105 protein-coding genes, 1 pseudogene and 1 riboswitch are annotated in these 115,343 nt (G+C 68.6%); of the genes and pseudogenes, 41 read left to right on the forward strand and 65 right to left on the reverse strand.

What is annotated here, in order from left to right; translation table 11 throughout:
• Positions 1–145 precede the first annotated feature (145 nt).
• From EV644_RS20255 to EV644_RS20265, 3 genes are all read right to left on the reverse strand, one after another.
• Entirely contained in the window at positions 146–595 is a 450-nt protein-coding gene (locus tag EV644_RS20255; RefSeq protein WP_132190255.1) for a hypothetical protein, read from the reverse strand.
• A gap of 194 nt (positions 596–789) precedes the next feature.
• Complete coding sequence (locus EV644_RS20260) at positions 790–1,239, reverse strand: SRPBCC family protein (RefSeq protein ID WP_158292886.1); 450 nt, start codon at positions 1,237–1,239, stop codon at positions 790–792.
• Positions 1,240–1,709: 470 nt separating this feature from the next.
• A complete protein-coding gene (locus tag EV644_RS20265; RefSeq protein WP_158292887.1) occupies positions 1,710–2,381 on the reverse strand; it encodes a DUF998 domain-containing protein in 672 nt (223 codons plus the stop codon).
• A gap of 228 nt (positions 2,382–2,609) precedes the next feature.
• Between EV644_RS20265 and EV644_RS20270 the strand changes: the two genes are divergently transcribed.
• Positions 2,610–3,104, forward strand: a complete 495-nt coding sequence (locus tag EV644_RS20270) for a hypothetical protein (RefSeq protein ID WP_132190258.1) — start codon at positions 2,610–2,612, stop codon at positions 3,102–3,104.
• Between the two features lie 186 nt (positions 3,105–3,290).
• Here EV644_RS20270 and EV644_RS20275 read toward each other — a convergent pair whose 3' ends face one another.
• Positions 3,291–4,532 (reverse strand): DUF2332 domain-containing protein, encoded by a 1,242-nt coding sequence (locus EV644_RS20275; RefSeq protein WP_369410508.1) that lies wholly within the window; start codon positions 4,530–4,532, stop codon positions 3,291–3,293.
• On the opposite strand from EV644_RS20275, the gene EV644_RS45420 reads away from it, so the two are divergent.
• Positions 4,504–5,388 (forward strand): hypothetical protein, encoded by an 885-nt coding sequence (locus EV644_RS45420; protein WP_199240603.1) that lies wholly within the window; start codon positions 4,504–4,506, stop codon positions 5,386–5,388. The genes EV644_RS20275 and EV644_RS45420 overlap by 29 nt on opposite strands.
• Before the next feature lie 715 nt (positions 5,389–6,103).
• Here the strand turns inward: EV644_RS45420 and EV644_RS20300 are convergent.
• From EV644_RS20300 to EV644_RS20330, 8 genes are all read right to left on the reverse strand, one after another.
• Positions 6,104–6,532, reverse strand: a complete 429-nt coding sequence (locus tag EV644_RS20300; protein ID WP_199239918.1) for a VOC family protein — start codon at positions 6,530–6,532, stop codon at positions 6,104–6,106.
• Between the two features lie 216 nt (positions 6,533–6,748).
• Positions 6,749–7,510, reverse strand: coding sequence for a hypothetical protein (locus EV644_RS20305; RefSeq protein WP_132190263.1), 762 nt, complete (start codon positions 7,508–7,510; stop codon positions 6,749–6,751).
• A gap of 176 nt (positions 7,511–7,686) precedes the next feature.
• Positions 7,687–8,676, reverse strand: coding sequence for a calcium-binding protein (locus EV644_RS20310; RefSeq protein WP_132190264.1), 990 nt, complete (start codon positions 8,674–8,676; stop codon positions 7,687–7,689).
• Positions 8,677–8,984: 308 nt separating this feature from the next.
• Entirely contained in the window at positions 8,985–11,165 is a 2,181-nt protein-coding gene (helR, locus tag EV644_RS20315; protein ID WP_132190265.1) for an RNA polymerase recycling motor ATPase HelR, read from the reverse strand.
• 1 nt (position 11,166) lies between these two features.
• On the reverse strand, positions 11,167–12,372 hold the full coding sequence (locus tag EV644_RS20320) for a glycosyltransferase (RefSeq protein ID WP_132190266.1): 1,206 nt from the start codon (positions 12,370–12,372) through the stop codon (positions 11,167–11,169).
• Between the two features lie 146 nt (positions 12,373–12,518).
• Entirely contained in the window at positions 12,519–12,668 is a 150-nt protein-coding gene (locus tag EV644_RS44650) for a hypothetical protein (RefSeq protein ID WP_158292888.1), read from the reverse strand.
• A complete protein-coding gene (locus EV644_RS20325; protein ID WP_132190267.1) occupies positions 12,662–13,318 on the reverse strand; it encodes a pentapeptide repeat-containing protein in 657 nt (218 codons plus the stop codon). The genes EV644_RS44650 and EV644_RS20325 overlap by 7 nt, the downstream gene beginning before the upstream one ends.
• 364 nt (positions 13,319–13,682) lie before the next feature.
• Positions 13,683–14,351 carry a hypothetical protein gene (locus EV644_RS20330; RefSeq protein ID WP_199239919.1) on the reverse strand — a complete coding sequence of 223 codons (669 nt, stop codon included), beginning with the start codon at positions 14,349–14,351 and terminating at the stop codon, positions 13,683–13,685.
• 106 nt (positions 14,352–14,457) lie between these two features.
• Between EV644_RS20330 and EV644_RS20335 the strand changes: the two genes are divergently transcribed.
• The 4 genes from EV644_RS20335 to EV644_RS20350 all read left to right on the forward strand — a co-directional run bounded on the left by EV644_RS20335 (position 14,458) and on the right by EV644_RS20350 (position 17,189).
• Positions 14,458–15,330 (forward strand): nucleotide excision repair endonuclease, encoded by an 873-nt coding sequence (locus EV644_RS20335; RefSeq protein ID WP_132190268.1) that lies wholly within the window; start codon positions 14,458–14,460, stop codon positions 15,328–15,330.
• 150 nt (positions 15,331–15,480) lie between these two features.
• Positions 15,481–15,882, forward strand: coding sequence for a VOC family protein (locus EV644_RS20340; protein ID WP_132190269.1), 402 nt, complete (start codon positions 15,481–15,483; stop codon positions 15,880–15,882).
• Positions 15,883–15,927: 45 nt separating this feature from the next.
• Positions 15,928–16,845, forward strand: a complete 918-nt coding sequence (locus EV644_RS20345) for a zeta toxin family protein (RefSeq protein ID WP_132190270.1) — start codon at positions 15,928–15,930, stop codon at positions 16,843–16,845.
• Positions 16,800–17,189: a hypothetical protein gene (locus tag EV644_RS20350; protein WP_132190271.1), complete on the forward strand. Its 390-nt coding sequence runs from the start codon at positions 16,800–16,802 to the stop codon at positions 17,187–17,189. Before EV644_RS20345 ends, EV644_RS20350 begins: the two co-directional genes overlap by 46 nt.
• Positions 17,190–17,249: 60 nt before the next feature.
• Here EV644_RS20350 and EV644_RS20355 read toward each other — a convergent pair whose 3' ends face one another.
• The 4 genes from EV644_RS20355 to EV644_RS20370 form a co-directional block, all read right to left on the reverse strand.
• The gene (locus tag EV644_RS20355; RefSeq protein WP_132190272.1) at positions 17,250–17,441 is read right to left on the reverse strand and encodes a hypothetical protein; all 192 of its coding nucleotides are present in this window, start codon (positions 17,439–17,441) and stop codon (positions 17,250–17,252) included.
• Positions 17,442–17,728: 287 nt separating this feature from the next.
• Positions 17,729–18,112, reverse strand: coding sequence for a VOC family protein (locus EV644_RS20360; protein WP_132190273.1), 384 nt, complete (start codon positions 18,110–18,112; stop codon positions 17,729–17,731).
• Between the two features lie 39 nt (positions 18,113–18,151).
• Positions 18,152–19,543, reverse strand: coding sequence for a sensor histidine kinase (locus EV644_RS20365; protein WP_132190274.1), 1,392 nt, complete (start codon positions 19,541–19,543; stop codon positions 18,152–18,154).
• Between the two features lie 2 nt (positions 19,544–19,545).
• Complete coding sequence (locus EV644_RS20370; protein ID WP_132190275.1) at positions 19,546–21,195, reverse strand: NAD(P)/FAD-dependent oxidoreductase; 1,650 nt, start codon at positions 21,193–21,195, stop codon at positions 19,546–19,548.
• 113 nt (positions 21,196–21,308) lie between these two features.
• Here EV644_RS20370 and EV644_RS20375 point away from each other — a divergent pair, with 113 nt between their 5' ends.
• A complete protein-coding gene (locus EV644_RS20375; RefSeq protein WP_132190276.1) occupies positions 21,309–22,187 on the forward strand; it encodes a TolB family protein in 879 nt (292 codons plus the stop codon).
• Here the strand turns inward: EV644_RS20375 and EV644_RS20380 are convergent.
• From EV644_RS20380 to EV644_RS20390, 3 genes are all read right to left on the reverse strand, one after another.
• The gene (locus tag EV644_RS20380; protein WP_132190277.1) at positions 22,184–22,987 is read right to left on the reverse strand and encodes an SDR family oxidoreductase; all 804 of its coding nucleotides are present in this window, start codon (positions 22,985–22,987) and stop codon (positions 22,184–22,186) included. The genes EV644_RS20375 and EV644_RS20380 overlap by 4 nt on opposite strands.
• 117 nt (positions 22,988–23,104) lie before the next feature.
• The gene (locus EV644_RS20385) at positions 23,105–23,722 is read right to left on the reverse strand and encodes a formylglycine-generating enzyme family protein (RefSeq protein WP_241998521.1); all 618 of its coding nucleotides are present in this window, start codon (positions 23,720–23,722) and stop codon (positions 23,105–23,107) included.
• Positions 23,679–24,701, reverse strand: coding sequence for an AraC family transcriptional regulator (locus EV644_RS20390; protein ID WP_132190279.1), 1,023 nt, complete (start codon positions 24,699–24,701; stop codon positions 23,679–23,681). Before EV644_RS20390 ends, EV644_RS20385 begins: the two co-directional genes overlap by 44 nt.
• A gap of 70 nt (positions 24,702–24,771) precedes the next feature.
• Between EV644_RS20390 and EV644_RS20395 the strand changes: the two genes are divergently transcribed.
• A complete protein-coding gene (locus EV644_RS20395) occupies positions 24,772–25,563 on the forward strand; it encodes a phytanoyl-CoA dioxygenase family protein (protein WP_132190280.1) in 792 nt (263 codons plus the stop codon).
• 57 nt (positions 25,564–25,620) lie between these two features.
• On the opposite strand, the pseudogene EV644_RS20400 reads toward EV644_RS20395, so the two are convergent.
• Positions 25,621–25,778 (reverse strand): annotated as a pseudogene (locus tag EV644_RS20400) (IS256 family transposase); the annotation flags it as partial.
• A 58-nt stretch (positions 25,779–25,836) separates the two neighbouring features.
• Here EV644_RS20400 and EV644_RS20405 point away from each other — a divergent pair.
• Positions 25,837–26,409 carry a class I SAM-dependent methyltransferase gene (locus tag EV644_RS20405; RefSeq protein ID WP_132190281.1) on the forward strand — a complete coding sequence of 191 codons (573 nt, stop codon included), beginning with the start codon at positions 25,837–25,839 and terminating at the stop codon, positions 26,407–26,409.
• A 221-nt stretch (positions 26,410–26,630) separates the two neighbouring features.
• Here the strand turns inward: EV644_RS20405 and EV644_RS20410 are convergent, their stop codons facing one another.
• Positions 26,631–28,058: an MFS transporter gene (locus EV644_RS20410; RefSeq protein ID WP_132190282.1), complete on the reverse strand. Its 1,428-nt coding sequence runs from the start codon at positions 28,056–28,058 to the stop codon at positions 26,631–26,633.
• An 89-nt stretch (positions 28,059–28,147) separates the two neighbouring features.
• Between EV644_RS20410 and EV644_RS20415 the strand changes: the two genes are divergently transcribed.
• From EV644_RS20415 to EV644_RS20425, 3 genes are all read left to right on the forward strand, one after another.
• Positions 28,148–28,837: a TetR/AcrR family transcriptional regulator gene (locus tag EV644_RS20415; RefSeq protein ID WP_132190283.1), complete on the forward strand. Its 690-nt coding sequence runs from the start codon at positions 28,148–28,150 to the stop codon at positions 28,835–28,837.
• The gene (locus tag EV644_RS20420) at positions 28,837–29,406 is read left to right on the forward strand and encodes a GNAT family N-acetyltransferase (protein ID WP_199239921.1); all 570 of its coding nucleotides are present in this window, start codon (positions 28,837–28,839) and stop codon (positions 29,404–29,406) included. Before EV644_RS20415 ends, EV644_RS20420 begins: the two co-directional genes overlap by 1 nt.
• A 68-nt stretch (positions 29,407–29,474) precedes the next feature.
• Positions 29,475–30,023 carry a DUF6058 family natural product biosynthesis protein gene (locus EV644_RS20425; RefSeq protein ID WP_132190284.1) on the forward strand — a complete coding sequence of 183 codons (549 nt, stop codon included), beginning with the start codon at positions 29,475–29,477 and terminating at the stop codon, positions 30,021–30,023.
• Here EV644_RS20425 and EV644_RS20430 read toward each other — a convergent pair.
• Together EV644_RS20430 and EV644_RS20435 are read right to left on the reverse strand one after the other, a co-directional pair.
• A complete protein-coding gene (locus EV644_RS20430; protein ID WP_132190285.1) occupies positions 29,995–30,681 on the reverse strand; it encodes a DUF8817 family protein in 687 nt (228 codons plus the stop codon). The two genes, EV644_RS20425 and EV644_RS20430, sit on opposite strands and share 29 nt — an antisense overlap.
• A 165-nt stretch (positions 30,682–30,846) precedes the next feature.
• Positions 30,847–31,209: a YciI family protein gene (locus tag EV644_RS20435; protein WP_132190286.1), complete on the reverse strand. Its 363-nt coding sequence runs from the start codon at positions 31,207–31,209 to the stop codon at positions 30,847–30,849.
• 119 nt (positions 31,210–31,328) lie between these two features.
• On the opposite strand from EV644_RS20435, the gene EV644_RS20440 reads away from it, so the two are divergent.
• Positions 31,329–32,291 (forward strand): threo-3-hydroxy-L-aspartate ammonia-lyase, encoded by a 963-nt coding sequence (locus EV644_RS20440; RefSeq protein WP_132190287.1) that lies wholly within the window; start codon positions 31,329–31,331, stop codon positions 32,289–32,291.
• A gap of 262 nt (positions 32,292–32,553) precedes the next feature.
• A riboswitch (cyclic di-AMP (ydaO/yuaA leader) is annotated at positions 32,554–32,744 on the forward strand.
• Positions 32,744–33,610 carry a C40 family peptidase gene (locus EV644_RS20445; RefSeq protein ID WP_132190288.1) on the forward strand — a complete coding sequence of 289 codons (867 nt, stop codon included), beginning with the start codon at positions 32,744–32,746 and terminating at the stop codon, positions 33,608–33,610. (Overlaps the previous riboswitch by 1 nt.)
• Before the next feature lie 170 nt (positions 33,611–33,780).
• On the opposite strand, the gene EV644_RS20450 is transcribed toward EV644_RS20445, so the two are convergent.
• Together EV644_RS20450 and EV644_RS20455 are read right to left on the reverse strand one after the other, a co-directional pair.
• Entirely contained in the window at positions 33,781–34,437 is a 657-nt protein-coding gene (locus EV644_RS20450) for a response regulator (protein WP_132190289.1), read from the reverse strand.
• A complete protein-coding gene (locus EV644_RS20455) occupies positions 34,434–35,597 on the reverse strand; it encodes a sensor histidine kinase (protein WP_132190290.1) in 1,164 nt (387 codons plus the stop codon). The genes EV644_RS20450 and EV644_RS20455 overlap by 4 nt, the downstream gene beginning before the upstream one ends.
• A gap of 143 nt (positions 35,598–35,740) precedes the next feature.
• Between EV644_RS20455 and EV644_RS20460 the strand changes: the two genes are divergently transcribed.
• From EV644_RS20460 to EV644_RS20470, 3 genes are all read left to right on the forward strand, one after another.
• Entirely contained in the window at positions 35,741–36,628 is an 888-nt protein-coding gene (locus EV644_RS20460; protein ID WP_132190291.1) for an ABC transporter ATP-binding protein, read from the forward strand.
• Between the two features lie 39 nt (positions 36,629–36,667).
• Entirely contained in the window at positions 36,668–37,483 is an 816-nt protein-coding gene (locus tag EV644_RS20465) for an ABC transporter permease (RefSeq protein ID WP_132190292.1), read from the forward strand.
• A 216-nt stretch (positions 37,484–37,699) separates the two neighbouring features.
• The gene (locus EV644_RS20470) at positions 37,700–37,891 is read left to right on the forward strand and encodes a DUF3073 domain-containing protein (RefSeq protein WP_132190293.1); all 192 of its coding nucleotides are present in this window, start codon (positions 37,700–37,702) and stop codon (positions 37,889–37,891) included.
• 242 nt (positions 37,892–38,133) lie between these two features.
• Here the strand turns inward: EV644_RS20470 and purM are convergent, their stop codons facing one another.
• The 3 genes from purM to EV644_RS44655 all read right to left on the reverse strand — a co-directional run bounded on the left by purM (position 38,134) and on the right by EV644_RS44655 (position 41,043).
• A complete protein-coding gene (purM, locus tag EV644_RS20475) occupies positions 38,134–39,210 on the reverse strand; it encodes a phosphoribosylformylglycinamidine cyclo-ligase (RefSeq protein ID WP_199239922.1) in 1,077 nt (358 codons plus the stop codon).
• 74 nt (positions 39,211–39,284) lie between these two features.
• Positions 39,285–40,847, reverse strand: a complete 1,563-nt coding sequence (gene purF / locus EV644_RS20480; protein ID WP_132190294.1) for an amidophosphoribosyltransferase — start codon at positions 40,845–40,847, stop codon at positions 39,285–39,287.
• A gap of 55 nt (positions 40,848–40,902) precedes the next feature.
• Positions 40,903–41,043: a hypothetical protein gene (locus EV644_RS44655; protein ID WP_158292889.1), complete on the reverse strand. Its 141-nt coding sequence runs from the start codon at positions 41,041–41,043 to the stop codon at positions 40,903–40,905.
• Between the two features lie 231 nt (positions 41,044–41,274).
• On the opposite strand from EV644_RS44655, the gene EV644_RS20485 reads away from it, so the two are divergent.
• On the forward strand, positions 41,275–42,129 hold the full coding sequence (locus tag EV644_RS20485) for a helix-turn-helix transcriptional regulator (RefSeq protein ID WP_241998523.1): 855 nt from the start codon (positions 41,275–41,277) through the stop codon (positions 42,127–42,129).
• 628 nt (positions 42,130–42,757) lie between these two features.
• Positions 42,758–42,997: a hypothetical protein gene (locus EV644_RS20490; protein ID WP_132190295.1), complete on the forward strand. Its 240-nt coding sequence runs from the start codon at positions 42,758–42,760 to the stop codon at positions 42,995–42,997.
• 348 nt (positions 42,998–43,345) lie between these two features.
• On the opposite strand, the gene EV644_RS20495 is transcribed toward EV644_RS20490, so the two are convergent.
• Genes EV644_RS20495 through EV644_RS20510 form a run of 4 tightly spaced genes read right to left on the reverse strand, consistent with a single transcriptional unit; the run spans position 43,346 to position 47,517 of the window.
• Complete coding sequence (locus tag EV644_RS20495) at positions 43,346–44,716, reverse strand: NAD(P)(+) transhydrogenase (Re/Si-specific) subunit beta (RefSeq protein WP_132190296.1); 1,371 nt, start codon at positions 44,714–44,716, stop codon at positions 43,346–43,348.
• Entirely contained in the window at positions 44,713–45,018 is a 306-nt protein-coding gene (locus EV644_RS20500; protein WP_132190297.1) for an NAD(P) transhydrogenase subunit alpha part 2, read from the reverse strand. Before EV644_RS20500 ends, EV644_RS20495 begins: the two co-directional genes overlap by 4 nt.
• Entirely contained in the window at positions 45,015–46,139 is a 1,125-nt protein-coding gene (locus EV644_RS20505; protein WP_132190298.1) for an NAD(P) transhydrogenase subunit alpha, read from the reverse strand. Before EV644_RS20505 ends, EV644_RS20500 begins: the two co-directional genes overlap by 4 nt.
• A gap of 52 nt (positions 46,140–46,191) precedes the next feature.
• On the reverse strand, positions 46,192–47,517 hold the full coding sequence (locus EV644_RS20510) for a dipeptidase (RefSeq protein ID WP_132190299.1): 1,326 nt from the start codon (positions 47,515–47,517) through the stop codon (positions 46,192–46,194).
• Between the two features lie 212 nt (positions 47,518–47,729).
• Between EV644_RS20510 and EV644_RS44660 the strand changes: the two genes are divergently transcribed.
• The gene (locus EV644_RS44660; RefSeq protein WP_158292890.1) at positions 47,730–47,879 is read left to right on the forward strand and encodes a hypothetical protein; all 150 of its coding nucleotides are present in this window, start codon (positions 47,730–47,732) and stop codon (positions 47,877–47,879) included.
• A gap of 3 nt (positions 47,880–47,882) precedes the next feature.
• On the opposite strand, the gene EV644_RS20515 is transcribed toward EV644_RS44660, so the two are convergent.
• Positions 47,883–49,337: a serine/threonine-protein kinase gene (locus EV644_RS20515; protein WP_132190300.1), complete on the reverse strand. Its 1,455-nt coding sequence runs from the start codon at positions 49,335–49,337 to the stop codon at positions 47,883–47,885.
• Between the two features lie 123 nt (positions 49,338–49,460).
• On the opposite strand from EV644_RS20515, the gene EV644_RS20520 reads away from it, so the two are divergent.
• The 9 genes from EV644_RS20520 to EV644_RS20560 all read left to right on the forward strand — a co-directional run bounded on the left by EV644_RS20520 (position 49,461) and on the right by EV644_RS20560 (position 58,873).
• On the forward strand, positions 49,461–50,702 hold the full coding sequence (locus tag EV644_RS20520) for a thioredoxin domain-containing protein (RefSeq protein WP_132190301.1): 1,242 nt from the start codon (positions 49,461–49,463) through the stop codon (positions 50,700–50,702).
• Complete coding sequence (locus EV644_RS20525; protein ID WP_132190302.1) at positions 50,699–51,874, forward strand: hypothetical protein; 1,176 nt, start codon at positions 50,699–50,701, stop codon at positions 51,872–51,874. The genes EV644_RS20520 and EV644_RS20525 overlap by 4 nt, the downstream gene beginning before the upstream one ends.
• Before the next feature lie 61 nt (positions 51,875–51,935).
• Positions 51,936–52,673 (forward strand): metallophosphoesterase family protein, encoded by a 738-nt coding sequence (locus tag EV644_RS20530; RefSeq protein ID WP_132190303.1) that lies wholly within the window; start codon positions 51,936–51,938, stop codon positions 52,671–52,673.
• A gap of 17 nt (positions 52,674–52,690) precedes the next feature.
• Positions 52,691–53,821, forward strand: a complete 1,131-nt coding sequence (locus EV644_RS20535) for a histidine kinase (RefSeq protein ID WP_132190304.1) — start codon at positions 52,691–52,693, stop codon at positions 53,819–53,821.
• Positions 53,822–53,996: 175 nt separating this feature from the next.
• Complete coding sequence (locus EV644_RS20540) at positions 53,997–54,743, forward strand: LytR/AlgR family response regulator transcription factor (protein ID WP_132190305.1); 747 nt, start codon at positions 53,997–53,999, stop codon at positions 54,741–54,743.
• Between the two features lie 10 nt (positions 54,744–54,753).
• Positions 54,754–55,134, forward strand: a complete 381-nt coding sequence (locus EV644_RS20545) for a hypothetical protein (protein ID WP_132190306.1) — start codon at positions 54,754–54,756, stop codon at positions 55,132–55,134.
• Positions 55,135–55,146: 12 nt separating this feature from the next.
• A complete protein-coding gene (locus EV644_RS20550) occupies positions 55,147–56,682 on the forward strand; it encodes a sodium/solute symporter (protein WP_241998525.1) in 1,536 nt (511 codons plus the stop codon).
• 203 nt (positions 56,683–56,885) lie between these two features.
• A complete protein-coding gene (locus EV644_RS20555; protein ID WP_132190308.1) occupies positions 56,886–57,230 on the forward strand; it encodes a DUF485 domain-containing protein in 345 nt (114 codons plus the stop codon).
• 8 nt (positions 57,231–57,238) lie between these two features.
• On the forward strand, positions 57,239–58,873 hold the full coding sequence (locus EV644_RS20560) for a monocarboxylic acid transporter (protein ID WP_199239943.1): 1,635 nt from the start codon (positions 57,239–57,241) through the stop codon (positions 58,871–58,873).
• A gap of 120 nt (positions 58,874–58,993) precedes the next feature.
• On the opposite strand, the gene EV644_RS20565 is transcribed toward EV644_RS20560, so the two are convergent.
• Genes EV644_RS20565 through EV644_RS20570 form a run of 3 tightly spaced genes read right to left on the reverse strand, consistent with a single transcriptional unit; the run spans position 58,994 to position 61,517 of the window.
• Positions 58,994–60,484 (reverse strand): CYTH and CHAD domain-containing protein, encoded by a 1,491-nt coding sequence (locus EV644_RS20565; protein WP_132190309.1) that lies wholly within the window; start codon positions 60,482–60,484, stop codon positions 58,994–58,996.
• Positions 60,485–60,531: 47 nt separating this feature from the next.
• Positions 60,532–60,696 carry a hypothetical protein gene (locus tag EV644_RS45425; RefSeq protein WP_199239923.1) on the reverse strand — a complete coding sequence of 55 codons (165 nt, stop codon included), beginning with the start codon at positions 60,694–60,696 and terminating at the stop codon, positions 60,532–60,534.
• Positions 60,687–61,517 carry a methyltransferase domain-containing protein gene (locus EV644_RS20570; RefSeq protein WP_132190310.1) on the reverse strand — a complete coding sequence of 277 codons (831 nt, stop codon included), beginning with the start codon at positions 61,515–61,517 and terminating at the stop codon, positions 60,687–60,689. Before EV644_RS20570 ends, EV644_RS45425 begins: the two co-directional genes overlap by 10 nt.
• Positions 61,518–61,545: 28 nt before the next feature.
• On the opposite strand from EV644_RS20570, the gene pdxR reads away from it, so the two are divergent.
• Positions 61,546–63,093, forward strand: a complete 1,548-nt coding sequence (gene pdxR / locus EV644_RS20575) for a MocR-like pyridoxine biosynthesis transcription factor PdxR (protein WP_132190311.1) — start codon at positions 61,546–61,548, stop codon at positions 63,091–63,093.
• A gap of 12 nt (positions 63,094–63,105) precedes the next feature.
• On the opposite strand, the gene EV644_RS20580 is transcribed toward pdxR, so the two are convergent.
• On the reverse strand, positions 63,106–63,750 hold the full coding sequence (locus EV644_RS20580) for a response regulator (RefSeq protein WP_199239924.1): 645 nt from the start codon (positions 63,748–63,750) through the stop codon (positions 63,106–63,108).
• On the reverse strand, positions 63,747–64,700 hold the full coding sequence (locus EV644_RS20585; protein ID WP_199239925.1) for a sensor histidine kinase: 954 nt from the start codon (positions 64,698–64,700) through the stop codon (positions 63,747–63,749). Before EV644_RS20585 ends, EV644_RS20580 begins: the two co-directional genes overlap by 4 nt.
• Before the next feature lie 216 nt (positions 64,701–64,916).
• Here EV644_RS20585 and EV644_RS20590 point away from each other — a divergent pair, with 216 nt between their 5' ends.
• Positions 64,917–65,546, forward strand: coding sequence for an SPFH domain-containing protein (locus tag EV644_RS20590; protein ID WP_132190312.1), 630 nt, complete (start codon positions 64,917–64,919; stop codon positions 65,544–65,546).
• Here EV644_RS20590 and EV644_RS20595 read toward each other — a convergent pair.
• The 6 genes from EV644_RS20595 to EV644_RS20620 all read right to left on the reverse strand — a co-directional run bounded on the left by EV644_RS20595 (position 65,519) and on the right by EV644_RS20620 (position 71,985).
• Positions 65,519–66,805 carry an ArsB/NhaD family transporter gene (locus tag EV644_RS20595; protein ID WP_132190313.1) on the reverse strand — a complete coding sequence of 429 codons (1,287 nt, stop codon included), beginning with the start codon at positions 66,803–66,805 and terminating at the stop codon, positions 65,519–65,521. The genes EV644_RS20590 and EV644_RS20595 overlap by 28 nt on opposite strands.
• A gap of 4 nt (positions 66,806–66,809) precedes the next feature.
• Positions 66,810–67,244: a CBS domain-containing protein gene (locus tag EV644_RS20600; RefSeq protein WP_241998528.1), complete on the reverse strand. Its 435-nt coding sequence runs from the start codon at positions 67,242–67,244 to the stop codon at positions 66,810–66,812.
• A gap of 252 nt (positions 67,245–67,496) precedes the next feature.
• Positions 67,497–68,471 carry a hypothetical protein gene (locus tag EV644_RS20605; RefSeq protein WP_241998530.1) on the reverse strand — a complete coding sequence of 325 codons (975 nt, stop codon included), beginning with the start codon at positions 68,469–68,471 and terminating at the stop codon, positions 67,497–67,499.
• A 25-nt stretch (positions 68,472–68,496) separates the two neighbouring features.
• Positions 68,497–70,221 carry a thiamine pyrophosphate-dependent enzyme gene (locus EV644_RS20610; protein ID WP_132190314.1) on the reverse strand — a complete coding sequence of 575 codons (1,725 nt, stop codon included), beginning with the start codon at positions 70,219–70,221 and terminating at the stop codon, positions 68,497–68,499.
• A gap of 34 nt (positions 70,222–70,255) precedes the next feature.
• A complete protein-coding gene (locus EV644_RS20615) occupies positions 70,256–71,548 on the reverse strand; it encodes an MFS transporter (protein ID WP_132190315.1) in 1,293 nt (430 codons plus the stop codon).
• A 77-nt stretch (positions 71,549–71,625) separates the two neighbouring features.
• A complete protein-coding gene (locus EV644_RS20620) occupies positions 71,626–71,985 on the reverse strand; it encodes a sterol carrier family protein (RefSeq protein WP_241998533.1) in 360 nt (119 codons plus the stop codon).
• 127 nt (positions 71,986–72,112) lie between these two features.
• Between EV644_RS20620 and EV644_RS20625 the strand changes: the two genes are divergently transcribed.
• Positions 72,113–72,736: a hypothetical protein gene (locus tag EV644_RS20625; RefSeq protein WP_132190316.1), complete on the forward strand. Its 624-nt coding sequence runs from the start codon at positions 72,113–72,115 to the stop codon at positions 72,734–72,736.
• A 36-nt stretch (positions 72,737–72,772) separates the two neighbouring features.
• On the opposite strand, the gene EV644_RS20630 is transcribed toward EV644_RS20625, so the two are convergent.
• From EV644_RS20630 to tmk, 6 genes are all read right to left on the reverse strand, one after another.
• Positions 72,773–74,287, reverse strand: coding sequence for an alpha/beta hydrolase (locus EV644_RS20630; RefSeq protein WP_241998535.1), 1,515 nt, complete (start codon positions 74,285–74,287; stop codon positions 72,773–72,775).
• Positions 74,288–74,307: 20 nt separating this feature from the next.
• Positions 74,308–75,417, reverse strand: a complete 1,110-nt coding sequence (locus tag EV644_RS20635) for a PSP1 domain-containing protein (protein WP_241998593.1) — start codon at positions 75,415–75,417, stop codon at positions 74,308–74,310.
• A 37-nt stretch (positions 75,418–75,454) separates the two neighbouring features.
• Complete coding sequence (locus EV644_RS20640; protein WP_132190318.1) at positions 75,455–76,459, reverse strand: DUF4190 domain-containing protein; 1,005 nt, start codon at positions 76,457–76,459, stop codon at positions 75,455–75,457.
• A 60-nt stretch (positions 76,460–76,519) separates the two neighbouring features.
• Positions 76,520–77,188, reverse strand: a complete 669-nt coding sequence (locus tag EV644_RS20645; RefSeq protein WP_132190319.1) for a DUF4190 domain-containing protein — start codon at positions 77,186–77,188, stop codon at positions 76,520–76,522.
• A gap of 353 nt (positions 77,189–77,541) precedes the next feature.
• Positions 77,542–78,711 (reverse strand): DNA polymerase III subunit delta', encoded by a 1,170-nt coding sequence (locus tag EV644_RS20650; protein ID WP_132190320.1) that lies wholly within the window; start codon positions 78,709–78,711, stop codon positions 77,542–77,544.
• Entirely contained in the window at positions 78,708–80,696 is a 1,989-nt protein-coding gene (gene tmk, locus EV644_RS20655; RefSeq protein ID WP_132190321.1) for a dTMP kinase, read from the reverse strand. The genes EV644_RS20650 and tmk overlap by 4 nt, the downstream gene beginning before the upstream one ends.
• 146 nt (positions 80,697–80,842) lie before the next feature.
• Here tmk and EV644_RS20660 point away from each other — a divergent pair, with 146 nt between their 5' ends.
• Entirely contained in the window at positions 80,843–81,742 is a 900-nt protein-coding gene (locus tag EV644_RS20660) for an LLM class F420-dependent oxidoreductase (RefSeq protein WP_241998537.1), read from the forward strand.
• A gap of 138 nt (positions 81,743–81,880) precedes the next feature.
• Here EV644_RS20660 and EV644_RS20665 read toward each other — a convergent pair whose 3' ends face one another.
• From EV644_RS20665 to topA, 9 genes are all read right to left on the reverse strand, one after another.
• Positions 81,881–84,082: an MMPL family transporter gene (locus EV644_RS20665; protein ID WP_158292891.1), complete on the reverse strand. Its 2,202-nt coding sequence runs from the start codon at positions 84,080–84,082 to the stop codon at positions 81,881–81,883.
• A gap of 82 nt (positions 84,083–84,164) precedes the next feature.
• The gene (locus tag EV644_RS20670) at positions 84,165–84,827 is read right to left on the reverse strand and encodes a response regulator transcription factor (protein WP_132190323.1); all 663 of its coding nucleotides are present in this window, start codon (positions 84,825–84,827) and stop codon (positions 84,165–84,167) included.
• Positions 84,824–85,933 carry a sensor histidine kinase gene (locus EV644_RS20675; RefSeq protein WP_199239926.1) on the reverse strand — a complete coding sequence of 370 codons (1,110 nt, stop codon included), beginning with the start codon at positions 85,931–85,933 and terminating at the stop codon, positions 84,824–84,826. The genes EV644_RS20670 and EV644_RS20675 overlap by 4 nt, the downstream gene beginning before the upstream one ends.
• 208 nt (positions 85,934–86,141) lie before the next feature.
• Positions 86,142–86,534: a glyoxalase superfamily protein gene (locus tag EV644_RS20680; RefSeq protein WP_132190325.1), complete on the reverse strand. Its 393-nt coding sequence runs from the start codon at positions 86,532–86,534 to the stop codon at positions 86,142–86,144.
• 180 nt (positions 86,535–86,714) lie between these two features.
• Positions 86,715–87,188 carry an alcohol dehydrogenase catalytic domain-containing protein gene (locus EV644_RS20685; protein WP_199239927.1) on the reverse strand — a complete coding sequence of 158 codons (474 nt, stop codon included), beginning with the start codon at positions 87,186–87,188 and terminating at the stop codon, positions 86,715–86,717.
• A 110-nt stretch (positions 87,189–87,298) separates the two neighbouring features.
• The gene (locus EV644_RS20690; RefSeq protein WP_241998539.1) at positions 87,299–90,163 is read right to left on the reverse strand and encodes a glycoside hydrolase family 2 TIM barrel-domain containing protein; all 2,865 of its coding nucleotides are present in this window, start codon (positions 90,161–90,163) and stop codon (positions 87,299–87,301) included.
• 311 nt (positions 90,164–90,474) lie between these two features.
• A complete protein-coding gene (locus EV644_RS45430) occupies positions 90,475–91,593 on the reverse strand; it encodes a hypothetical protein (protein ID WP_199239928.1) in 1,119 nt (372 codons plus the stop codon).
• A gap of 386 nt (positions 91,594–91,979) precedes the next feature.
• Positions 91,980–92,423: a Fur family transcriptional regulator gene (locus EV644_RS20700; RefSeq protein WP_132190326.1), complete on the reverse strand. Its 444-nt coding sequence runs from the start codon at positions 92,421–92,423 to the stop codon at positions 91,980–91,982.
• Positions 92,423–95,185, reverse strand: coding sequence for a type I DNA topoisomerase (topA, locus tag EV644_RS20705; protein ID WP_132190327.1), 2,763 nt, complete (start codon positions 95,183–95,185; stop codon positions 92,423–92,425). The genes EV644_RS20700 and topA overlap by 1 nt, the downstream gene beginning before the upstream one ends.
• A gap of 731 nt (positions 95,186–95,916) precedes the next feature.
• Here topA and EV644_RS20710 point away from each other — a divergent pair.
• The 4 genes from EV644_RS20710 (at position 95,917) to EV644_RS20725 (ending at position 104,632) form a co-directional block, all read left to right on the forward strand.
• The gene (locus EV644_RS20710; RefSeq protein WP_158292892.1) at positions 95,917–99,684 is read left to right on the forward strand and encodes an NPCBM/NEW2 domain-containing protein; all 3,768 of its coding nucleotides are present in this window, start codon (positions 95,917–95,919) and stop codon (positions 99,682–99,684) included.
• A 270-nt stretch (positions 99,685–99,954) separates the two neighbouring features.
• Positions 99,955–101,256 carry a cytochrome P450 gene (locus EV644_RS20715; protein WP_132190328.1) on the forward strand — a complete coding sequence of 434 codons (1,302 nt, stop codon included), beginning with the start codon at positions 99,955–99,957 and terminating at the stop codon, positions 101,254–101,256.
• A 221-nt stretch (positions 101,257–101,477) separates the two neighbouring features.
• Positions 101,478–103,031, forward strand: a complete 1,554-nt coding sequence (locus EV644_RS20720) for a GGDEF domain-containing protein (protein ID WP_132190329.1) — start codon at positions 101,478–101,480, stop codon at positions 103,029–103,031.
• A 23-nt stretch (positions 103,032–103,054) separates the two neighbouring features.
• Positions 103,055–104,632, forward strand: coding sequence for a GGDEF domain-containing protein (locus EV644_RS20725; RefSeq protein ID WP_241998541.1), 1,578 nt, complete (start codon positions 103,055–103,057; stop codon positions 104,630–104,632).
• Between the two features lie 16 nt (positions 104,633–104,648).
• On the opposite strand, the gene EV644_RS20730 is transcribed toward EV644_RS20725, so the two are convergent.
• Positions 104,649–106,109: a DUF7059 domain-containing protein gene (locus EV644_RS20730; RefSeq protein ID WP_132190330.1), complete on the reverse strand. Its 1,461-nt coding sequence runs from the start codon at positions 106,107–106,109 to the stop codon at positions 104,649–104,651.
• A gap of 129 nt (positions 106,110–106,238) precedes the next feature.
• Here EV644_RS20730 and EV644_RS20735 point away from each other — a divergent pair, with 129 nt between their 5' ends.
• Positions 106,239–107,615, forward strand: a complete 1,377-nt coding sequence (locus tag EV644_RS20735; protein WP_132190331.1) for a hypothetical protein — start codon at positions 106,239–106,241, stop codon at positions 107,613–107,615.
• Positions 107,616–107,696: 81 nt separating this feature from the next.
• Here EV644_RS20735 and EV644_RS20740 read toward each other — a convergent pair whose 3' ends face one another.
• Positions 107,697–108,299 carry a TetR/AcrR family transcriptional regulator gene (locus EV644_RS20740; RefSeq protein WP_199239930.1) on the reverse strand — a complete coding sequence of 201 codons (603 nt, stop codon included), beginning with the start codon at positions 108,297–108,299 and terminating at the stop codon, positions 107,697–107,699.
• Positions 108,300–108,476: 177 nt separating this feature from the next.
• Here EV644_RS20740 and EV644_RS20745 point away from each other — a divergent pair, with 177 nt between their 5' ends.
• From EV644_RS20745 to EV644_RS20755, 3 genes are all read left to right on the forward strand, one after another.
• Positions 108,477–109,496, forward strand: coding sequence for an NAD-dependent epimerase/dehydratase family protein (locus EV644_RS20745; protein WP_199239931.1), 1,020 nt, complete (start codon positions 108,477–108,479; stop codon positions 109,494–109,496).
• A gap of 161 nt (positions 109,497–109,657) precedes the next feature.
• Positions 109,658–110,893: a serine hydrolase domain-containing protein gene (locus tag EV644_RS20750; protein WP_132190333.1), complete on the forward strand. Its 1,236-nt coding sequence runs from the start codon at positions 109,658–109,660 to the stop codon at positions 110,891–110,893.
• A 16-nt stretch (positions 110,894–110,909) separates the two neighbouring features.
• Positions 110,910–111,704: an alpha/beta fold hydrolase gene (locus EV644_RS20755; RefSeq protein ID WP_158292893.1), complete on the forward strand. Its 795-nt coding sequence runs from the start codon at positions 110,910–110,912 to the stop codon at positions 111,702–111,704.
• Here EV644_RS20755 and EV644_RS20760 read toward each other — a convergent pair.
• The 4 genes from EV644_RS20760 to EV644_RS20775 form a co-directional block, all read right to left on the reverse strand.
• A complete protein-coding gene (locus tag EV644_RS20760; RefSeq protein ID WP_132190335.1) occupies positions 111,680–112,468 on the reverse strand; it encodes a class I SAM-dependent methyltransferase in 789 nt (262 codons plus the stop codon). The genes EV644_RS20755 and EV644_RS20760 overlap by 25 nt on opposite strands.
• 5 nt (positions 112,469–112,473) lie before the next feature.
• A complete protein-coding gene (locus EV644_RS20765; RefSeq protein WP_132190336.1) occupies positions 112,474–113,280 on the reverse strand; it encodes a DUF2785 domain-containing protein in 807 nt (268 codons plus the stop codon).
• Between the two features lie 137 nt (positions 113,281–113,417).
• On the reverse strand, positions 113,418–114,182 hold the full coding sequence (locus tag EV644_RS20770; protein WP_132190337.1) for an ABC transporter permease: 765 nt from the start codon (positions 114,180–114,182) through the stop codon (positions 113,418–113,420).
• 1 nt (position 114,183) lies between these two features.
• Entirely contained in the window at positions 114,184–115,185 is a 1,002-nt protein-coding gene (locus EV644_RS20775; RefSeq protein WP_132190338.1) for an ABC transporter ATP-binding protein, read from the reverse strand.
• Between the last annotated feature and the right edge of the window lie 158 nt (positions 115,186–115,343).

The raw sequence follows: 115,343 nt of genomic DNA on the forward strand, positions 1-115,343 counted from the left end.
CACTTTGCTTGACACCGGCGAGGACCGGCGCACCCTGACCAAGGCGGGAAACGAGCACCTCCTTGACACAGAGGGGAGCCAGATCCGGTTGTTCGCTGGTGTCGTGGCTGCGGCCGAACCCCTGCGTGCGTGCCCTGCCTGACGCTCAGGCCGGCTCTTGTGGGTAGAGCACCGGGCGGATCTCAGCGAGCATCTCGCGCAGTTGGGCGGCTCCCTGACGAACTTGTGCACCGGTGTCGAGCGACAGGGCATCGCATGCTTCCACCGCACGGTCCCTCTCGGAGGCGAACACCATAAAGACAGCCGTGACGGCGTCGTGGATGTAGGTGCTGTGTTGAATATCCGCCTCGACCAACGCTTCAGCGACAATCGTGAATCCTGCGGTGTCCTGTCGCCGGAGCAACGCCTCTGCGGTCGCGAGGGTAACGAGCGTGTCATTGACATCAAGGACGAGTCGAAGCAGTGACTCCCGCGCTTCGGTCGCCTCGGCGAAATTCGCCAGGGCACGACCCGCGTCGGCTCGATCCTGGTAGTCGTCGCTGGTAGCGAGCTTGATCAGCGCAGTGACTGCCAGGCGTCTCCGGTCCTGGTTCACGGAACCATCGTTTCATGCGCTCACGCCGCTCATCGGCATGTGAGCGCGCTGATCGCGGCTATGAGAGTGCGCTTGGCCTCATACGTCACGGCCCGGAACTGGCGCACAGCCACCACGTCGTTAGCGGCGTTGTGACGCACCCAAGATGTCGAGGACGCGGACTGGCTTGGCGCGCAAAGTGGCTGCCGGGCGTGTCAATCAGGATCCGATTGTGCGTAGCGGTTCAACGCGCTCGCCCAGAGGCGGGAGATCACGCGGTTCATGGGGCCGCGATGGAGCAGGAACAACACGACCTTGTCCCGTGTGCGGCTGGGATCGCCGTAGTTCCATTCGACGTGAAGTCGGCTGCCTCCATCGTCTGTCGGTGCGATCCGGACCGAACCCGTGCCGCGGCCACCGTAGCTGCTCTCCTCCTCCGTCCACCGGACCACCGTGGGGTCGGACCAGTCGTAGCGGACGACGACCCAGAAGGGCGAACCGGGGGTGCTTTCTCGAGCCACCGCCCACGAGTCTCCGAGTCCGCGCACCTGGTACGTCTTCGGGTCGAGCGTTCGGCTCCAGATCTGGAGACGACGATCCGTGAAGTCAGTCAAGGCCCGTAGAACCTGTTCAGGTGAAGCGTGGGTGGTCACGTCGAATCGCACGCGACCAGTTGAGCACCCACGTTTCGTCGCGTCCAGCAGCCAACCGCTGGAAGCGACCCTGGATCTCGAGCAAGACCCCGCCCCTACCGTGCTCGGCGGATCGCGGCGAGACGCTGCCGCTGGGCGGAGATGTGTCGTGTTGACGCCCTCGACACTGCGGGCGAACGCCTCACGCTGAGTGCTCGCTCATCGGCCATGAGCGGACGAACGCCGTATGCCCTCGGTCTCGTAGACGAGGGTGTCAACCACCAGCTGGCACGGAATCGTCAAGCATCACGTGTTGGTAGTGCCGACACCTCGGCCGCCTGGCGACGACCAGGTGCTGCGATCGAGCCAGCGACTGAATTGCGAGGCGACGTCCTCAATTCGGCACGAGCGCGCGCATCCCGACATGTGAGGACGTCGAGCGGACCATTCTGGCTTGGGGGCGTTGGCAGCGGACCGGGCCGAGCTTGCATTTCTTTGGGGGATCAGGTTGCGGGCTCGGCTGACTGGGCCCGGGAGAGTCGGATCAGGCGGGCGCCGAGAACTGCGATCCAGAGGAACAGCACCGTCACGAACACCCGCTGCAGCAGTCCGTTCCACGAGCCGGCGACACCGGTGACGAACAGAACCAGCAACACGAGACCCAGTACCGCGGTGATGAGGGAGTAGGTACGCAGGTCGCGCCACGACTGGTCGCCGCGAAAGACACGGGCGAACACCAGTGCTGCGGCCACAAGGGCGAGGAACACCACGAGGCTGACCAGGTCGTGGGTGGCGTGATGCCAAGACACGTCGCCGGCGTCGACGCGGTCGGCGCACGCGTCTAGTTGGCTGCTGCAGTCGTTGCGGGCCAGGCCGGCGACGATGATGCCGACGCCGGCGACTCCAACAAGGATCGAGCCGACCGTCGCGGGCCTGCCCTTCAACGCGCCTGCAAGCCCGGCCCCGAGCGCGACCATCCCGGCACCGAGCAGCAGAAAGCCCGTGATCATGATCCACGCGTTCTGGGCGTCCAAAGCCGCTAGCGCGCTGATGTCCTCCCGCCAGACGCTGTAGTCGTCCTGCACTCCAGCCCCAACAATCCACGCGATGGTGAAAGCGATCGGGCCGATCACCGCAAGCCACCCCAACAACAGACGGGTATCCACGCTCCTCATGCACCGAACGCTACGCGACGCGCATCCCCACGCCAGCTCATCTGAGAAGTCACTTCCCGGACCCGCCGCGGACCAGCCTACGATTCCGCCTGACCGGCTTTTGACACAGAGGGGAGCCATATTCGGAAGTTCGCAGGTCCTCCGGGTGACCGCGATCCCTCGGCTGATGTGCGGGCAAAGCCTTCCGCCTTGGTCGGTAATACTCAGGACAGAGTGAGATGAGGGCATATGGACAAGTGGCAAGGCATGGGCGTCGTGACTGGGGGCGCGGCGGCGGCGTTGGCGGGCCTCCTGTTTGTCGCAGTCACCCTGCGCATCGACGTCATCGCAGCCGCTAGAGATCTCCGTAGTCCTGCTGCGCAAACGCTCGCTCTGTTTGTTACGAGCTTGGTGGTGGCGATAGTCCTGGTCATCCCGGACCAGACCGAGCGCACCGCAGGGATCGAGTTGTTCGTCGTCGCATTGGCTTCCGCCGCAGCGCTTCTGGTTCTCAATCGCGGAGCCAAACAAGTGACCGCACCCTCGGCGCTCGGAAGCCTGTTAGAAGCCGTCAGCCCGACGGCGGTCAGTGTGGTCCTGATAGGAGTCGGTGGCGTCCTCGCCGCAGTCGGTTGGGACCCCGGTTTGTACTTCTTGGTGCCTGGGATCGTGGCCGCGCTGGTCGGTGGGGTAGTCAATGCGTGGCTGTTCCTGCTCAAGATCCCGGCGACTCCTGCGAACTGACGCCATCGTCCTCACATCGGCTGCGGATCAGCCTGGTAGAGACGGTCGTTGTCATCAAGGCAGGGTCTTCAGTCGAGCTGAAAACCGGAAGGTCGGCGGTTCGAGACCGCCCCTGACCACACCTCTCCCTTGCGGTTTCTCAATCTGCGAACCGTCGACCTCCCCGCTAGTCCAGCTAACAGGACGCTAGGAGTCTGCGAGCCACGCCAGCATGCGGCCCTGTGACCAGCAGCGGCCGATGGCCTCGGCGCGCAGGGTCGACTGGTCGAACACCGCTAGGCCGATGATGCTGTGGCCAGAGGCGCGGCGGTCGCCAAGTGTCGGTATCGTCGGCGCGACTCCGACCCCCTCCGCTGACACCCACGCCACCGGCCGGTCGGTGGCCGCTTCGTCGAGGCGGTGCAGGAAGCGCAGGCGGCTCTCGAGCGGGAACTGCGACAGCGCCCACGTCGTGGTGACGACAGGCAGGGCGTCCGCACGCACACGGGCAAAGGCATCGGGCAACACCTCGACGGCGTCACCTTGCAACAGCAGCGGAGGGGCCGTCGCTGCCAACGCCATCTCCGCTTCGAGCATCGCGACTCGCTCCGGCTCATCCGGCGGCAGGCAGGCGCGCAACCATCGGGCGTCATCCGCGTCGGTCACGTCGACCGGATCGAGGTCGACGCCGACCCGGGCGACGACCTCGGGCATCGCCCGCGTCGGGATGGGCCGGTCTCCCACGATCGAAGACGACTGCTGCACGGGAGATGACGGGTCACCCAGCGATTGTCCGTTGCTGTACGCGATGCCGACGCGATCGACATTGAGATTGAGCCCAGCCGAACAGCCCACGTCGATCAGCCCGACCGCATTCGCGCCTACCCGGCGCGCCGCCTCGGCAATGGCTGGATACAGCACTGCGCAGCGTCCGGTCTCGTTGGCCCGCACCTTCCGGCGTACGGCGATGGCCACGACCGAGTCGGTCATTCGTAGCAGCGTGTCGATCGCCGCGCTCGCGGCAGCGTCGCCGTCCGCAGCGGCATAGGCCGCGGCAAGGGCCGGGGCGCGTCCGGCGAGGGCGAGGTCGTGCAGCGCGGCGAGGATCACCGTGGGGTGCCGCTTGCGCGCCGGCGCCGCCTCGATGGCGCGCAGCGCCTCGTCGGACTCACTCAAGGCGACAGCAACGCGCTCGTACAGCGGCGAGGTCCCGGCGGCGCCCACACCGAAGTGCCGGTACGCCTGAGCGAGCGTGCGGGCCCTACCCACGGGGTACGGAGCTTCCTTCAATCGGCTCTGGCATCCCGGCGATTCTAGCCATCGGAAACGCCAGGCTCGACCCCGTAGGGTTGTCCGCTCCGGACGCAGCGGGCAGGGGAGCAACACAGTGGACCTGGGTGTTCTGGGGCAGGCAGGCGGCATGTTCGCCGTCACCAATGTCGACGACATCGTCGTACTGGCGCTCTTCTTCGGCCAGGCTCACGAGCAAGGACGAGCCGGCGCAATCCGGGTCGTGATCGGCCAGTACCTCGGATTCGCCGCCATCCTTGCCCGCCTCGATCGTCGGCGCGCTCGGCGCCGGCCTGCTGCCCGAATCCGTGATCCCGTTGTGGTGACTCATCGCGATTTGGGGTCCACGAAGAAGCGCGCCGCCAAGGCCCAGGCGGCGGACATAGGAGGCTTTGGACCCATGCCATCATTTGGGAGGGCGGTCGAGTGTGAGCCTGACGCCGGTGGCGGCGCTGATGACAGCGCGGTCTCCGAGCGGCACGGCCAGGGTGACGACCGCGGCTTTCCTCAGCAGAACGGCCCGACAGGCAGTATCGGCCAGCACCGGACCGTGGCTCCCCCCGATGACCACCAGGTCCTCGAACTCGAGGACGTGAGCTCGAAGGTCGGGCTCACAGGCCCCATGGTTGAGGGTGAAGGTGAGCGTGCGGTCGTCGATCCGGGTGAGGCTCTCGCCTTGGAGAAGACTGGGCTCCAGCTCGGCGAGTCCGGGCGGTGGGACCGGCTCAACCCGAGGCTTGAGTACATCTTTGGAGACTGCGAGGACGACGATCGGTCTCGACAAGCCTTTCGCAGTGAAGGACCAGGCGGGCACGGTCGCAGGACCGCTGCTCGTGACCACCTCGGCTGTTCCCAAGGAACCGCCGGTGATCGTGAGTTTGCACGACGATGCCGGTATGCCCCTGCAGTTGCTGCGAGTGGTTCCGATCTCTCCAGTCAGGGCAGGCTGGGCGTCGAGCACGCCAACCGGAACGCTCGATCCGTCAGCGAAATCGATGCGGGAGGTGCGACCTGATCCGAGCTGAACGCCAGGTGCGACGGCGACCTTCCCGGCCGTCCACGCAAGCTTCTGCTCGGTGGTGTCGAATGCAAGGCCCGGTGTCCGCGATGAGTACAAGAAGATCCCAGAAGGCGGTTTCGGGATCCCCGCAGCCCGCACAGCCAGCGCCACCGCGCGTGCCCGGTCGAGAAATGCCCGAGTCGCGGGAGCTGACGGAACCAGCGTCGGAACCGCCGCGCTGGGGCTCGCTGTTCCGGAGGCCCGAGACGCGGTCGGCCCGACGATGGGCGTTGTGTCACCCGCTCCAGCGGTTGGCAGTACCTCGGTCCCACACGCCGACTGGGCGAAACCGATGAGAACGACAGCAGCACCCCAGTACGCACGAGACCGCGTGCCGCGGTTAATGGGCATCATGCTTGAGACACGCAAGTTCTGGCGAAATCGTTGCCTCGGCCCGCTTCCCCTCCAACCACCCGCGAAGTGTGACGAAGTCAGCTTCGGTAAGGCCGCTCCAAGGATCGACAGAATGCGCCGGGTTGATCCTTTCCAGAAGTGGATTCTCTCCGCCTTGCAACTCAGAGCCCGTCCGATAGGCCGGATAACGCTCCGACGTCGCGCCAAACGGAATAAGCGGTCCGTCGACATCGAGGAAGAGCAACGGACGCGGCGCAGTACCTGGCACGACTGCACGATAGCGGCTTAACTCTCCTGCGTCTTGGACGAACCTGGGCTAGGGCCAGGTGGTCATGAACTGGTCCGTTACCGCGACCTGCCAGACGTGGCCGTCTGGATCGGCGAAGGCACCGTCGTACCCCCATGGCTGCTCGCCGGGCTGTCGGATGATCACGGCTCCTGCCGTTGCAGCACGTGCGATCAAGTCCTCAACGTCCGCGCTTGTAGGCAGGCTGAGGGTGAGGATGCACTCGCTTTGACCGGCCGGCGCCTGGTGACGTCCGCTGAGTACCCAACCGAAGCCTCCCGTAGGGATCAGCATGACCCGAACGCTGTCGCCGAGAATGAGGCGCAGAGGCTCGGGTACGCCGTCGTCCGCGGGCTCCCCGGGTACGGCGAATCCGAGTCCGGAACGGTAGAACGCGTAGGACCTCTGGCGGTCTGAGATCGGCAGGGCAATTGTCACGGCTGTTTGTTCGTAGCTCATGTGGTCGGCACCAACTTCACATACTTCACATCAGCCGTGGCCGTTCCGTGTTGCATAGCCTGTCCCTTCTCGCAATGTTGTCGTTCGGCCTGACCGGACGGACGCACCGACTCAGCGGCCGCGGCGCGCTTGTGGCGCACGTTCACGCCGCGCTTTCCGGCCGCTACCTCTACGACGAACCAGAAAGCCGGACCCGGACAGCGCGCGCGAAACTCATCATCCGTGTGGCCCTCGTGGCGCGGGGAAGGGCCAGTGTGGGTCGTCCCAGCGGTTGGGGCTGGGGATCGCTAGGAGTCGCAGGACGTTTTGGAGGTGGTCGGAGCCGTGGTCGGCGAGGCGGCTGGGGGCGTGACGGAGCAGCCAGTTGGTGAGATCTCGGCGCTTGTCGTCCTCGTCGTACGACGTCGACCAGGGGAGCGCGTCCCACAGCAACTCGGCGTCCCATTGGCCGAGGGCTTCGGCTAGGCGTTGGGCGGCCAGCGGATGACGGGTTGCTTCCCACGAGGCTATCCAGGGGTAAACGGCGCCCGAGGCCTCGACGCAGAGGACGAATGCCGTGTGCGCGGATGCCGGAGCAACGGGCGCCGTGAGGCAGTGGATCCACCACGCAAGCAGGAACTCGCGGACAGCTGCTGCCTGGTCGGCAGGCCATTGCTGCCATTTGCCCCGACCAAGCGAGTCGCCGAGGTCCTCCAGGCTGTAATCGTCGACGCCGCCGTCGACGAGAGCGGCGGCCAGCTGGGGCAGGACGCGGCGCAGTACCGACGCGTGGTCGTCCCAGTCGGGAGCCTGCCAGGTACGGCGCAACAGATCCGGCTCGAGCTCGACACCCGGAACCTTCAGGCTGGCGAGTTCCTCCGCACTCCCCCAGTGGCATTCGCAGTTCATCTCGTCGGCGCGAGCGGTCATCCCGCGGAAGGTGGTGGCCAAGCGATTCAACGCGGCGTCAAGCGTGGGTGGCGCGGATCCATTCGTCACCGGCGTTCTCCCTCATGACTCCAGGCCTCGTGGCAGCAGGAGCGTCACCCTACGCGGGCGCAGATGCGAATCGCCGCCGAGGTCGCGCATCTGTTCGCAGTACCGCAGGCAGGGCGACAGCTCGGTACGTGGGATTGCCCACGTACCGAGCTGAGGTTGTAGGTCGGATCGGTGTCTCAGAGGATGGTGAGGCCGATGGTGCCTGGGGCCAGGTTGCGGCTGTTGACGGTGTCGTTGCCGGCGCGCGTGTCCACGATCAGTTGGTCGGTGGATTCTGCGTGGGTGATCCGGACCGTCGGCTTCAGACCGTTGACGTTCACGGTGCCTCCGGACCCGGAGACTCGGATGAAGTCCCGGCCGGCCGTACCGTTGACGGTCACCGAATCGATCGCGCCGTCGCCAGCGCCGGTCTGGCTGCCGAGATCGACGTCGACCTTGCGGACGTCGGTACCGCGCAGGTCGCCGATCGTGGTGGAGTCAGCGCCTCCCAGCGCCTTGAGCACGACCCGCTCGACGTCGTCGGTGTCCATCACGATGTTGCCGAGGTCGCGGGTGAACCGCAACCGCGCCCCGTTGGCAGTGGCGGCGAACTTCTCCGCACCATCGCTTCCGTTGAAGAGCATCTTGTCGGTACCGCGTCCGCCCTCGATCACGTCGCTGCCGTCGCCCGGATCCCAGGTGAACGTATCGTCACCGTTGCCCAGCAATGCGGTGTCGGTACCACGGTTGCCGTCGACGCGATCGTTGCCATCGCCGGTACGGAACAGCTCGTTGCCGCTGCCTCCGGACACGACGTCATCGCCGGCACCCGAGTCCACGACCGTGAACGGCTGGGTCTGCGTACCGAAGTCGATCCGTACGTCGTCGTCGCCGCTCCGGCTGTTCACCAGCATCTGGCCGAAGTCGGCGAGCTTGACCGTTTCGTCTGCCTGGCCGTCGTTTCCGAAGTCAACCTCGAGTACGGTGGGATCGGCCGCAGGTACCCGGAGTGCGATGTTGTCGGCATGATTGGTGCCTGTGACAATCAACTGCCGGTTGTCGATCTGCACGGTCCCCCTCGGCGCGGTCGCGGCGGCCGGACCAGCCAGACTGAAGGCGATGCCGGTGGCGATGGCGGCCACTGCGGCCGAGCTGAGGCCCCGCCGAAGTCGAATTGCGCGATTCATGATGTGGTTCCTCCTTGTCGGTCACGGTTGCTGCCGGTTCCCCCGCGCACCGTGCTCGGTTGTCCTGTGCCCTCCGATACGGCCCCGGTCCGCCTTCGGTTCAACGCATTCGGGAGAAATCTGGAGGTAGCCCGGATACCGGAATGACGCGTCGACAGACCTCAAGAGCGCTGGACAACCCGCAGTAGCGGCTCGAACGCGCATGCTGGCAGCGCGGACCACCGACCAGATGCACAGTCGGCATGTGAGGCTTCGGAAGTGGACCCCGATCGATCCGGTGTACAAGCTCGGCGGGGTGTTGGTTGGGGTCAGGGGGTTGTGAGGATGACTAGTTGTTGGGTTGCCCGGGTCATTGCGACATAGCGGTCGACTGCTCCTTCGATGCCCTGGCCGAACGTCTCTGGGTCGATGAGGACGACCAGGTCGAACTCGAGCCCCTTCGACAGCTCGGGCGTGAGCGACCGGACACGCGGAGTCGCCCCCGGCGTGCCATCCTCAAGGCCATTCGCGCTGATGACGCAGGCGATTCCGTCGGCATGCTCGGCCAACCAGGTGTCGAGGATCGAGCTCAGATCCGAAGTAGATCCGTGGACGACCGGTACGTCGCTGCTGCGGATGGAGGTTGGCACGTTGGCGTCTGGAAGCACGGCCCGGATGACCGGCTCGGCTTCCGCCATGACCTCGGCCGGTGTCCGGTAGTTGATGCTCAGCGAGGCCAGGTTGATCCGGTCGAGCCCGATCCGCTCGAGCCGTTCCTGCCACGACTCCGTGAACCCGTGCCTGGCCTGGGCGCGATCCCCGACGATGGTGAAGCTTCGAGACGGGCAGCGGAGCAGCAACATCTGCCACTCCGCGTCGGTCAGCTCCTGCGCCTCGTCCACGACGATGTGCGCGAACGGGCCGGCGAGCAGGTCCGGGTCCGCGGTGGGAAGTGCGGTCTCGTCGACCAGGGCTTCCTGCAGATCCTGCCCACGCAGCATTGGCACCCAGCCTTCGTTGTCGTCATCGGCTTCGAGAATGTTGTCGATGACATCGGCCAAGCGATCGCGTTCGGCTGCGGCGGCGGCCTTCTGCTGACGCTTCCGGCGGGAGGCCTCCGGGTCGCCGAGTCGCTGCCGCGCCGCGTCCAGGAGCGGCAGGTCGGACATCGTCCACGCCTGGGGGTCCGCGCGCCGCAGCTTCTTGATCTCGTCAGGGCTGAGCCAGGGAGCACACATACGCAGGTAGGCGGGCACCGACCAGAGATCGCCGACGAGATCGGTCGGTTCGATCAGCGGCCACGCCTTGCTGAACGTATCGACCAGTTCCTCGTTCTGCTCAAGGGATCTGCGCACCAGGTCGACCGAGACGTCGTCGTCTTCGTACTCCTCCTCGTGCTTGTCCAGCAGGATCGTGAGCAGCTCCTCCCAGACCTGGTCGCGAGCCTCGTTGTGCGGAGTAATGGAGTCTGCTGATCCGAACGCCTCGGCCCAATCAGCAGGGCTGAGCCAGATGTCGGACCAGTGGGTCTCGACCGTCATCCCCTTGGTGGGCGCCTCTTCGTACAGCCTGACGGCCGGTTCGATCGCCTTCACCATGTCTGCGGACGACTTCAGCAGGGCCACACTCGGGTCAGGCTCGTCCGGCGCCGAGACTCCTTCGGGGAGAAAGTCGCGCAGGGTGCAGGTCAGCACGCCCTCCTCTCCGAGGCTGGGGAGAACGTCGGCGACGTAAGCCAAGTAGGGCTGGTGCGGACCGACGAACAGTACGCCGCCCCGGCGGTGACCTAGGCGCGGATCGGAGTACAGGAGATAGGCGGTGCGGTGCAGGGCGACGACTGTCTTCCCCGTACCCGGGCCGCCGTCGACGACGAGAGCGCCGCGCGAACCCGCGCGGATGATGGCGTCCTGATCCGCCTGGATGGTGCCGAGCACATCCCGCATCTGGGGGGACCGGCTGCTGCCCAAGCTCGCGATGAAGGCGGACTGGTCGTCGAGCGCCGCGTGGTGCCCTTCGAACCCGTCCGAGGTGAACACCTCGTCCCAGTAGTCGCTGATCCGGCCGCGGGTCCAGCGATACCTGCGGCGGCTTGCCAACCCCATCGGGTTGGCGTGGGTCGCTCCGAAGAACGGCTCGGCTGCGGGAGAGCGCCAGTCGATCAGCAGCCGACGACCCGTACTGTCCGTGAGGCCGAGCCTTCCGACGTACACGGGCTCGGGGTTGTCCGCGCGGACGATGTGTCCGAGGCACAGGTCCAGACCGAAGCGACGCAAGGCGCGGAGGCGAGCGGTCAGCCGGTGGACCTCCAGGTCTCGGTCCATTGCCTCCTGGCCGCTGCCGCCAGGTGCCTTGCGTGCGGCATCGAGACGGTCGGACAGGTCGGCGATCGACTGCTCGAGGCTCTCCGCGATCGCGGCGAAGTGCTGCTCGTCGCCGGCGATCAGCGCCGGGTCGGCCTTGGGGGCGAGGTGGTCGGGAAGGTCGAACGTGCTGGTGGTCTGGGGGTTCACTTCAGCAGCTCCGATCGAGCAGCAGCTTCGCTGCCACCGTTGTGCCGTCGGTTCGGATCGTGCCGGCCACGGCGGTCGCCCGTACGCCGGTCTCGGGGGCCAGGGCCGTCTTGAGGGCGACCGACAGGGACTCGAAGGTCGGAGTCGGACCGTCGTGTGCAACGCCGATGCCCAAGTCAGCCACGCGGCCGGCCCAGTACGGCTGGTCCGCCGCCTGGGGTACCACTACCTGAGGTACGCCGGCCCGGGTGGCGGTCGTCGTCGTACCCGCGCCGCCGTGGTGCACGACGGCGGCCACTCGGCCGAACAGCGCCTGCTGGTTGACCTCGTCAACGGTGAAGCAGTCGTCCTGGTCGTCGATCAGGGCCAGGTCGGCCCAGCCGCGCTTGACGAGTGCGCGGCGTCCCTGGGCGCGGATCGCCTCGATGGCCACCTGGGCGGCATCCGTCGAGGCGTGCATGGGCATGCTGCCGAACCCCACGTACACCGGTGGTTCGCCGGCGTCCAGGAACGCCACCAACTCGTCCGCCAGCGGACGCTCGTCCGGCAGGATCCACGCGCCGGTCTGTACGACGTCGAGGCCCGCCGGCTCCTGCCACGGGTCCAGGGTCGGGTCCGTCGCCAGCCAGGGCTGGTCGCCGATGACGTAGTCGCGGACGTTGTCCACCGGCGGCAGGCCGATCGACGCCCGGTTGGTGTTGAGCGCCTCACCGAACAGCACATTGTTGCTCTGGGCATCCAGCTCCCACAGCACCCGGCTGTCGGTCACGTCCGGCGGGAACGGCCGGCCCCGATACGCCAGCGGCGCGTGGTACGGCGACGGCAGGGTGAGCTGCTGGAAGGTCACGGACACGGAGCGGATGCCGAATTTCTCGGCCACCGACAGCGCGCCGGCCGCGGCCGGCATCATGCCGGTCGCCACCAACGCATCGCATCCCTCGGCCGCCGCGGCGACCGCGACGAACTGGTCGGCGATCAACTCGGCCGCGCGCTGAGGCATGGATGACGGCGGCGGCGCCGCTTTGGTCAGCGCTCGTGCCGACTGGCCGACCGGCACCATCGGCACACCGACCCCGGCCAGCAACTCCGCGAAGTCCGGCGGCGCGCACACCCGCACCTCCGCGCCGCGTGCCCGCAACTGCACCGCGAGAGCCACCACAGGTTCGACGTCCCCGCGTGACCCGTAGGTCGACAACAACACCCGCATTTTTCGCGATCCCCTTCGTCGATTCTGGCTTCGGTCGACGATTCTGCGGCACGAACAGGGCCTTGCGGCAAGTCCCCCCGTGCGCTATAAGTTAGAAGTGGCAAGGAGTGAACACTCTCCTTGCCTTTCTCTTTGCCTTCCCCTGGTCAGGTGCAGATGGCCTTGTCCAGGAAGGCATCTACGGCGTCATCGGGGTCACCGTTGAAGTTGGGCGTGAGTGCGACCGTGGCCTGGCGGTGCCCGTCTTCCGCGGAGAACGACCAGGAGAGGTACGCGAGGGTGAGCCCGCCTAGCACGGAGGATGGAAGTCCTCGGGCCAGGTGGTTCTGTTGCAGGTCAGGGCAGCCAGCTTGGTGTGGGTCAGGTCGGCGTCGGCCAGGTCGGTGTTGGTCAGGTTTGCGCCAGTGAGGTCTGCCCGGGTTAGTTGCGCGCCTATCAGATATGCCCCGGTGAGATTCACTTCGCGCAGGTTGGCGCCGGTCAGGTCCGCGGCGAACAGTTGCGCGCCTTCCAGGCCTGCGAACTCCAGGGTGGCGCTGGTCAGCTTCGCTTTCGCCAGGTTCGCGGAGGTCAGGGTCGTCAGGAAGAGGTTCGCGCCGGCCAGATTCGCGTTGGCCAGATTCGTGTCGGTCAGATCCGCGCGGTACAGGTCCACGCGAGACAGGTCCGCGTCGGTCAGGTCCGCGCTACGCAGTACGACCGATCTGAGGTCGAAGCCGGAGAAGTCGACGCCCCGAAGCAGCATCGTCGGCAACTCAGCGCCGTTCTGGTCGGTACCGCGGGGTCGTGGCTGTTCGACCAGAACCTTCAACGCAGCAAGGACATCGGCGGGCGGAGTCTGGACGGATTGGAACCCTTGTGGGTGTGGCGCCCGGACTGCTTGTTCGCGGACGAATCCGCTGAGGACTTCGGAGATGGCGCGCTGATCACCGGGTGATTCCCGCATCAGACGCTCGAACGAATGCACTGCCCCCAGACGTACTGCGATCGTATCCGCGCCTAGCTGGTCGACGGAGCGCGAGAGTCGCTCAGACGTCTGCGCGACTTGGGTTTGACGTTCCTGCTCAGTTGACTGCCGAACTGCCTGGCCGAAGAAGATCAGACCACCGACCAACGCGAGAAGCAGCACAACAGCACCGGCGACGGCCGCGCGAACGGGCCACGGGCTGTGAGACGCACCTGCGGACGGCGAGCGCTGGCCTGCGGTTCGAGATCCGCTCCGGCTGACCACGGCGGCTCCGATGAAGCAAGCGCCGGCAGCGACGTACCGGCGCTGGTGTAGGACACTTCCATCGTCTCAACGATGTCAATCACAGCTGAGCAACCACCGCACGCTCGATCCAAGCCCCGAGATCCTGAGCGTCATCGAAGGTAAGCAGAGAGTACGGCGGACAGCCGGGCAGGGGCGTGACGCCGGTGAATGCGTGGTCCGGCGCGAAGAGAAGCAACCCGCCACTCTCCCGGTGAACGAGCGTGAGGTTCCCATTGGCCTCAACCGCGACGACGTAGTACTCCTCCGGCTGGATCGGGATCGCCAGTCCGTCTGCTTCCCAGATCCAGGAGTAGTCGGCCAGTACGTCGGAGACGGGCGTTCGGCCGGCTGCTTCGGTCAGGATCTCGTTCTGGTTCAGCCACCTGGTTTCCGGCTCTCGGAAGCACTCGTTGATCCCGCCGCAGACCAACCAGAAATCCCTGTGGATGGGGTGGACCTGGCCGGGATCGGCGTCCAGCGGCGGGCGGCAGAGCCAGCCTCGCCGGTCGGTGTCCGGTCCCCAGGCAAGCAGTTCGTACTCCGTGCCCGAGATCAAGACCGGCGTGAGAGTGGCCGAGGCCAGCAGGGCTGAGAGGTGCGGTAGCCCGGCGACCTCGCCTCTCGACCAGGGCCGAGCTTCCCCGACCGTCGCAGTGTCTCCGGGTTGGAGGAACCATGGGGTTTGCTCGAGGAATTGATCCCAGTCGCGCATGATGGGCCAGATCATTGCACGCACTCGTCGCGGGGGCTTTGTAGACTCGGCTGGTGTTTGTCGCTGGGGCCTGGAGCCGTTCGGGGTTGGCCTGCCGCGCATGTAGCCGCGTGGAGCGCTAGTGGGCGCGGCGGATCGTTGGGGTGAGGTGGGACTCGGCGTACTGCGGGCCGCGGCTGCGGAGGCGCCTCGGGAGGCTGGAGTCTATCTGTTTCTCGGTGAGCGCGGCGAGGTGCTCTACGTGGGCAAGGCCGGCGACCTGAGGCAACGGCTTCGGCAGCATGCGGGGGTGAGGGGGCCCGGGTCGGGGCTGGATGAGCGGTACGACCTTGTCCGGCGAGTGGTGTGGGAGGTCGCTGTCGACGAGGCGGCTGCGGTATGGCGGGAGGCGGAGTTGATCTTCGCGCTTCGGCCGCCCTTCAACGCCAACACCGGACTCCGTGGGGCCGCCGCGGTCGGGATGGACCCGCGGGCGCCGTACGTCGTCGTGCGCGAGGTGGCCGCGGGGGTGCTCGGCTTCAGCCTGGAACCTGTGCTTCCTTCGATCGGGCGGGCATACGGGTGCTTTCCTCATCTGGGCAAGGGCGTCGCGTCCCGGCTCGGGATCGCTTGCAGTGATGGGTACACCGCGCTCTTGCGACTTCTGTGGGCGGCCGCAGGCGAGGGCAGCCACACGCCGGCCTCGATCACGAGGTCGGCGCCTGAATCATTCACGGTGGCGGTATCGGCGGAGGTGCGGGACGGACTGCACCGGTTCCTCTCGGGAACGAGGGCTCGCCTGGCTGAGGAGCTACTCGAGGAGGCGGCCCATCGACCGGAGTTCATGCAGCCCGCGTTGCGCCGCGACAAGGAGGCCGCGCTTCAGTTCTACGCCGGCGGGCCGCAGCTCGTGCGAGCACGTCGGCTGCGTCACGGCGTACGGGCGCGAGTCCTCGAGGCCGAGACCTACCGGAGTCTCGTACGGGACGAGATCAGCCCGGTGATCAATGGATAACTCTCACTTCGTGGTGGTCAGGTTGATGCCGTCGGTTCCGTCGGGGGTGCCGACCAACGAGCCGCCGGCGCCCATCACGCTGGCGGTCACTGAAAGCCTCAGGGTTGCATCTCAGCAGCGTATTCGAGGTCGAGCCTGGATACTGGGCCGATGCAGATCAGTCGACGGATGATCGTGTTGGACGCCGCAGATCTCGAGACGGAGAGTGCGTTCTGGGCCGGGCTCCTGGGTGGGACCGTGATGGCGAGCGACCGGTGGCACAACATCTGGGTCGATGGCGAGTGGCAGATCGGCGTCCAGCTGGCGCCTGACCACGCGCAGCCCGAGTGGCCCGACGGCACCCCACAGCAGATCCACTTCGATCTCTACATCGACGACCTCGACGCCGCGCACGACGAAGTGATCGGCTTGGGCGGCAGGCTGTTGAAGGCTGCCGAAGACCGCAGCGCAGTGTCAGGCGCCCAGGTGTACGCCGACCCGGCCGGCCACCCTTTCTGCCTGTGCTGGCTCCCGCCGCAGCCGGGCGATCGGTTGAGTGACGATGCGGGATGAGATTGGGCATCGCGGTGGAAGGTGGTTGACCGCTATCGTCCGGGCGTGGTGAATGTCCTGGCTGGGGTGCGTCCGGGGAGTGTGGCCGGCGCGGAAGCGGTCGCGTACGAGGTTGCGCTTGAAGGCGCCAGTCAGGTGATCGGCTTCTATGCCGGGTTGATCGCGGGCCAGGAAGACGCGGCTGAGCCGGACACGGAAGCGATGGCTTTCTGGCGAGCGGAGCAGCGAGCTTGGGCTGTACGGCGACACGAGTTGACGCCGCACGATGCCCGGGAGATCGCCGCCATCCACATCGCGGGCGAGGACCTGCTCGCGGATCCGTCCGACCAGGACGACGAGCAAGACTGGCCCAGTACCGCGCATCGCGCGGCAGCCGCCCGGGCCGCGAACGCACGGCGACCGCAGGTGCTCGAGGAAGCCGAGAGCGAGCGGATCTTCCGGGACCGGATCGCCCCCGTCGAGTTGACCGGGACGTCGCAGATCCAGCCGGTGGTCGTGATCGTCGCTGGTCAACCCGGAGACGGCAAGGCGGCGATCACCGCGCTCATACAGGGCGTTCTGAACACGCGCGGCCGGCCGGTGACGATCAGCCCGGACCGCTACGAGCCGCACCATCCCAGCTTCCACGCGCTGATGGCCGAAGAACCACTGCTGGCCGGCGGCGCCGACGAGGACGCCATGAGGTGGACGACGAGGGCGGCGGCGTACGCCCGCTCGCAGCGCTTCGACGTCGTGCTGGAATCGGTACTGCGAGATCTGGGCGCCTTCGCGGAGCAGGCTCGGCAATTCAAGGCGGCCGGATACCAGGTCGAGGTGGCGCTGGTCGCGGTGCACGAGCGGCCAGCCGGTTCGGAGTACTGGATCGCCACCTCCGCGCGCTGGAGGTGTTCGGCTATGGCCGGCTCGCGGAGACGGAGGTGCATGATGCTTGCTATCAGGGGGTACTGCGCGGGGCCGAGGTAGGCGATCGCGAGGAGTTCGCCGACCGAGTCGCCGTACTCCGTCCCGATGGGCGGCTGATCTACGGCAACCAGCGAATCGCCGGCGGCGGGTGGCAGCAGCCGCCAAGGACGGCCGAGGGGATCAACTGGGAGCGGGGCCGTCCGTGGACGGTCGCCGAGTCACGGCTCTTCCTCGACGCGGTGCTGGAGTTCCAGCAGATCGGTCTCTCGGCGCCCATCCCGTGGATCCGGAACGAGGCGATCGAAGGCGCGAGAACGGCCAACGCGCTGGCAGCACCGCGGCTCCATCCGGACGCCGTCACGCTCCACATCGCGACAGCCGGAGTGTCCAGACCGGACGCCTGAGCAGAGGTGATCGCCAAGCAGAGCAGACGTCCGGCCCGACACTCGAGAAACAGCGGGACACTAGACGCCGTTCTCGTTGCCCTGCTTGCGCTGACGACCTCTGAAGTCCCCGATCACCCGCCCCTTGGGGTCGACGACCTTGTCGCCCTTCAGACCGCCGCCTGACCCAGCCGCACGCTTGGCCTGGCGACCCGACATCCAGCCACCGTTCTCGGGGTCCTGCTTGACCTCTGACTTCTTCCTGAATGCCATGAGCCTTCATCTCCTCCGGGTGTTCTGAAACGAAGTCCCCGTGGTCCTGCGAACGCCATATCGGATGCTATTGGCGAAGGGGCTCATCCACCATCCGCCGAGATGAGTGGAGACCTACGAATCGCCCGGATCGACCAGGTGCGACTTGTCGTGGAGGTCTACTGCCATCTGGCCGAGGAAGTAGGCGCCGCAGCCGCGACAGTGGGCTCCTCGGCGGCGGGCCGCCCGAACCGCCACCGCTTCGGCTTGAGGTGTAATCAACGCCCCTGGCCGAGTACAACCAGCCGTCAGGCAACGCAGAATTCGTTGCCTTCGGGGTCGAGCATGACGATGTGACCGAGGTCTGCCCCGTAGTACTCCTCGCGGACAGTGGTCGCGCCGGCGGAAGTGAGCTCGACGGCTTTGGCGCGGATGAGTTGTTCGCGCTCGGCCAGATCCCACGGTGGTTCGCCGGCCACCCGGATGTCGATGTGCATCTTGTTCTTGGCCGTCTTCCCCTCCGGCACCTTGAGAAACCCGATCGCCGGCCCAACCCCCTCCGGATCGATGATCGATGCCCCATCCGGATCGTCGTACCCCGGCTCCGCCACATACCCGAGCGCCCCGGCCCAGAACGCGGCAATATCCCCCGGATCCGCAGCATCACAACCAAGAGTCCAATGAATCGCCATCCCCGCACCGTACTGCGCACGCGAGGCGAGGTGGGCGAATCAGCGGTGGGGGTTTTGGCGGATGGGGATTTGGACTTGGAGGGTGGTGCCGGTGGGGGTGGGGAGGATGGCAATGGTGCCGCCGTGGCGTTCTGTGATTATGCGTTGGGCTATGTCGAGGCCCAGGCCGGTGCCTTTGCCGACGTCTTTGGTGGTGTAGAAGGCTTCGAAGGCTCGGGCTGCTACTGCTGGGGACATGCCGGGGCCGGTGTCGGTGATCAGGACGATGACGTCGGTGCCTTCGGCGCGGGTGGTGATGTGGATCATGCCGACGCCGTCCATGGCGTCGACGGCGTTGTCGATCAGGTTGGTCCAGACCTGGTTGAGCTCACCTGCGTAGGCCTCGATCCGCGGGAGTTCGCCATAATCTCGGACCACCTCGACGCCGTCGCGGAGTTTGTGGCCGAGCATCACCAGGGTGCTCTCCAGCCCGGCCTCCACATCCGTGGGCTGGAGCGAGCCGCGGTCCATCTGCGAGTACGACCGGACGGCCGCGACCAGGTCGGAGATGCGCCGGGTCGAGACCTTCACCTCGGACAGCAAGGTCGCTGTGGCGAAGGTGCTCGCCACCCATTCCAGCCCAGGCTCGAGGTTGTCCACATCGAGCACGGCCGCAGCGCGTTCGCACCAGGCGAGGTCGACGCCGGCCGCGGCCAGCGGCTGGGCGATCAGCCAGTCTCGCTCGACCCCGTGGCGTGCGAGCCAGGTCGCGATCGCGTTCTCCTGGTCGGCGATGTCGAGCGGATCCAGTCCGACGGCCTGGGGCTTGATCTCCCGGCGCAGCTTGTCGAGTGCGGCCAACTGCGTCGCCGAGATCTCTCCCTGCGCCAGCCGGTCGAGCGAGGTGATCAGCGTCTGGCAGGCGCCCTCGAGCGAGTCCGCGGCACGCGCCGCGGCAGCCGCTGGATTGTTGATCTCGTGCGCGAGCCCGGCCGCCAGAGTTCCGAGCGTGACCAGGGACTGCCGTTGCCGCGCGGTCGCCTCGATAGACCGTGCCGTGCCGTACACACCTTGGATGAGATGTCCCCCGAGCGGGAACCACGAGTCAGTCAGCTCACGCAGCACCTGCGCCGGCACCCGCAGTACGCGCCCTTCGAAGACTCCGCGACCGGTGGCGAGGTAGACACCGCGCTCGTCCCAGGCCCTGAACCCACCAGCCCAGCGACCCGGCACGTCCATCCGCCCGACGACCGAGTCCTCCCGGCCGACGTGCCGGACGAGGTCGAGAGCGCCGTCGACCAGCACCCACCAGTAGTCCGCGTGCTCACCCTCGTGGAACAACTCGACGCCCGGTTCGATCGATACTTCGGTGCCGCCCTCGATCAACTGCCCGAGCTGTACGTCGTCCAGTCCGTGGAAGAGGCCGAGTCCGCGGAGATCGTCGACGCGCATGATCACACCATCGCCAGGTAGCGGTGCACGAGGTACACCGACATCGCGCCCTCGCCGACGGCGGAGGCGACACGTTTCATCGAATCGAGCCGTACGTCGCCGGCCGCGAAAACCCCGGGCACACTGGATTCCAAGGCGAAAGGTGCCCTGGGCAACCGCCAGGCATCCCGCAGCAACAGATCCTGGCCAGTCACCACGAACCCTTTGTCGTCCCGCATCACGTCAGGGCCCAGCCAGTCGGTCCGGGGCGACGCGCCCACGAAGACGAACAGCCAACTCGTCTCCACCTCCTCGACCCGGCCGGAGTCCCGGTCGGTCAGCGTGAGCGCCTCCAGGTGACCCTCGCCACGACACCCCACCACCTCGCTGCGGCACCGCACCTGGATGTTCGGCATGGAGACGATCTTGTCGATGAGGTACCGCGACATCGTGTCCTCGAGTGTCGAGCCACGGACCAGCAGCACGACCCGCTTCGCATAGCGCGCGAGGTTGAGCGCCGCCTGCCCGGCCGAGTTGGCGCCACCGACGAGGTAGACGTCATCCCCCTCGCACTGGCTGGCATCACTCGCACTCACGCCGTAGTACACGCCGCGACCGGTGAACTCCTCGAGCCGCGGCGCGAGCAGCCGTCGATACGAGACACCGGTGGCCACGATGAGCGCGCGAGCTTCGATCTCCCCCGCCCCCTCGAAGAGCACGGCATGCACAGGGCCTCGGTTCTCGAAGCCGACCACCGGGCGGGCGAGCACCATCTCCGCGCCGAACCGGGAGACCTGGGCGACGGCCCGCTGGGTGAGATCGGAGCCGGACAGCCCGCGCGGGAACCCGAGGTAGTTCTCGATCGACGCACTCTGTCCGGCCTGTCCCCCGGGCGCCTCGCGCTCCACGATGACGGTGCTCAGCCCCTCGGACGCCGCGTACACGGCAGCCGCCAGACCCGCCGGACCACCGCCGACGATGCAAACGTCGTACAAGGGCTGCTCGGCTCTGGTCCGCAGACCGAGCGCACCGGCGAGATCAAGCGTCGACGGCGACCGGAGCGTGTCCCCCTCGGGCAGCAGCACCAGCGGCAGATCACCCGGCGTCGCCTCGGCGAGTCCGGTCAACCGCTGCGCCTCGGGATCACGCTCGACGTCGTACCAGTGGTACGGCACGTAGTTACGGGCCAGGAACGTCTTCACCTCGTGGCTGCGGTCGGACCAGCGGTTGCCGATCACCCGTACGTCGGACGTGTGGTCCGGGTTGGCCTGCCGCCAGTCGTCGAGCAGATCGTCGATGACCGGGAAGAGCCGGTCCTCGGGCGGATCCCAGGGTTTGAGCAGGTAGTAGTCGAGGCCGATGTCGTTGATCGCCTTGATCGCGACGTCGGTGTCGGCGTACGCGGTGAGTAGCAGGTACTTCGCGCCGGGTGCGTGGGTCTGCGCCTGCTCCAGCATCTCGATGCCGGTCATCTCCGGCATCCGCTGGTCGGCCGCGATCAACGCGACGGGCTGGTTACGCAGGGCGAGTTTGGTCAGCACGGCCAGCGCCTGGGCACCGGAATTCGCCCGCACGATGAGGTAGTCGTCCCCGTAACGGTTGCGCAGGTCCCGCGAGATCGCGGCAGACACCATGGGATCGTCGTCGACGGTCAGGATGGTGGGTTTGCTCATCTAGCCAGCCTTCGGGCCGCCTCTTCGCCGCCCCCACGGGAAGCTCGAGGAATCACGTGAACCAGCCTGGCCAGGGTAACCGCGTTCCCGGCGGCTCGGATAGGTTTCGAGCTATGCCACGTACTCTTCGCCCGGGTCAGCGAGCAGAGCTCTTCGTCATCGACATCGGGACCGGCGAGCAGCGGCTCGTCCTCAGCTCGACGGAACTGTTGTTCGAGGCGCCCAACTGGAGTCCGGACGGTGACTGGCTGATCATCAACGGTGACGGCCGGCTGTTCCGGATCCCCGTTGCCGGAGGCACCGAGCTCGAGGAGATCGACCTCGGCGGCGTACCGGCGATCAACAACGACCACGTGCTCAGCCCCGACGGCCTGACTGTGTACGTCTCCGCCGAGGACGGCCACCTGTACGCCGTACCGCTGGCGGGCGGGGCTCCGCGGCGGGTGAGCAACGACCGTGTGCAAGGGTTCCACCACTATCTGCACGGGATCTCGCCGGACGGGAGCACGCTGGCCTACATCGGCCTGCAGGCTCTGCCCGACGGCCGGCGGATCACCAACGTGTGGACGATCCCGGCCGCCGGTGGATCGGACTCCCAGGTCACCGACGACGAGTACGCCGACGACGGGTCGGAGTACAGCGCGGACGGGAAGTGGATCTACTTCAACTCCGAGCGGGCGTCGTCCGTGCCGGGTCATGCGCAGCTGTTCAGGATCTCGGGCGGCACGCTCGAGCAACTCACCCACGACGAGCGGGTCAACTGGTTCCCGCACCAGGCGCCCGACGGATCGGTCGTCGCCTATGTCAGCTTCCCGCCGGGCACGCTCGGGCATCCCGCCGATGTGGAGGACGTCCGGCTGAGGCTGCTCGACGCCGACAGCCGGATCCGCGAGTTGGCGACGCTGTTCGGCGGTCAGGGGACCATGAACGTTCCCAGCTGGTCCCCTGACAGCACTCGCTTCGCCTACGTCGCCTATCCACTAGCGCACTAGGAGCGGGCGGCGGCCGTCGGCTGGTTCGCCAGGAAGGTCTCCCAGGTCTCGTGCCCCGTGGCGTGGTCCGGGGTCAGGTTGGCCCCTGCACGGAAGGCCTTCGCGGCCTTGCCCGGCAGCCGGATCGGCAGCACCGGGCGGCGCTTGCCGATGGTCTGCAGGTAGTCGCGGATCAGGTCGGCCATCGGGTAGATCCGCGGTCCGCCGATCTCGGCGACCAGGCCGGCGGGCTCCCCCAGCGCGAGCTCGACAAGCCGGTCGGCCACCTCCGCGGCCGCGATCGGCTGAGCGCTGGTGCCGGTCGGCATCGGGAGCACCGGCAGCTTCGCCATTCCCTGGGCCATCAGCAGGATCAGCTCGTGGAACTGGGTGGCCCGCAGCGTCGTCCAGGGCAGCCCGGACTCGGCGATGATCTTCTCCGCCGCCATCTTCGCGCCGACGTAGCCGAACATCGTCCGGTCGATCCCGCTGGCCATCGGCGTCCGCTCGGCGCCGACGACCGAGATGTTCACGACGTGCGGCGACGTGCCGGCCTTCTTGATCGCCTTGACCAGGTTGCGCGCCTTGTCGTCGTCGCCCTTGGAGCTGCCCGCGCAGTGCACGATGATCTCGACGCCCGCGAGCGCCGCCTCGGTCCCTTCGCCGGTGGCCAGGTCGGCGGCGTAGTACTCGATGCCGTCGGCAACATCCTTGGCGTGCCTGCTGAGCACCCGTACGTCGCGACCGGCGTCCCGGAGCCGGGCGACCACGAGCCGCCCGAGTGTTCCCGTACCGCCGGTGACCAGGATGGGTGATGTCATCACACGACCTCTTTCGTCCGTCTGCTGGAGAATCCGTCTCTGCCTGGCCGACGGATCGACTCGGGCGAATGTGACTGGCGACCTGGTATGCCGTGGGTCACACCTTTTGCCTCGGGGTCAGATGAGCGAGCGAGCCGGGCGGAAGCCGAGGTCGTCCAGCCGGGAGGTCGGGTGGGTCCGGCGGCGGACCGACGCGCGGCAGCTCCACGGCTCGTCGAACCACCCGCCGCCGCGCAGTACGCGATAGGTGCCGTAGACCTCGGGGTCGTAGAAGTCCCAGCACCACTCCCACACGTTGCCGAGCATGTCGTGAAGACCCCAGGCGTTCGGCAGCTTGCCGCGCACTTCGTGGATCCGCTCGTCCGAGTTGCCGCGATACCAGGCGATCTCGTCGAGCTCGCCGTACCGCGCGGCCGTCGTACCGGCTCGGCAGGCGTGTTCCCACTCGGCCTCGGTCGGCAGGCGGTAGCCGTCCGCAGCCTGCTCCCACTCGGCGGTCTCGCCCTCGACGCGGTAGGCCGGAGTGCGACCTTCGCGCTGCGACAACGCGTTGCAGAAGCGGACGGCAGCCAGCCACGGCATGCTCTCAACCGGCAACTGCCCGCCAACCGCAGTGCTCGGCCGCTCACCGAGGACCTGCTCGTACTGCGCTTGCGTCACCGGCGCGGCGGCGAGTTCGTACGGCGCGAGGTCAACCGCCCAGGTCCGCTGGGTCCGCCGGTCGGAGAGGGTCACCCGACCCGACGGGATGGCGATCATCTCGGGTGTTCCGGTGGGGTCCATGGGCTGGCGATCCTACCGACGACTCGACACTGCGCCGGCGATATTCGCTGGGCGTGAGACCGGACAGCGTGCGGAAGCGGCGGGCGAAGTACGTGGGGTCGGGCCAGCCAACCGTGGAGCCGACGCGGGCGACCGGTAACTGCGTCCGAGTCAGCAGGGCGGCAGCGTGCTCCGCGCGGACGCGGGCGAGGAAGTCCAGCGGGGAGAGCCCGACCGATCGGCGGAACAGCCGGCCGAGGTAGGCCGGATCGAGGCTCACGGCCTTGGCCAACTCATCCAGCCGCCACGCCCGTGCAGGCTCGGCTTCGATCCGCGCAATGCAATCGGCAACCGCAGGATGAACGAAGGCCTCACCACCTGTCGAGCCGTAGGCGCTGCCTGCACTCCGGCTCTGCCCGCTGCCCCGCTCTCCACTCCTGCTGCGCCGCTCGTGGGCGTCCCGGGCGTCTGCCAGGATGCCGAGGACTGTGACCAAGCGGCCGAGTATGCGGCCCGGGGTACGGCCGGTGAGGTTCAGGTCCGTGATCGCGACGATCGCCTCCGACGCCGCGGCCGGGCCGACGGATGCCACGTGGACGCCGTGAGCTCCGGCTGCGACGGGATCGGTCCAGAGCAGCCGACGGAACATCGGGATGTCCCGCAGCGCCGCGAACTCGGCCCGCAAGGCCTGGGTGGAGATGCAGCAGTTGGCCACCGTCAGCTCGACGCACCCCGTGAACGCATGCCACGCGCCGGGCCGCAGCACGATCACCTCGCCGTGCCGCAGCCGTCGCTCGCCGCGACTCGTCAGGTGGCGACCTCGCCCCGGCCCGACGACGGCGATCTCGACGAAGTCATGCGTGTGCGCGGCGACATCGGCGCTCAACTCGTGGATCCCGCCGAACACCGGCCGGCCGTCGAACAACGCGTGTTCGTGCAGAGTCTCCGGCATGTCGTGATCGTACGAGTGCTTGCCGCGATCGGCCTAGCCTCTCGCGGGGATCGCCGAGCAGTCTGGACTCATGGAGAACACAGCATCCCTGGCCATTGAGTCCGATCTCGACAGCTCGGGGCGTATCCCGGGCGAGCTCGTCGATTACTACCGGCAGAACGGATTCGTCCGAGTCCGTGGCGTCCTGCAGCCGGAGGAGGTCGAGCACTTCCGCGGCGCTGCGGCGGCGTACCTGGAACAGCATCGGGCCGAGAGCCTGGAGAAGGCCGGGGTCTTCAGCCAGCTCGTCAACGTCTGGCAGCGTGACGAGACCATCCGGGACCTCACCCTGCAACCGGGACTGGCCGCGGTGGCCGAGCAACTGGCCGGCATCCCACTGCGGATCTGGCACGACCAGATGCTGGTGAAGGAGCCGCACAACAACGCGGCGACCGAGTTCCACCAGGACCGCCCGTACTGGCCGCACGCGAACGACCGGCAGTCCCTGTCGGCGTGGATCGCGCTGGTCGACGTACCGCCGGAGCGCGGCTGCATGACCTTCCTCCCCGGCACCCAGAACCGCACCGGCCTCCGCCCGCAAGACCTCCACTCCGAGGACGACCTCTTCGAAGTAGACCCCTCTCTCCGCTGGCTCCCCCGCGTAACAGTCCCCCTCCGCGCCGGCGACTGCACCTTCCACAACAGCTACACCGGCCACATGGCCCTCCCCAACACCACCGACCTGGCCCGCCTAGCCCACGTAAACATCTACATCGACGCCAACACCACCTACTCCGGCCACCCCCACGTCATCACCGACCCCCTGCACCTACCTCCCGGCGCCCCCCTCAACGGCCCCACCTTCCCCCGACCCGCCCAATAGGAAGCACACGCCGCATCCTGGGTCTGGCAACTTTTCGGTGTAACGGTTGGTATGGGTTTAGTTGCGTCCGGCGGACAGACGTCCGTCGAAGGTGATCTCGAAGGCGTTCAACGCTTCTTCCAGCGGTTGGACCAGCGTTTGCGTCCGGTGCCTGTCGGGTCGAGGCTCATGATCGCGAGGTAGACACACTTGAGCGCAGCCTGCTCGGTCGGGAACGGCGAATTCTGCTTGCGGGTTGCCTGCTTCGGGGGGCGGGGCGTGGTGAGATTGGGTATGGGTGAATTGGTGCGGAAGGGGTTCGGGCTGCCTGAGGGGGTGTTGGGGCGGGTCGGCGGGTGGTTGATGGTTCGGGGGAACGGGCCGACCGAGAAGCACCTGGTGAAGTTGGCGGGGTTGCAGCCGAAGGAGCATGTGGTGGTGCTCGGGCCCGGGCCGGGAGTGGGCCTGCGGGCGGCGGCGAAGTACAGCGGGATCGTGGTGGGGATCGATCCTTCGGACACGATGTTGCTGGCGGCGCGGGAGCGGTGCTCCGACCTGGTGGAGATCGGGAAGGTGCAACTCGTCCGCGGGGCTGCCGGCGACACGCACCAGCCGGAGCAGTCGGCGAGCGTGGTCCTGTCGGTCAACAACGTGCAGCTCTGGGAGGACCGGCCTGCCGCGTACGCGGAGATCCGCCGCATCCTGAAGCCGAACGGCCGGCTGCTCATCGCCGTCCACCAGAAATGGGCACCCACCAACCTCGCCACCGAACTCACCACAGCAGGCTTCACCAACGTCACCTCAACCACCTGGGACCCACCCGGCCGCCTGGCATCCACCGCCGCCATCTACACAGCCAACCGTTGAACCAATACCGCAGCGATCCCATCACCACCGTGCAGGACCAGAGGGATAGGTGGTGCTCAACAAGGCCTTGCAGGGAAGCGATCCAGGAACGACCGACGCTGCCTTCGCGCTCGATGATGGTCGAGGCGAAGGCAGCGGGAATCATCCGCCCACTCTAGGCAGGCTCGGCAGGTCAAGCGTTCTGGAAGGGCCCGAGAAAGCGCAGGCCAGCTGGCCGGGGGTCAGGCAGCGACGGCGGCTTCGGTGATGGTTTCGGCGTCGGGCTGCAGTTGCGGCGATGCGAGAGTCAGGAACACGTTGGCCACGGCGAAGCCGGCGGCGACCACGAGGCCTCGCTGGAAGCCGTCCACCAGAGCCTGTTGCTGGGCGACACCGTGAGCCAGAGCGTCCGTAGTACGGGTGATCGACAGCGTGGTCACGATCGCGAGGCCGAGCGCGCCGCCCACCTGGTACATCGCGTTGACGACTCCGGAAGCAGCGCCGGCCTCGTGGTGCTCGACTTCGGAGACCGCGGTGATCTGCCCGGGCACGCCGACCCCGATGATGCCGAAGCCGAAGATGATCAGCCCAGGCAGCAACTGGCTCGCGTAGCTACCCGTCGCGTCAGCCTGCGACAGCAGCAACAACCCCACAACGCTGAGCACTGCTCCCGTCAACTGCACAGTTCGGGTGCCGACCCGTTGGACCATCTGCGATGCGATCGCCGCGCCGAGGATCGCCGCGCCACCCATCGGCAGGAAGTGCACGCCCGCCTCCAGCGCCGAGTCGCCGCGCACCTGCTGCAGGTAGATCGCGGTCAGGAAGAACATGGAGAGGAACCCCGCCCCGTTCAGCGCCAGCGAGCCACTGGACACGCTGAGCGCCCGCGACCGGAACAACCGCAACGGAACCAGCGGGGCCTTCGACCGCGCCTCCACCAGCACGAAGGCGGCCAGCAGAACCACACCACCAACGAGGAAGGTCATCACCTCGGCCGAACCCCACCCCTTCGGCTCCGACCGCACCACGCCGTACACGACCGACAGCAGACCAGCGGTCCCGAGTACTGCGCCGGCGGTGTCGAAGGCGCGGTTGCCGTTCTGACCGTGCCGGGTGTCGCGGACGAACACCGGGATGACCGCGACCAGGGCGATCACGATCGGCACGTTGACGAAGAAGACCCACTGCCAGCTGAACGAGTCGACCAGGAAGCCGCCGGCCACGACGCCGAGGGTGCCGCCGAGTCCGGCGAGACCACCCCAGACCCCCATCGCGATGTTCCGCTCGCGCCCGTGGGCGAAGGTCACCGTCAGGATCGCCAGCGCCGCCGGTGACAACAGAGCACCGCCGAGACCCTGTACTGCGCGGGCGCCGATCAGGAACTCCGGCGAGTTCGAGAGGCCCGCGATCAGCGAGGTGGCGCCGAACAGCAGCAGGCCGGCGATGAACACCCGGCGGGGGCCGAGCAGGTCCGCCATCCGGCCGCCCAGCAGCAGGAAGCCGCCGAACAGCAGGGTGTATGCGTTGATCACCCACTGCAGGGAGTCGGGGGAGAAGTTCAGGTCCGCCTGGATCTCAGGCAGCGCGACGTTCACGATCGTCACGTCGAGCACCACGATGAACTGCGCTAGGGCCAACACCGCGAGTGTTGCCCAGGGACTGCGTCGCATGCCTACCTCACAGGAGATCTGTCTACGTTGTATGTATACGCCGTATGCGTACCTAGTACACGCTAGGTCTACGTTGTAGACTTGTCAACGTGGCGACGATCAGCAAGGAGACCGCTAAGCGGCTCGACCCGGACAGGCTCGCGGCGACCGCACTGGAGATCGCCGATGCCGAAGGCCTGGACGCGGTCACCATCCGGCGGCTGGCCCAGCTTCACGACGTCACCCCGATGGCGCTCTACCGGCACTTCAGCGACAAGAACGACCTGCTCGCCGCGATCGGCGACCGGCTGCTGGCCGACATCCGTCTGCCGGAGCCGAACGACGACCGCTGGGATCTCCAGCTCCGGGCCGTCCTGACCGCCTTCATCGACGCGCTCCGGCCGCATCCGAAGGCAGCCGACCTGACGCTGTACCGGATCCTGGTGTCCGAGGCGGGCCTGGCGATGGCCGAGCGGACGATGGAACTCCTCACCTCGGGCGGCTTCTCCGTCGACGACGCGGCGGAGGTGGGCCGGCAGTCGCTCTGCTCGCTGATCACCCTGGTGACGACCGAGCCGGGCGCCAACGAGGACACGGATCCGATCGCCCGGGAGGACGCACTCCGGGTCAAGCGCGCGGCTCTCGCAGCCTTGCCCCCTCGGCGCTACCCGCTGATCTCTGCCGCCGCGGATACCCTGATCTGCCCATCCTCGACCGATCGTTACTACTCGCTGGGGATGGACCTGGTCGTCGCCGGCATTCGCGGCGTCCTGGCCGATCTGCAAGAGGAGAAGAAGTAGTGGTCGTCAGCACTGTCACCTACCTGGAGATGACCAGCGCGGAGGAGGTCGTGCCGGCGCGACTTCCCGAAGAACCTCTGGAGATCAGGCGGGTCGAGGAGATCTCCCCCGAGTTCAGCCGCTTCCTCTACGCCTCGGTGGGCGGCGACTGGCACTGGACCGAGAAGCTGACCTGGACCTGGTCCCGCTGGGTCGAGCACCTCAGCCGCCCCGGTTTCGAGACCTGGGTGGCCTGGGTCGGCGGTACGCCGGCCGGCTACATCACGCTGAAGGCGGACGGCACCGAGGTCGAGGTGGAGAACTTCGGACTGCTGCCGGGGTTCATCGGCCGCGGCATCGGCGGTCACCTCCTCACCGCCGGGCTGCTGCACGCCTGGACGATGCCCGACCGCCACCCCGAGCTAGAGCCTGTCACCCGCGTCTGGCTGCACACCAACACCCTCGACGGCCCCTACGCCCTGGCAAACTACGAGGCCCGCGGCCTCCGCCGGTACAAGTCGGTCGACGAGGAACGACCGGACGCCGACGGCCCACCACCCGGCCCCTGGCCCGGCGCCGAACGCCCATAGTTCCCCGGCCACAGTTCGCAGCCATAGTTCGCCGGCCACCGAAGCATCACGGGCTTAGCGTTGCGGCCATGAGCAGCGAAGAACTTCGGCAGCGCTACCTGGAGATCAACGGCGTCCACCCGATGAGCGGGGCGGACGACGCCTACGTGACAAGGCAATTCCGGGTCCTCGAGGAGCTCTGCGCTGAGCAGGGTCGGGATGTCGAGGCGGCCCGGCGCCGCATGCTCGACGGCGAACTGCCGATGCCGGGCTATCTCCGCTCGGACGGCGCCGAGATGGTCCCGGCCGACCTGTTCGCGCTCGCGGACGAGCACCGCGAAGGCCTCCGTGAGTGGTTCGTCGGCCAGTGGTCTGACGTTGCCGCCGGCAACGAAGAGTGGGACTCCTACGTGAGCGGGCAGTATGTCTGCCTGCATTCGGTGACGCCGACCACTATCCAGCGCAAGGACCAACTGGTGCGGGCCATCGACGCGACGACCGATCCGGCCGACCTGAAGCGCCTCGTCGACGAACTGGACGAGTTGGAGCCCGAGTTCGCCGCCTACGACCGGCTGCGCTTCAAGGGCCCGGTCTCCCGCGACACCCACATCACCGCGGTCCGGGCTCGGCTCCACTGACCAACTCCGCGACCTCCGCGCAGGTTGCCTCATCGAGATCGAGACCCCGAAGTCTGTCCAGTACTTCGGTGGCGCGCGCGTGGTTGCCGGTCCGGATCAGCAGCTCGGCCAGGTAGAGGTAGACCGGCACGCGCTCGGCCTCAGTGGTGTCGGCGTGCCGGATCAACCCGGCCTCCAGTACTGCGATCGCGGCCGCCTCGTCGCCGTGGGCATCGCCTTGCCTGGCAGCGTTCAGCAGCACCCGCTCGAACGGCCCGCCCTCTTCCTCCTCCGGCCCGCCCGACGTGATCCTCAGCCAGTTGCCACCCGGATCCACCACCGAGAACCCGGCCGAGGTGCCCTGCTTCCGCCGCGGCTTGGTGATCCGCGGGATCCCCGCCCGCGGCACCTTCCCGTACGCCGAACGCAGGCCGGCCGCGAATTCGTCATACAGGGTCCCGGTGTCGGGGACGACCACGATCACGTTGCCGAGCGACCCCTCCGGGTCGAAGCCTGGGATGCCGGCGAAGTGGAGGTCGAGCCCGTCCTCCCGGCTGAGGCACAAGTAGGGGTTCGGGCGCTTCTGCCGGTACGTCACGGCGAAACCGAGGGCGGCGTAGAACGGCACCACGTCGTCCAGGTCACGGCAGGGCAGGATCGGGATGGTCCGGACGCTCATGCCAAACATCGTACGGCGTACGGAGTTCTTCCGGCAGCGCGCGAGGTGACCCCGGGGGTGTTCGCAAGCGCATGTCGGGCCGCCGGTTGGCGGCTCGAGACCTCCTGAAGCGGCGTCACCCGGACCGGCAGGACCTCCCAGCGGAGCTCCTGCCGGTTCCGTCGTTCAGAGACCGACCTCGTGCACGACCGGCCGTACTTCGACGCCGAGTCCCTCGATGCTCGCGTCCGGGATCATCGCCGCCAGCTCGTAGGCGCGCTCGGGCGTCGCGCAGTCCAGCAGGTAGTAGCCGGCCAGGAACTCCTTGGCCTCCAGGAACGGCCCGTCCGTCACCGCGGGCACGCCGTCGCGAACCTTCACCACCGCCGTCTTGGCCGGCTCCGCCAGCGCGACCGTGCTGTGGAACTCGCCCGACTCCTTCACCAGGGCCATGAACTTCTCGTGGCCGCTGAAGATCGCCTGCTGCTCGTCCTCGCTCAGCGCCGCCAGCACGTCGGGATTGATGTTCAGGACCAGTAGGTACTTCACGATGTCTCCTTAGCCGTCGGCTCCCGGTTCGGGAACCTCTCGTCATTCAGTACGGAGCCGACTCCGCGCCCTTGACATCGCGATGCTACGAAGATCGCCGAGCCAAGTAGCGTCTGCGTATGGCTGAGCTGACTCTCGACGACATCCGCGCCGCGGCGGAGCGGATCGCAGGCACCGCAAACCGTACGCCGGTCCTCACCTCGCGCACCCTGAACGACCGGGTCGGCGCCGAGGTCTTCCTCAAGGCGGAGAACTTCCAGCGGGTCGGGGCGTTCAAGTTCCGCGGCGCGTTCAACGCGATCAGCCGGCTGACCAAAGACCAACTCGCGCGCGGCGTCGCGGCGTACTCGTCGGGGAACCACGCCCAGGCGGTCGCACTGGCCGCGCGGCTGGCCGGCACCAGCGCGGTGATCCTGATGCCGACAGACGCGCCGCCGACGAAGATGGCCGCCACCCGCGGGTACGGCGCCGAGGTGGTCACCTACGACCGGTATGCCCAGGACCGGGCGGCTCTCGCCGAGCAACTCGCCGTTGAGCGCGGCTTGACGCTGATCCCGCCGTACGACCACTACGACGTGATGGCCGGCCAGGGCACGGTCGCGCTCGAGCTGATCGAGGAGGTTGGGCCGCTCGGCGCGCTGCTCGTCCCGATCGGCGGCGGCGGACTGATCGCCGGCTGCGCGACGGCCGCCACCGCATTGTCCCCCGGAATCCGGGTGATCGGGGTCGAGCCGACCGCGGGTGACGACACCGCCCGATCGCTCGCTGCCGGCAAACGGATCGAGATCGCCGTACCGCGGACGATCGCCGACGGCCAGGCGATCGCAACCCCCGGCGAGCTGACCTTCGCGGTGAACAAGGAACTGGTGGACAGCGTCGAGCTGGTCAGCGACGACGAGATCCGGGCGGCGATGGCGTTCGCGTTCGAGCGGCTGAAGATCGTCGTCGAGCCGAGTGGCGCGAGTGGCCTGGCCGCGCTGCTGAACGGCAGGATCAAGGCGCTCCCGGACCGCGTCGGCGTAGTGATCTCAGGCGGGAACGTGGGCCTCGAGCGCTTCCTCGAACTGCTCGGCCGAGGCTGAACTCAGGGGAGCCTGCGTACGCCCTGCGCCCGTTGTCACACAGAGCCACCGGTCAAATGTGACCGAGGTCACACGAATCCGCTGTGCGCCCCCTGGGGCACGCTCAGACGCGCTCAGGACACCACCTGTTCACCACAAGTCCCTGAGCCGTCAGCGAGCCGTTCAGCCGCGTACCGGAGGGTCTCTGTCGATCTGAGGGTTTGCGTCGTGATCGTTCTGTTATACAGTCGTCGGCGGTTCGACAAATAAAAACGAGCCGCATGTGTGTCAACGCCGAGCCCTGTCAGGCGCACATGCTCCCCTCGAACAACCAAGGCAGGGGTGGGGGACCCAGGAGGTTGGGTCTCGACCGTGAGTGGTCGGAACCCTGGGGTGAAGTCCGCGGGAGCGGACCGGGCTATGACTCTCAGCCCGAACCCGACAGCTAACTCCGCAGGCGTCGGGAGACAACCATGCCCGTCACTGCCGGACGGACAGCGCTGCCTGCTGTCGTCAGTCACTCCAGCGAGTCCAGTACCAGGCCCTTTGGGCGCACTCGGGGTAAGCACCGCAAAGCCAGCAAGTCCGTGGCCGCACCGCGTACGGCGGCCGCAGTCCTCTCGGTCGGCCTCACCGTCGGAGGTGGAGCCGCGATCACCGTGGCCACCGCACCGCAGGCCGCATCCGCCAGCACCACCACCACGGCCCTCACCCCCGGTCAGGTCCGGGGCAACGCGCCGATCTCCAGCCGGCCGCTGATCCGGTTCCGGGACTCCGGCAAGACCGTCAGGTACATCCAGAAGGTCCTGCGCATTCGCCAGGACGGCTGGTTCGGCAATCCCACCGTCGCGGCGCTGGTGAAGTTCCAGAGGTCGTGGGGCCTCCGGCCGACCGGCTACATGGACAAGCTGACCTGGGGTCGGCTGACCTGGGCCTACAACCACAAGCGCTTCTACGGCCCGTACAGGACGACCGCCGCGAAGGCGTCGACCTTCCAGGCCCGCGTTCTGCGTGAGGCCGCGAAGCTGAAGGGCAGGCCGTACCGCTACGGCGGCACCACCCCGAGGGGCTTCGACTGCTCGGGCTACACCGGCTACGTCTACAAGAAGGCCGGCAAGAAGCTGCCCCGGACGTCGCGTGCACAGTACAGCGCGACCAAGCACCTGAGCCGCAAGGCCGCCAAGCCGGGAGACCTCGTTTTCTTCAAGAGCAGTGGCGGCAGGGTGTACCACGTCGGCATCTACGCCGGTGGCAACATGTTGTGGCACGCCTCGAGGCCGGGTCGCCCGGTCGCGAAGGCCAAGATCTGGACCAGCAGGGTGGCTTTCGGCCGCCGCTGATGCTCCAGCCCGTCAGCGTCCACTCCCCCCGGGGACGCTGACCTGAAACCGGTCGCGCGCCGTCACCCCCACCCCCCTCCGACGGTGCGCGACCGGTTCACTCTTCTGCCGGAACCGCCAGCGCGTTTCCCGGCGCTGTCAGGCCCGCGAGCGCTGGCGCCGGGCCTGTTTCAGTTGTCCAGCAGGCCGGCGTCGTGCGCCAGGATCGCGACCTGCACCCGGTTGGTGGCGTCCAGCTTCACCAGCACCCGCGAGACGTGCGCCTTCACGGTCGCCTCGCTCATGAACAGCTCCCGGCCGATGTCGGCGTTGGACAACCCGCGCGCGACCGCGCCCAGCACCTCCCGCTCCCGATCGGTCAGCGTGGTCAGCCGTTCGCGGGCGGTCCGCTGCCGATCCGTCCGCGGGTCGGCCGCGAAGTGCCCGATCAGCCGCCGGGTTACCGCAGGCGACAACATCGCGTCCCCGGCCGCCACCACCCGGACCGCCTGCACCAGCTCCCGCGGCGGGGTGTCCTTCAGCAGGAAGCCGCTCGCCCCGGCCTGCAGCGCGCGGAACACGTAGTCGTCCAGGTCGAACGTGGTCAGTACGACGACCTTCGGCGGGTCCGGCAGCGCCTGGACCTCCCGGGTCGCGGCCAGTCCGTCCAGCCGCGGCATCCGGACGTCCATCAGCACCACGTCCGGCCTGTGCTGGCGAACCATCGCGGCCGCGTCCGCGCCGTCGTCGGCCTCGGCGACCACCTCGAGGTCGTCGGCCGACTCCAGGATCATCTTCAGTCCCGCCCGGACCAGCGCCTCGTCGTCCACGATCAGCAGCCGCGTCATCGTTCTCCTTCCTTGCCGTCGGACCAGGGCAGCCAGGCCTCGACCCGCCAGCCGCCTTCCTGGGTCGGTCCGACCGCGAGCCGCCCGCCGGACAAGGTCACTCGCTCCCTCAGACCGACCAGGCCCGCGCCGGAACCGGGCAACAGTGAATCAGCCGCCACCGGCCGGACGTTCGTCACCCGCACCGTCACGCCCGTCCCGGCCGCGCCCTGCACCACCACTTCGGTCCAGACCCCGCGCGCGTGCTTGTGCACGTTGGTCAAAGCCTCCTGCACGATCCGGTACACCGTGCGCCCCACGGAAGCCGGCACGTCGTCGGGCAACGTCAGCTCGCTCGTCACGTTCACCCCGGCCGCCCGCGATGCCTCGACGAGCCGGACCAGGTCCGCGGCCCGCGGTACCGGGGAGAGGTTGGCGCCGTCGACGCTCTGATCGGTCCGCAGTACGCCGAGCACCTCGCGCAGGTCTTCCATCGCCTGCCGGGCGGTCTCGCGAATCAGGCCGGCCGAGCTCTCCACCTTCTCCGGGCCGACGGCCGGGTTCACCTCGAGCCCGCCGGCGTGCAGCGCGATCAGCGACACCTTGTGCGCGAGGACGTCGTGCATCTCCTGCGCGATCCGGGCCCGCTCACCCAGCCGGGCTTGCTCCGCCCTGAGCTCACGCTCGGCCTCGGCGCGGTCGGCCCGGTCCCGCAACGAGACCATCAGGTCGCGCCGGGCGCCTATGTACGCCCCGACGGCGACCCATGTCCCGATCAGGAACGGTCCGGTGAACAGCAGCACGAAGAGATCGGTGTTGTCGGTCCAGTTACCGATGACATAGGCGACGTAGGCGGCCGCGCTCAGGATGGCGAGCGTCGCGTCCCGGCGGCGGATCGCCAGGGTCAGCAGCGCGAGGCCCATCGGAACGAAGACCTGCCCGACACCGAGCGCCAGTACCGCGATGACCGTGACGGTCACCGGATACCGCCGGCGCCACCACAGGGCCAGCGACGCGACGATGCCGACGGAGAGGACGAACCAGTCCCGCGCGTCCCAGCCCGGGCGGCCGGAGGCGGACTGCGCCACGACGGTGATCAGGCTGAAGCCGATGAACATCAGATCGCGGATGCGCGGCGCGCGCCGGATGAACCAGGCGTACCAGCGCCGCAACCGTCCCATTGCGTCAGCGTAGTTGCCCCCGACCCTGACTTTCGTCCCTCTTCCGGTGGGGGTCGGGCCCGGATCCTGACGACTTTCGTAGGGGGTCGGAGCAGCCGGTCGGTCGATGTGCGGAGGGGGTCGCGAACGGAAGAGTTGCGGCCATGATCACCGTCGAGAACCTCAGCAAGCGATATGGCAGCACCACGGCCGTCCACGACGTGTCCTTCACCGTCGAGCCAGGCAGCATCACCGGATTCCTCGGCCCCAACGGCGCCGGCAAGTCCACCACCCTGCGCATGCTGACGGGCCTCACCCCACCCACCTCCGGTCGCGCGACCATCACTGGCAAGAAGTACGCCGAACTGCCGAACCCCGGTCGCGTCGTCGGGGTCATGCTGGACGCGGCCGCTCAGCACCCGGGCCGTACCGGCCGGGAGACGCTGCTGCTCAACGCCGGTCTGCTCGGCGTCCCGAACAGCCGCGCGGACGAGATGCTGGAGGCCGTCGGGCTCACCTCGGCCGCGAAGCGCCGCGTCGGTCAGTACTCCCTGGGCATGCGGCAGCGCCTCGGCATCGCGAGCGCCCTGCTCGGCGACCCCGCGGTACTGATCCTGGACGAGCCGGCCAACGGCATGGACCCCGAGGGCATCCGGTGGATGCGCGGTCTGCTGCAGGACTTCGCCTCGCGTGGCGGCACCGTCATCCTGTCCAGCCACCTGCTGGGCGAGGTCCAGGCGACGGTGGACCAGCTGGTCGTCATCGGGGGTGGCCGGATCGTCGCCAACGGCTCGCTGGAGGAACTGCTCGCCGGGAGCGGCACGCTCGTCCGCGGGCTCGACCCGATCGGCCTGAACGAGGCGCTGACGGCCGCCGGCCTCAGCCTCGAGCCGCTGCAGGACGGCGCGCTGCGGGTCGACGCCACCGCCGAGCAGGTCGGCCGTGCGGCCGCTGCTGCTGGACAGATCCTGCTCGAACTGCGCGAGAGCGACGGCGCCGGCCTGGAGGAGCTGTTCTTCCAGCTCACCAGCCCGACCGCGGTCGCCGCCTGATCACCTTGTTCTTCCTGCTACCTCCTGGAGCTCATCACCATGGCAGTCACTGAAATCACCTCCCCGGCCGCGACCGCGCCCCCGGGCAAGGACCGGGCGGCCGTCGCCACCTCGTTGCCGCCGGCCCGCGGCCAGTCGTTTCTCAAGCTCGTCACGACAGAGCTGCGCAAGTCCGTCGACACCCGCAGCGGCCGGGTCCTGATCCTGGCCATCCTGGCGCTGGCCGTCGCCGCGCTGACCTGGCAGCTCACCCACATGGAATCCGGTCAGCAGGCCTTCGACAGCTACCTGGCGGCCGCCTCCACCGGTGTCCAGCTGTTGCTGCCGGTGATCGGCGTGATGGCGATGACGAGCGAGTGGACCCAGCGGACCGCGCTGACCACCTTCACACTGTCGCCCCGCCGGGTCCGGGTCCAGCTGGCCAAGTTCGTCTCGGCGATCGTGCTCAGCGTCGTCGTGCTGACCGCGACCACGGTGCTTGCGCTGGCGGCCACCGCCATCGGGGGTGCCACTGGCGGCGACGGTGCGACCTACGCCGGGCTGGGCGGTTCGCTGGCCGGGGCCTACCTGACTACCGCGCTGAACGTCGTGATGGGTGCCGCCTTCGGTGCGGTGATCGCCCAGACCGCGGTGGCGATCCTGGTCTTCTTCATCGCCCCGACCGCCTGGGCGCTGGCCGGCCCGGCGCTGTTCAAGGCGAACGCCGACTGGCTGGACGTGTTCGGCGCCTTCGGCCGGATCGCCGAGCGGGATCTGCACGGGATGGTGCCCGAGACGCTGACCGCGATCGGGGTCTGGATCGTGCTGCCGACCATCGTCGGACTGTGGGCAAGCTCACGTCGCGAGGTGAAGTAGCACCGCTGTAAGGCGGCAAAGACGCGGAGGGGCTGGCCGATTTGAGGGGATCGGACAGGCCTTCCGGCCTGTCATCGGACCTCTCGGTGCATCCAGTCAGGGGGCGGTGCGTGTGTCTGTCCCCTGGTCCGGGTAACCTAGAACCACGATTACTGACGACTGATCCGTGGGCGCCACGCTGCGTACCCGGTTGACTTGTGCGAGGGGGTCGACGCTATGGGGCGCGGCCGTGCAAAGGCCAAGCAGACGAAGGTCGCACGCGACCTGAAGTACCGCACCTGGGACACCGACTTGGACCAGCTCAAGCGTGAGCTGTCCGGCGGCGACGAGGGCGGCAGCCAATCTGCGAACGGCAACAACGACACTGACGTCGGCGATGACGCCGACGACTACCACCCCCGTCGGTAAAGCTGCAGCAGCACTCGGGATGACCTGCTCACACACCTAGGTGTGTGAGCAGGTCGCCCCGTGCTCGGCCGACGAGTTCACCACACGGCACTACAGGTGATGTCTGCCTGCCTTTTTGCCGACAGCAGAACTCAGCACGACGTCGGAGGAATCTCAGGTCCTGATCTGAGGTTCCTCCGACGTCGCGCGCGAGCTGTCTTCGTCCTGCCTGACAGCGGCCGCGTGGCTGTGCCGTGCTGGGCCTAGTGCGCGTAGTCACCATGGAGCTCGACGCCGGTCCGGCCGTCGGCCGCGGTGACCTCACCGCACACCCACGCCGGGATCTCCCGCTCGGCCAGTACTGCGATCGCCCGGTCCGCCGCGGCCGGGTCGAGCACCGCGACCATCCCCACGCCCATGTTCAGCGTCTTCTCCAGCTCCAGCAGCGGCACGTCGCCGAGCAGCCCGACCAGGCCGAAGATCGGCGCCGGGGTCCAGCTGGACCGGTCGATCCGCACGGCCAGGTCGTCCGGGACGACCCGGGCCAGGTTCGCCGCGAACCCACCGCCGGTGATGTGCGACATCGCGTGCAGCGGCTTCTCGTCGTTCCCGTTCAGCTCCTGGATCAGCTCCAGGCAGTGCTTGGCGTAGACCCGGGTCGGGATCAGCAGGGTGTCGCCGAGGGTGCCGCCCAGCTCGGGGACCTCCCGGTCGAGCTCCCAGCGGGCCCGGTCGAAGAAGACGTGACGGACCAGGGAGTAGCCGTTCGAGTGCAATCCTGACGAGGCCATCGCGACCACCACGTCGCCCGCCCTGACCCGCTCGGCGCCGAGCAGTTCGTCGGCCTCCACGACACCCGTCGAGGCGCCGGCCACGTCGTACTCGTCGGGCTCCAGCAGACCGGGGTGCTCGGCCGTCTCGCCGCCGACGAGCGCGGTACCGGCTTCGACGCAGGCCTCGGCGATGCCCTTGACGATCTGCGCGATGGTCTCCGGGACCACCTTGCCGGTGCAGATGTAGTCGGTCATGAACAGCGGCTCGGCCCCGCAGACCACCAGGTCGTCGACGACCATGCCGACCAGGTCGAACCCGATCGTGTCGTGCCGGTCCATCTTCTGGGCGATCGCGACCTTGGTCCCGACCCCGTCGGTGGACGTCGCCAGCAACGGCCGCCGGTACGCCGTCAGCGCGGTGGCGTCGAACAGCCCGGCGAATCCGCCGAGGCCGCCCACCACCTCGGGACGGGTCGCCTTGGCCACCCACTCCTTCATCAGTTCGACGGCCCGGTCACCGGCCTCGATGTCGACACCCGCGGCGGCGTAGCTGGCGCCCTGGCTCACGATGTTTCTCCTTGGGTCAGAGCCGGCTCCTGAGGGCCGGCTGGGCGGGGCCGACTGCTCGCGCCCCGACTTGCTTAGGGCCGGGCCAGCGCGTCCGCGGCGCCGGCGCCGCCGGAGACCGTGGCGAGTCCGTCGACGTCGGTGCTGACCGGGAGCTCGAGCAGGTGCTTGCCCAGGTGCTCCGGGTTCGGCAGGGCGACCGGGTAGACGCCGTCGAAGCAGGCCCGGCAGAGCTTGTCCTTCGGCACCGTGGTGGCCTCGATCAGCCCGTCCAGGCTGACGTAGCCGAGCGAGTCCGCGCCGATCGAGCGGCAGATCTCCTCGGTGTTCAGGCCGTTCGCGATCAGCTCGGCCCGGCTGGCGAAGTCGATGCCGTAGAAGCACGGCCACTTCACCGGCGGCGAGGAGATCCGGACGTGGATCTCGGCCGCGCCGGACTCGCGCAGCATCCGGATCACCGCGCGCTGGGTGTTGCCGCGCACGATCGAGTCGTCCACGACCACCAGCCGCTTGCCCTCGATCACCTCGCGCAACGGGTTCAGCTTCAGCCGGATTCCGAGCTGGCGGATGGTCTGGCTCGGCTGGATGAAGGTCCGGCCGACGTAGGCGTTCTTGACCAGGCCGGAGCCGTAGGGGATGCCCGACTCCTCGGCATACCCGATCGCGCCCGGCGTGCCGGACTCCGGGGTCGCGATGACGAGGTCGGCCTCGACCGGGTGCTCGCGGGCGAGCCGGCGACCGACCTCGACGCGGGTGGAGTGGATCCGCTGGCCGGAGATCTGGGTGTCCGGGCGGGCCAGGTAGACGAACTCGAACAGGCAGCCCTTGGGGTCCGCCTCGGCGAACCGGGTGGAGCGCAGGCCTTCCTCGTCGATCGCGACGATCTCGCCCGGCTCGACCTCGCGGATGAAGCTGGCGCCGACGATGTCCAGGGCGGCGGTCTCGCTGGCGATCACCCAGCCGCGTTCCAGCCGGCCGAGCACCAGCGGGCGGATCCCCTGCGGGTCGCGAGCGGCGTACAGGGTGGTCTCGTCCATGAAGATCAGGCTGTAGGCGCCCTTGACCTTCGGGAGCACCTTGGCGGCCGCCTCCTCGATGGTGAGGTCCGGGTACCCGGCGAGCATCGAGGTGAGGATGTCGGTGTCGGAGGACGCGCCGTGCTTGGCGTTCGCCTTCGCGTGCTCGACGTCGAGGTCCAGCCCCAGGTCGAGGTCGTCGCTGCCACCGAGCGTCGCGGCCAGCTCACCGGTGTTGGTGAGGTTGCCGTTGTGCCCGAGCGCGATCGAGCCGGTCGCGGTCGACCGGAACGTCGGCTGGGCGTTGGCCCAGACGCTCGATCCGGTCGTCGAGTACCGGCAGTGACCGACCGCGATGTGCCCCCGCAGGGACGCCAGGGTGGCCTCGTCGAATGCCTGGCTGACCAGACCCATGTCCTTGTAGACCAGGATCTGGCTGCCGTTGCTGACTGCGATGCCAGCCGACTCCTGCCCCCGGTGCTGCAGAGCGTAGAGCCCGAAATAGGTGAGTTTGGCGACCTCTTCCCCCGGTGCCCAGACTCCGAAGACGCCACAAGCGTCCTGCGGGCCTAGATCCTGCGGGTCAAGATCATGAGTGAGCCGACCATCGCCACGAGCCACGCGGCACAGTCTACGGGACCGTTACGGCGCTCCTCGCCGCGCTACCGGCCGGCGGCTACCAACAGGTCATCGCGGGACAGTGATCGGATGCCGGCTGATCGGCGGACTGGGTGACGGCCCCGGCACCGAGCGGAATCACGGTGAGAGCGGCCACCATCAGGCCGCCGGCGACTACTTTTAGCCACTTCTTGATCACGACACGTTCCTCCGAATAATGTGAACCACCCAAACAAGCGCTCAATGTCGACGCACCCTGTATATGGTCGGTTCCAAACAAGCGCTGAAGGAGTGAACAGCCGTGCTGGAACCGCTAGGTGTGGACGAAGCCACCTTTGCGGTCTACCACGCCCTGTTAAGCCATCCAGACAGTACGCCGGAGCAGATTTCCGCGCGACTGAATTCGCCGCTCGATGAAGTCCTCCAGGTCATGGAGCACCTGCGGAAGCTCGACCTGCTGGTGCCGACCTGGACCGACCCCGACTCCGAGCACGCGGTGCACCCGCGGGTCGGCCTGTCCGGGCTGGTCGAGCGCCGTCGCGGTGAGCTGACCACGCAGCTCAACGCGCTCCGCCAGGCGGAATCGTCGGCGGAGGTGATCGCCGAGCAGTACAACGAGCTGCTCACCTCGCGCAGCAGCGGCGACGTCGAGGTGCTCAAGGGCCGGGCGAACGCGTCCCGCCGGATCGAAGAGCTGGGCATGAAGGCCAAGGACACCTTCTGGGGCATGGTGCCGGCCCACATCGACGACACCGTCCACCCGGTCGAGGGCTCCCCCGACATGCCGCTGCTCGAGCGCGGCCTGAAGATGCGCACCATCTATCTGCAGAGCATGACGGTGTCCAAGCCGGGCTTTGACTACGCGGCGACGCTGCACCGGATGGGCGGCGAGGTGCGTGCCACCCCGACGCTGCCGATGCGGCTGCTCATCTTCGACCAGGAGATCGCGATCATGGCGATGGACCCGGAGAACCCGACGGCCGGCGCGGTGATCCACCGCAGCCCCGCCGTCGTCTCGGTGGCGCTCGCCCTCTTCGACGCGTACTGGGCCCGCGCCACGGAACTGTTCGCTCCCGAGGACCGCGACAACAACACCCCGCTGACCCCGCACGAGGCCGAGGTACTGCGCCTGCTGGCCGGTGGCGCCAAGGACGAGCAGGTCGCCCGCCTCCTCGGCATCTCGCTGCGCACGGCCCGCCGTATCACCGCCAACCTCTCCGAGCGCCTGGACGCCACCAGCCGCTTCGAGCTGGGCGTAGCCGCCGCAAAACGCGGCTGGGTCTGACGTTCGCCGAATTCCCTGAATTTCTGGAAATGCGGCTGTAGTAAACCCGAAGAATGCGACTGCCATTCATTCTGGCGAGTAGCCGCTCCGGCCGGGATGACGCGACTGACTTTCGATCGTCGGAGACCACCGCAGAAGCCGCTTCGAGTTCTTCTTCAGGATCCGCGGAAATCACCAGCGAATAATCGCGCCACTGGCCGAAGAGCCGACGGCCGGAACGCGAATCGTCCAGCAGGGATGGAGTTGCGCCGCACCGATGCTCGGCGGACTAGACCACTTCACGGCCGAGGTGGCCATGCTGTGGGATTGGTGGCCAGAAGATGCCAAAAGCTTGAGATTTCGCCAGATTTCTGCTCGCTGGGTGTTCCATTCGGTTCATCAGTGCCGCACGGACAACGGCGGAGGGGGAACGTTGTCATCGGCCACTTTCGGGCAGCACAAAGCGATCGAAAGGGCGGAGCGGTGCATTGTCCGACGGATTAGTGCCTGTACCACGACCGTCGACTGAAGTGACCTGCCTGTCAGGTGACTGTGATGACAACGGAGTCCGTCGTGCTCCAGGTGAGGGTGGCGAGCGGGCCGTCGCGGGTGACTCGGCGCCGGGGCATCGATCTCGCGTCGGCCAGGAGTGGTCGGGGACGAAGGCGAGCGTGAGGTCGTCGTACTCCTCGTCCATGTCCGCGAGCAGCGGAGCGGCGCCACGAACGGCGGCCACCGTCTCGGCCAGTACTGGCTAGCCGGGCTCGGGTTGCCTTGCGGGTCGACGGGAGCGGCGAATCCGTGCCGCTCCCCGGTGAACGCGATCCGGTCGTTCCCGTCGCCGACAGGTGAGCTCAGCGGCGGGTTGTGGCCGTCGGCGAGCAGGTAGTAGTTCACCAACCGGTTGCCCTGAGCAACACACAGCCGGGTCTTCAGCGCCAGCGCGGACGGCGGCACCTGGCGGCTCAGGTCTTCGCCCGTAGTCGCCCATCCCCGCCTCGAACCCTAGCGCCGTCAGCGGTGGTCGGCATCGTGCACGCGGCGAGATCGATGAAGCCGGTCAGGTCGGGTACGGCGAGGTCCGGCCGGTCAGGTCGATCGATCCGTCGGGCAGTTCGTGAACCAGCCAACGCATGTACGTCGCCACGGTGTCGCACCCGGCGGAGCCAACAGGTCCAGCCGCGAGGCCCAATCGGCCCGGTTCAAACGGAACTCCTGGACGCGATCCCCAACCCGGTCACACGTTCTTGACGGCGGCGAGGAGTTTGGTGAGGGAGTCTCGGGCGTCGCCGAAGAGGAGGGTGGTCCGGGGGTCGTAGAGGAGTTCGTTCTCGATGCCGGCGAAGCCTGGGCGCATGGAGCGCTTGAGGAAGATGACGCGCTGGGCCTCGTCGGCGTTCAGGATCGGCATGCCGTAGATCGGGGCGCTCGGGGAGTTGCGGGCGGCCGGGTTGACCACGTCGTTGGCGCCGACCACCAGGGCCACGTCGGTGGACTTGAAGTCGCCGTTGATGTCGTCCATCTCGCGCAACTGGTCGTACGGGACCTGGGCCTCGGCGAGCAGGACGTTCATGTGGCCGGGCATCCGGCCCGCGACCGGGTGGATCGCGTAGTCGACCTTCACGCCACGAGCCTGCAGTTCCTCGACCAGGTCACGAAGGGTGTGCTGTGCCTGTGCGACGGCCAGGCCGTAGCCGGGGACGATGATCACCCGCTGCGCGTATCCCAGCAGGATCGCCACGTCCTCGGCGCCACCGGAGATCACCGGGCGCTCGGAGGCGGTCCCGGCGCCCAGGGTGGAGCCACCGCGGACCGCGCCGAACAGGATGTTGAAGACCGAGCGGCCCATCGCGTCGGCCATCAGCTTGGTCAGCAACGTACCGGCCGCGCCGACCAGGGTTCCGGCGATCAGCAGCAGGCTGTTGCCGAGCACGTAGCCACCCGCGGCCACGGTCAGACCGGTGAACGCGTTCAGCAGCGAGATGACGATCGGTACGTCGGCCCCGCCGACGGGCAGCACCAGCATCACACCGACGGCCAGTCCGACCAGGCAGAGCAGTACGCCGACCCACACGCGCGGGTCGGAGACGAGCCACGCCGACAGCGCGATGCCACCGAGCAGGCCCGCCACGAAGAGCACCGGGAGACCCGGGAAGGTGACCGGGCGGGTGGTCATCAGTTCCTGCAGCTTGGCGAACGTCACCACCGAGCCGGAGAAGCTGATCGCGCCGACCAGGATGGTGAAGGCGGTCGCGATCGCGGCGATGGTCTGGCCGTCGCGCACCTCGCCGAGCTCGATCAAGGCGACCAGAGCGGCCGCGCCACCACCGACACCGTTGAAGAGCGCCACCAGTTGCGGCATGTGGGTCATCTGCACCCGGCGGGAACCGACCACCCCGGCAACCGTGCCGATCAGCAGTGCGATCAGGATCGGCACCAGGTGATCGGGCTTGTAGGCGACGAACGTGATCACCACGGCGAGTACGGCGCCGGCCGCGCCGAGCAGGTTGCCGGTCCGGGCGCTGCGCGGCGACGACAACGCCTTCAGCGCGACGATGAAGCAGACCGCCGAGATCAGGTAACCGATCTGGGCCCAGGTTGCGATCACTTGTGCAGCTCCTTCTTGCGACCCGCCGGACCGCGGAACATCTGCAGCATCCGGTCGGTGACGACGAAACCGCCCACCATGTTCACGGTCGCCAGCACGACGGCCAGCAGGCCGACCGCCACGACCGGCGCGGAATCCGCCTGGCCGGTGACGATGATCGCGCCGACCAGGATGACGCCGTGGATCGCGTTCGCGCCGGACATCAGCGGGGTGTGCAGGGTCGAGCTGACCTTGCTGATCACCTCGACGCCGACGAAGGCCGCGAGCACGAAGATCGTCAGCAAAGCGATGGTGTCGGTCATGCCATCGGTCCTTCCAGCAGCTCGCGGGTCGGCTCGTGCAGCACGCTGCCGTCGTGGGTGACGCAGCAGCCGCGGACGATCTCGTCGTTGAAGTCCGGGGCGAACTCGGCATCCCGGGTCATCAGGGTGATCAGGTTCGCGATGTTCTGCCCGTACAGCCGGCTGGCCGGTCCGGCCATCTGGCTGGGCACGTTCGCGCCACCCCAGACCAGCGCGTTGCCGATCATCAGCTCGGTCCCGGCCACCGAGCCCTCGACGTTGCCGCCGGACTCCGAGGCCAGGTCGACCACGACCGAGCCGGGCTTCATCTGCTCGACCATGGCCCGCGACACCAGCATCGGCGCGGTCCGCCCGGGCACCGCCGCCGTGGTGATCAGCGCGTCCGCGCCCGCGACGTACGGCGCGAGCAGGTCACGCTGCAACCGGGCCCGCTCCTCGGTCATCTCGCGGGCGTAGCCGCCCGGTCCGTCCAGGGTGCCGAGCTCCAGCTCGATCGGCTGGGCGCCCATCGAGGCGATCTCCTCGGCCGCGGCGGTGCGCACGTCGTACGCCCTCACCACCGCGCCGAGCCGCTTGGCGGTGGCGATCGCCTGCAGGCCGGCGACGCCCGCGCCCAGGACGAGCACCTGGGCGGGCGGCACCGTGCCGGCGGCGGTCATGTTCAGCGGGAAGAACCTGGGCAGGCGTTCCGCCGCGACGATCGCCGCGCGGTACCCGGCGACCAGGGCCTGGGAGGAGAGCGCGTCCATCGACTGGGCCCGGGAGATCCGCGGGATCAGCTCCATCGCGAACGCGGTCAGCTTGGCCCGGGTCGCGGCCCGGATCACGTCCGGCGGGTTCGTCGGCAGGAACGACATCAGCGCCGTACCGGCGTGCAGCCGTTGCAGGCGTTCCCGTTCCAGCGGCTGCACCGACGCCACCACGGTGGCCGCGTGGTCGGCACCCCAGGCCACCTCGGCCCCCGCGTCGCGGTAGGCGTCGTCGGAGTACAGCGCGCGCTCGCCGGCCGCGGGTTCGACCGCGACCTCGTAGCCGAGCTGGACGAGTTTCACGACTTGTTCCGGCACCAGCGCCACGCGGCGCTCCGCCGGTCTGGTCTCTCGCACTACTGCGATCTTCACTCGCCGAAACCTATGCCAAACCCTGGGTGCCCGGAAAGCCCGGTCCCACCGATCATGCCAAGTTCTGAAGAAGATGCGCCTCGGCCAGGCAGACCTTGGCGAACTCCTCCAGGTGCAGGCCTTCGTCGATGCCGTGCGCGCGGGTGTCCGGATCCTCCACCCCGGTGACCAGTACGGCGGCCTGCGGGAAGGCCTGCTGGAACTCCGCGATGAAGGGGATCGAGCCGCCCATCCCGGTGTCGACGGGCTCCACGCCCCAGGCCGCGGCGAAGGCGGACCGGGCCGCGTCGTACGCGCCGCCGCGGGCGTTGATGCTGCACGGCTGGCCAAGATCGCCATCCGTGACGGTGACCTGGGCGCCCCACGGAGCGTTCTGCTCGAGGTGGTTGCGCAGGGCCTCCATCGCCTTGACCGAGTCGTCACCCGGCGCCACCCGCAGGCTCACCTTCGCCCGGGCGACCGGTACGAGGGTGTTGCTCGCGTCGGCGACGCGCGGCGCGTCGATGGCCAGTACCGCGATCGCCGGGCGGGTCCACAGCCGGTCGACCAGCGTGCCGGTGCCGATCAGCCGGACGGAGTCCAGCACGCTCGACTCGGCCCGGAACCGGTCCTCCGGGTAGTCCAGGTCGGCCGCGCGGGTCGCGTGCAACCCGTCGACGGCGACGTCACCGTTGTCCGTGTGCAGGGTCGCGAGCAGGCGGCACAGAGCCGACAGCGCGTCCGGCACGGCACCCCCGAACAGGCCCGAGTGCACCGCGTGGTCGAGCGTCCGCACCTCGACGTAGCAGTCGACCAGGCCGCGCAGGGACACGGTCAGTGCCGGCTGGCCGATCGCCCAGTTGCCGGAGTCGGCGATCACGATCGCGTCGGAGGTCAGCTCGTCGGCGTACTCGTCCAGCAGCGCCAGCAGGGTCGGCGAGCCGATCTCCTCCTCGCCCTCCACGAAGACCGTCACGCCGACCGGCAGATCGTTGCCGAAGGCCCGTACGGCGGCGAGGTGGGCGGCGATGCCGGCCTTGTCGTCGGCGGCACCGCGGGCGTACAGCCGGCCGTCCCGCTCGGTCGGCTCGAACGGCGGCGAGGTCCACTCGTCCAGCGCGCCGGTCGGCTGCACGTCGTGGTGCGCGCAGAGCAGTACCGTCGGCTTGCCCTCCGGGGCCGGCTTCTTGGCGATCACGGCGGGCGCGCCCTCGCCGGCCCGGACGATCTTCACCGAGAAGCCCTCGGCCTCGAACAGAGCGGCGGTCGCCTCGGCGGACCGCTGGACGTCGGCCGCTCGGGCCGGGTCGGCGCTGACCGAGGGGATCCGGATGAGGTCCTCGAGGTCGGCGCGGACGGAGGGCAGCACGCGGTCGATCGCCGCAGACAAGTCAGACATGCGCCCTACGGTACGGCGGTACCGCGCGAGACCCCACGCCGGTCGAGAGTGGGCAGTAAGGATCTTACGGTTAGGGCAGGCATCCCGAAGGTTATCGCCCGAACCCGAGAGGATCTCATGGCCCGCCCCTTCCTGACCGCCACCGCCCGCGAGGTGGCGTCGGCGTCCTTCCTGAGCAGCTACGGCGACTGAGCTGCTTCCGCGCGCCGAGCATGACCGAGGGCATCACCGAGTACAACGGCACCGCCTACCTCGTCTACGAGTCCGGCTCCCACCTCTACGCCTCGGACCCCGCCACCCTCAACGTCATCCCCCGCCTCCACAAGGCCTCGGTGACGTCCCTGACGCCTCTGGTCCCGTAGGACCTACCGGTACGTGGCCGAGTCGAGCACTTTCTGAAGCTCGGCTCGGTCGGAGCCACGGACCTCGATCCGGACGGACTGCGAGTCGCTGAAGAGGACGTAGCGGTCGATCACCAGATCATCGGTGCACTGGTAGGTGTAAGTAACAGCCCGCTTGTCGTCGACCGGGTCGCCCGAACCGGCGCCGTCGGGCTGACACCCAACCGGAGGCTGGGCTGTCGTCGGGAGAGCGGTCTTGTTCTCCACTCCGAGGTAGACACCAGGCACGGCGTCGCTGGCCTGCCATCCCTGGGTGTCTGTGCTGACCAGCAGTTGCGGAAGCTCCGGATTGCCCTCCGCCTTCTGGTTCCACTCGCGCGGCACCTCCACGGACAACCGCTCCGTCGCGTCCGTCACCGTCACCGGCCTGCTCAGCACGAACTGGTAGCCGCCGTAACCACCCGCAGCGGCCAACACAATCGCAGCGAGAGCAGCGAACACCCACGCACGCCTCGATCGGCGGGGCTCGGGGGCTACCTCGGTGGGTGGGACGGCTGCGATGGTGGCGGCGTTGGCTTCGGAGAGGGCCGTCTCCTGGTCGACAGGGGCCGGGGTGGTGGGGCCGGGGAGGTCTTCGGCGGGGACCAGGTTGGCGGGGATCTTGCCGGTGGTGTGGGCCTCGCGGAGGGCGGTGAGGAAGCTGTCGAGGTCCGGCCAGCGCTTGTCCCGGTCCGGCTCCAGGGCCCGCCGCACCACCACGTCGATCGCGTCCGAGACGTCGGCGCGCAGCGTGGTCATCGACGGCGGCGGGGCGTCGATCCGCATCACCGCGCCGAGGCTGATCACGCCGTGCGGCGCCTGGCCGGTGAAGGCCGCGTAGGCGACCGCGCCGAGGGAGTACAGGTCGGCCCGCTGGTCCAGCCGGTCGCCCATCACCTGCTCCGGCGCGACGTACGCCGGAGTACCGCCCGGCATCGTCAACTGGGACACGGTTTCCAGGGACTTGCCCAGGCCGAGGTCGCCGAGCATCGCGCGATCGCCGGCCGGGTCCGTGCGGAACAACACGTTCGCGGGTTTCACGTCGCGGTGCAGGACGCCGCGGGCGTGCAGCTGTTTGAGCCCGCTGCCCACCTGGGTGATCACGTCGACGGCCTCGTCGATCTCCAGCGGCCCGGCCTTGATCCGGTCCGCGAGCGACCCGCCGTCGGCGTAGGTGAGGACCAGGTACGGGCGGCCGTCCTCGGTCTCGCCGATGTCGTGCACGCCGACCACGTGCGGCGAGTCGACCCGGCGCAGGAACCGGCCCTCGGCCAGGAAACGGCGGCGGACGTCGTCCTGGTCGATCCAGTTGTCGGACAGGATCTTGACCGCGACATCGGCGTCCAACTGCTCGTCCCGGGCCAGCCAGACGGTCGCGAAACCACCAGCACCCACCCGGCGGACCAGGGAGTACCGGCCGATCCGCGGTGGCTGGTCCATGCCCGCATTATGCTCGATCGCTCCTGCGACCGGGTCGCCGGAGCGGGGCAACGCGACGGAAACGCGGCTCGTGACGAACAAAACGGGGCCGGCCGTCGTCCCATCGCCGACGGGGACGAATCGATGGGACGACCGAACGTGAAGCACAAGAACGGTGCGCTTGCCGTCGGCGTGGCGGCAGCCGCAGTACTGGCGGTGTTCAGCGGTGGCGCCCTGGCGGCCCAGCGCGGCCCTACTGCGGGAGGTAGGGGTGCCGCGCCGCTGCCGGCCGGCCCGTCCCCGACCGCCTCGTCACCCAAGCCCTCAGCCACTCCCAGCTCCACGCCGAGCACCAAGCCCGCGCCGAAGCCGACGCCATCCCGACCGGGGATCCCGGCCACGGTGACCATCGATCTCGCCAAGTTGCAGCTCGGCCGGGCACCTCAGCAGCCGTACCTCGAGGGCCGGGTGGTGAAGGGTGGGCCCGGCACCGACCACACCATCCCGGGCAAGCAGAACATCCTGCAAGCACTGCAATTCGGGACCCAACTCATCGCACTGCTGGAGGTCGGTGAGGGCGGCAGCGAGCTCGTCACCGTGGACACGAACGCCGGCCGGCCCGGGTTCGGCCCCTTGCGGATCCCGGACGTCGCGAGTCTGGCGGGCTCCCTGGATGTGACCGAGTACGCGTTCGCGACCGCGCCCCAGAACCCAGACCACACCCGGGCCAAGGGCAGCGCCGTCTACTGGTCGAACGGTCTCCCGCTGCCGGACGAGAAGGAATTTCCGTCGCGGAAGCTGGAGCGGCCGAACGACTGGGGCTCGAGGGTGCTCGCCGTTGTCGGGGACACCGTGTACTTCGCTTCCGACACGGACCCGAACGGGATCACCTCGGCTCTGAACGAGTGGAACTCCAAGACCGGCAAGGTGACCCGGCTGCGCAGTTTCAAGTCCCCGTTCCGCGTCGACTACCAGGGCCGGACCGGCGTCGACCAGATCGCCGGGGCGGCCCAGACCTTCTGCTCGGCGCTCAGGGAAGTGGACAACGGCAAGCAGCTCTGGCGGACCTGCGAGTACGCGCTGAACGGCTTCACCCCCGACGGCCGGACCGTCTACGCGACCCCGGACTTCCGGGGCGGGGGCTCGGACCCGTTCACAGCCGCCCTCGACGCGTGGACGGGTGAGCTGCGGCGGAAGTGGGCCGGGGCGCAGTTCCTGCACGCGCTGGCCGAGGACGACGACCACCTGCTGATGGTCGCCGACAATGGTGAGGGGACGAAGAGCGCGATCATCCGGTGCAGCATCACCACCGGCGGCTGCGAGCTCGCGACGCCGCTGACCAAGATCCCGCGGCACGACCTACGGCTGTTAGGAGCTCAGGCATGAGGCAGAAGAACGGCCGGCTGATCGTGCTGGTCGCGGCAGTCGCGGTTGCGGCCGTCGCCTTGGGTGGGGTGTTCGCCTACCGGCAGGGGCCTAGCGGGAACGGCTCCGCCGCGGCTCCGCTGTCCGCACCGACCAGCCCGGCCACCCCCACTCCCAGCCGGACGCCGACGCCGTCGGTCACCCCGTCGACGACGCCGTCCGCACCCCAGACGACGTCCACCGGCCCGACCAAGATCAAGCTGAACCTCGCGAAGCTCCCCAAGGGCCGCGCACCCCAGATCCCGTACCTGGTCGGCCGCGAGGTCCGTGGCGGTGCCGGCGATCCGACCAAGATCCCCGGCAGCGGCAACATCCACGCGATCGCCCGGCTCGGCAGCAGAGTGCTGGCCGTGGTCTCCAAGGGCAGCGGCACGGAACTGGTCAAGATCGACTACGGCACGGTCGAGCGGGTCCCGGACGTGACCGACCTGGTCTCCACCGACGACCAGACCGCGGTCGCCTATGCGGCCACGCGGACCACGGAAGGTGGCGGCGCGCTCGAGGGCGGCATCGTCTACGCAGAGACGACAGAGTCGGTGAAGTCACTCAAGCTGCCGAACAGCTGGCACGTCTCCCCCCTCGCCTATCTGAGCGGCAAGGTCTACTTCCGGGCGTCAGCCACCGAGACCGGCAGCAACTGGAAGCTTTACGAGTGGACGCCGGGCGCCGCGAAGGCGACCGAGATCACGACGGTGAAATCACCGACGGCCCTGTCGGACGACGGGCGGGTCGCCGCGTCGATCGGATTGCTCAACGACAGCGGCACCTGCTCCGACGTCACCGTCGTCGCAACCGGCAAGAAGCTCTGGCGGACCTGCGATAACCTACTGTCCGCCTTCACCCCGGACGGCGCCACGGCGATCGGCCGCCCGTCGTACCTCGACGGGTACTGCGACACCACCGTCTCCGCCCTGGACGCCATCACCGGACGGCTGGTCCGCGAATGGAGTGGCTGCTTCCACCAGAGCGAGGCCGAGGACGACCAGCACTTCCTGATCATCGCCGACGCGAGCGACGGTGGCGGCGAGGACGGGTACGGCAGGCGGGCGATCATCCGCTGCGACATCAGCACCGGCGCGTGCGAGCTGGCGACGCCGCTGTCCAGCACCAGCTCGCTGCGGATCGGCGACTGACGGCGTCTGCCAGCAGCTAACTGGCAGGTGCCTCGCGCCCGGCAGGCGGGAGACTGCCTGTATGGATCGGATTGTGGTGCTGGCGGATGTGCACGGGGTGTTGCCTGCTTTGGAGGCGGTGCTGGGGGAAGCCGACGTGGCGGCCGCGGATGTGATCGTGCTGGCCGGGGATATCGCCAGTGGGCCGTTGCCGGTGGAGACGTTGGATCTGCTGGTGGGGTTGGGTGAACGGGCGGTCTGGGTTCGGGGGAACGCGGACCGGGAGTTGGTGGCGATGGCTCGGGGGGAGTTCCGCGGGGAGGCGCCGGACGAGGTGAGTCCGTGGGCGGCCGGGGAGTTGCGGGCGGATCAGGTCGAACTGCTGGACGAGTTGCCGACCAGCGTCACGATCGGGGACACGCTCTTCTGTCATGCGACTCCTCGCGACGACGAGGAGATGGTGCTGGTGGACAGTCCGATCTCGCGGTGGGCGGACGTGCTCAGCCGCGTACCGGAGGAAGTCAGGACGATCGTGTGTGGGCACACACACATGCCGTTCGCCCGGCAGGTCGATCGGCGGTTGGTGGTCAACGCCGGCAGTGTCGGGATGCCGTACGGCGCGCCCGGAGCCAGCTGGGCTCTGCTGACGGCCGACGGCGTCGAGCTCAGGCGTACTCACTTCGACACGGCCGCCGCGGCGGAGCAGCTTGCCAAGCAGTCGTCGTACCCCGGGATCGAGACCTGGATGGACGAATACCTCCGCTCCAACTACTCCGACACCGACGCCCTCGCCGCGTTCAGGCCGCGCTCGGAGGGCTGACCGGCTACCGTCGGGGCATGTTCGCGCGGCGTCGGAAGCACTTCGGGACTCCGGCCGACAGGGCGACGTATGCGACCCTGCATACCGCCTCGCTGGCCACGCCGAGCCTGCGCGAAGGACTCACCCCGGCCGCGGCGGGCAAGGCCAGCAAGCACCTGCGCGACCTCCTCGGTACCGCGGCCATCGCCATCTGCGACTCCTCCGGCGTACTGGCCTGGGACGGCGTCGGCGGTCCGTACGAGAGCAACCACCGCCGCGACGCCAAGGCGATCGCCGCCGCCACCCTGCGAACCGGCCGTACCGCGGTGCTCGGCCCGCACGACGTCGCCTGCGGTGACCCGCAATGCCCCGTCCGTACTGCGGTGGTGGCTCCGATCGTGACGGAGGATCACGTGGTGGCCGTGCTGGTCGCCTACAGCCCACGCTCCTCGGCCGCACTCGTCCGGGCCACCGAGGAGGTGGCTCGCTGGGTCTCCGGCCAGGTGGAGCTCGCGGAGCTGAACAAGGAGCGCACCCGGGCGATGGAGGCCGAGCTGAGGGCGCTCCGGGCGCAGATCAGCCCGCACTTCATCTACAACGCGCTGGCCGCGATCGCCTCGTTCGTCCGGACCGATCCCGAGCGGGCCCGGGAACTCCTGCTCGAGTTCGCCGACTTCTCCCGCTACGCGCTGCGCCGGGGTGGCGAGTTCACCACCCTGTCGGACGAGCTCCGCAACGTCGAGCGGTACCTCGTGCTGGAGCAGGCACGCTTCGGCGAACGCTTGAAGGTGTCGCTGCTGATCGCGCCCGAGGTGCTGTCGATCGCGATCCCCTTCCTGGTGGTACAGCCGCTGGTGGAGAACGCGGTACGGCACGGTCTGGACGGCACCACGGGCATCGGGCGGATCACCATCCGAGCGCAGGACCGCGGGCTGGAGGCGGAGATCAGCGTCGAGGACGACGGCGCCGGCAGCGATCCCGAGGTGATCCGCGCGGCGCTGGCCGGCGAGTCCGCGGGCGACTCCGTCGGCCTCGGCAACGTCGACGCCCGGCTGCGGCAGGTCTACGGCGACGACTACGGCCTGGTGGTCGAGACCGCGCCCGAGGCAGGCACAAAGGTCAGCTTCCGGGTCCCCAAATACTCCTCAGGGGTGCACGCATCGGCTTAGTACCCCTTGAACGGTCTGGCATGAGCGCTGGCAGCGTCCAGCTGCGTGCATCGCAAGGCGGAGAAGTGGCCTCGATGCGGGTTTCATCGTGGCCACTTCTCCGCCGCCGCGAGGTGCGTGCCTGGGCGTTGCCAGTGCCATGCCAGACCGTTCAAGGGGCACTAGTGTGTGGGCCATGACCGACTCTCCGCTCCGGGTTCTCGTCGCTGACGACGAGGAGCCGGCGCTGGCCGAGCTGGTCTATCTGCTGTCCCAGGACAGGCGGATCGGCGAGATCCGGACCGCGTCGAACGGCCCCGACGCGCTGAAGATCCTGCAGGCGGCCGACCTCGACGTGGTGTTCTGCGACATCAAGATGCCCGGGCTGGACGGCATCGACCTGGCCCGGGTGCTGTCCAAGTTCGCCAGCCGCCCGCAGATCGTCTTCGTCACCGCGTACGACGAGCACGCGGTCGCCGCGTTCGACCTGGACGCGACGGACTACGTGATGAAGCCGGTCCGGGCCGAGCGCCTGACCGAGGCCGTACGCCGGGTCGTCAACGCGGGGACTCCGACCGCGACCCAGCCGCAGGACGACTCCGACGACGAGACGATCCCGGTCGAGCTGGCCGGCGTCACCCGGTTCGTCCAGCGCTCAACCGTCCGGTACGTCGAGGCGCAGGGCGACTACGCACGACTCCACACCGGCCAGAACTCGCACCTGGTCCGGGTCCCGCTCAGCACCCTGGAGGAGCGCTGGCGCGACGCGGGCTTCACCCGGATCCACCGCAGCACCCTCGTCGCCCTCGCCCACGTCGACGAGATGCGGGTGGACGGTGGCCGCTGCGCGGTCCGGGTCGGCGACGACTGGCTGCCGGTCAGTCGCCGGCACACCCGCGAACTGCGCGACCTGCTGGTCCGCTCGACCTCGCTGCGCGGATGAAGCGGACCGGATGAGCACGCCGGACGCGCCGCGGCGGATCCGGGTGACGAGCCCGCGGACCAGCGCGGCGCGGCGTTCGAGCAGTCACACCGGCACCCGCGAGATCGACGAGCAGACCCGCGTCGGCGAGGTCTACATGCACTCGCTGATCCAGTCCCAGCTCCGGCTCGCGCTCGCGGTGATCCTCGGAGCCGCGGTGATGCTGGGCGGTCTGCCGCTGCTCTTCTGGCTGGTCCCGGCCACTCGGAGGTTCTCCGTCGTCGGCCTGCCGCTGCCCTGGCTCCTGCTCGGCGTGGTCGTCTACCCGGTGGTGTACGTCGCCGCCCGCGTCTACACCCGCAAGGCCGAACGGATCGAAGCCGAGTTCACCGAGTTCGTGGGACGGAAATAGATGTCCCCGGCAATGAGTCTGACAGCGATCGGGCTGGTGATCGCCGCGACGATCGGGATCGGCCTGTTCGGTCTCCGGATCTCTCGCACCACGAGCGACTTCTACGTCGCCAGCCGGGCCGTCACCCCCCGCTGGAACGCGTCCGCGATCAGCGGCGAATACTTGTCGGCGGCCTCTTTCCTCGGCGTCGCCGGACTGGTGCTGGTGAACGGCGCCGACATGCTCTGGTTCTCGGTCGGCTACACCGTCGGCTACCTGATGCTGCTGGTGCTGATCGCGGCGCCGCTGCGCAGATCCGGCGCCTACACGTTGCCCGACTTCGCCGAGACCCGCTTCGAGTCCGCGGTGGTCCGGCGGATCTGCTCCTTCCTGGTGGTCGGAATCGGCACCCTCTACCTACTGCCCCAGTTGCGTGGCGCCGGGCTGACCCTCCGCACGGTGACCGGCGCCCCAACCTCGGTCGGTGCGGCCGTGGTCGCCGTGATCGTGGTGATCAACGTCGCCGCCGGCGGGATGCGCTCGATCACCTTCGTCCAGGCGTTCCAGTACTGGCTGAAGCTGACCGCCCTGGCCGCGCCGATCTTCGTCATCCTGATCGCCTGGCGCTCGTCGGATCACCCGGTCGGCCTGCTGGACTCCCTGCACGGCGCCGGGGCCGAGTGGGCCGAGCCACTGTCCACCGCGGGGGGCCGGGACCACCCGCTCTACGCGACGTACTCGTTGCTCCTGGCCCTTTGTTTCGGGACGATGGGCCTGCCGCACGTGCTGGTCCGGTTCTACACGAACCCGGACGGACGAGCCGCCCGCCGTACGACGGTCGTCGTGCTGGCCCTGCTCGGCGCGTTCTACCTCTTCCCCCCGATGTACGCCGTACTGGGGCGGAGCTTCGCGCCGGACTTGATAGGTGCGGGCGCGGACACAGTGGTTCTCGAACTGCCGGGGAGGATTTTCCCTGGCACAGTAGGGGATCTGCTCGGTGCACTCGTGGCTGCCGGTGCGTTCGCGGCATTCCTGTCGACCTCGTCCGGGTTGACTGTCGCCATCGCGGGGGTGATCGACCAGGACCTGTTGCGCGGCAGGTTGAACCGGGTGACCGGTGGGGACTACCTGGCCGTCAACGGCTTCCGGATCGCCGCTCTGCTGGCGATCGCGCTTCCTTATCTGGCGTTCGAGCTGACCGGGAGGTTGAGCCTGGCCGACACGGTCGGGCTCGCGTTCGCGGTGGCGGCGTCGACCTTCTGCCCGTTGCTGGTACTTGGGATCTGGTGGCGCCGGATGTCGACGGTGGGCGCCGCGGCCGGCCTTCTGGTCGGCGGGGTCGCGGCGATCACCGCGGTGCTGGTGAACGTGATCGGGCCGCCCAGCGGTGGCTGGCCGAAGGCGCTGTTCGGGCAACCGGCGGCCTGGACGATGCCGCTGGCCTTCATCACCATGATCGTCGTCTCCAAGCTCACCCCGCAGCGGATCCCGGCCGGCACCGCCCGCAGCCTGGTCCGCCTGCACACCCCCGAAGCCGTCGACGTCGACCGGAGCTTCCCCCAGCCCTGACCTTTGTCCGCAGGAAGCCGTTCGTCGTGCGGTTCCGACCGCTCGTCGCACTGGCGGCACCCGCCGACCGAGGGGTGACGGCCGCTGAGCGCAGGGCCCGCGCGGGAGGTGTCGGAGCGGGAGTGACGTGGCGCACAGTACGGGCAGCAACGCCCCCTGTGCCGGACTCCGCCCGGCCCGAATCCCGTCTGGAGGTCACCGCGATGAGCGAAACCCGCCGCGCGGACGGCGACCCTGAACTGACGACGTACCGAGATGTCCAGCTGTCACCGGACTTCTCCGAGCTGCGTCGCCGCTTCCGGCGCTTCGTGTTCCCGATGACCGGCCTGTTCCTGGCCTGGTACTTCCTCTACGTCCTGCTCGCCGCCTACGCCCCCGACTTCATGTCGCACAAGGTCGCCGGCAACATCAACGTCGCGCTGCTGTTCGGGCTCGGCCAGTTCGTCTCGACCTTCGCGATCACGATGATCTACGTCCGCTGGGCCGACAAGGAGATCGACCCCGCCGCCGAGAAGATGCGGCACCTGATCGAGGGAGAGCACCAGTGAGCGCGCCCATGATGTTGCCGCTGGCAACCGAGATCGGCAACCCGACGGTCAACATCGCGATCTTCGCGCTGTTCGTGGTGGCCACCCTGGCGATCGTGATCCGGGCCTCCCGGAACAACCGGACCGCGGCCGACTACTACGCCGGCGGCCGGTCGTTCACCGGCCCGCAGAACGGCATCGCGATCGCGGGCGACTACCTGTCGGCCGCGTCCTTCCTGGGCATCGCCGGTGCGATCGCGCTGAACGGCTATGACGGCTTCCTCTACTCGATCGGCTTCCTGGTCGCCTGGCTGGTGGCCCTGCTGCTGGTCGCCGAGCTGATCCGGAACACCGGCCGCTTCACGATGGCCGACGTGCTGTCCTTCCGGCTGAAGCAGCGCCCGGTCCGGATGGCCGCGGCGATCTCGACGCTGGTCGTCAGCTTCTTCTACCTGCTGGCCCAGATGGCCGGCGCCGGTGGTCTGGTCGCCCTGCTGCTCGGTATCTCGGGCCGCGCCGGTCAGAGCGTGGTGATCGCGGTGGTCGGCCTGCTGATGGTCACCTACGTGCTCGTCGGCGGCATGAAGGGCACCACCTGGGTCCAGATCGTCAAGGCGGTGCTGCTCGTCATCGGCGCCGGCATCATGACGCTCTGGGTGCTCGCGAAGTACGCCTTCAACCTTTCCGCCCTGCTCGGTGCCGCGGTCGACAACAGCCCGGCCGCGGGCGAGAAGCTGCTCAACCCGGGCCTGCAGTACGGCGCGACCGGGATCAGCAAGCTCGACTTCATCTCGCTCGCCCTGGCCCTGGTGCTCGGCACCGCCGGTCTGCCGCACGTGCTGATGCGCTTCTACACGGTCCCCTCCTCCAAGGAGGCCCGGCGCAGCGTCTCGTGGGCGATCTGGATCATCGGCATCTTCTACCTGTTCACCCTGGTGCTCGGGTACGGCGCGGCCGCGCTGGTGGGTCCCGACGCGATCCGGGCGGCTCCCGGCAAGGCGAACTCGGCGGCCCCGCTGCTGGCGTACGAACTGGGTGGTGAGCTCCTGCTCGGGGTGATCTCCGCGGTCGCCTTCGCCACGATCCTCGCGGTGGTGGCCGGCCTGACGATCACGGCGAGCGCGTCGTTCGCCCACGACATCTACGGCCAGGTGATCAAGAAGGGCCAGGTCAGCGGCGACGGCGAGGTCCGGGTCGCCCGGATCACCGTGCTGGTGATCGGTGTGGTCGCGATCATCGGCGGCATCTTCGCCAACGGCCAAAACATCGCCTTCCTGGTCGCCCTGGCCTTCGCGGTCGCGGCGAGCGCGAACCTGCCGACCATCCTCTACTCACTTTTCTGGCGGCGCTTCAACACCCGCGGCGCGCTCTGGAGCATCTACGGCGGCCTGGCTTCCTCGATCATCCTGATCGCGTTCTCCCCGGTCGTCTCCGGCAAGGTCGACGCCAAGACCGGCGCCAGCCTGTCGATGATCACCGACACCAGCATCGACTTCCACTGGTTCCCGCTGGACAACCCGGGCATCGTCTCGATCCCGCTCGCCTTCGTGCTCGGCATCGTCGGCACCCTGACCAGCAAGGAAGGCACGAACATCGACAAGTTCGCCGAGATGGAGGTCCGCTCCCTGACCGGCGCGGGCGCCGAGAAGGCGGTCCGGCACTAGTCCGGCTCACCGAGACCTGTCAGGCAGGCCCTGCTGCGATCCCGCGAACCTGCCTGACAGCACCACTTCCGCCCTCCGCGACGGGCCCGGCGAACCAGCCGGGCCCGTCCGGCGTTTATGTCAGCCGACGTGCAGGGTGGGCCAGAGTTCGAGGAACTGCCAGTACGACGTCTCGCCGCGCTGCTCCTGGGCCGCGTGCAGCCGCCCGAAGGTGAACGCGTTGCCGCCGTCCAGGTGAACCTGGACCGCGAGCTGCCTCAGCAGGTCCCGCGCGACCACGCTGTCCTGGTGGTCGCCGAGCACCTCCTGCACCTGTTCGGCCACCGCGGCGAGCTCGGTCGCCTCCGCGCCGAGCACCGGTTCGGCCGACTCCGCGGCGTACCGGAGTCGCTTGGCGCCCTTGCGGACCTCGTGCAGCCCGTGATCCCGCTCAGCGGTGCCCTCGGCCCTCTCCATCCGGCGGACCGCCTTCCGCATCCGCTTCCAGTCGTGCTTCAGCAGCTCGGGGAGTTGCTTGGCCGCCTTGCGCGGCGACTCCTCAGTGAGCGGCGGCTCGGTGAGCAGCTCGTCGAGGGTGTCGAGCAGCCGGAAGTACCGCTCGCTCTCGAGAGCAGCCAGCGCCTGCACCCGGGCTGCCTTGTAGACGCGTCGCAGGTGGTCGTCGATGGTGCCGGCGACCCGGCCCATCACCAGCTCGACCGGTTGCGCGTCGACCGCAGTATCGAGGTGCTCGCGCAGTACTTCGGCGTCGCGTGCGCCGCCGAGCTCACCGGCGAACCATTTCAGCTCCGCGCGGATCAGGTCTCCCGCCTCGCGATCCACCACCGGCCGGTACGTCGCGAGGGCGGATCGCAGCCGTCGGGTCGCCACCCGCATCTTGTGCACCGAGTCGGGCAGGTCCCGCCGTACTTCGGGGTCGCGCAGGTAGATCGCCTGCACCTGCGCCGCTGCGTACGCGTGGAACAGGTCGGCCGTGACCGGCTTGGCAGGAAGCTCCCAGGAGTCGGGAGCGGGAACGCGATCGCCGAGCGCGCGGGCCAGCTTGCTCGGGCCGGACGCGGGCGAGGCACCGGCCGCGAGCAGCAAGGGCGTCGCGGCCTCCAGCAGCTCTTGCTCGCCGTTGACCAGCTCGACCTCCCACTCTCGCCAGCTCTCGGTGGCACCGTCGACGGTCGAGGTCACCTCGTCGTCGCTCACCTCGGCGAGGACCTCGCCGTCGGCGTCGAGCAGCCGGTGCACGATCCGGCGGGTAGCCAGCGTCACCACCGGCACCAGCTCGTGGTCGCGGACGTGCACCCGGACCGTGCGCACCACCTGGATCGGCACCTTCCGGACCGCCCGGCCGAGCGGGTGGCGGATCTCCAGCCGTTCGCCCGACGAGATCGGCAGCTTCACGTGCCAGCCGTCGTCCTCGCCACCGGTCCGCCGGCGCAAGGTCACCTTCGCCGCGGCGAGATCGAAAGCCGCGGTGTCGAAGTACACCGCCTCCAGCTGCAGCTCGACCGGCTGCGCGACACTCGCGACTCCGGGCAACTCGTGCAGCGCGGGCAGGGTCGCGTGCTCGTCGACGTCGTACTTGCTCTCGATCTCAACCTGCTCAGTCGGCGACATGTCCCTTGTTTACCAGCCGCGACCAATCAGTCCTACCCCGTTGCGTGTCAAGATTCCCGATCGGCGGCAGCCCGCAGTTCATCTAACAGACGCTCAAGGTCCCGGTCCTGTTCACCAGTCCGTCCAGTCAGCGGGTCCTTCGGGTAGGGCTGGCGGCGGCGGTTCCACTCCAGCCCCGCGACGACGAGCACCAGCACGACGATCAGCCACATGGTCCAGCTCCTCCGGGGACGAGTCCGACGGCCTTGAAGAACGTGTAGTGGAAGGTGCCACCAGGCTCGGCCGATCGCTCCAGGGCACGGATCCCTTGCTCCCACTGCGCCGGCGTCCGCATGCCGGCGGCGAGCGCGCGCTCCCGGACCGACTCGACCATCGCGATGAACGTCTTCCGGGTGAATCCGTCGACCAGGTGCGGCAGGGTCTCGTCGGCGTACACGGTGCACGGCCAGGCTCGGACGTCGTCGTACCCGGCGCCCGCGAGCAGCGGCTGCAACTGCCGTCCGATCAGGGCATCGCCGCCGGCCAGCGCCTGCAAGTCGGTCAGGCAGTCGATGAGCGCCTGCGCGTCATCGCTGCGCGGGTGGAAGAACGCCGAACCGTGGTCACCCTCGATCACCGTGATCGAGCCGCCCGGCCGCGCCAGCCTCCGCAGTACGGCGAGTGCCTGCTGCGGTTCGGGGAGGTGCTCGAGCACGAAGCAGACGAAGAGGTGGTCGAACGATCGGTCCTCGAACGGCAGCTCCAGCAGGTCGCCGTGGTGCCACTCCACCCGTGCACCCGGCGCCTCAGCCGCAACCCGGGCCTTGGCGAGCGCCAGCGACTCCTCGGAGATGTCGACAGAGACGAGGTCGATCCCCGGGCTGCCGGTGACCAGTTGCACGGTTTGCGCGCCGACGCCGCAGCCGACCTCGAGCACCCTGCTGCCCGCCGGATACCTGGTGCTGCCGTGCAGCAAGTCGGCCAGAGTCCTCGCCTGGTCGGTGAGCCGGCGCGTCTCGTCGGCGGTGTACCCGTGCACGTAGTCAGTTCCCATAAGCCCAAGGTGCCGCCACAATGGTCCGGTGAACAGGTCCAATCAAGCCAAGATTGGTAGGTCCATATCCGGCGAGACAGTCCCTCAGCCGCCTGGCGCGGACTTCCTCCAACTGCGTCCGCAGGATGCGCCGGCGGGCGGGCTCGCCGACTGGCTGGCCGAGCGTTTTCGCGCGGCGATCTCCGACGGGCGGCTACCCATCGGCAGCCGCCTCCCCGCCACCCGCGTGCTGGCAGTCGAGCTCCAGGTCTCCCGCGGCGTCGTCACCGAGGCCTACCAACGCCTGACCGAGGACGGCCACGTAGCCGGCCGCGGCCGCGCGGGGACGGTTGTGGTCGCCGCCCCGATCAGCACCTCCCGCACGGACTCCGACAGCACCCCCGGCGCCACTCCCGCCGACTCCAGCACGGCGTCCGCCACCTCCCGCGGCCGCACCAGACCGACTGATGGTGTTGTTCCGGAGCCTGGGCTGGAAGTGTTCGACGCGATGCGGGCGCTCCCCGCACGGATCGACCTCACGCCCGGGGTACCTGATCTGGCCGCGTTCCCCCGCGCCGCCTGGCTCAAGGCCGAGCGGGCAGTGCTCACCGACCTCTCCGCCTCAGCCTTCGGCTACGGAAACCCGGCCGGTACTCGGGAACTGCGGCTGGCCGTCGCGAACTGGATCGCGCGCAACCGCGGCATCAAGGCGGACCCGGCCGACCTCATCATCGTGGCGGGCGTCTCCCAGGCCTTGAGCCTGGTCTCACAGGTGCTGCAGAACGACGGCATCCACGAGATAGCCGTGGAGGACCCCGGTTCACTCGGGTCCCGGTTGCACCTGCAGGCCTGGGGAATGCGGACCCCACCCCTCCCGGTCGACTCCGACGGACTCCGGGTGGACGCCCTCCGCGAGAGCGGCGCACGGGCCGTGGTGGTCACACCCGCACATCAGTTCCCGACGGGCGTCGTACTGGAAGGTGAGCGGCGGCGGGAGCTCATGCAGTGGGCGACCGAGGGCGGGGTGATCTTGGAGGACGACTACGACGCGGAGCACCGGTACGACCGGCCACCGGTTCCCGCGCTGCGGGCGATGCTGACCGATCGCGTCATCTATGCCGGCAGCCTCTCGAAGATCCTCGCCCCGGCCCTGCGGATCGGCTGGATGCTGCCGCCGGCGCAGTACCGGGAAGCCCTGGTCGGCGCGAAACGCCTTGCGGATCTGGGCAACGCGACCCTGCCACAGTTGGTGATCGCCCACTTGATGGAGTCCGGCGAGCTGGAACGCCAGCTCCGCTTCGTCCGCCGGCGCCACCGCCAGCGCCGTGACGCCATGATCGATGCCATCAGCAACCACATCCCCGGCGCCACCGTGCACGGCGCCGCCGCCGGACTGCACCTCACCATCACGTTCGACGACCAGCAGCTCGACGATCGCCGGCTGGCTTCGGCGACCCTGGACCTCGGCGTGAAGACCGAGCCGCTGTCCTGGCACTACCAGGAACCACGATCTCCAGGTCTGGTGCTCGGCTACGCCGCCCGCACGCCCACCGAGATCGCCGAGGCGATCGCCACCATCGCCGAAGTGCTGCGATGATGCCGCGGTGGATCAAGGCTCGATGAGGCCGGCGCGGATGGCGTAGCGGGTCAGCTCGGTGCGGTCGCGCATGCCGAGTTTCTGCAGGATGTTGGCGCGATGCCGCTCGACCGTCTTGGGACTGATGGTCAGCGCGTTGGCGATCTCCTTGGAGGAGTGGCCTTCCGCGATCAGCTTGACCACCTCGTCCTCGCGCGGGGTGAGCACCTGGCCCGGCAGCCGTTCGCCGCGGCGTACCCGTTCGAGGTAGTCACGCACCAGCGTGCTCATCACGCCCGGGTAGAGGAAGGACTCGCCGCGGGCGGCCGCGCGGCAGGCGTCCACCAGGTCGCGGTCGGCGACGGACTTCAGCACGTACCCCGACGCGCCCGCCTTCAGCGCGGCGAAGAAGTACTGCTCGTTGTCGTACATCGACAGCATCAGGATGCGCGGTGGCTCGCGCCGCCGGGACAGTTCCAGCGCGGCCTGCAGCCCGGTCATCCGGGGCATCGCCACATCGAGAACCGCCAGCTCGACAGGCGTGGTACGAGCGATCTCCACCGCCTCGGCACCGTCGCCGGCCTCGGCCACCACGGTCAGGTCGGGCTCGTTGTCGAGGATCAGCCGGACGCCCCGGCGGACGAGCGCGTGATCGTCCGCGAGCAGGATCCGGATCACGAGAGCCCCTCCGCCGCGACGAACAACCGGACCGCGGTACCCCGACCGGGCCGGTCGTCGACCTGCAGCTCGCCACCGATCAGCAGGGCTCTTTCCCGCATCCCGCGAATACCTGTGCCCTCCTCGGCTCCTCGCAGACCGCGACCGTTGTCCTCGATGCCCAGCACCAGGTGCGAGCCCTGGCGGCGCAGCGAGAGCTCGACCAGGTCGGCCCCGGAGTGTCGCGCCACGTTGGTCAAGGCCTCCTGGGCAACCCGGTAGATCACCAACTCGGTCTCCGGAGCAACCGGCGGCAACCCGGGCGAGAAGACCCGGCGGACGTGCATCCCGCGCGCGGAGAACTCCGTCGCCAACGCGGCCAGCGCGTTGTGCAGCCCCAGATCCTCCAGTACTCCGGGCCGCAGCCGCCGGGCCACTTCGCGGACCTCGTCCAACCCGGCGCGAGTGGTCTCCTGGACCAGCGTGATCTCGTCCAGCAACTCCTCGGGAGCCCGGTCGGCCAGCCGCTTCAGGCCGAGCAGAACCGCGGTGAGGCTCTGGCCGATCTCGTCGTGCAGTTCCTGGGCGATCCGGTGCCGCTCGGCCTCCTGGGCGGCCAGCGCCTTCGCGTTGCTGGTTCCTCGCTCGATCTCCAGCCTCGTCAGCATCGCGTTGAAACTCTTCACGAGCTTCGCCACCGTCCCGCTGCCGTCCTCGGGCAGCCGCTGGCCCGGGCGCTGCAGGTCGACCTGCTCCATCAGACGGATCAACCGGTCCAGCGGCGCCAGGCTGGTGCGCAGCAGGAGCGAGTTCAGCACCACGATGCCGGCCAGCCCGAGCAGCAGCACGATCGCCTCGGACACCAGCACCCGGGCGGAGACCGTGACCGGCAGCACCGCGAGCGCAACTGTCGCGGCCACCAGCACCAGCCCGTTGATCAGGCAGACCCGCCAGTACAGGGGCATTCCCATTCCCGAGCTCACCGTTCCACCCTCACCCAAGCCGATCGGACTGTCCACGCACCCGGGTGAAGTTGGGGTGCAGCACTCATACCCCCACCCACCCTGCGGACAGAGACTGGTCCTGCGGCGGACGGCCGGCAGACGTGGGGTTCGCCGACCGTCCCGCCGCACCAGCAACCCCCACCGCCGACGGCACCCATCGCGTCGGCATCCGAGGAGCCGGCCATGCCCTCCACCCCAGGCACCACAGCCACAGCCGCAGGCACGAGCCCAGGCGCCGCAGCCGCACAGCTCGCGGCGGTCCTCCCGCCCGATGGAGGCTGGCGGTGGGTGGTTGCCGGAGTCATCGTGTTGACCGTCCTGGTGGTTCTGGCCGTGCGGACGACTCCGAGCGGCTGCTGGCTGGTGGTCAGCCGGTTCGGGCGGGTTGTTCGGGTGGCGGACTCCGGTCTCGTTCTGCAGTTGCCACTCATCGAGCGTTGCCACTCCCTTCCTCGGACTTCGCTGCACCTGCCGATCACGGTGTCCGCCCGCACGCGGGACGCAGTACCGGTCCATCTGCTCGCGACCGCGGTCGTGCGGATTGTGGACCCATCCGTCGCCGCCGGCTGCGCGGACCCGGTCGGCTCCGCGGCGGGCGCTGTCCAGACCGCGCTCGCCCAGCTGATCTCCCGTGTCGAGACTGCAGACCTGCTGGCATTCCGGTCGAAACCCGTCACCGAGGAGCTCAGCCGGCTGACTTCCGAGTTCGGCCTGACCGTGGACACGATCGTTGTCGACGGCATCGAAACCGAGCTCACCCCGGGACTCCTGGGCCTGGCGCCGACTCATACGAAGTACCGCAACCAGACGTAGACCCAGGCCATCGAGATGCTGAGCGCCGTGACCACGATGCCGTACCGGGTGAACTGCCAGAAGGTGATGTGGTGCCCGGTCCGCGAAGCGATGCCCAGGGCAACCACATTCGCGCTGGCGGCCACCGCCGTACCGTTGCCGCCGAAGTCCGCACCGAGGGCGAAGGCCCACCACAGCGACTGCCCGGTGTCCGGATCCGGCGCCTCGGCGACCACGCCCTCCACCACCGGCGTCATCGTCGCGACGTACGGGATGTTGTCGAAGAAGGCCCCCAGTACTCCGGAGCCGAACAGCAGCGCGGTCGCCGCGACCAGGTAGTTGTCGCCGACCTGGGCGACCGCCCAGTGACCGATCTCGGAGATGACTCCGGTGTGCACGAGTCCGGCCACCATCACGAACAGGCCCATGAAGAAGACCAGGGTCGACCACTCGACCTCGCGCAGTACGTCGGGCACGTCGACCCCGGAGACCAGCACCATCGCGCCGGCGCCGACCAGGGCGACGATGGACGGCTCCAGATGCAACACCGAGTGCAGGGCGAATCCGACCACCACCAGGGCAAGTACGACGAGGCAGCGCGCCAGCAGCCGGCCGTCCTTGATCGCCCGTCGCTCCTGCAGCGCGAGCACCGCCGCCACCTGCTCGGGGTTGTAGCGGAACGAGCGGCGGAACAGCAACCGGGTGAGCAGGACGAAGGCCACGAAGACGATCACCACGATCGGCGCCATGTGCACCAGGAAGTCGTTGAACGTCAGGCCCGCCCGGCTGCCGATGATGATGTTCGGCGGATCGCCGATCAGGGTCGCGGCCCCGCCGATGTTCGAGGCGAGCACCTCGGCGATCAGGTACGGCTGGGCCGGGATCCGGAACCGGTCGCAGACCACCACGGTGACGGGCGCGACCAGCATGATCGTGGTCACGTTGTCCAGGAACGGCGAGGCGATCGCGGTGATCACCATCAGCATCACCATCAGCCGGTAGGGCTCGCCGCGGGACCGCTTCGCCGCCCAGATGCCGAGGTAGTCGAACACCCCGGTCTGCTTGATGATGCCGACGATGATCATCATGCCGAGCAGCAGGAAGATGACGTTCCAGTCGATCCCCTCGTGCTCGGAGTAGAACACCTCGGCGCCCGGGGCCAGCCCGAGCAGCACCATCACGCCGGCCGCGATCAGCACGACCTTGACCTTGTTCGCCTTCTCGGTGGCGATGAAGAAGAACGCCAGCGCGAAGATCGCCAGCGCGAGAGCCTGTCTCACCGGGTCACCCCGGCGGCGGCTCGCCGGGCCCGGTGACCGCGAGACTGGTCAGCAGCCGATCCAGCGTGATCGTCCCCGTTAGTACGCCGTCCGGCCCGACCACGGCCACCAGCGGGCTGCGAAGTCGCGCCATCACGGCGGCGATCTCCAGCAGGGTGGCATCGGCGGAGACTGTGGCCGGCCGGAGCGGCTGGCGCGGCAGGCAGTCGCCGACGGACAGTCCACCCAACTCCCGCCAGAAGGAGTCCGCCCGGGCCTCGTCGACCGTGCGGGCCAGCATCGGGTCCTCCTGGAACGACGCGGGGATCGCGAGCCGCAGTACCTGCGAACCGGGGAGCACCGCGGTCGGCCGGGAGTCCGCGTCGACCACGATCAGCCCGGGCAGCCGTCCGACGGCCATCATCCGGACCGCCTTCGCCACCGGGTCCGCGCTCGTCACGGTCGGGAGACTGACAGCGATATCACCGGCCTGCATGGCACCGTCCCGTCGTTCCGAGGCGGGCCTCGCCGGGACCCCGGCCGTGACCGTCGGAGAGACTCCCATGTCGCGCACCTCACCTCTGCACTGGAGCTCGGCCGCCTCAGATCCACGAGGTGGCTTGTCCAGAAAGTCTTGCTGCGCGAGAGCTGCGGCTGAATGGGTTCCAGCACCCATCTCCCCGGGTGCCCGGGGAGCTGCGGGGCCGCGAGGTCAGCGGGTGTAGAGGGGGGACATCGCGAGGGTGAAGGCGATCATGTCGGCCTTGTCGGCCCTGCCGGGCGGCAAGGGGACGAGGTCGATGATCTTGTCGGTGCCGACGCGGATGATGCCGCGGCCGCTGGCGGTGTCGACGTAGCCCTCGTCGCCCAGCGGAATGGACTCCGAGGTCGCGGCCTTGCGGGCTGGTGCGATCACCTTCTCGGCGTCGGCGACCCGCCGGACGCTGGTGTAGAGCACGCCGGTCGCGGTGATCCAGCCGCACACCAGGTCACCCGCGTCGGTCTCGCTGTCCCTGCGGATCATCGCCGGTGCGCCGAGCACCTTGTCCGCCTTGGACGAGCCACGCTCGCACTCCTGACGGGTGATCAGCGGCGCCGCCTCCGGCAGACCAGGCGCCTGCTGCAGCACTTCCTGCCCCAGTACTACGTACTTCGCGACCGTGGCGGGTGGTCCGCTGATCTTCAGGAGCTTCCCGTCCAGCAGGAACACCACGAAGCGGCTGGTGCCGAACCCACCCTGTCCCAGCGTGACGGGCTTCGCCGGTTCGGCCTTGGTGGCGTCGTAGGCCTTCCGCGCCGCGGCAAGAGTCGCCGGGGTCGCGGGGAGCACGGAGATGCCGACCCGCAGTACCGGGCCGCTGGGGCTCGTGCTGAGGCCCAGCTGGCACACGTCGTACGTCGGGAGGCCGAACTCGGCCGGGACGCCCTTCGGCTGGATCTGGACCACCGGCACGGCGAGAGTCTTCTGCACGAGCGTCTGGTCCATCCGCACGCACAGCGTGTCCGCGACCTTCGACGTCGGCGGCCCGCTCGGCGTCGGCGAGGGGGTCTCGGACGGCGTCTCGGTCGGCGTCTTACTAACAGACACCAACGGCGGCACATTCGGCGCATCCTCAGCTCCCGAGCCCCCGCAACCGGCCAGGACGAGGACGCCTGCGACGACGAGGGCGACCGGACGGATACGCATGGTGACCCAGCCTAGCTGGGTGGCATCACTCGCGGCTTTCGAGGAATTCCTTGGTCTTGGCGATGGCGAAGCCCCAGCCCTGGCTCACTGTCGGCTCCGGTGGGATCGCCACCTCGTCGGGATTGGTCAGGACGTCGAGCAGCACCGGCCCCGGCGTCGCGAGCGCCCGTTTGACCGCCTCGTCCACCTCGCCCGGAGCGGTGACCCGGATCCCGGTCAGGCCCATCGCCACGGCGACAGCCGCGAAGTCCGGGTTCTGCAGCTTCGTCCCGTACTCCGGGAGGCCGACCTGCTCCATCTCCAGCTTCACCATGCCGAGGCGCTCGTTGTCGAACACCACCAGCTTCACCGGCAACTCGTAGGAGACCGCGGTGATCAGGTCGCCCAGCAGCATCGACAGCCCGCCGTCACCGCAGAACGCGATCACCTGGCGGTCCCGGTCCACCGCGGCCAGGCCGAGCGCCTGCGGCATCGCGTTCGCCATCGAGCCGAGGTTGTACGAGCCCACCAGCCGCCGGTCGCCCCGCAGCCGGAGGAACCGCGCAAGCCACACCGTCGACATCCCGGTGTCGCTGGTGAAGATCGCGTCGTCCGCCGCGTGCCGGTCAATCGCCGCCGCGAGCAGCTCGGGCCGGATCCTGGCGTCCGGGTTGTCCACCTTGCGGCGCAGCAGCCCCTTCGGCTTCCGGTCGAACTTCGGGTCGGTGAACTGCTGCTGCCGCTCCCGCCAGGCGGTGTACGACGTTCTGGCTTTGTCCAGGTGGCTCGTGTCGGTCTTCTGGTGGAGCAAGGGCAACAACTGGGCGAGCGTCGGGCGCGCGTGCCCGACCAGGCCGTGGTCGACCGCGACCCGCCGGCCGATGTGCTCACCGCGCAGGTCCAGCTGGACGACGGTCTTCCCGGCAGGCAGGAACTCGCGGTACGGGAAGTCGGTGCCGACCAGGAACAGCGCGTCGCAACCGTCGAACGCCACCTTGGTCGCGTGGTTGCCGAGCAGGCCGGACTGACCGACCTCCTGCGGCACCTGCTCCTCGAAGCCCTCCTTGGCCTTCAGCGTGAGCACCACCGGCGCCGCCAGCCTGGTCGCCAGCTGCTGCACCTCGGTTAGCGCCTCACGGGCGCCGATCCCGACCAGCAGCGTGACCTTCTCAGCCGCGTTCAGCGCCGCCGCGGCCTGCTCGAGCGCGGCCGGGTCGGGAACGGTGTGCGACGCCGGCTCGAGGAACTTCGGCACCGGCGTGCCGCTCGGTACTTCGAGGCCGCCGACGTCGCCAGGGATCGACAGCACGGCGACCCCGCGCTCGGTCAGGGCGGCGTTCACGGCCTGCTCGATCAACGCGGGCGCCTGCTCCGGGGTGGTGATGGTCTCCCGGTAGACGGCGACGTCTGCGAACAGGGCGTCGTTGCCCACTTCCTGGAAGAAGTCGCTGCCGATCTCCTCGCGAGGCACCTGGCCGCAGATCGCGAGCACCGGGACGCGGGACTTCGCCGCGTCGTACAGGCCGTTGAGCAGGTGGATCGCACCGGGCCCGACCGTGCCCATGCAGACCCCGAGCCGGCCGGTCAGCGTCGCCTGGGCGCCGGCTGCGAAGGCGCCGGCCTCCTCGTGCCGGACACCGATCCACTCGACCCGGTCCTCGCGGCGGATCGCGTCGGTGACCGGGTTGAGGGCGTCGCCGACGACACCCCAGACGGTGGTGACGCCATGATCGGCCAGGGATTCGACGAGCAACTCAGCGATGGTGGTCATGCCGCTCCTTGGAACCGAGGGGTCTGGTTCGACGCTACGCCTGTACCCCGGTTCGGAGATCGCGCTCACGGACGGCGTGCTCGTCGGTGCGCGAGTCGTATCGCCAGAACTCGCGCAGCCAGACCGAGGTGCCGATCACGCCCGCGACGCAGAGGATGCCGCCGCTGACGATCGCCGTACGGACGCCGGCGAGGTCAGCGACCAGGCCGGAGCGGGCCTGACCGCCGAGCGGGCCGAGCGAGTAGCCGAGCATCTCGATACCGGCCAGCCGCCCGCGCATCTCGTCCGGGATGGTCTGGTTCCAGATCACCGAGCGGAACAGCACCGAGACCATGTCCGCGCCGCCCGCCACCGCGAAGAAGGCGATCGCGGACCAGATGTTCGGCGCCAGCCCGGCGATCCCGACCGCGGCACCCCAGGTCATGGTGGCGATCACCACCGCCCGGCCCTGGTGGTGCACCCGCTTGGCCCAGCCACTGGTCAGGCTGGCAGCCATCGCACCGATCGCCTCGGCGCTGTAGAGCAGGCCGAGCAGTCTCGGTTCCTTCAGTACGTCGGTGGCGAACGCGGGGAACAGCACGATCGGCATCGCCAGGAACATGCCGACCATGTCGACCAGGTAGGTGGCGAGCAGGTCCTTGCGGCGGAACGCGTAGACGATCCCGTCGCCGATCCCCCGCAGGCTCGGCGGCGTGCTGTGCTCGCTCGCCTTGTAGGAACCCAGCCGCAGGTACAGGGCGGTCGCGATGATCAGCCCGGTCAGCTCGACCCCGAACGCCCAGGTCACGCCGACCGTCCCGACCAGTACGCCGCCCAGCGCGGGCCCGGCGAGCTGGCCGATCTGCATCGTCAGCGAGGTCAGCGCCACCGCCGCGGCCATCTCCTCGTGCTTCACCACCCGCGGGAACAACGCCTCGCGGCTGGGTCGCTGCAGCGAGGTGGCGATCGCGTTCAGCGCGCCGCAGACGTAGATCAGCCAGACCCGCGGGTTGTCGAGCAGCGAGTTGCCGAGCATCAACGCGCAGATCAGGGCCTGCGCGATCCCGGTCGCGATCAGCATCTTCCGGCGATCCACGTGGTCGGCCAGCGCCCCGCCGTACAGGCCGAAGACGACCAGCGGCGCGATCGTCACCAGGCCCATCGCGCCGACCGCGAAGTTCGAGCCGGTCAGCTGGTAGAGCTGGAACGGCAGCGCGACGTAGCCGACCATGCCGCCGAGGAAGAACACCGACCCGGCGACCACCAGGATGCGGAAGTCGCGGGAACCGTGCCACGGGGTCAGATCGACGCGGAGCCGGCCCAGCCGGGCGCGGAAAGTGGTTGCCACCGGCCCATGGTGTCATCGGCGTCCCGGCAGGACGAACCTGTTTTACCCCTTGGCTACCGCTGTGGTCGCCTCGCTGGTCACCTGGGCAGCAGCGGGAGCAGGCCGCTCAGGTCGGTGCGTTCGCCGCTGGCACGGACCTTGCCGGTCGCCCGGGCCTCGGTCCAGCCGATCCGGCCCAGCGCTAGGTCGATCCACAGCTCGGCCGGCATCTCCACCACTGCGCCAGGGGTGCCGCGGGTGTGCCGGGGTCCCTCGATGCACTGCACAGCGCCGTACGGCGGTACTCGCACCTCCACCGCGTGGCCTGGAGCCTTGGCCACCAGGAGCTTCAGGAGACCCTTCACGAGCAGCTTGAGGTCGGCCCGTCCGGCTTCGCCGGCGTCGTACCGGCTCAGTGCTGCTTCCAGTGCTTGGTCCGGGTTCACGTCCTTCTCCACGACGGGCCAGCGTACGCCGCGCCTGCTGTTGCAGAGGTTTCAGCGTCTGTTCGGGAACAGGTTTCGCCGACGGCCCCTTCGTACCCGATAATCAGATGGCGACCGAGAGAACTGAAGCGGAGGTCGGATGCTCACGCCCAGGCACCAGGCGCTGCTGGCGACACTGGCGGGAATGACCGTCGGTGTCGCCGTCTTCGGCACGGTTCTGGCGATCAACAACGCATCGAGTCCGGACACCTCCGCGGACACCGTGCGAACCTCGCCGACGCCGACGCCGAAGCCGTCCGCGACGGACGGCCTGCAGCCGGGTTCGCTGCAGTTCACGACGGCCAGCTTCGGCTCCGACAAGGCCCCGATCACCTCCGAGGTGCCGACCGGCTGGAAGAGCACCCAGGGCGGCCTCCGCCCGCGGTACGCCGATCCGACCGGCGTCTGGCAGATCCGCTTCGACGCCCGCGGCAGCAAGCAGTCGCCGGACAAGCAGGTGGACGCCCGCGCCCGGAGCATCGACGAGCAGGACCTCAAGGTGATCAGCCGCGACGGCGGGACGCTGATCTACACCTACGTCGACAAGACCCGCGGCCCCCGGATGGGCCTGTCCCGCTGGCTCCCGGCCGACGACGGCAAGCGCTCCGCCATCGAGATCACCGTCGGCGGCCGCCCCCAGGACGAAGCCGGCCTCCGCGCCGTACTCGACCACGCCACCGACACCCTCCAACTCCCCACCAACAACGACAACCGCCCGAGCTAGCAGGTCGTTCACCTGGAGCGTGGTGCGAGCCGCGGGTCAGCAATTCAGGTCGCCGGTGGGGGCGGTGCCTTTCAGGAGGTAGGTTTCCACGGCGGTGTCGACGCAGGCGTTGCCTTCGTTGTAGCCGGTGTGGCCGTCGCCGTCGCGGGTGATCAGCACGCCGCTCTCCAGCTGCCCGGCCAGCCCGACCGCCCACGCGTACGGCGTTGCCGGGTCGCGGGTGGTCCCGACGACCACGATCGGCTTGGCGCCGGGTGCCTTGATGGCGTGCGGCTTGTCCTCCGGCTTCACCGGCCAGTTCGCACAGGCCAGCGATCCCCAGAGCAGGAAAGACCCGAACCGCGGCGAGGCCGCCTTGTACGCCGCCTCCTGCGACCTCGCCTGGGCGACCGAGCTGATGTCGGGGCGATCGACGCAGTTCACCGCGTAGATCACCTCGTTGGCGTTGTTCGAGTACCCGCGCGGGGTGCGGTCGGTGTACTCGTCGGCCAGGGCCAGCAGCCGGGCGCCCTTCCCGGCCAGCCCGTCGAGCACCGCATCCTCGAGCCGCGGCCAGTAGTCCTTCAGATACAGCGGATAGATGACGCCCAGCACGACCATCGCCTGGGTCACCTCGCGCTTGCCGTCACCCGGGAGCGGATTGGCGTCGCTGTCGTTGAGCAGCTTGTCGACCTTGGCGAGCACCTCGGCCTTGGTGCTACCGAGCCGGCAGGAACGCTGCGCGCAGTCTTCCGCGAACGCCTCCAGCGCGGTGTCGAACCCCTTGGCCTGAGCCATGTTGTTCGACTCGGACGACTTCGACGGGTCCACCGCGCCGTCCAGCACGAGCCGGCCGACGTTCTTCGGGAAAAGCTCCGCGTAGGTGGCGCCGAGCAGGGTGCCGTAGGACATGCCGAGGTAGTAGAGCTCGGAGTCGCCGACGATGCCTCGCAGTACGTCGATGTCTCGGGCGGCGTCCTTGGTCGAGACGTGCGGCAGCAGCTCGCCCGAGCGCTGTTCACAGCCGTCCGCCAGCGTCTTGGCCTCGGTGTTCAGCTGGTTGATCTCGGCCTCGGTGTCGGGGCTGCCGTCCGCGGCGATGAACTGGTCCAGCTGCTCGGTGTCGAGGCAGCGGACCGGTGTCGACTCGCCGACTCCGCGCGGGTCCCAGCCGATCACGTCGAACTTGCGCAGCAGCGGCGCGCCCAGGACGAACCCGGCCGCAGCCGCGAACTCCTGACCCGAGGCACCCGGACCGCCGGGGTTGATGAAGAGCGTGCCGATCTTGCCGGTGCGATCGCGGGCCGGCACCTTGCGGGCGCGCAGCTCGATCGTCTTGCCGGAGGGGTTCTCGTAGTCGAGAGGCACGGTGATGGTCGCGCACTGGTTGCCCGAGCCGCAGCGCTCCCAGTCGGGCTGCTGCTGGTAGAACTTCTCGAGCCCCGCGGGGATCGGCCCGGCCGGCCCCTTGGTCGAGGTGCCGCCCGGCTGCGTACCGCCTCCGCCGTCGGCGTCCTGCGCCCGGCTGGCCACACCACAGCCCGCGGTCAGGAGCGCCAGGGCTGCCAGCACTGCTGTTGTCCTGCGCGTCTTCACTGCGAGCCGTCTCCCGTACCGTCGCCTGCTCCTGCATCCCGTTCATCTCCGGCACCCGCCGCAGCATCCGGAGCCGGCGCTGCGTCCTCGTGGCCCACTCGCCGACGCCTGCGGGGCTTCCGCCTGCGAGTGGTCGGGCTCACCTGGTCCGGCTCCGGCGTATCCAGCTGTGCCGGCTCGGCAGCTTCTGCCGAGTCGGCAGCCGGTACGGAGATCTCCGGGGAGTCTGGCAGGCGCTGGGGGTCCTGGAGGTCCACCGGCAGCGGCGCGTCGGGGGTAGTGGTGGGCGAGGCCTCGTACTGCTGGCGTGGTGAGCACACGTCGGCCCGGCTGCAGGCACACCTGCGTCCGGAGGCGGCCAGGCGCACCACGACCGTGTCGCTCGGCACGTTGTGCCCGACGACCACGCCGTCCCCCGCCGGCGTCTCGACCGCAGTACCGGTGGCCGGAGCCTTCGCGTTGAACTCCTGGTACAGCGGGTGCTCGTACTTCAGGCAGCACATCAGCCGCCCGCAGGCGCCGGAGATCTTCAGCGGGTTGAGCGGCAGGTCCTGGTCCTTCGCCATCCGGACGCTGACCGGCTCGAAGTCCTTCAGGAAGGTCGCGCAGCACAGGTCGCGACCACACGGCCCGATTCCGCCCTGCAGGCGGGCCTCGTCGCGCGCGCCGACCTGGCGCAGCTCGATCCGGGCCCGCAGACCGCGGGCGAGATCGCGGACCAGGTCGCGGAAGTCCACCCGGTGCGGCGCGGAGAAGTACACGATGACCAGCTGGTCGACATCCGCGCGGCGGTCCACGAAGTCGATGCCGACCACCTTCATCGGCAGGCCGTGCTCGCGGATCAGCCGCTTCGCGGTCAGCCGGGCGTCGGCCCGGCGCTGCCGGTTCTGCTCGTCGCGGTCCAGATCGGCCGTGGTCGCGACGCCCTCACACTGCGGCAGCCCACCGATCTCCTCGGTGACGTACTGCGGCGCCCAGACGCACTCGGCGACCTCCGGCCCGTCGTCGGTCGGGACCAGCACTTTGTCCCCGACCCGCGGTCTGTGCGGGCCGGGGTCCAGGTAGTACAGCCGTCCGTACCGCTCGAACGACACCGCCATCACCATGCCCACGCCGTCAGCCTACGTGGCGATCAGAGCTTGATCAGCGTTTGGTGCCTCGGACGCTGCCGTCGAGCTGGTCGCCGTCCGGGCCGTAGGCGATGCAGAGCACCTTCCGGTCGCCCTCGTCCCAGCTCGCGGAGTCGGGATACCAGAAGTCGGTGTCGAGGCGGGATTTGCCGATCTCGATGCCGACATAGGACAGGAATGCCTTGTCACAGGCCGCCTCCGACGCCTTCACGACCGCGGACTCACCGGGCCACGGCCGGGGCGGGAGCGTCTCGACCGCGAACATCTCGGCATCGTGCGGCTCGAGGCACACCTCGCGCTCGACCTCGTCGTCGGATCCGACCTCGTCGAAGCACTCCCCGACCGCGAGCTCGTCGACGTACGTCGCCGGCACGGACGAGGTGGGCGGCGGCGCTCCGTAGTACTCCTCGCCGCTGCCGGTCCAGTCGATCGCGAACATGATGACGAGCAGGATGGCCCATCCCGTGGTGACGAGGCTGCCGATCACCAGCCCGGCGACTGCCTGCCCGGTACCGCTCTCCCGGCGCTTCTTGATCTGGACCAGGGCGGCGATGCCCAGCCCGATCGCGATCGGCGCGGTGATCCCGAAGAACAGCCCGGCCAGACCGGTGACCAGCGCAGCGATCGCGAGCGCGTTCGTCTTGTCCTGCAGTGCGCCCGGATACCCATAGCCGTAGCCGTAGGCCGGCGGATACACAGGTTGCTGCGGGTAGGGCTGCCAGTTCGGCGAAGGCTGCTGCCCATACGGCGAGCCCTGAGGCGCCGGCTGATACGGCGAGCCCTGCGGCTGGTACGGCGACTGCTGCTGAGGTTGCTGGTACGCCGAGGGTTGCTGTGGCTGCTGATACTGCTGGTAGGGCGTGGGCTGTGGGTAGGACGGCTGGGCGGGCGGCTGCGGGCGTCCGTAGGTGGGGAAGTCGCGGGGTGTGTCCTGCGGCCGGATGTCCTGCGGGCGGTTCGGGTCAGGCCGGTTCTGCCCAGGCCGGTACTGGTCCGGACCGGATGGCGGTTGGCTCACGGCTGCTCCCCCCAGGTGCTCTGCGTCGGATGTGGTTCGGGCGATTTACGGCGCGGGACACTAGCGCTGGGATCCGCGCATGGTGCCGGTCAGTTGTTTGCCGGGTTGCCCGACCATGCACAAGACGTTGCCATCAGCAACGGCACGATCTCCCAGCACGACGTAGTACATGTCCAGGTCCGAGGTCTCGAAGGACTTGCCGATGAACGTCGCGAAGGCGGCCGCGCACTGCTGGGTGGCGACCTGGCCCTTCTGCTCGCTGGACATCCCGGTCAGCGTCGCGCGGACCTTCGCGAACGCCTCCCCGCTGTGCAACGCGCCGCAGTCGGCGATCCGGACCACCCGGGGTGTCTGGGCCTCCAGGTCCGCGTCGAAGCACTGCCCCACCTGGACCTCGCTGATCACCGTGGTCCGGCCGATGCCCGCGCGCTGTTCGCCGTACAGGTTGAGGCCCACCGCCACGCCGATCGCGATCAGCCAGCACCCGCTGATCACCAGCGCGCTGATCGCCAGCGTGCGTCCCCGCGCCCCGGACCTGCGGATCCGCGGCAGCGCGATGAACGCCAGCACCACGGCGACCGGCACGAGCCCCGGCAGGCTGACCACGAACGCCGCCACGGCATAACGATCCAGCCGACGTTGCGCTGGGGTCGGCACGCCCTCCAGCCAGGACTCGGCCGGCGGAAGCGGGTTCCGACCCGGCTGGATCGGGGAGGGCGGTTGGGTCATCCAGATCCTTCAGCATCAAACAAATGAATACGCCCGAGTTCCGTTTCACCCGGTCACCCACACATCGCAACGCCCACTACCTTTGTTACATCCCAGTCCGCAACCCAGACGCGTGTCTCACCCGTCGAACACCACTCGACAATCCCCTGAACAACCCGTGCGCGCCCCCACAGAACCCGCTACCGCCCTCTCCTGAGAAGGCCCCAACCTCAACCGGTACCGCGGGTCACCACTCCCACTACCGAGAGAGACAGCTCACCCTCATGCCGCTGCACGGCACGACTTCCAAGGACCCGCGAAGCCAATCCGAGCCTCCACAGCGGCCGTCATCCTCGAACGGAACCGCGCCGAATTCAGCCTTCGAAGAGGGCGATTGTCATGGCTTCCAGGGCTAGGAGGGGGGCTACGTTGCCTTCGATTGCTTCGCGGCAGCCGGTGAGGGCGTCGATGCGGCGAATCGTCTGCTCCGGGCTCGTGCGGCCGGCCAGTTGCTCGATGTCCCTGCGCAGTTCCGCGTTGATCAGCTCGGACCCCGCGCCGGTCTGCAGCACCAGCACATCGCGGTAGAGCGCCATCATGTCGACCAGCGACCGGTCGAGCACGTCGCGTTCCCAGCGCTTGGCCCGGGCCTTCTGCTGGTCCTCGAGCTCCTTCAGCGCCGCGGCGGTCTCCCGCGGTTTCGCGCCCTTCGTTCCCATCCCCAGCGCCTGCTCGAGCTCGGCCCGCTCCTGCTCGTCCACCTTCGCCGCACTCGCCTTGGACTCCGTCTTCGCGGCGTCGACCAGTCGCTGGGCCGCGTTCAGGCAGGCCCCGATGTCGCGCAGCTCGAACGGCACCTCGAGCACCTTGCTCCGCCGGCTGCGGACCTCCTCATCGCGCGCCAGCGCTTTCGCGCGGCCGATGTGCCCCTGCGCCGCGCGGGCAGCGAACCCCGCGAGCTCGGGCTCGACACCGTTCTTCCGGGTCAGCATCTCGGCGACCGCCCCGACCGGCGGCGTCCGCAGTACCAGCAGGCGACAGCGCGACCGGATCGTCGGTACGACGTCCTCGACCGTCGGCGCACACAACACCCACACAGTGCGCGGCGACGGCTCCTCGATGCTCTTCAGCAGGGCATCCGCGGCCTGCTCGGTGAGACGGTCCGCATCCTCGACCACCATCACCTGCCAACGACCCTGCGTCGGCCTCATCGCAGCCCGCCGGACCAGCTCGCGGATCTCGCTCACCCGGATCGACAGCAACTCGGTCCGGATCAGCGACACGTCCGGGTGCGCCCCGCTGAGCGCAGTACGGCAGACGGCGCACTCACCGCAGCCCTGGTTCTCGCACTGCAACGCCGCGGCAAAGGCCCGTCCCGCATTGGACCGACCGGATCCGGGCGGACCAGTGATCAGCCAGGCATGCGTCATCCCGGCCGTCGCCGCGCCGCTCGCGCCCTGCAGGCGTGCGGTGGCCCCGTCGACAGCCTTCTTCAGTACTGCGACCGCGGGCTCCTGCCCGACCAGGTCGTCCCAAACTGTCATAGCCCCACCTTCGGCAGCATCGGCAGCAAGCGGGCCTGGATCTGCGCGGCGAGTTGCTCGCGGTCCTGGGTCGCGTCGAGGACCAGGTAGTGCTGCGGCTCGGTGGCCGCGAGGTCGAGGAACGCCTGCCGGACGCGCTCGTGGAAGTCAGACGACTGCGCCTCGATCCGGTCCCGCTCCTCGAACCGGCCGAGCCCGCTCTTGGGGGGCAGATCCAGCAGAATCGTCAGGTTCGGCCGCAGGTCGTCGGTGGCCCAGCGATTCACCCGCTCGACGTCCGCGAGGTCCAGGTCCCGGCCCGATCCCTGGTAGGCGAGCGCGGAGTCGACGTACCGGTCGGTGATGACGACGGCGCCGGCCTTCAGCGCGGGCTTGATCACCGAGTCGATGTGCTCGGCCTTGTCCGCGGCGTACAGCAACGCCTCCGCGCGGTGCGAGATGTCGCCGGTGGCGGGATCGAGCACGATCTGCCGCAGCGTCTTGCCGAGGTCGGTCGCGCCCGGTTCGCGGGTGAGCAGGACCTGCTGGCCCTGGTCCTTCAGCCACTTCACCAGCAGCGCGGACTGGGTTGACTTGCCCGCGCCCTCACCGCCTTCGAGCGCGATGAACAGGCCGGTGGTCGGATACACACCCATAGTCTTGCCGAAGCTGCGCCGCACGTCCCGCCAGAACGGCACCCCCGGCCGGTCGTCCATCTGCCGCCAGGCGACCAGCCCGATCACGCCGGCGAGCACCGCCGCGATCAACATCGTCATCGCGGCGCCGTTGTAGGTGATGGATTTGTCGCCCACCGACACCGTGTGCCGGCCGATCGCGCCCGCGACGAACGGAGCCACCGCCAGCGTGACCGCGAGCACGGTCCGGACCGCGGACTGGACGAACGCGAACGTCCGCCCGCGCAGGTTGTCCGGTACTTCGAGCCCGAGCAGCGTGTACCCCGAGACCCAGGAAGCTCCGGCGCAGAAGCCGAGCGCGATCGCGATCATCGTGGCGATCTCGATCTGCTGGATCAGCGCGAGCCCGGCCAGCCCGATCCCCGCGCCGACCAGTCCCGCGGCAAAGAGGCGCCGGCGGGAGAGGCCGGAGAACAACCTCGGCGCGAAGCCCATGCCGAGTGCAAGACCACCGAAGACCGCGCCGAACAGCACGCCGTACCCGGGATCGCCCGCGTCGAGGTCCTCGACGTACGTGCGACCGAGCCCGATGACGACCGCGCCGGCTGCGAAGGCGCCGGAGATCCCGACGACCAGGCCGCGGACGACCGGAGTACCGGTGACGTACGACCACCCATCGACCATCGTCCGCCAGATCGTGGGGTGTTCCTCGTGGTCGTGGCTGCCGGCTCGGCCGATCTCCGCGACTGAGATGATCGCTAGGCCGGAGACCAGGAAGGTGGCGGCGTTCACGTAGACGGCCAGGTCGATCGAGAAGTCGCCGAGACCGCGCGTGACCAGGGTGATCGCGGTGAAGATGACGGCCGCCGGCAGCGCAGACCCGTACGTCGTGAGCAGGCTGAGCTGGTTCGCGGCCTCCAGGCGGTGCCGGGGCACCAGGTTCGGCACGCTCGCGTCCTTCGCGGGGCCCCAGATCAGGCTGACGATCTCGATCAGCACCGTGGCCACGAGCAACCAGGTCAACGTGCCGACCAGCGGGATCGTGACGAAGAATGCTGCCCGGATCAGGTCGCCCATGATCATCGTCCAGCGCCGGTCCAGCCGGTCCGCGACCCACCCGGCCACCGGCCCCATCACCAGCGCGGGCAGCACCCGCAGGAACAACACCGCACCGATCGCGAAGTTCGCCGCCTGGTAGTCGTCCCCGGCGAAGTTCTTGGCCATCGCCGTCAGCGCCAACAGCCCGATCCAGTCCCCCAGACTGGACAACCCGAACGCAACCCAAAGCCGCCGGAACGCCCGAATCCGCAACACCGCGCGCAGATCGTGCGCCGGTGCAGGATCAGTCAACGGGTCATACACCTCCGGCACGACACGAAGCCTAGTCGGGCGCGTGGACATTCCCCCACGCCACTCCTCCACCGCCGCTCCCATCTGCCCCATGCCCGCTGTGGGAGCAGGCCAGTGGTCGGGAAGTGGATCCTGACCTGGGGACTCCGGGCGCCTAGCTTCGGGGGGTGTCGCGGACTGAGCAGGTGCGGGATCTGGGGGCGGTTGGGGTTTGGGCGCCTTGGTGGCTCTGGGAGCAGGAGGGGGAGCAACTTGCCGAGGCTGCGGCTGACGTGGAGGAGTTGGGGTTCGGGGCTCTGTGGGTGGCGAACGGGCCGGGGATGCTCGAGACGGCGGCGGCGGTGTTGGGAGCGACTGAGCGGATCACCGTCGCGACCGGGATCGTGAATATCTGGGTGCACTCGTCCGAGCAGGTTGCCGCTGGGTATCGGCAGGCTGAGGAGGAGCATCCGGGGCGGCTCCTGTTGGGGTTGGGGAACGGCCCGCGCGAGGCCGCGCAGTGGGCGCTTTCGCCATACCGTGAACTGACGCAGTATCTGGATCGACTGGATGCGGCTGGAGTACCGGTCGAGCGCAGGATGCTGGCGGCGGTCGGGCCGCGGATGCTGGAACTGGCAGCGGCGAGATCGAGCGGTGCCCATCCGTTCCTCAGTACTCCGGAACACACCGCGCAAGCTCGCGTTGCCCTAGGCAGTGGACCGCTGCTGGCTCCGGAGCTGAAGGTGGTCCTGGAGTCGGATCCCGGTACGGCGAGGGCGATTGCCAGGCAGGCGCTGGAGTTCTACCTGAGCAAGCGCGGCTATTCGGGGAACCTGCGGAGGCTTGGGTTCACCGATGAGGATCTGGCGGGCGGCGGAAGCGATCGCCTGGTTGATGCGGTGGTGGCCTGGGGTGATGTGGACGCTGTGATGGCCCGGATCGCCGAGCACCATCAGGCAGGCGCGAACCACGTGGCTGTCCAGGTGCTGAACTGGCAGACGGACGACCCCGACCGCGACCAGCGCCGGCTGCCGCGAGCGCAGTACCGGCAACTGGCCGAGGGGTTGGCGAGCCTCGAACCTCGATGAGCACGGTCAGCACCGCCGCCCTTCTCGACGGAAAGGTCCCGGGCGACCAGCGCGCTCGGCGAAGAGCTGTCGTCAGGGTCTCCAGGGCTCGTTCGAGGTCGGCGGCCGGCAGGTACCCGAGGCCTGAGCGACATCCGGTCAGTGGCGTCCGCCGGGCATCGGCCCAAGCGCAGCCTTCGGTGGCGGCTTGGCACCCTCGACGCGCACGTCGGGGAGCCAGGTGAGCCAGGAGGGCAGGTACCAGTTGCGCTCACCGAGCAGCTTCATCGTTGCCGGCACGAGCACGGAGCGGACGATCGTCGCGTCGATCAGCAGCGCGACAGCGATGCCGAAGCCCATTTGCTGGAAGGCGATGGTGTCGCCCATCGCGAAACCCCAGAAGACGGCGATGATGATGAGCGCGGCGCCGGTGATGAGGCGGGCCGTCGAGCCGATGCCGAAGGAGATGGCGGCGTCCGTGTCGCCCGTCGCCGTGTAACGCTCACGGATGCGGCTGAGCAGGAAGACCTGGTAGTCCATCGAGAGTCCGAACAGGACGGCGAACAAGAAGAGCGGAACCCAGGCGTCGATCGTCTCGGCCTCGCTCAGCCCGAGGATCTCGTTGCCGACGCCTTCCTGGAAGACGAGCACGAGCAGCCCGTAGGCCGCTCCGACCGAGAGCAGATTCATGGCGATCGCGGTCGCTGGAACGACGATCGAGCGGAACGCGAGCGTCAGCAGGAGGAAGCTGAGTCCGAGCACGAAGAGGAGCACGAGCGGAAGCCAGAAGTTGACGGTGTCCTGGTAATCGAGTTCCTCGGCGGTGTCGCCGCCGACGTACACCTCGGCGTCAACACCGGCGAACGCGCGGGGGACGACCTCGTCGCGGAGCCCGCGGACGGCCTCGATCGCATCCTCGCTATCTGGATTGGCCGCGATCGGAACCGTGACACGGGCGACCGTGCCCGCCTCATTCGCTTCGACGACCGGTTCCCCGAAGATGGGGCGGCGCGCGAGTTCCTGCTCGAGCCGAGCCACAGCGCCTTCCATGGCGGGCCCGCGGACGTCTCCGGCCACCGCGATGTCGACCGGCTCGGTCGACTCCTTCGGAAACTCCTCGCGGAGGAGGAGATAGCCCTGCTTCGACTCGAAGCGGTCGGGAAGCGTCGCCGCCCCCGACGTACCTGTGTCGAGCGCGACCACCGGGACCGCCAGCGCGAGCAACAGGCCGGCGCCGAGCACGAGGCTGGCGGCAGGGCGGCGCATGACCCGGTGGACGATCGCGCCCCAGAAACGGCCCTCGCGGCCCGCCTGCTCGGCTGCGCGGCCGAAGAAGGGGATGCGAAGCGCATTCACCCGGTCGCCGAGCAGTGCGAGAACCGCGGGGAGTAGCGTCAGCGCGGCGATCACGGAGACGATCCCGACCAGGATCGCGCCGGCAGCGAGGCTGCGGAAGATCGTGCTCGGAACCAGCAGGAGCCCGAGCATCGCGAGCACGAAGGCGATCCCGCTGAAGAGGACGGCACGGCCGGCGGTGCCGCCCGCAGTGGCGATGGCCTCGAGCTTCGTCTGCTCCCGCAGCCGCTCCTCCCGATAGCGCGAGAGGGTGAAGAGCGAGTAGTCGATTCCGAGGGCGAGGCCCATGCCGATCAGCATGTTCTGGGTGAAGACGGAGAGGTCGTATGCCTGCGCCAGGAGGGCGACGAGCGCGAGGGCGACCACGATCGAGGCGAGCGCGACCATGACCGGAACAAGGCCCGCGACGACCGCGCCGAAGACGAGCAGCAGGATGAGGAGCGCGACTGGAGCGCCGAAGAAGAGCTCGCCTTTCTTCAGATCCTCCAGCGAGGCGGCGTCCTCGTCGGCGTCCGCCGTCCAGCCGCCGGTCACCGCCGCCCGGTAGCCAGGCTGGTCATCGAGGCGCTGAACCGCAGCAACGACATCGTCCACCTCGTCCTCCCCGTCGCGGCCGAGCGCGACCTGGAGCACGGTCGAGTCCCCGTCCTGCGATACGAGGCGCCGGTCCTCGCGGTAGGTGACGACGCGGGTCGCCCCGGCCGCGCGCAGCTCATCCGCGAGCGCGTCGACTCGCGCGCGCGTCGCAGCCGCTTCGACCTTGCCGTCCTCGGCCTTCACCACGACGACCTCGCTGATCGCCTCCCCGCTCGCGACCTCCCGGGGAAAGCCCTCCGCGAGGACCCGATCGGCCTCCTTGGACTCGGTCGTCCTCGTGATCTCGGTCTCGCCCTCGAACGCGAGGAACGTCGCCACCAGCACGAAGGCGCTGACAATGACGACGAGCCACAGCCCGACCACGAGCCACGGCCGGCGGCTACACGTCCGCGCGAGTTTTTCGGTCATGACGCTGACGCTAAGCACACCGGTGCGGTCTCGCATCGCCCTGCGGGCTCGAACTGCGCTCCGACCAGGGGTGGAGGCCTTCCTACGGCGTCCGGCCCGGAGTGACCACACCGTGGTCGTACGCGAACACGATCGCGGCAGGTCGATCGCGCACACAAAGCTTGGTGAAGATGCTGCCGACACGCGTCTTCACCGTCGCCTCGGCGATGTGCAAGGCCGCGGCGATCTCGGCATTGGTGGCACCGCGCGCCATCAGCCGCAGCACGTCCTGCTCTCGGTTGGTGAGCAGGTCGAGCCGCGCCGCATCCCGTGCCGCCGGGGCAACGACCGTCCGGTACCGCTCGAGCAGCCGCGGCGCGACGGCCGGGTCGAACCAGGCCCCGCCGCCGGCGACCGCACGAACCGCCGCGATCAGATCCTCGGCGGACGAGGTCTTGAGCACGAACCCAGCGGCGCCGGCCTCGATCGCCCCCCACAGCACTTCGTCTTCACCGAAGGTCGTGAGCACGAGGACGACGAGGGGGGTCTCGGCGGCGCGCAATCGCCTCGTCGCGGCGATACCGTCGAGGGCCGGCATGCGAATGTCCATCAGGACGACGTCCGGGCGCAAGCCGGGCAGCTCCTCCACCGCCTGCCTGCCGTCGGCGCACTCGGCCACGACCTCGAACCCGTCCGCAGGCGAGAGGATCCGCGCCAAGCCAGCGCGCACGATCGCCTGGTCGTCGACGAGAGCAACGCGGATCATGGCATTCTTGGACCTCCCTCTGGTAGCTCGTTGTCGACCGTCAGCGGCAGCCGGCAGCTCAGCTGCCAACCGTCGGGCGTCGGCCCGGCCACGAGGTCGCCGCCGAGCGCGCTCGCCCGTTCCCCCATACCGATCAAGCCGTACCGAGGTCGCTCGGGATCGGTCGCCCGTGCGGTGGCGACGGGTCCCGAGGTCTCGGCCACGAGACGAACGTCCCCGTCTGACAGCTCGAGCCCGAGAACGGTTTGCGCGCGCGGCGCGTGCCGAGCTGCATTCGCCAGCGCCTCCTGGGCGATCCGGTAGAGCGCGACGCCCGTCCCTGGTGAAATCCGAGCGAAGTCTCCTCGCATTCGCAGCTCGACGGCGAGACCCCCGGCCCGAGCCTGGTCGACGAGCGCGGGAATCTCTTTCGTCGATGGGAGCGGCGGTGCCACTCCCGCCTCGTCGTCGTGACGGAGCAGCGTGACCGTACGCCGCAGCTCCTCCATGCTGAGGCGGCCCACCTCCTCGGCCGATCGCAGCGCTTCCTCGGCGGACGCCAGGTCGCGGCGCAGCACGTGCCGGGCACTCGTGACCTGGAGCATCACGGCAGCCAACCCATGCCCCACGAAGTCGTGAACGTCACGAGCGATCCGACGGCGCTCGGCCAGCAGCGCCTGCTCGGCCAGCTGACGCCTGGTGCCCTCGAGCTCGGCGACGAGTCGATCCTGGCGCGCGACCGCACGACCGACGACCCAGATGAAGACTATGGCCACCAACCAGATACCGACGGCGACCTCCATCGGATCCTGGACCAGGGCCACCAGCACCGGCGTGGCCGCCGCGAGCACACCGAGCGACGCCGCCGCCCCGAGCGACCGAGACCAACGCGCGGCCGCGAAAGCGAGCAGAGCGACATTGAACATGACCGGCTCGAGCTGTCCGGAGCGCTGTGCCACGACCACCGGGACGACTACGCCGACGGAAACAACAGCGAGCGGCACATTGGGGGCGAAAGCCCACAGGCCGAAAGCGGCGACCGGCACCGCCGCCAGGACGATGTCGGCGGCCGAAGACGGCTGCGTGATCGCCGCGACGAGGCCAAACGCCAGAGAGAAGAACGGCACAACGCGGCGTAGGCCGTCAGCTTCGAACCAACCTCGAGCTGAACCCTTTACCACAAGCAGACTGTACTGCGCGACTCTTGACATCGACATCATCCGCGAGGCGAGCCCGCCGCCCCAATCATGGTGGATCGGCAGGCGGAGTGAGCTCAGGACCTTGGCGGGGGACTGCGTCGGGAGGTTCGTAGGATCGTCGTGTCCGTAAGGCCGTTCATGCTGACCGCGATCCCCACTGTCCGAGCGCGAACCGCGTCCCCTCCCAGTCCTCGAACATCGACCACGAGCCGAAGTGCATTTCCGCGGGCGGCGCCGGGAAGCGCACGCCTCGCCCAGTCAGTTCGGCGTAGGTCTGCTCGATGTCGTCGCACGTCAGGAACACATTCGAGTGCGGCAGCGCGTCGGACACCTGACGCCTCGGCTCGTCGCTGGGACGGCGGCTCAGCACGAGCACCACCGAGCGATCGGGCGCCTCGACCTCAATCCAGCGCTCGTCACCGTAGACCTCGTCCAGGACCAGGTCGAACCCGATTGCGCCGGTCCAAAACTGCTTTGCCCGCTCCTGATCGTCGACCGGGACGATGACCTTGGCGACTCCAGTGATCATCGAGAACCCCTTTCAGCAGTCATTACCTCCGGCCGCGACCGACCTTTCGGGGGATCTCGGTCGCTCTCGCCATGCCGCAGACGCTGCCACCGCCGGAGCGGTTCCGCATCAGCCCACGGGCCCGAGCTGCGCTCCGACTCCAGGTGGAGCGGCGCCGCCACCGTGCTGTACCTGGTCCGGTCAGGAGAGGCAGACCACCACTTTGCCGAGGGCTCGTCCCTCACCGACGTGAGCAAGCGCGGCGGGAACCTCGTCGAGCGCGAAGCTGCGGTGGATGTGGATCCTGATCTTGTGGGCGAGTGCGGATTCCGGCGCGAGCGCGTACTCCGCGAAGCCACCCATCAGCGTGAGGTTGTCGCCATACACCTCGTCTCCGGGTCGGAACCGGGTCACCCTCTCCCCGACGTCGTCGACCAGGCCGGCGATGTCCGATCCAAGCGTCCGGCGAGCCGGGACACGCAGCCCGCCGATCCGCGCGTACGCGGGCGATCCGCGCAGGCACTCCCAGTCGCTGAGGTTGACCGAGGTCGCGGCGATCTTCACCCGCACCTGGCCGGCGGCGGGCGAGGGCACCGGGACGTCCTCGACCTGCAGCACATCGGGAGACCCGTACCGGTCGTAGACGACCGCCTTCACGCCCGCCCCGCGGCCCACCTGGTCATGGCGGCAAGGTAGCAGCGCAGGTAGAAGGGATCTCGTCGGAGGAACGGACGGGGACTAGCCCGGGCCCGGCTCGTCCCCCCCGCTCAGACCGCCTACAGCTGTTATCGGACCGTGGTGAACCTGACCGACAAGCTCGCTGGTGCGGTGTGGAGTTTGTACTTGTCTGGGAGGGCTGGGCCGCAGGAGTTGGAGCCGATGCCGGCCTGGGCGAGGTCGAGCGTCACGTACGTCGTGTCGCCGGCGACCAGGTCAGGCGAGTGCTTGCCCGATTCCAGTGCCGAGGTGGTCCAGTTGCGGACCGTCAGGCCGAACAGCGTGGGGACCGCCTCGATGCGGAGGGGACCAACCACTGCCCAGCGGGTGTCGATGTGGTGGCCGTTTTCCTGGGGGCGGACGTAGGGGGTCTGGAGCTCGTCCACTGAGGCGGAGTACTTGCCCACGGCCGCGGCGGCGCGGGTGTCGACGTACGACTCGCCGGGGCCGGTGCCGAACCACTCAACCTGCTCGATGCGTGGCAGCTCGAAGGTGATGCCCAGGCGCGGCAGTGTCGCCGGGAACTGGCCGTCGGGGTCGATGGAGAGGTCCAGGCCGAGTGAGCCATCCGCGATGTGGGTGAAGCGCCACGTGGCAACAAGCCCCCACTGGAGCGCGGGCGGCGCAGTACGGGTGACTACCTCCCAGGCGCCGTCGTGGACGCCCTCGGAGACCACCCGGTGCTGCACGCGGTGCAGGCCGGCCTCCTTCCAGGCGTCTGCGACTCCAGGGATCGCGTCGTTGTCCGTCGGAGCGCGCCAGACGTCCAGCCGCAGGTTCCGGATCGGCAGCTCGCCCAGGCTGATGCCTGCAGCGGTTGCAGTGCCGCCCTCACCCACTGCCTCGGCCTTGGCGTGCCGAGCCTCGCCGCTCACCCCAGCGGCCTCCGCGGCCCCACCAGCGTGACGCGGCTGCTCACCAGTCGGTACGTCGAGCCGCACCTGGCCCCAGGCGACCCGGTGACCGGCCTCCGCCCAGGAAGTTCCTTCGGTGAGCTCAGCCGTCAGGGTCAGCCAGGTATCCGGCTGCCCGGCCTTCTGCTGCTCCGCGATGCCCGGAGGCAGCTCCACCGAGGCAGTCTCACCCGGGGCGATCGCTGGCACCGGCAGAGTCCCGCTGCCGACCCGCTCGCCGCCGATCTCGGTGACGATCCGGAAGGTCAGGTGGCTCGTGTCGAGCACCTCGTAGCGGTTGGTGATGCTGATGCCGCCTTTGCCGTCCGCGGTGATCACCAGCGGCTCGATCACCTTCGTGTACTCGACCAAGCCGGGCGACGGCGTACGGTCCGGGAACAGCAGCCCGTCGCAGACGAAGTTGCCGTCGTGGATCTCCTCGCCGAAGTCCCCGCCGTACGCGTAGAACTCCTGGCCGTCCACCGAGGTCCGCAGGCCGTGGTCGATCCACTCCCAGATGAAACCGCCCTGGCAGCGCGGGTACTTCTCGAACAGCGCGCGGTAGTCCGACAGCCCGCCCGGCCCGTTGCCCATCGCGTGCCCGTACTCGCACAGGATGAACGGCAAACCCCGGCACGACGTGACGTCCTCGCCGATCGCGGTGACTCCCTCGGGCGAGGTGTACATCTGCGAGTAGATGTCGACGAACTCCGCCTGCGTGTCCCGCTCGTAGTGCACCGGCCGGGACGGATCCCGGTCGTGCGCGAACTCGTACATCGCGCGCAGGTTGTCGCCCATCCCGCACTCGTTGCCGAGCGACCAGATCACGATGCTCGGGTGGTTCTTGTCGCGCTCGACCATCCGGCGCATCCGCTCGACCAGGTCATCCTGCCAGCGCGGGTCCATCACCGGGTTCGGCAGCGCGGGCGGCTCCGGCTCGTACCCGAACCCGTGCGTCTCCAGGTCGCACTCGTCCACCACGTACAGCCCGTACTCGTCGCACAGGTCGAGGAAGTGTGGGTGCGGCGGGTAGTGGCTGGTCCGGACCGCGTTGATCCCGGCTCGCTTCATCAGCAGTACGTCGTCGAGCATGTCCTGCTCGGTCAGGGCGCGGCCGCGGTCCGGGTGGAACTCGTGCCGGTTGACCCCATTGAAGAGCACCCGGTTGCCGTTCACGGTGAGAACGCCGTCCGCGATCGCGACCGTGCGGAACCCGATCCGGAGCCGGACCTCACCACCCTCGCTCCGCAGTACTGCGTCGTACAGGCGCGGGTTCTCGGCGCTCCACGGCTCGACCTCAGGCACCGGAGTCTCGAAGCCGGTCGGGAACTCCAGCCCGAGTTCCGGTACGACGACCGTGCCGGGCACGTCCGAGTCGACCTTCAACGTGCCGGTGCCGTCCACATAGGACGCGTGCACGAAGACATCGGCCGGAGCGGACGGCTTGAGCGCGAGCAGGTTCACCTCGCGGAAGATCCCGGACAGCCACCACATGTCCTGGTCCTCGACGTAGCTGCCGGCCGACCACTGGTGCACCCGGACGGCGATCCGGATCTCCTTGCCAGGGGCAACCAGCTCGGTGAGGTCGAACTCACTCGGCAGCCGCGAGCCGGACGACCAGCCAACCAGGTTTCCGTCGACATGGACGGCGAAGCGCGAGTCGACTCCCTCGAACCGCAGCACCACCCGCGACCCGTCCCAGTCCGCCGGGACCGTCACGGTGCGCACGTAGTCCCCGGTCGGATTCGCCGTCGGCACGTGCGGCGGCTCCAGCGGGAAGGGGTAGACGACGTTCGTGTACGCCGGGGCGCCGTACCCGCTCAGCTGCCAATGACCGGGCACGGTGATCGTGTCCCAGGCCGACGTATCCGGATCCTTCAGGTCGTCCGGCGCCTCGGCCAGACTCGGCGAGAGCCGGAAGCTCCAGTCGCCACTCAGGGAGATCCGGGCGGAATCATCGTCCAGCCGCGCCCGCGGGGGCAGCACACCAGCACCGGGCGCGAAGTCTTCGACGTAACTGTGGTCATGGGTCACAGACATCGACCCTACGACCGATCCGTTCACGAATCCACACCGATGAACAGATATGGACAGTTCTTCGTACTGCGGGAGAAGACCTCACGCCGCGGTGGCGCGCACGGCAGCGTATCTGCGGGATCGGCAGCTTCAGCGGTGGGTTGCGATGGGCCTTGCAAGCAGAAACCCCTCGAGCATGCTCGAGGGGTTTCTGAAATACCGGAACCCTGGCGGTTTAGCCTGCCCGCCGTAGCGGACTACTAGGGACCGTTCCAAGGTCTTCGCCGACCAGTCTACACACTCAGTGCGTTTAAACACCCTGGCGATCCATGCCGTTAAGGCCTCGGGAGCTGGATCGGGCAGCGGCTGAGCAGCGCAGGGACCCGGCTACGATCCGCGACCCATTGCGCCAAATAGGGGTCGATGTAGCCGAGTACAAGCAGAGCATCGTCGTGGAGCTCGCGGATGGGCTGGTTCCAGATGCGCTCGTTGTGGGCGATCCGGTTCCGGATCTCCCACAGACGGGCCACTGGTTGCTCGAGGCTGACGAGCTGCCGATCCGGCGCGTAGGGAAAGGCGTAGCTCAGGTCGGGCCAGATCGTAGTCATGTATCGGTGGGCGAGAAGGAACCGCCAGAACCCGAAGCCCAGCTCAGCGATGACCTGCCCGTCGCTGAGCGGCTTGCCCTTCATCTGGACCTGACGCCGAGCCTTCGCGATGTCACCGTGAGCCTTGTCTGTCAGGTCGCTCAGAGGATCGTCGAGCCACGACCCCGGCAGCGTCCGGCGCCTGTGCCGCTCGGCGAGCTTGCCCACCATGGCGTTGCGGATCGCGACCTCGACGTGCCCCAGAACCTCCCAACAGGCCGCGGATATCGCGGCGTTCCACTCGTAAAGTTCCACCGCAGCCAGGGTGGTGTTACCTGATGCCTTCAAATAGCCGACGAATCGAGGCTGGCCGAAGAGCTTTCGCGCCCGCCGTGCGACCTGGTTCTTCGCTAGGTCCGGCGGGGGGTTGAGGGCGACGGTCTGGGCGATCAGCGCGGCGGCCTGCTCCGGTTCGACCGTGCCGGTATTGATTGTCAGGTCGAACAGATCGAGTCCGGCGTCGCGCAGGTCAGCGAGAGTCTCGCCCCACGCCGCAGTCCGTTCCTCTGCCCGTGCGTCGGAGCGCGCGGTGAGCCGCTGCTCGGTCTCCTTCAATGCGCACCACAAGCACACGATGGTCCACTTCGCAGGGAACCCGGCTTCGAGGAGCGCGAGTACGCCGTCGACTCGTACCAGATGTACGACCGGGACCAGATCGTCCTGAAGCATGGTGCTCAATGAACTCCGGTCGATGCCATACAGCGCTCCGTACCGCGAGTAGCTGTGTAGCAGTTCGCCGGCATCGTCGGCTCGGGCGAAGTCGTCGAGATCGATGATGCGGTACCCGGCGGTGCGCCCGTCGCCCACCTTGAGGCGCTGATAGAGAGTGAATCTCGGATCGAGTACCGAAAGCGCCTCGGTGATGGTGTCTAGCCCTGCTACTGGCGGCCCGTACAACAAGAGACCACGGCCAGCCGGCATGAAGACCCCACACACAGTTTGTACGGACAGTAACGATGAACCCGCACTGTAGTGGAAGGTCGCGGCGGCGATTACGGTGCGTCCTGATACCTGCCGTCAATCGCGCGAACTTAAGGCGCACAGCCCTGCGGGGCCCGTCGAGCGGTCTCACCCAGCGGGTGTCCAACGCGTGTAGGCGAGGCGCGCCACCGCGGGTTCATGAGCCGCTACAAAGGAGCGGTGACCCAGGGGTGGGCGGGAGCGAGCGACGGAGGAGCTGCGTGGGAAGGAAACTATCCCGCGCAGTTGCGGCAGAGGCCGACGAGGGCGACCTGCTCCGGGGCCAGTTGGAAGCCGAGTTCGCGGGAGAGCTTCCGGCGCACCGGATCTAGGATGTCGCCGGCGACGTCGACCACCGTGCCGCACTCGCTGCAACGTAGGTGGAGGTGGCGCGGCGCCAGCTCCCCTGCCAGGTGGTACGTCGTGCCGGCGCGACCTAGGTGCACATGCGTGACCAGGCCGAACTCACCCAACGCGTCGAGCGCCCGGTAGACCGTCGCTCGGTGGATGCCTGGCCGCAGCTGCTCGGCTCGTTCGCCGATCTGCTCCGCGCTCAGGTGCTCCTCGGTGCTCGCCAGCACCTCCACGACAGCGAGTCTGGCCGGGGTGACCCGCTCGCCTCGTTCGCGGAGGCGTTGCGCGGTGACCTCGGCCGGGCCCTTCGCAGTACCGGACATCAGGACTTCTTGGCCGCGGTTTTCTTCGCCGTCGTCTTCTTGGCAGCGGTCTTCTTCGTCGGGGTCTTCTTGGCCGCCGTCTTCTTGGTGGCGGTCTTCTTCGCCGTCGTCTTCTTGGCAGCGGCCTTTTTGGCCGTCTTCTTCACGGGTCCGCGGGCCCGCTTGTCGGCGAGCAGCTCGGCCGCGCGCAGCAGGGAGATCGTCTCGACCGAGTCGTCCTTGCGGAGCGTCGCGTTCGTCTCGCCATCGGTGACGTAGGGCCCGAAGCGGCCCTCCTTCACCACCACCGGCTGACCGGATTCCGGGTCCTCGCCCAGCTCCTTCAGCGGCGGTGCCGCGGCTCGACGGCCGCGCTGCTTCGGCTCGGCGTAGATCTTCAACGCTTCCTCGAGGGTGATGTCGAACATCTGATCCTCGGTCTGCAGCGACCGGGAGTCGGTGCCCTTCTTCAGGTACGGCCCGTAGCGGCCGTTCTGCGCAGTGATCTCGTCTCCGGACTCCGGGTCCTTGCCGACCACCCGGGGCAGCGACAGCAGCTTCAGCGCGTCGTCGAGCGTGACCGAGTCGAGCGACATCGACTTGAGCAGCGAGCCGGTCCGCGGCTTGGCGGACTTCGGCGCGTCCTCGGGCAGCACCTCGGTCACGTACGGCCCGAACCGGCCGGCCTTCGCGACCACCTTGAGACCGGTATCCGGCGTCTGCCCGAGCTCCAGCTCGACCCCGGAGGGCTGGCTGAGCAGCTCGCGGGCCCGCTCCACGGTCAGCTCGTCCGGCGGCAGGTCCTCCGGCACGTTGGCGCGCTGCTCGTCCTTGTCCTCGACGTACGGGCCGTAGCGGCCGACGCGGACCACGATTCCGCTGCCGTCAGAGCCGACCGGGAAGGTCGACATCTCCCTGGCATCTATGTCACCGAGATCACTGACCATCGACTGCAGGCCCTCGATGCCGTCGTCGCCGAAGTAGAACCGGCCCAGCACCCCTTCGCGCTGCAGATTCCCGGCCGCGACGTCGTCGAGCACGTCCTCCATCGACGCGGTGAACGCGTAGTCCACCAGCCGGGTGAAGTGCTCCTCCAGCAGCCGGACCACCGCGAAGGCCAGCCACGCCGGAACCAGCGCGTTGCCCTTCTTGTAGACGTAGCCGCGGGCCTGGATGGTGCCGAGGATCGACGCGTACGTCGACGGGCGGCCGATCTCGCGCTCTTCCAGCTGGGCGATCAGCGTGGCCTCGGTGAAGCGGGCCGGCGGCTTCGTCTCGTGACCGGAGGCGAGCACCTCGGTCGCGGGCAGTACGTCGCCCTCGCTCACGTCCGGGATCTGCGTCTCGCGGTCGTCGGTCTCGGCGGACGGGTCGTCCGCGCCCTCGACGTACGCCTTCAGGAAGCCGTGGAAGGTGATCACCCGGCCGGACGAGGTGAACTCACAGTTCTCGCCCGACGAGGCCCTGGCGTCGATCTTGATCGAGACGCTGTTGCCGACCGCGTCCTTCATCTGCGACGCGACGGTCCGCATCCAGATCAGCTCGTAGAGCCGGTACTCCGCACCGCTCAGCCCGGTCTGCGCCGGCGTCTGGAAGTGCTCGCCGGCCGGCCGGATCGCCTCGTGCGCCTCCTGAGCGTTCTTCACCTTGGAGGTGTAGACCCGCGGCTTGTCCGGCAGGTACGACGCGCCGTACAGCTCGCGGACCTGCGCCCGGGCCGCGGTGATCGCGGTGTCGGACAGCGTCACCGAGTCGGTACGCATATAGGTGATGTTGCCGTTCTCGTACAGCCGCTGCGCGATCTGCATCGTCTGCGAGGCGGACATGTTGAGCTTGCGCCCGGCCTCCTGCTGCAGCGTGGTGGTCCGGAACGGCGCGTACGGCTTGCGGGTGTACGGCTTCGACTCGATCGAACGGACGGTGAAGGAAGAGTCCCGCAGCGCCGCGGCCAGCGCGGTGGCGGTCGACTCGTCCAGGTGGACGGTGTTCCCGCTCTTCAGCTCACCGGTCGAGGCGAAGTCACGCCCCTGGGCGACCCGACGGCTGTCCACCGAGACCAGCCGGGACGGGAACAGCCGCGGCGTCTTCCCCTCGCCGGCGTCCAGGGTGGCGTCCAGGTCCCAGTACGACGCGCTGCGGAACGCGATCCGCTCGCGCTCCCGGTCGACCACCATCCGGATCGCGACGGACTGGACCCGGCCCGCCGACAACTTCGGCATGACCTTCTTCCAGAGCACCGGCGAGACCTCGTAGCCGTACAGCCGGTCCAGGATCCGCCGGGCCTCCTGGGCGTCGACGAGCGCGTCGTTGATGTCGCGCGCACTGCCGACCGCGTCCTGGATCGCCTTCGGCGTGATCTCGTGGAAGACCATCCGCTTGACCGGGATCTTCGGCTTCAGCTCGTCCAAGAGGTGCCACGCGATAGCCTCGCCCTCGCGGTCCTCATCTGTGGCCAGGTAGAGCTCGTCGGCGTCCTTGAGCAGGTCCTTCAGCTTGCGGATCTGCGCCTTCTTGTCCGCCGGTACGACGTACAGCGGGTCGAAGTGGTCCTCGATGTTGACCCCGAGCCGCGCCCAGGGCAGGCCCTTGTACTTGGCCGGGATCTCGTCGGCGCCCTTCGGCAGGTCCCGGATGTGGCCGAAGCTCGACTCCACCACGTACCCGGACCCCAGGAAGCCGGCGATCATCCGCGCCTTCTTCGGCGACTCGACGATCACCAGCCGTCGTCCGGTCGACGTCGCCGCCGCCCCGGGTGCTGCCTTGGTCCCAGATGCCCCTGCCACTGCGCTCCTTGCTCTTGCCACTCTCGTCCTGCCCCACAACGTCTGCGGCCGGACCGCCCATTCCCCAGGCAGACCTTTGACACAGACCGACCCGTCCGAGGACAGAGTACGGCCGACAGCAACGCATTTCTCAGCGCACGGTAACCGCTCGGAGCGTCGAGACCCTCATCAGCGTTTCAGAAAGTGGTCACCAACCCCGTCTCCCGCGCGTCGCGGGCGCCCCGCCGGACGCCCGAAATCCACCCCCGTTTCCCGCGCTCGCGGTCCGGCCGCGGACCGGGGTGTGAGATGCACCTCGGCCCGCGGAGACCTCGTCATCGAACGAACTTCACGTCCGGATACCTCGGGGACTCCCTCACCAGCAGTCGCTGCGGACGTCCCTTCAGGAACTGGTCGAAGTATGCGCCGAGATATTCCAGCCGCGCTGCCCGGCGGCGACTGGATGGCGTTCGACCACGGGGCGTCGACGAACGCCGCGGTCTTGGCGGGCATGCATGTACCGGGCGAGCTTGGAGTCGCCGATGAACCGGGCGGCCGGGTAGCTGATTGTTGGCCGGCGAATCATCAAAGCCGTCCCCACCTCCGGCGCGGAGCCACCGTGTGATGGAGACCCGGTCTCAACTTCATGACGACCACTCAGCGACCGATCAGGCCCGATCTAGTGACAAAGCCCGACCTTGTGAGCTATCAATAGCGCAATCCTGTTCATAGATGCGTGAAGTGAGGCACTCGTGAGCATCTTTGTCCGCGTTAAACGTTCAGCCCTTCTCACCGGAACATCCCTGGCTCTGGTCGCGGGGGCCTTGGTCAACGCAGTCGGCGCGGGACCCGCTGCCGCCGGCTCCACCGAGGCCTCCGCCGGCGACACCGCCCTCGGCGCGGTGACCGCCTTCGCCGCCGAGACAGCGCAGTACACGCTGACCGCCGGGACCGCGAAGGTCCGCGTGGTCTTCCTCAAGGACGACGTGTTCCGGATCTGGCTCGCGCCGGACGGCACCTTCACCGACCCGGCGAACACCCCGCCGACCGACCCGACCGCCCCGGCGTCGAACATCGTCACCAAGACCGACTACGCGAAGCCGAAGACGTCCTGGCGCGACCTGGGGAGCTACTACTCGCTCAAGACGGGCGCCATCGAGGTACGGGCGAACAAGTCGCCGCTGCGCTTCTCCCTGTACCGGGCGAACGGGCAGCAGGTCTGGTCCGAGACGGCTCCGCTGTCCTGGAACGACACCTCCACCACCCAATCCCTGAGCCGCGGGGCGAACGAGCAGTACTTCGGCGGCGGGATGCAGAACGGCCGCTTCTCGCACCGCGACCAGACCATCACGGTCGCCCGCGACTTCAACTGGGAGGACGGCGGCAACCCGAACGCCTCTCCGTACTACATGAGCACCGCCGGCTACGGCGTACTGCGGAACACGTTCGCGCCGGGCAGCTACAGCTTCACCGACCCCGTCGTCGCCAAGCACGACGAGAAGCGGTTCGACGCGTACTACTTCGTCGGCGACCTCAAGACCTCGCTGGACCGCTACACCGAGCTGAGCGGCCGTCCGTTCATGCCGCCGATCTACGGCCTCGAGTACGGCGACTCCGACTGCTACAACCGCGGGCACTACGCCACCGACCCGGATACCAGCAACGACTGGAAGGTCCACCCGGAGAAGGTGACGACGCTGGACGCGGTCAAGGTGGCGCAGAAGTTCCGGGACGAGGACATGCCGGGCGGCTGGATGCTGGTCAACGACGACTACGGCTGCGGGTACTCCGACGACACCGACTCCGAGCAGGTCGACGGCACCTGGTGGGGCAAGCGGGAGATCCCCGCGCTGGAGCAGACCGGTGACGAACTGCGTCGGCGGAACATCCAGATGGGCCTGTGGACGCAGTCGTCCCTCGACCGGCAACCGGCCGAGGTGGGCGAGGCCGGAGTCCGGGTGCGCAAGCTGGACGTCGCCTGGGTCGGCCCGGGCTACCGGTACGCGCTCAGCGCCTGCGACACCGCGCACGACGGCATCGAGCAGTACAGCAACGCCCGCGGCTACGCCTGGATGGTCGAAGGCTGGGCGGGTGCGCAGCGGTGCGCGGTGCAGTGGACCGGCGACCACAGCGGCTCCCTCGACGCGATCAAGTGGCAGATCCCGGCCATCACCGGTTCCGGCAACTCCGGGATCGCCTACAGCGCGGGTGACGTCGACGGCATCTTCGGCGGCTCCCCGACCAGCTACACCCGGGACCTGCAGTGGAAGGTGTTCAACCCGGCCTTCATGACGATGTCCGGCTGGGCGACCCCGGCGTTCAAGCAGCCGTGGACGTACGGCGACCCGTACACCTCGATCAACCGCAAGTACCTCAAGCTCCGCGAGCGCCTGCTCCCGTACTTCTACTCGTACGCGGCCGAGGCGCACCGTACAGGTGCTCCGCTGAACCGCTCGCTGGTGCTGGAGTACCCGAACGACCCGAAGACCTGGGACGACACCACGAAGTACGAGTTCCTGGCCGGCAAGGAGTTCCTGGTGGCGCCGATGTGGGGCGCCGACGAGGTGAAGAGCGGCATCTACCTGCCCAAGGGCAACTGGGTGGACTACTGGACCGGCAAGGTCTACCAGGGCCCGACGACCGTCAACGGGTACCACGCGAAGCTCGACACGCTGCCCTTGTTCGTCAAGGCCGGCGCGGTGGTCCCGATGTGGAAGAGCGGCATCAACTCGGCCGCTGAGCAGGGCTTCGGCGACCGGCTCACCGTCGACGTCTACCCGCAGGGCAAGTCGTCCTTCTCGCTCTACGAGGACGACCGCGTCACCCGTGACTACAAGTTGGACAAGTCCGCCAGCCAACTGCTGGAGGTCGCGGCACCCGTCTCGGCGCGCGGCGACGTGACCGTCAAGATCGGCGCCAGCCGCGGTTCGTACGCGGGCAAGCCAGACGCCCGCGCGTACGAGCTGACCGTGCACACCGGCACCGCACCGCGCGACGTCACCGTGGACGGGAGCAAGCTCACCAAGCTGGTCAGCAAGAACGCGTACCTCGCGGCCTCCACCGGCTGGTACTACGAGAACGGCGTGGTGCTGGTGAAGACGGCATCACTGTCGACCTCTCGTGATGCCACCGTGCGACTGGACGACACCACCTCGGTCGGCGGCGGCAAGGCGGTCTCCGACACCTTCGGCACCCCCGAGCTCGCGTCGCCGTCCCTGTGGAACGCCCCGGGCCAGGCCACCGAGGTCACCGCCACCTTCAAGAACGCCGGTACGACGGCGATGCGCGACGTACGGCTGGCTCTCGACCTGCCGGACGGGTGGACGGCCACTGGTACGAGCACCTTCGCCAAGGTCGACCCAGGCAAGACGGTCAGCACCAAGCTGGCGGTGACCCCCGCCGCTGCGGTGAAACCGGCCAGTTTCACCCTGCGGCTGGACGCGTCGTACAACGTGGACGGCGCCGCGTACACCAACAGCACGGTGGCCACGGCACAGTTGCCCTACGCATCCTTGTCGCAGGCGGCGAACGTCGTCGGCGTGAGCGACGCGTCGAGCTTTGCCCAGGGCAACTTCGACGGATCGGGCAACAGCTTCAACGGCGAGGCCCTCGCCGCGGCGGGCTACACGCCGGGTGCGAAGGTCACCGTGCAGGACGCCGACTTCACCTGGCCCACGGGCGCTCCGGGAACGCCGAACCTGGTGAAGAACCAGCCGGCCCCGATCCTCGTCTCCGGCACCGGTTCTCACCTTGCCCTGCTGGGCGCGGGAGCGAGCCTGAACGCCAAGGGGAGCGTCACGGTCATCTACACCGATGGTTCCGAGTCGCAGGCTCCGTTCCAGTTGCCGAACTGGTGTTGCCAGGACCCGACCACCGGCGGCGCGAAGCTCGCGGTCTCGGTGAAGGGCCGGTACACCCCGGCCGGTCTGGCCAACACCACAACGGATTACCGGGTCTTCTACACCGCTGTAGCACTGGATCCGGGCAAGACGGTGAAGGCGATCAAGCTGCCCGGCGGCGGCCTCGGCTTCTTCGCCGCGACCATCGCGGACAAGCCGCTACCGTCGGCACCCACCGGACAGCCCTGGGTGAGCGACCTGGAGTGGATCGCCTCGAGCAACGGCTGGGGACCGGTTGAGCGGGACACGAGCAACGGCGAGGACGGCGCCGGCGACGGCGGCCCGCTCACGCTGAACGGCACGCAGTACGCCAAGGGGCTCGGGACCCACGCGCCGTCGTCGGTCAGCGTCCGGCTCGGCGGCAACTGTTCGGCCCTCACCGCGAAGATCGGGGTGGACGACGAGATGGAGGATCGTGGCAAGGTGAGCTTCAAGGTCGCCGTCGACGGTGTGGCGAAGTACACATCGGATCTGCTCACCGGAACGTCGCCGACGGTGCCTGTCACGGTTGATGTGACAGGTGGTCAGCTACTGACGTTGCAGGTGACCGACGCCGGCGACGGTGTCACCAGCGACCACGCCGACTGGGCGGACGCCCGCCTAACCTGCGGGAGCAGCTGACACATCCGACTTTCGGCTGGACTTTCCCTGAGCACCCCCGGAACCCACCTGATCGCCGTCCCAGGGGACGGTACAGGTGGGTTCCGGTGGTAACCCGCCCCTTCTCCATGACAGGGTCTGACCTGGCAGGACCATGGCCCCCTCCCATGGTGGTGCCAGAGCCACTGAGGAAGTAGTGCCAACACCATCAGATCTGGTCCCCAGGGCGACTACTTTCGAAGTAGGGATGCAGCCGTCGGGGCAGCTGTTCAGAGAGGGCGCGTGGGAGTCATGGTTGTGACATACCTGAAGAGATGGGTCGGCAGCCGGTTGCTGAACAGGGCCACTCGCCGGGGTGGACTGGATCTGTCGAAGATGCGGATCGTCCCGCGCCAGCTCTCGATGCCGCTGCGGCGCGAAGGCCTGGACCCGACCCCGGAACTGGGTGAGGTCCGTGAGACCGAGCCGGTCCACAAACTCGCCCACCTGTTCGGGCTGAACGTCTGGGTGGTCAGCGGCCACGCCGAGGCCAAGGCGGTGCTCGCGGACACCACGAACTTCAGCAACGACATCCGGCCGCTGGTCGGCTCGGACCCGGACAAGCCGTCCGAGGGGATCGGCGGCCTCGGCTTCACCGACCCGCCGGACCACACCCGGCTGCGCAAGCTCCTGACCCCCGAGTTCACCAAGCGGCGGCTGGCCCGGCTGGAGCCGGCGATCGAGAAGATCGTCAACGACCAGCTGGACCTGATGGAGGCCAAGGGCCCGGTCGTCGACATCGTCACGGACTTCGCCTTCAACGTCCCCTTCCTGCTGATCGCCGACCTGCTCGGCGTCGAGGAGTCCGACCGGGACAGGTTCCGGGCCCTGGGCCCGGCCCGTTTCGACCTGTCCGGCGGCGGGATCGGCGTCTTCGGCTCGGCCAGCGAGTCGCGCGAGTTCCTCTTCGAGATCGTCGGCAAGCAGCGCAAGAACCCCGGCGACGGCCTGATCGGCTCGATCATCCGCGAGCACGGCGCCGGGATCGACGACGTCGAGCTCGGTGGGCTCGCTGACGGCGTCTTCCTCGGCGGCTACGAGACCTCGGCCAGCATGCTGGCGCTCGGCACCCTGGTGCTGCTGCGCGACCCGGAGAACTTCGCCCGGATCCGCAACGAGCCGGGGGCGGTGGACGCGATCGTCGAAGAGCTCCTGCGGTACCTAACGGTTGTCCAGGTCGCCTTCCCGCGGTTCGCCAAGCACGACCAGGATCTGTTCGGCCAGCAGGTCAAGAAGGGCGACCTGGTCGCCGTCTCGCTGTCCGGCGCGGACCGGGACAAGGAGGTGTTCGGGCTGGACGCGGAGTCCTTCTACCCGCAGCGAGCACCTGCCGCGCACCTCGCGTTCGGGCACGGCATGCACCGCTGCGTCGGCGCCGAGCTGGCCCGGATGGAACTGCGAGCCGCCTTCACCGCCCTGGCACACCGCTTCCCGGACCTGTCCCTCGCTGTCTCCGAGGACCAACTGCGATTCCGCGACTTCTCCATCGTCTACGGAGTCGAGTCCCTGCCGGTACAGCTCCGCGCCGCCGAAACCCAACAGGCAGCCGGCTGATCCGACCGACCTCCTCGCCCTGGGGTGCCGCTTTCCTCCTCCGGGATTCCGTTTCCTGTCCCGCTTCCCGCGCCCTCGGCACCGCGTTCCTTGTCCTGACAACCCGGGCCGACGACCACGCTGAGCGGAGTACTGGTGATCAGGCCGTGACAGCGGGCTCCTCCGCGACCACAATGGGCGGTCCGACCCGAACAGCGGGTGACGGACGGGAGGGGCGGGGGATGGACGCGGGGCAGCTGACCGCACGCATCGCCGCCGCGATGACGCTGGCCCAATCAGGCGGACACGCGGTCGCGGCGGACCAGATCGACGCGATCCGCGGCGAGCTCGGCGGCGTGCCCAGCTACGAGCTGGCGGCCGCGGAGTACGTCCGTGGCGTGGCCGCGCACCATGCCAGCGACGCCGACGAGGCGCTGGCAGCGGTGGACGAGTGCCTCGCGGTGGCCCGCGCGATCGACGAGCCGGGCTGGGAAGCGAACGCCTTGCCGATCCGAATCATCAACCTGGCCCGGAGCGGACGCGGTGGCGACACCGTGAACGACATGGTCGCCGCCGAGCACGCGCTCAAACGAACCACTGATCCCGGCCTGCGGGGCTGGGCCCACACCGGACTCGGCTATGCGTACGACGTGCTGCGGCTGTTCGAGCTGTGCATCCCGCACTACGAGAGCGCCACCGGGATCGACGCCGACGTGCTCGAGCTCGCGGAATCGCCTGCGATCGACCGGCTCAACCTCGCGGAGACCTACCTCCGCTGGGCCCACGAACTCGAGCGGCTCGGCGACCCGGCGTACGAGGCGGAGATCGAGGAGAGACTCGCCTCGGCGGCGTACTGGGCTCGCGAAGCGGTGCTGGTGATCGTCGACGACGAGAGCCAGGAGTACTGGCGGTTGAGCGCGCGGCTGTGGCTCGCCGCGGCAGCGACCGCCGGGGATCCCGCAGCAGCTGTTGAAGAATTGGAGGACTGCCGCGATCAGATCAGCAAGCTCGGTGAGACCGAGCGGCTCGCGATCGCCGGCGCCTACCTGGCAAGGGCTCTGGCGGCCGAGGGAAAGCTGGACCAGGCAAGGGCTGCCGCCGAACGCGCGACCGATGACCTGATCCCGCTGGCCGATCCGGCGACCCAGATCCTTGTCCTGCAAACGAGATCGGAGCTGGCGGCGGCCAACGGCGAGTTCGGTGCCGCGGCCGGCTTGGCCTATGCGCGCTCGGTGGCCCGTGGCTGGTGGAAGGAACGCCAGCGCGCGCTGAACGCAGTACGGCATGCGCTGGCCGTGCACGATCTGTCGGCGCGTCATGATGCCGAATGGCACGCGGCACGGCAGGATCCTCTGACCGGCATCGGCAACCGCCGGGCGATGGACGAGCGGCTGATGGCGGCGCGAGACTCCCAGCGGGCGGTGACGTTGCTGGCCATCGACGTCGACGACCTGAAGGTGGTCAACGACACCTACGGGCATGCCTGTGGGGACGAGTTGCTGCAACTAGTGGCAAATCTGCTGGTAGAACAGGCGCGAGCGACCGATGCCGTGATTCGATCGGGAGGGGACGAGTTCTTCGTGGTGCTGGATCAGCCGGACGCGAAGGGCGGCGCCCAACTGGCCGAACGGGTCCGGGCCGCGGTCGCGATCGTCGCGGGGACGACCGCGAAACCGTGGCTGCGCGGATTGCGCCTGAGCATCGGGTACGCCGCGACCGCGGAGGGGGTGCCGGTGGAACTCCTGGTACCGATGGCGGACAACCGGTTGTACGAGGACAAGCGCCGAGTCAGGTGAGGGTCGGCGACAGGGGAGGTCGGGTGCGCGAGACGTCGGGCGTGACCGCGCGGATAGCCGCGGCGATGACCCGCGCCCAGTCCGGTCACCCGGCCGAGGCCGCGGCGGACGTCCGCCGGCTGCTGGCGGAGCTCGGCCCCGACCCGAGCAGCGAACGCGCCGCCGCCGAGTATGTCCGCGCGGTCGCCGCACACCACGGCATGGACGCCGAGGAGGCCCTCGACGCCGTCGACGACTGCGTCCGGGTGGCTCGCGCGATCGAGGAACCAGGCTGGGAGGCCAATGCGCTGGCGGTCCGCATCGTCACCCTGATCCGAACCGGTGAGGGTGGTGACTCCGTCGCCGACCTCGTAGCCGCCGAGAACGCACTGGCCCGGACGCGCGACCCCGGTCTGCTGAGCTGGGGCAACACCGGCCTGGGTTACGCCTACGACCTGCTGCGGCTGTTCGAGTTGTGCATCCCACACTTCGAACTGGCCGCCGAGGCCGATGCGGATCCGCTCGGCGTGCCCGAGTCCCCCGCGATCAACCGGCTGAACCTGGCGGAGTCCAACCTCCGCTGGACGCACGAGATGGAGCGGCTGGGCGATTCGTCGTACGACGAGGAGATCCGGCGGCGGCGGCTCGAGGCCAAGCGGTGGGCCGCCGAGGCGAACGAGGTGATCGTCCGGGCCCGCCTGATCGGCTACTGGCGGATGACCGGACGGATGTGGCTCGCGGCCAGCGAGTACGACGTCAATCCCGGCGGGGCCGCGGTCATCCTCAAGGACTGCCGCGACCAGTTGGCGAAGCTGGGTGCTCTTGAGGTCGCAGCGATCGCGGGGGCCTATCTGGCCAAGGCCTACGCCGCGATGGGTCAACTCGACGACGCGATGGAAGCCGCCGAACGGGCGAACACCGACCTGCCCCCCACGTCCGATCCGCCGGTCGAGGCGCTGGTGCGGCACACCGCCGTACAGATCGTCGCGGACTCCGGCGACACCGGCGCGGCCTCCGGCCTGCAGTACGCGCGCGCCATCACCCGCGGCTGGTGGGCCGAACGCCTCCGCGGCCTGTACGCCGTACGCAGCGCGCTGGCCACCCACGATCTCTCCATCCGGCATGACGCCGAGTGGCGCGCCGCTCGGGAAGATCCGCTGACCGGCGTGGGCAACCGCCGTGCGCTGGACGAGCGGATGACGGCCGCACTCGACTCGGGTCGCTCCGTCGCGGTGCTCGCGATCGACGTCGACAACCTGAAGGTGGTCAACGACAGCCACGGTCACGCCTGCGGCGACGAGGTACTCCGCCGGGTCGCGCACCTGCTCACCGAGCAGTGCCGTGCCGAGGACGTGGTCGCCCGCGCCGGCGGCGATGAGTTCGTCGTGGTGCTGGACAACCCGGACGAGCGTGGCGCGCGGGAACTGGTCGAGCGGATCAGAGCCGCGGCCGAACGGGTCGCCACGGACGCGGAGGAGCCGTGGTTCGCGATGCTCCGGCTGAGCATCGGCCACGCCGCCACCACCGACGGGACCGCGGTCGGCGACCTCCTCACCGAGGCGGACCGCCTCATGTACGCCGAGAAGCGCCACCGTCGTGCGGGTGGACTGCCTCGCCAGTAGTCCTGCTGGCTCGGGGTCATGCCATGGTCAGGAACCCTTCTACAGCGAGGTTTCTGATCTGTGGCAGGTACTCCGTGCGGACCTCCTCGACCGGGCGATCCAGCAGCTCGGACAACGCGTTGAGGATTTGCCCGACACTCAGATCTCCGTCACACGCGCCCACGAAGCCGGCGAGCACGGTGTCCGCCTGCTCGGCCCGGCGCATCCCGCGCTGTCTCCGCAGCACGATCGTCGCCGGGTCTTCGGCACCTGGCCGGCCTGCGGTCTCCTGGACCACGTCATCCGCCGTCGTCAGGTAGAGCGGGGTCAGATCTGCCGGCAGCCCTTCGGCTCGCTCGAACCTGTCGAGCACGTGCGGGCCGATCGGCTGCTCGATCTCGAACGGCCACTCCTCCGCGAGGGTGCCCCCCTCGACGTTGTGGAGGTTGATCCAGCCCATGCCGATCGACTCCACCTGCTGTTCGTCGAGCCACCGCAGCCAAGCGTCGTACCGGCTCGTGTACTCCGGTCGTCCCTGCAGCCCCGCGTCGCGCAGCCACAGCTCGACGTACTCGGCAGGGTCGAGCTGTTCACGTTGCACAGCCCAGCTCGAGCGGTCACCTGTCCAGCTCGCGATCCGTTCTCGCCAGTCCTGGCCGCGCACACAGGTCCAGTTCGCGAGCAACTGACACCAGCCGCCGTCCGTCAGGTGTTCCGGTGCTTGCCGGACGAGCTGCTCGACCACGGCATCGCCCGCGAAACCCGTCTCGCGATAGGTCAACCGCCCGTCACTCGGCGGCGCGATCACATACGGCGGGTTGCTGACGATCAGGTCGAACCTCTCCTCCCGGACCGGCTCGTAGAGACTGCCGTCGCGGACGTCCAGGTCGATCCTGTTCAGCGCGGCGGTCCAGCTTGTGAGCTGGACGGCTCGCGGGTTCACGTCGGTGGCGACGATATGGCCGACGCGGTCGGCGAGGTGCAGCGCCTGGATGCCGCAGCCGGTGCCGATGTCGAGCGCCTTCTCGGCCTTGATCGGCACGGTCAGCTTGACCAGGCTCAGGCTCGCGGGCGCGATGCCGAGCACGTAATCGGACCGCATCGGCTCTCGCCGGCCATCCAGCCCGGGCGTGAGATCCGCGACCACCCACCACTGCCGATCGTCCTCCGCATACGGTCGCAGATCGATCGCCGCACTGATCTCGTCGCCCCGCGGCGTCAAGATGCCCAGGGCAAGCAGATCGTCGTCGATGCCGTGGAATGCCTTCGCGGTCAGTGATTTCGGCACCGGACGCTGGAGCAGGAACAGCCTGATCATGATGTCGAGCGGGTCGCCGCCGGCGGTGCGCTGATAGGCCAAGGTCGTCTCGTTGCGCGCGAGCGCGTTGTCGGCCTGGGCACCCAGCCGCGCGGCGACACCTCCCACGGTGTAGCCCGCCGTCTCGAAGGCGTCCCGGAGCCGATCGACCAGGGAACCACTCAGCTGTTGCTCGTCCATGACCCCATCCTCGCAGGCCGCCGGAACCTGCCCGGAAGTTATCCACAGGTTCCGGATCGGCCCGTTGCGCGGGGTCGAATCCTGACAGGATCTCAGGCATCAGACGTCAGCAAATGAAGGGGAAACGCGATGATGATGCGAGCGGGGCTCGTCCTGGCCGCGGGGTTGGTGCTCGTGGCCGGGTGCGGGGCATCAGGGCTGCAGACCGGCTCCGGGACGGTCGAGAAGAAGACCACCGAGGCGTTCCTGACCACGGTCGAGTCCGACTGGCACCAACGGGTCGACACCGAGCCGAACAAGAACCTCAGCCCGGACGGCCGCTGCTACTTCGTGACCGGTGCCGACGGCAATCAATCACTGGGGACCGTAGCGTGCGGCCCCCTCCGCCGCCTCGGTACTGCGGAGCGCCAGGTCTGGGACCTCGTCCGGATCACCACCACCGGTGGCGACGAGCCCGGCCTGGAAGTCCCTGAGAACGAGCCCTGGAAGCAGTCGCAGCTGCGCCCGGACAGCAGCTCCTTGTGGCGACCGGACGACAAGGTGACCGACGACAACGCCGACAGCCTGGCTGCTCCTCCAGCACCAGCGGCGACCCCGAGCCTGACCACCGTCACCGCGAAGAGTGAGACCTTGGAGCCGAAGCCTGTCTCGGACAAGCTCGTCCTGCCCGACGGCACCGTGACTCTCAAGGGACTCGCCACACCGGAGACCATCGGCAGTGGTGCGGAGGTGAAGGCACCGGCGTCGGGTGAGAAGTTCATCGCCGCGATCTTCAGCACGAGCCCGACCATCGACCCGCTGACGGACCGCCCAGGTTTCGACGCGAACGCGGCCGGGACAACCACCGCGACCAAGTGGACCGTAACGGTCGGCGGCGAGCAGCGCCCGGTCGACGTACTGCCGCGCGGCGACGCCTCCGCGATGACCGGCGACCAGATGCTGCTCGTCTCAGTCCCCAAGGACGTCCCTGACGTCCTGTTGACGGCAACCAGTGGCCCTGTCGTCCAGTCACTGTCGCTGACCACCGGCAAGCGGACCACCGACACGGCGGCCACCTACTACCGCTCCGGGACCCTCACCGACCTGAGCAAGTCCCTGCCGAACACGCCTGGCAACCAAGGCCGCGACTTCACCAGCACCTACTCGCTCGCCTTGCAGAAGGCTGTCCTGGCTCCCTGGGATCCCGCCCGCGGCTGGGCGCCGCAAGGCAAGGCGTGGGTCCGTGTGCAACTCGCCTCGACCCTCAAGTACGAGTCCATCCAGTACCAGATCGACTGGACCGCCCCGTTCCTGACGGCCACCGCAGACGGCCGGCCAGTCCCCGCCGCTCCCGGCAAGCCAGACTTCAACATCCTCACTCTCGAGGTCCCCGCCGACACCAAGGTCGTACAACTCACGGCCACCGCCCGCTTGAAGTTCGCCGCCAAGGGCTACGCCCTCAGCGCCACCCCCAAGTCCGGCACAGTCACCTACCCACCCCTCACCGCCACCGCCATCTTCCGCTGACCAGCGCAAGCGGCTCGGTCGGTGGAAATGCCGACCGGGCCGCGGGTCCTTCGTAGGTGGAGGTGCCGATCGAGCCTCGGGTCAGGTCGTTGGTGCTCCGTAGCGCAGTCCGTCGACCAGGAGGCGGACCAGACGGTCCGCACGTTCCTTCGAACCGGGTGAGCCGACGGACAGGCTGAATCCGCTCAGCGCACCGGCAACGTCGTCCACGGTGATGTCCGAGCGAAACAGCCCGGCCTCGATCCCAGCCTCGAGCATCGCCTCCAGCGCGGCGTACACCTTCACATGACTGAGCTGCACCGCAGTCGAGTCCGTGGCCACCACCACAGCCTTCACAGCCTGCGCCATTCCCGGCCGCCCGGAAACGTACCCGATGAAGCGCTGCATCCAACTGATCAACGCCTCATCCGGGGCCATCTCCCCCAGAAGCTCCTCAACCCCGTCACAAAGCGCCCCGATCTCCCGCACATAGGCCCCGGTGATCAAGGCCTCCCGAGTCGGAAAGTGCCGATACAGCGTCGCAATCCCCACCTTCGCTCGCCGAGCGACCTCATCCAGCGCGATATCCACCCCCCGCTCCGCAAACACCTCCACTGCCGCCGCCAAAACGGCTTCCCGCTTAGCCCGAGCATCAGCCCGCAACCTCCGCCCACCCACCGGATCGCTCGTGTCGCTCACACTCACCGGATCACTTGAGTCGCTCGTACTGCGGAGGTCTTCGGGGGTTCGGGGCATGGCGAGGGCTCCTCGGGGCAGGGGCGGACAGCATGGGTGTTGCTAAGTGGAGGAATCTTCCATATATTTGTGGAGGAATCTTCCAGTTAGGGAGAATACGCTCAGCGGGATGACGGACGGAAGTTGATGATGGCTGCGACGGTGTTGGTGACGGGTGGCACTGGGTATGTCGCGGGGTGGTGCATCGTGGCACTGCTCGAGCACGGGTATGACGTCCGGACCACGGTGCGGAGTCTTGCGAAGACGCAGGCTGTTCGTGCGGCGGTCGGGTCGGTCGTCGATCCGGGGGATCGGTTGAGCTTCGCCGTGGCGGACCTCACGGATGACGCCGGGTGGGACGAGGCCGTCCGCGGCGTCGAGTACGTGCTGCACGTCGCGTCCCCGCTCGGCGACGAGACCTCGCGTGACGCCGACGCGCTGATCATCCCTGCGCGCGAGGGCACCCTGCGGGTGCTCCGCGCCGCGACGACCGGAGGAGTGAAGCGGGTCGTGATGACCTCGGCGGCCAACGCCGCATCCCCCTCGTTGTACACCGCCGAAGGGGTCACCGACGAGACGCTGTGGACTGTCGACGACCCGTCGCTGCCGGCGTACAGGCGCTCTAAAACCCTTGCGGAGAAGGCAGCCTGGGACTTCATGGCCGACTACGACGGGCCGACCGAGTTGGCGACCATCCTCCCCGGCGCGGTGTTCGGCCCGATCCTCGCCGACGGCAACCTCGGCTCGGTCCGCATCATCGCCCGGATGATTCAGGGCGACCTGCCCGGCGCACCGCGAATCGGCCTGGAGGTGGTCGACGTCCGCGACCTCGCCGACCTGCATCTCCGCGCCATGACCGCGCCCGAGGCCGGCGGCGAACGATTCCTCGGCACCGGCGAGTTCGTCTGGATGCGGGAGATCGCCCAGACGCTCCACGACGGGTTGGGCGACGCCGGCAAGAAGGTCTCGACGCGGCAGATCCCCGACTTCCTCGTCCGCCTGACCTCCCTCTGGGACCGGTCGCTCCGCTCGATCACCATCTCCCTGGGCCGGCGCAACCGGCACACCACCGAGAAGGCGCGACGCATCCTCGGCTGGTCGCCGCGCCCAGCGGAAGAGACCGTCCTGGCCTGCGCGAACAGCCTCATCGCCCGCCACGCGATCTGACGCCGCCACGCGATCTGACGACAGCCACGAGACCGACCCATCACCTCGTCGGCCACCCAGCTCCCAGGACCCCGCCCGACCCCGAAGATCCAGTTAAGCATTGCTTGTAGCGTTTGCGACACATATCCTCCTGAATGAAATGGTCATTACAGGGAGGCGCGATGTCGACGGTCACCGTGAAGCCTGAAGAGGTCGGGATGTCCTCGGCCGGGCTGGAGAACGTCACCCGCCTGGTACGCCGGTACGTCGACCAGGGGCGGTACGCCGGGACGGTCAGCGTGGTCGCGCGGCGGGGCGAGGTGGTGCACTTCGAGGCCAACGGGTCGATGGACGTCGAGCGTGGTCATGCGATGCGCCCGGACACGATCTTCCGGATCTACTCGATGACCAAGCCGATCGTCAGCGTCGGGTTGATGCTCCTGTACGAGCAGGGCCTGTTCCAGCTCAACGACCCGGTGTCCGCCTATCTGCCAGAGCTGGCGAACCTGAAGGTCTTCGCCGGCGGCGACGCAGAAAGCTTCGAAGTACGCGAGCCTGCTCGGCCGATGACGGTCCGGGATCTGCTGATGCACACGTCCGGCCTCGCCGCGCTCAACGGGAAGAACCCGGTCGGCGAGCTCTACCGCCGAGCCGGCCTCACCGGCATGGACTCCACCGCCTCCCTGGCCGATCTACCTCGTCAGCTCGCCGAGCTCCCGCTGCAGGCCGATCCCGGCTCGCGCTGGATCTACGGCATCTCCACCGACCTGGTCGGCCTGCTCTGCGAGGTGATCAGCGGGCAACCACTCGACCAGTACCTCCAGGACCGCCTCTTCGACCCCCTCGGCATGATCGACACCGGCTTCTCGGTCCCCGAACCAAACATCCACCGCCTCGCCGCCGCCTACACGTACGCCGAACCCGGTAGGCAGCAGTCCCGCGCCTTCGTGCTGGCGGACGATCCCTGGACCAGTGCCTACACGAGGCCGCGGAGCTTTCTGTCGGGGGTTGCGGGGCTCGTGTCGACCGCGGGTGACTATCTGCGGTTCTGCCGGATGATGGCGGGCGGTGGCTCGGTGGACGGTGTCCGGGTGATGGGTCCGCGGACCTTGCGCTTCATGACCGCCAATCACCTGCCCGACGGCCGCGATCTTGCCTCGATGGCCGACTTCGGTGGCGAGACGCGTCGGGAGGGCCAGGGATTCGGGCTCGGCTTCGGCGTATTGCTGGACCAGACCGTGGCACAGACGATCGGCACCAAAGGCGAGTACTTCTGGGGCGGCGCGGCCTCGACCGCCTTCTGGGTGTCGCCGGCGGACGACCTGATCGCGATCTTCCTGACCCAACTCCGCCCCTCAGCCACGTACCCGATCCGCCGCGAACTCCGCGCGGCCGTCTACTCCTCCCTCACCGACTGAGTACGCCGTGGAGCAGGTGATCACTGACGACGGGTGCGCGCTCTGGAGTCGCGTCAGCGGGACGGGTTCGCCCGTGGTGCTCGTGCACGGCGGGCCTGGCTGGTGGGACGTCTTCGACAAACTCGCGGGGATGCTGGCCGACGACTTCACCGTCTACCAGTGGGACCAGCGGGGCGCCGGAAGATCGGATCGCCGCGGCCCCTACACGCTCGCGCGATTCGTGGCCGACCTCGAGACGATCCGCAACCACACCAGCCAGGAGAAAGTGCACCTGCTCGGCCATTCCTGGGGCGCCATCCTCGCCCTCGAATACGCCCAGGCGCACCCGGACCGAGTCGACTGCCTCCTCCTCGTCTCCAGCGTCGGCCTGGACGGACCACCTCCGTCGTACCGGCAGCGCGTTGCGGAGATCCTCGCGGCGGAGCCCTGCGAGGACGAGTGGCTGGCCCGGATCTCCACTGGATTCGCCAACCGCTCCACCGCACTCAGCCAGGCACGCCGGCTCAACACCCCCAGATTCGAGCCGAACAAGGAGTGCGCCGAGGCCCTCCTCGCCGAAGTACGGGCACTGCCCGACCGCATCACGCCCTGCGGCAACGTCACCTCGCAGACCCTGATCATTCACGGCGCCCACGACCTCCGACCGCCCGCCGGCACCGACTCCCTGCTAGCCGCCCTCCCGAACGCCCAGCGCGCCATCGTCCCCGACGCAGCCCACTACCCGTGGCTCGAAGACCCGGAGCACTTCCGACGACTCACCCGCGCCTTCCTACTCCGACAGGCGGCCTACGACGCAACGGCGGTTGAGTAGAGGACCGTGCCGGATTCGACGAACGCCTCCGGCGCGAGCCCGCTCAACTCCCTCTCGGCAGCCACCAAGCACTCTGCACGCCGATCCGCCGGCAGCAGGTCGATCCGCCGAGCCATCGCCCCGATCACCTGCGAGTGAGCCAGAAACTCGGCAGCAGTCGGCTGGTGGTGAAATCGCTCGACCGTGATCTCGACAGACACGAATCCCGCGTCCTGCAAGGCGATCCGGAGCTCTACCGGGTCGGAGGTGGTGTCGTTCGACGGCATCTGCGGCGAGGGATCAGGCGGCGCCCGAAAATCGTTGATCACCCGCACCCACACGTCGTACGCCGGATGCGGGTCGTGCCCGGACCAGGTGACCGCCGCGAAGGAACCACCCGCCACCAGCGTCCGGCGTACCTCGGCAAGGGCCGCAGGGAGATCGGGGACGTGGAAGAGGACGAACGGCATCACCACGGCGTCGAGGACTCCGGCGCGGAACGGCAAAGCCTGCGCGTCGGCGACCACCCGAGCGAACTGAGCCGGCGCCTGCCTGAGCATCGCCTCGGTCAGATCAGCCCCGATCACCTCAGCCTGTGGCGCGAGTTCGGCGAGATGCGACAGCAGACGCCCCGGACCACAACCCACCTCGGCCACCCGCCGCGCTTCCCCGAGCGACAGCCGATCCGCCACGGCCCGAGCGTGCACCGCGAGCACGTCGGCCCACTTCCCGTCGTACGTCGTTGCGACGCGGCTGTAGTTGTCCCGGATCGCAGCCGTACTCATGCCGGTCAGAAGTAGTACGGCGTGACGGTCTGGAAGAACTCGACCAGGCGGGCCTTGACCACGTCGCGATGGGGAACCTCGGCGCGCGGGTTGTCATCGTCCAGGTGTACGCCGTGGTCGAGCATCAGGTAGACGACGCGCAGGGTGCGGAGGGTGTTCGACAGCTCCGCGGGAATGCCGTCGGGATACCCGCCGGCGCGCCCCGCGGCGGCGGCCCGGATCGCGGGATCGAGCCAGGCGGTCGCTTCCTCCTCGGCCAGATCAGAGCGAGTCAGCGCGACAGAGAGGGCATACCCCAGCCGGTCGTCCTCCAGATCCCGGAAGACGTGCTCAGTGGGCGTCAGGAGCCGCCCGATGCCCAGCCGGAGCATCTCCACCGGCTCGACGGCAGACATCCGCGCCAGGGCCGCCAGCAGGTCACCCCCGTGCGCCACGGCGTGCAACCAGCCCAGTTTGGGGTCGAACCCGCGCAGGTCCTCCTCGGCGACGTACCAGCGCTCGAAGGGCGGCACCCAGTTCGGCTCGAAGACCCCGGCGGACACGATCGAGTCCAGGATCAACGGCGCGAAAGTCCGGGCCTGGATCTCATCGTCGGCGAAGCGGGCGACCATCTCGTCGCCGAGCGAGCGCAACTGGTCGGAGCTGAGCACGCCGGTGCCGATCCAGGTGGCCAGCGTCGCGTACGCCTGGCCGTCTCGGACCAGCGGATCGGGCGACCGGAGCAGCACCGAGAGTTCGGCGATGAGATCGCTGAGCGGACGATCGGTCGGTACGGCGAAGCCGTCGGCGCGGACCCGCGCCCAGTCGGTCATGCGCGGCAGGCTAACAAAGAGAACGGCCCGTGGGACATCTGAGAAAACCAGATGTTCCACGGGCCGTAGCGGCCAGGACCCCTCAGCCCGGCCGGACCCAGCACCGCCGAGCCGCAAGGCGACCCGGCGGCCGTTCGTCAGGCGTCGCGCTTGCTGGCGGTGATCAGGGCGATCACCAGGATGCCGATGCTCCAGGCCGCGAAGTACGCCAGTGCCCACCACGGTGACAGCGCGGTGCTGGCGCCGGCGGCGTCGGCACCGGCCAGGCCCATGTCCTGGCCACCGTTGAGGAACTGGTTCGCGTTGGTGAACGGCGTCCACTTCTGCAGGTCGTCGCCGATCTTCGGGATCAGCGGCAGCAGGCTCTCGACCAGCAGCGGCCACAGGATCAGGATCGCGATCGCACCGGCGCTCTGCCGGATCAGGATTCCGACCGCGACCGCGAAGATCGCGGCCAAGCCGTAGACCAGGCCCTGACCGAACATCAGCCGCCACTCGGCCGCGGTGTCGATCTTCATGTCCGCGCCGCTGGCAAGCAGGCTGCCGACCACCCAGGAGCCCCAGGAGGCGACCAGGCCGACGACAGCGGCCAGCGTGGCGACCACGATGGTCTTGTTGAGCAGCAGGGCCACACGCTGCGGAACGGCCTGGAAGCTGGTCCGGATGGTGCCGAACCGGTACTCGGTGGTGACGGCCAGCGCGGCCATCACCATGATGACCATCTGCCCGAGGCCGACACCGAACTGCGTCATGGCCGGGGTCACCCGCAACTCGTCCGGTCCGGACGCGAAACCGGTAGCCAGTGCGGCCAGACCGATCGACAGCACGGCGGCGACGATCATGCACCACCACGGCGACCGGGTGGAGAAGAGTTTGATGCGCTCGACGGTGATCAGCGACATGTCAGTTGTCCTCCTTCGGCCCGGCGGCCACCTCGACGCCGGAGACCGGCGGAACCGCGGTGACGTCCGTGACCGCGGCGATCTCGTCGTGTGCGTGGTAGTCGACCGAGTCACCGGTCATCTGCATGAAGGCGGCCTCCAGCGAGCCGCGCTGCAGCGTCAGTTCGTGCAGCACGATGCCCTCCGCGGCGGCGGTCTCACCGATCTTGTCGGTGGTCACTTCACCCTCGACGAACAGCACCTTGCCCTGGTCCTCGACGTCCTCGATCCGGGTCACCAGGCTCTGCTGCTGCAGGATGCCCTGCAACTGGTCGAGCTGCGGGCTGCGGACCTTGACAGTGGTGCCGCTGGCGCGGTCGACGAACTCGGTGGTCGAGCTCTGCGCGATCAGCTTGCCGCGCCCGATCACGATCAGTTCCTCGGCGGTCAGCGCCATCTCCGAGAGCAGGTGGCTGGAGACCAGCACGGTCCGGCCTTCGCCGGCCAGCCGGTGCATGAAGGTCCGGATCCAGACGATGCCCTCGGGGTCGAGACCGTTCACCGGCTCGTCGAAGAGCAGGATCTCCGGGTCGCCGAGCACGGCGCCGGCGATGCCCAGCCGCTGCGACATGCCGAGCGAGTAGGCACCCGCGCGCTTGTTCGCGACGGAGGTCAGGCCGACCATCTCGAGCGCCTTGTCGACGCTGTCCTTGGGAAGCTTGTTGGAGGCTGCCATCCAGGCCAGGTGAGCGCGGGCCGAGCGGTTCGGATGCACCCACTTGGCGTCCAGCAGGGCGCCGATCTTGGTCAGGGGCTGGCGCAGGTCGCGGTAGTGCTGGCCGTCGATCCGGACGTCGCCGGCGGTCGGGGTGTCGAGCCCCAGGATCATCCGCATCGTGGTCGACTTGCCGGCCCCGTTCGGGCCCAGGAAGCCGGTCACCTTGCCGGGTTTGACCTCGAAGGACAGGTTGTCAACGGCAACGGTTGCGCCGTATCGCTTGGTGAGGCCTTTTGCCTCGATCATCGCCGTACTCCTCGTTCGGTGGCGCGCCAGTATGTCCTCGGGCGGCTGTGTCTACCTCAGTATCAAGGTCGGTCCGGGTCAAAGCATCGAACCCGGGGCGGATCCGCAGTGTCCACCTGTGGATGGATTCTGCCGTCCGTGGCCGAGCAGATGCCATC

This window comes from Kribbella orskensis, from assembly GCF_004342085.1.
In the GTDB taxonomy this organism is placed as follows: domain Bacteria; phylum Actinomycetota; class Actinomycetes; order Propionibacteriales; family Kribbellaceae; genus Kribbella; species Kribbella orskensis.

Excerpts from the sequence above, each read along its gene's own strand:
- EV644_RS20380 (WP_132190277.1), bottom strand. The coding sequence starts at position 22,987 with ATGACATCACCCATCCTGGTCACCGGCGGTACGGGAACACTCGGGCGG.
- EV644_RS20375 (WP_132190276.1), top strand. The coding sequence starts at position 21,309 with ATGCCACGTACTCTTCGCCCGGGTCAGCGAGCAGAGCTCTTCGTCATC.
- EV644_RS44660 (WP_158292890.1), top strand. The coding sequence starts at position 47,730 with ATGACCGAGGGCATCACCGAGTACAACGGCACCGCCTACCTCGTCTAC.
- EV644_RS20510 (WP_132190299.1), bottom strand. The coding sequence starts at position 47,517 with ATGTCTGACTTGTCTGCGGCGATCGACCGCGTGCTGCCCTCCGTCCGC.
- EV644_RS20635 (WP_241998593.1), bottom strand. The coding sequence starts at position 75,417 with ATGGTGATGGCGGTGTCGTTCGAGCGGTACGGACGGCTGTACTACCTG.
- EV644_RS20515 (WP_132190300.1), bottom strand. The coding sequence starts at position 49,337 with ATGGACCAGCCACCGCGGATCGGCCGGTACTCCCTGGTCCGCCGGGTG.
- EV644_RS20355 (WP_132190272.1), bottom strand. The coding sequence starts at position 17,441 with ATGGCATTCAGGAAGAAGTCAGAGGTCAAGCAGGACCCCGAGAACGGT.
- EV644_RS20550 (WP_241998525.1), top strand. The coding sequence starts at position 55,147 with ATGAGTCTGACAGCGATCGGGCTGGTGATCGCCGCGACGATCGGGATC.
- EV644_RS20565 (WP_132190309.1), bottom strand. The coding sequence starts at position 60,484 with ATGTCGCCGACTGAGCAGGTTGAGATCGAGAGCAAGTACGACGTCGAC.
- EV644_RS20455 (WP_132190290.1), bottom strand. The coding sequence starts at position 35,597 with ATGGGACGGTTGCGGCGCTGGTACGCCTGGTTCATCCGGCGCGCGCCG.
- EV644_RS20775 (WP_132190338.1), bottom strand. The coding sequence starts at position 115,185 with ATGATCGAGGCAAAAGGCCTCACCAAGCGATACGGCGCAACCGTTGCC.
- EV644_RS20520 (WP_132190301.1), top strand. The coding sequence starts at position 49,461 with ATGGGACGACCGAACGTGAAGCACAAGAACGGTGCGCTTGCCGTCGGC.
- EV644_RS20465 (WP_132190292.1), top strand. The coding sequence starts at position 36,668 with ATGGCAGTCACTGAAATCACCTCCCCGGCCGCGACCGCGCCCCCGGGC.
- EV644_RS45425 (WP_199239923.1), bottom strand. The coding sequence starts at position 60,696 with ATGTGGCTGATCGTCGTGCTGGTGCTCGTCGTCGCGGGGCTGGAGTGG.
- EV644_RS20730 (WP_132190330.1), bottom strand. The coding sequence starts at position 106,109 with ATGGACGAGCAACAGCTGAGTGGTTCCCTGGTCGATCGGCTCCGGGAC.
- EV644_RS20470 (WP_132190293.1), top strand. The coding sequence starts at position 37,700 with ATGGGGCGCGGCCGTGCAAAGGCCAAGCAGACGAAGGTCGCACGCGAC.
- EV644_RS20445 (WP_132190288.1), top strand. The coding sequence starts at position 32,744 with ATGCCCGTCACTGCCGGACGGACAGCGCTGCCTGCTGTCGTCAGTCAC.
- EV644_RS20330 (WP_199239919.1), bottom strand. The coding sequence starts at position 14,351 with ATGATCTGGCCCATCATGCGCGACTGGGATCAATTCCTCGAGCAAACC.
- EV644_RS20320 (WP_132190266.1), bottom strand. The coding sequence starts at position 12,372 with ATGCGGGTGTTGTTGTCGACCTACGGGTCACGCGGGGACGTCGAACCT.
- EV644_RS20745 (WP_199239931.1), top strand. The coding sequence starts at position 108,477 with ATGATGGCTGCGACGGTGTTGGTGACGGGTGGCACTGGGTATGTCGCG.
- EV644_RS20545 (WP_132190306.1), top strand. The coding sequence starts at position 54,754 with ATGAGCACGCCGGACGCGCCGCGGCGGATCCGGGTGACGAGCCCGCGG.
- EV644_RS20365 (WP_132190274.1), bottom strand. The coding sequence starts at position 19,543 with ATGCGCGTCGACGATCTCCGCGGACTCGGCCTCTTCCACGGACTGGAC.
- EV644_RS20590 (WP_132190312.1), top strand. The coding sequence starts at position 64,917 with ATGCCCTCCACCCCAGGCACCACAGCCACAGCCGCAGGCACGAGCCCA.
- EV644_RS20430 (WP_132190285.1), bottom strand. The coding sequence starts at position 30,681 with ATGAGCGTCCGGACCATCCCGATCCTGCCCTGCCGTGACCTGGACGAC.
- EV644_RS20530 (WP_132190303.1), top strand. The coding sequence starts at position 51,936 with ATGGATCGGATTGTGGTGCTGGCGGATGTGCACGGGGTGTTGCCTGCT.
- EV644_RS20645 (WP_132190319.1), bottom strand. The coding sequence starts at position 77,188 with ATGACCCAACCGCCCTCCCCGATCCAGCCGGGTCGGAACCCGCTTCCG.
- EV644_RS20265 (WP_158292887.1), bottom strand. The coding sequence starts at position 2,381 with ATGAGGAGCGTGGATACCCGTCTGTTGTTGGGGTGGCTTGCGGTGATC.
- EV644_RS20535 (WP_132190304.1), top strand. The coding sequence starts at position 52,691 with ATGTTCGCGCGGCGTCGGAAGCACTTCGGGACTCCGGCCGACAGGGCG.
- EV644_RS20570 (WP_132190310.1), bottom strand. The coding sequence starts at position 61,517 with ATGGGAACTGACTACGTGCACGGGTACACCGCCGACGAGACGCGCCGG.
- EV644_RS20625 (WP_132190316.1), top strand. The coding sequence starts at position 72,113 with ATGCTCACGCCCAGGCACCAGGCGCTGCTGGCGACACTGGCGGGAATG.
- EV644_RS20300 (WP_199239918.1), bottom strand. The coding sequence starts at position 6,532 with ATGAGCTACGAACAAACAGCCGTGACAATTGCCCTGCCGATCTCAGAC.
- EV644_RS20270 (WP_132190258.1), top strand. The coding sequence starts at position 2,610 with ATGGACAAGTGGCAAGGCATGGGCGTCGTGACTGGGGGCGCGGCGGCG.
- EV644_RS20735 (WP_132190331.1), top strand. The coding sequence starts at position 106,239 with ATGATGATGCGAGCGGGGCTCGTCCTGGCCGCGGGGTTGGTGCTCGTG.
- EV644_RS20760 (WP_132190335.1), bottom strand. The coding sequence starts at position 112,468 with ATGAGTACGGCTGCGATCCGGGACAACTACAGCCGCGTCGCAACGACG.
- EV644_RS20715 (WP_132190328.1), top strand. The coding sequence starts at position 99,955 with ATGGTTGTGACATACCTGAAGAGATGGGTCGGCAGCCGGTTGCTGAAC.
- EV644_RS20395 (WP_132190280.1), top strand. The coding sequence starts at position 24,772 with ATGGAGAACACAGCATCCCTGGCCATTGAGTCCGATCTCGACAGCTCG.
- EV644_RS45420 (WP_199240603.1), top strand. The coding sequence starts at position 4,504 with ATGTTCGCCGTCACCAATGTCGACGACATCGTCGTACTGGCGCTCTTC.
- EV644_RS20665 (WP_158292891.1), bottom strand. The coding sequence starts at position 84,082 with ATGACCGAAAAACTCGCGCGGACGTGTAGCCGCCGGCCGTGGCTCGTG.
- EV644_RS20555 (WP_132190308.1), top strand. The coding sequence starts at position 56,886 with ATGAGCGAAACCCGCCGCGCGGACGGCGACCCTGAACTGACGACGTAC.
- EV644_RS20540 (WP_132190305.1), top strand. The coding sequence starts at position 53,997 with ATGACCGACTCTCCGCTCCGGGTTCTCGTCGCTGACGACGAGGAGCCG.
- EV644_RS20340 (WP_132190269.1), top strand. The coding sequence starts at position 15,481 with ATGCAGATCAGTCGACGGATGATCGTGTTGGACGCCGCAGATCTCGAG.
- EV644_RS20500 (WP_132190297.1), bottom strand. The coding sequence starts at position 45,018 with ATGACCGACACCATCGCTTTGCTGACGATCTTCGTGCTCGCGGCCTTC.
- EV644_RS20325 (WP_132190267.1), bottom strand. The coding sequence starts at position 13,318 with ATGCGGGAATCACCCGGTGATCAGCGCGCCATCTCCGAAGTCCTCAGC.
- EV644_RS20560 (WP_199239943.1), top strand. The coding sequence starts at position 57,239 with ATGATGTTGCCGCTGGCAACCGAGATCGGCAACCCGACGGTCAACATC.
- EV644_RS20440 (WP_132190287.1), top strand. The coding sequence starts at position 31,329 with ATGGCTGAGCTGACTCTCGACGACATCCGCGCCGCGGCGGAGCGGATC.
- EV644_RS20360 (WP_132190273.1), bottom strand. The coding sequence starts at position 18,112 with ATGGCGATTCATTGGACTCTTGGTTGTGATGCTGCGGATCCGGGGGAT.
- EV644_RS20770 (WP_132190337.1), bottom strand. The coding sequence starts at position 114,182 with ATGTCGCTGATCACCGTCGAGCGCATCAAACTCTTCTCCACCCGGTCG.
- EV644_RS20720 (WP_132190329.1), top strand. The coding sequence starts at position 101,478 with ATGGACGCGGGGCAGCTGACCGCACGCATCGCCGCCGCGATGACGCTG.
- EV644_RS20610 (WP_132190314.1), bottom strand. The coding sequence starts at position 70,221 with ATGACCACCATCGCTGAGTTGCTCGTCGAATCCCTGGCCGATCATGGC.
- EV644_RS20750 (WP_132190333.1), top strand. The coding sequence starts at position 109,658 with ATGTCGACGGTCACCGTGAAGCCTGAAGAGGTCGGGATGTCCTCGGCC.
- EV644_RS20390 (WP_132190279.1), bottom strand. The coding sequence starts at position 24,701 with ATGCCGGAGACTCTGCACGAACACGCGTTGTTCGACGGCCGGCCGGTG.
- EV644_RS20700 (WP_132190326.1), bottom strand. The coding sequence starts at position 92,423 with ATGTCCGGTACTGCGAAGGGCCCGGCCGAGGTCACCGCGCAACGCCTC.
- EV644_RS20275 (WP_369410508.1), bottom strand. The coding sequence starts at position 4,532 with ATGTCGTCGACATTGGTGACGGCGAACATGCCGCCTGCCTGCCCCAGA.
- EV644_RS20680 (WP_132190325.1), bottom strand. The coding sequence starts at position 86,534 with ATGATCACTGGAGTCGCCAAGGTCATCGTCCCGGTCGACGATCAGGAG.
- EV644_RS20450 (WP_132190289.1), bottom strand. The coding sequence starts at position 34,437 with ATGACGCGGCTGCTGATCGTGGACGACGAGGCGCTGGTCCGGGCGGGA.
- EV644_RS20425 (WP_132190284.1), top strand. The coding sequence starts at position 29,475 with ATGAGCAGCGAAGAACTTCGGCAGCGCTACCTGGAGATCAACGGCGTC.
- EV644_RS20650 (WP_132190320.1), bottom strand. The coding sequence starts at position 78,711 with ATGACAGTTTGGGACGACCTGGTCGGGCAGGAGCCCGCGGTCGCAGTA.
- EV644_RS20765 (WP_132190336.1), bottom strand. The coding sequence starts at position 113,280 with ATGACCGACTGGGCGCGGGTCCGCGCCGACGGCTTCGCCGTACCGACC.
- EV644_RS20310 (WP_132190264.1), bottom strand. The coding sequence starts at position 8,676 with ATGAATCGCGCAATTCGACTTCGGCGGGGCCTCAGCTCGGCCGCAGTG.
- EV644_RS20410 (WP_132190282.1), bottom strand. The coding sequence starts at position 28,058 with ATGCGACGCAGTCCCTGGGCAACACTCGCGGTGTTGGCCCTAGCGCAG.
- EV644_RS20460 (WP_132190291.1), top strand. The coding sequence starts at position 35,741 with ATGATCACCGTCGAGAACCTCAGCAAGCGATATGGCAGCACCACGGCC.
- EV644_RS20525 (WP_132190302.1), top strand. The coding sequence starts at position 50,699 with ATGAGGCAGAAGAACGGCCGGCTGATCGTGCTGGTCGCGGCAGTCGCG.
- EV644_RS20670 (WP_132190323.1), bottom strand. The coding sequence starts at position 84,827 with ATGATCCGCGTTGCTCTCGTCGACGACCAGGCGATCGTGCGCGCTGGC.
- EV644_RS20585 (WP_199239925.1), bottom strand. The coding sequence starts at position 64,700 with ATGGGAATGCCCCTGTACTGGCGGGTCTGCCTGATCAACGGGCTGGTG.
- EV644_RS20405 (WP_132190281.1), top strand. The coding sequence starts at position 25,837 with ATGGGTGAATTGGTGCGGAAGGGGTTCGGGCTGCCTGAGGGGGTGTTG.
- EV644_RS20370 (WP_132190275.1), bottom strand. The coding sequence starts at position 21,195 with ATGAGCAAACCCACCATCCTGACCGTCGACGACGATCCCATGGTGTCT.
- EV644_RS20605 (WP_241998530.1), bottom strand. The coding sequence starts at position 68,471 with ATGCGTATCCGTCCGGTCGCCCTCGTCGTCGCAGGCGTCCTCGTCCTG.
- EV644_RS20690 (WP_241998539.1), bottom strand. The coding sequence starts at position 90,163 with ATGTCTGTGACCCATGACCACAGTTACGTCGAAGACTTCGCGCCCGGT.
- EV644_RS20485 (WP_241998523.1), top strand. The coding sequence starts at position 41,275 with ATGGAGCACCTGCGGAAGCTCGACCTGCTGGTGCCGACCTGGACCGAC.